The organism is Bacillus mycoides (genome assembly GCF_001757995.1).
Taxonomy (GTDB): domain Bacteria; phylum Bacillota; class Bacilli; order Bacillales; family Bacillaceae_G; genus Bacillus_A; species Bacillus_A mycoides_B.
Window position 1 is genome coordinate 173015 of sequence record NZ_LXLV01000035.1, and the last position, 107017, is coordinate 280031.

General features: G+C 35.5%; 109 protein-coding genes, 3 pseudogenes and 4 other annotated features. Of the genes and pseudogenes, 31 read left to right on the plus strand and 81 right to left on the minus strand.

All coding sequences use genetic code 11. The features are described 5' to 3' along the window. Window positions 1–44: 44 nt before the first annotated feature. On the plus strand, window positions 45–443 hold the full coding sequence (locus BWGOE10_RS13920) for a 3-hydroxyacyl-ACP dehydratase FabZ family protein (RefSeq protein WP_070143477.1): 399 nt from the start codon (window positions 45–47) through the stop codon (window positions 441–443). Window positions 444–470: 27 nt separating this feature from the next. Then, window positions 471–1292: a type II pantothenate kinase gene (gene coaW, locus BWGOE10_RS13925; protein ID WP_070143478.1), complete on the plus strand. Its 822-nt coding sequence runs from the start codon at window positions 471–473 to the stop codon at window positions 1290–1292. A gap of 19 nt (window positions 1293–1311) precedes the next feature. Here the strand turns inward: coaW and BWGOE10_RS13930 are convergent, their stop codons facing one another. The 6 genes from BWGOE10_RS13930 to BWGOE10_RS13955 all read right to left on the minus strand — a co-directional run bounded on the left by BWGOE10_RS13930 (window position 1312) and on the right by BWGOE10_RS13955 (window position 5135). Then, window positions 1312–1821: a 2'-5' RNA ligase family protein gene (locus BWGOE10_RS13930; RefSeq protein ID WP_070143480.1), complete on the minus strand. Its 510-nt coding sequence runs from the start codon at window positions 1819–1821 to the stop codon at window positions 1312–1314. Window positions 1822–1938: 117 nt separating this feature from the next. Then, window positions 1939–2418: a CcdC family protein gene (locus BWGOE10_RS13935; RefSeq protein ID WP_070143482.1), complete on the minus strand. Its 480-nt coding sequence runs from the start codon at window positions 2416–2418 to the stop codon at window positions 1939–1941. A gap of 36 nt (window positions 2419–2454) precedes the next feature. Further along, the gene (locus BWGOE10_RS13940) at window positions 2455–3126 is read right to left on the minus strand and encodes a DUF4052 family protein (protein WP_070143484.1); all 672 of its coding nucleotides are present in this window, start codon (window positions 3124–3126) and stop codon (window positions 2455–2457) included. Next, the gene (locus BWGOE10_RS13945; protein ID WP_070143486.1) at window positions 3123–3995 is read right to left on the minus strand and encodes an ABC transporter ATP-binding protein; all 873 of its coding nucleotides are present in this window, start codon (window positions 3993–3995) and stop codon (window positions 3123–3125) included. Before BWGOE10_RS13945 ends, BWGOE10_RS13940 begins: the two co-directional genes overlap by 4 nt. Then, on the minus strand, window positions 3995–4372 hold the full coding sequence (locus BWGOE10_RS13950; protein WP_070143487.1) for a GntR family transcriptional regulator: 378 nt from the start codon (window positions 4370–4372) through the stop codon (window positions 3995–3997). The genes BWGOE10_RS13945 and BWGOE10_RS13950 overlap by 1 nt, the downstream gene beginning before the upstream one ends. A 169-nt stretch (window positions 4373–4541) precedes the next feature. Then, the gene (locus tag BWGOE10_RS13955; protein ID WP_070143489.1) at window positions 4542–5135 is read right to left on the minus strand and encodes a DUF4825 domain-containing protein; all 594 of its coding nucleotides are present in this window, start codon (window positions 5133–5135) and stop codon (window positions 4542–4544) included. Between the two features lie 438 nt (window positions 5136–5573). Between BWGOE10_RS13955 and BWGOE10_RS13960 the strand changes: the two genes are divergently transcribed. The 7 genes from BWGOE10_RS13960 to BWGOE10_RS13990 are packed head-to-tail and all read left to right on the plus strand — an operon-like array spanning window position 5574 to window position 6732. Continuing rightward, window positions 5574–5714, plus strand: a complete 141-nt coding sequence (locus BWGOE10_RS13960) for a YrzI family small protein (protein ID WP_000156202.1) — start codon at window positions 5574–5576, stop codon at window positions 5712–5714. 27 nt (window positions 5715–5741) lie between these two features. Further along, window positions 5742–5885 carry a YrzI family small protein gene (locus BWGOE10_RS13965; RefSeq protein WP_000142704.1) on the plus strand — a complete coding sequence of 48 codons (144 nt, stop codon included), beginning with the start codon at window positions 5742–5744 and terminating at the stop codon, window positions 5883–5885. 28 nt (window positions 5886–5913) lie between these two features. Beyond that, on the plus strand, window positions 5914–6057 hold the full coding sequence (locus BWGOE10_RS13970; RefSeq protein WP_002120144.1) for a YrzI family small protein: 144 nt from the start codon (window positions 5914–5916) through the stop codon (window positions 6055–6057). A gap of 26 nt (window positions 6058–6083) precedes the next feature. Further along, window positions 6084–6227, plus strand: coding sequence for a YrzI family small protein (locus BWGOE10_RS13975; RefSeq protein WP_070143491.1), 144 nt, complete (start codon window positions 6084–6086; stop codon window positions 6225–6227). A 26-nt stretch (window positions 6228–6253) separates the two neighbouring features. Further along, on the plus strand, window positions 6254–6397 hold the full coding sequence (locus tag BWGOE10_RS13980) for a YrzI family small protein (protein ID WP_016100548.1): 144 nt from the start codon (window positions 6254–6256) through the stop codon (window positions 6395–6397). A gap of 26 nt (window positions 6398–6423) precedes the next feature. Next, window positions 6424–6564, plus strand: coding sequence for a YrzI family small protein (locus BWGOE10_RS13985; protein ID WP_000672237.1), 141 nt, complete (start codon window positions 6424–6426; stop codon window positions 6562–6564). A gap of 27 nt (window positions 6565–6591) precedes the next feature. Further along, on the plus strand, window positions 6592–6732 hold the full coding sequence (locus tag BWGOE10_RS13990; protein WP_002142199.1) for a YrzI family small protein: 141 nt from the start codon (window positions 6592–6594) through the stop codon (window positions 6730–6732). A gap of 373 nt (window positions 6733–7105) precedes the next feature. On the opposite strand, the gene BWGOE10_RS13995 is transcribed toward BWGOE10_RS13990, so the two are convergent. After that, a complete protein-coding gene (locus tag BWGOE10_RS13995; RefSeq protein ID WP_070143493.1) occupies window positions 7106–8191 on the minus strand; it encodes an AI-2E family transporter in 1086 nt (361 codons plus the stop codon). Window positions 8192–8340: 149 nt separating this feature from the next. On the opposite strand from BWGOE10_RS13995, the gene BWGOE10_RS14000 reads away from it, so the two are divergent. Next, entirely contained in the window at window positions 8341–9162 is an 822-nt protein-coding gene (locus BWGOE10_RS14000) for an HNH endonuclease (RefSeq protein WP_002110427.1), read from the plus strand. A gap of 228 nt (window positions 9163–9390) precedes the next feature. Here the strand turns inward: BWGOE10_RS14000 and BWGOE10_RS33430 are convergent, their stop codons facing one another. From BWGOE10_RS33430 to BWGOE10_RS14045, 10 genes are all read right to left on the minus strand, one after another. After that, window positions 9391–9483, minus strand: coding sequence for a putative holin-like toxin (locus BWGOE10_RS33430; protein ID WP_001289318.1), 93 nt, complete (start codon window positions 9481–9483; stop codon window positions 9391–9393). Window positions 9484–9621: 138 nt separating this feature from the next. Continuing rightward, window positions 9622–10734, minus strand: coding sequence for an FMNH2-dependent alkanesulfonate monooxygenase (gene ssuD, locus BWGOE10_RS14005; RefSeq protein WP_070143495.1), 1113 nt, complete (start codon window positions 10732–10734; stop codon window positions 9622–9624). A 76-nt stretch (window positions 10735–10810) separates the two neighbouring features. After that, window positions 10811–11659: an ABC transporter permease gene (locus BWGOE10_RS14010; protein WP_070143497.1), complete on the minus strand. Its 849-nt coding sequence runs from the start codon at window positions 11657–11659 to the stop codon at window positions 10811–10813. 16 nt (window positions 11660–11675) lie between these two features. Beyond that, window positions 11676–12662: an aliphatic sulfonate ABC transporter substrate-binding protein gene (locus tag BWGOE10_RS14015; RefSeq protein ID WP_070143499.1), complete on the minus strand. Its 987-nt coding sequence runs from the start codon at window positions 12660–12662 to the stop codon at window positions 11676–11678. Between the two features lie 17 nt (window positions 12663–12679). Next, window positions 12680–13435: an ABC transporter ATP-binding protein gene (locus BWGOE10_RS14020; RefSeq protein WP_070143501.1), complete on the minus strand. Its 756-nt coding sequence runs from the start codon at window positions 13433–13435 to the stop codon at window positions 12680–12682. Window positions 13436–13629: 194 nt separating this feature from the next. Next, a complete protein-coding gene (locus BWGOE10_RS14025) occupies window positions 13630–14169 on the minus strand; it encodes a DUF402 domain-containing protein (protein WP_070143503.1) in 540 nt (179 codons plus the stop codon). A gap of 227 nt (window positions 14170–14396) precedes the next feature. Beyond that, on the minus strand, window positions 14397–15446 hold the full coding sequence (locus BWGOE10_RS14030; RefSeq protein WP_070143505.1) for a hypothetical protein: 1050 nt from the start codon (window positions 15444–15446) through the stop codon (window positions 14397–14399). Between the two features lie 12 nt (window positions 15447–15458). Further along, a complete protein-coding gene (locus tag BWGOE10_RS14035) occupies window positions 15459–15932 on the minus strand; it encodes a tetratricopeptide repeat protein (protein WP_070143507.1) in 474 nt (157 codons plus the stop codon). 173 nt (window positions 15933–16105) lie between these two features. Next, complete coding sequence (locus BWGOE10_RS14040; RefSeq protein ID WP_070143509.1) at window positions 16106–16801, minus strand: phosphopantothenoylcysteine decarboxylase; 696 nt, start codon at window positions 16799–16801, stop codon at window positions 16106–16108. A gap of 12 nt (window positions 16802–16813) precedes the next feature. Further along, window positions 16814–17614, minus strand: coding sequence for an aminoglycoside N(3)-acetyltransferase (locus tag BWGOE10_RS14045; protein WP_131798967.1), 801 nt, complete (start codon window positions 17612–17614; stop codon window positions 16814–16816). Between the two features lie 173 nt (window positions 17615–17787). On the opposite strand from BWGOE10_RS14045, the gene BWGOE10_RS14050 reads away from it, so the two are divergent. Next, window positions 17788–18237, plus strand: a complete 450-nt coding sequence (locus BWGOE10_RS14050) for a hypothetical protein (RefSeq protein ID WP_070143731.1) — start codon at window positions 17788–17790, stop codon at window positions 18235–18237. A gap of 79 nt (window positions 18238–18316) precedes the next feature. Here the strand turns inward: BWGOE10_RS14050 and BWGOE10_RS14055 are convergent, their stop codons facing one another. The 8 genes from BWGOE10_RS14055 to BWGOE10_RS14090 form a co-directional block, all read right to left on the minus strand. Continuing rightward, window positions 18317–18718: a GNAT family N-acetyltransferase gene (locus tag BWGOE10_RS14055; RefSeq protein WP_070143511.1), complete on the minus strand. Its 402-nt coding sequence runs from the start codon at window positions 18716–18718 to the stop codon at window positions 18317–18319. A 62-nt stretch (window positions 18719–18780) separates the two neighbouring features. Further along, window positions 18781–19719, minus strand: a complete 939-nt coding sequence (locus BWGOE10_RS14060) for a multidrug resistance efflux transporter family protein (RefSeq protein WP_070143512.1) — start codon at window positions 19717–19719, stop codon at window positions 18781–18783. 69 nt (window positions 19720–19788) lie between these two features. Beyond that, window positions 19789–20310, minus strand: coding sequence for a DinB family protein (locus tag BWGOE10_RS14065; protein WP_070143514.1), 522 nt, complete (start codon window positions 20308–20310; stop codon window positions 19789–19791). Window positions 20311–20325: 15 nt separating this feature from the next. Continuing rightward, window positions 20326–20826: a GNAT family N-acetyltransferase gene (locus BWGOE10_RS14070; RefSeq protein WP_070143516.1), complete on the minus strand. Its 501-nt coding sequence runs from the start codon at window positions 20824–20826 to the stop codon at window positions 20326–20328. Between the two features lie 33 nt (window positions 20827–20859). Further along, complete coding sequence (locus tag BWGOE10_RS14075) at window positions 20860–21405, minus strand: GNAT family N-acetyltransferase (protein WP_070143518.1); 546 nt, start codon at window positions 21403–21405, stop codon at window positions 20860–20862. 15 nt (window positions 21406–21420) lie between these two features. Then, window positions 21421–22122, minus strand: coding sequence for a nucleotidyltransferase domain-containing protein (locus BWGOE10_RS14080; protein ID WP_070143520.1), 702 nt, complete (start codon window positions 22120–22122; stop codon window positions 21421–21423). Between the two features lie 16 nt (window positions 22123–22138). Continuing rightward, a complete protein-coding gene (locus BWGOE10_RS14085; protein WP_070143522.1) occupies window positions 22139–22822 on the minus strand; it encodes a DNA alkylation repair protein in 684 nt (227 codons plus the stop codon). Between the two features lie 148 nt (window positions 22823–22970). Beyond that, the gene (locus BWGOE10_RS14090; RefSeq protein WP_070143524.1) at window positions 22971–23639 is read right to left on the minus strand and encodes a hypothetical protein; all 669 of its coding nucleotides are present in this window, start codon (window positions 23637–23639) and stop codon (window positions 22971–22973) included. Between the two features lie 218 nt (window positions 23640–23857). Between BWGOE10_RS14090 and BWGOE10_RS14095 the strand changes: the two genes are divergently transcribed. Beyond that, entirely contained in the window at window positions 23858–24685 is an 828-nt protein-coding gene (locus BWGOE10_RS14095) for a peptidoglycan-N-acetylglucosamine deacetylase (RefSeq protein ID WP_070143526.1), read from the plus strand. A 44-nt stretch (window positions 24686–24729) separates the two neighbouring features. Here the strand turns inward: BWGOE10_RS14095 and BWGOE10_RS14100 are convergent, their stop codons facing one another. Both BWGOE10_RS14100 and BWGOE10_RS14105 read right to left on the minus strand, forming a co-directional pair. Then, window positions 24730–25155, minus strand: a complete 426-nt coding sequence (locus BWGOE10_RS14100) for a PadR family transcriptional regulator (protein ID WP_070143528.1) — start codon at window positions 25153–25155, stop codon at window positions 24730–24732. Window positions 25156–25273: 118 nt separating this feature from the next. After that, window positions 25274–25819, minus strand: a complete 546-nt coding sequence (locus BWGOE10_RS14105; RefSeq protein WP_070143530.1) for a TetR/AcrR family transcriptional regulator — start codon at window positions 25817–25819, stop codon at window positions 25274–25276. Window positions 25820–25992: 173 nt separating this feature from the next. Between BWGOE10_RS14105 and BWGOE10_RS14110 the strand changes: the two genes are divergently transcribed. Then, a complete protein-coding gene (locus BWGOE10_RS14110; RefSeq protein WP_070143532.1) occupies window positions 25993–27441 on the plus strand; it encodes a DHA2 family efflux MFS transporter permease subunit in 1449 nt (482 codons plus the stop codon). Between the two features lie 47 nt (window positions 27442–27488). Here the strand turns inward: BWGOE10_RS14110 and BWGOE10_RS14115 are convergent, their stop codons facing one another. From BWGOE10_RS14115 to BWGOE10_RS14165, 13 genes and pseudogenes are all read right to left on the minus strand, one after another. Beyond that, complete coding sequence (locus BWGOE10_RS14115) at window positions 27489–29462, minus strand: LTA synthase family protein (protein ID WP_070143534.1); 1974 nt, start codon at window positions 29460–29462, stop codon at window positions 27489–27491. Window positions 29463–29844: 382 nt separating this feature from the next. Continuing rightward, on the minus strand, window positions 29845–30081 hold the full coding sequence (locus BWGOE10_RS14120; protein ID WP_234013802.1) for an ATPase: 237 nt from the start codon (window positions 30079–30081) through the stop codon (window positions 29845–29847). Then, window positions 30068–30206, minus strand: a pseudogene (locus BWGOE10_RS33820) (ATPase). The gene BWGOE10_RS14120 and the pseudogene BWGOE10_RS33820 overlap by 14 nt, the downstream one beginning before the upstream one ends. Window positions 30207–30411: 205 nt before the next feature. Further along, window positions 30412–32037: an ABC-F family ATP-binding cassette domain-containing protein gene (locus tag BWGOE10_RS14125; protein ID WP_070143536.1), complete on the minus strand. Its 1626-nt coding sequence runs from the start codon at window positions 32035–32037 to the stop codon at window positions 30412–30414. A 210-nt stretch (window positions 32038–32247) separates the two neighbouring features. After that, window positions 32248–32376: a hypothetical protein gene (locus BWGOE10_RS33715; protein WP_265340984.1), complete on the minus strand. Its 129-nt coding sequence runs from the start codon at window positions 32374–32376 to the stop codon at window positions 32248–32250. 5 nt (window positions 32377–32381) lie between these two features. Next, window positions 32382–32645 carry a hypothetical protein gene (locus BWGOE10_RS14130; RefSeq protein ID WP_070143538.1) on the minus strand — a complete coding sequence of 88 codons (264 nt, stop codon included), beginning with the start codon at window positions 32643–32645 and terminating at the stop codon, window positions 32382–32384. 391 nt (window positions 32646–33036) lie between these two features. Next, window positions 33037–33237 carry a hypothetical protein gene (locus BWGOE10_RS14135; protein ID WP_002185622.1) on the minus strand — a complete coding sequence of 67 codons (201 nt, stop codon included), beginning with the start codon at window positions 33235–33237 and terminating at the stop codon, window positions 33037–33039. Between the two features lie 571 nt (window positions 33238–33808). Further along, window positions 33809–34006, minus strand: a complete 198-nt coding sequence (locus BWGOE10_RS14140) for a hypothetical protein (protein ID WP_070143540.1) — start codon at window positions 34004–34006, stop codon at window positions 33809–33811. Window positions 34007–34051: 45 nt separating this feature from the next. Further along, entirely contained in the window at window positions 34052–34279 is a 228-nt protein-coding gene (locus BWGOE10_RS14145) for a hypothetical protein (RefSeq protein ID WP_100246335.1), read from the minus strand. 99 nt (window positions 34280–34378) lie between these two features. Next, window positions 34379–35191: a hypothetical protein gene (locus tag BWGOE10_RS14150; protein WP_070143544.1), complete on the minus strand. Its 813-nt coding sequence runs from the start codon at window positions 35189–35191 to the stop codon at window positions 34379–34381. After that, the gene (locus tag BWGOE10_RS34025) at window positions 35188–35469 is read right to left on the minus strand and encodes a helix-turn-helix domain-containing protein (RefSeq protein ID WP_171903113.1); all 282 of its coding nucleotides are present in this window, start codon (window positions 35467–35469) and stop codon (window positions 35188–35190) included. The genes BWGOE10_RS14150 and BWGOE10_RS34025 overlap by 4 nt, the downstream gene beginning before the upstream one ends. 551 nt (window positions 35470–36020) lie before the next feature. After that, window positions 36021–37004 carry a hypothetical protein gene (locus BWGOE10_RS14160; RefSeq protein ID WP_070143549.1) on the minus strand — a complete coding sequence of 328 codons (984 nt, stop codon included), beginning with the start codon at window positions 37002–37004 and terminating at the stop codon, window positions 36021–36023. Window positions 37005–37023: 19 nt separating this feature from the next. After that, window positions 37024–37572: a helix-turn-helix domain-containing protein gene (locus BWGOE10_RS14165; protein ID WP_070143551.1), complete on the minus strand. Its 549-nt coding sequence runs from the start codon at window positions 37570–37572 to the stop codon at window positions 37024–37026. Between the two features lie 1645 nt (window positions 37573–39217). On the opposite strand from BWGOE10_RS14165, the gene BWGOE10_RS14170 reads away from it, so the two are divergent. The 3 genes from BWGOE10_RS14170 to BWGOE10_RS14180 all read left to right on the plus strand — a co-directional run bounded on the left by BWGOE10_RS14170 (window position 39218) and on the right by BWGOE10_RS14180 (window position 41195). Continuing rightward, a complete protein-coding gene (locus BWGOE10_RS14170; RefSeq protein ID WP_070143556.1) occupies window positions 39218–39766 on the plus strand; it encodes a tyrosine-type recombinase/integrase in 549 nt (182 codons plus the stop codon). A 546-nt stretch (window positions 39767–40312) separates the two neighbouring features. Beyond that, a complete protein-coding gene (locus tag BWGOE10_RS14175) occupies window positions 40313–40789 on the plus strand; it encodes a hypothetical protein (protein WP_070143558.1) in 477 nt (158 codons plus the stop codon). After that, window positions 40758–41195 (plus strand): hypothetical protein, encoded by a 438-nt coding sequence (locus tag BWGOE10_RS14180; RefSeq protein WP_070143560.1) that lies wholly within the window; start codon window positions 40758–40760, stop codon window positions 41193–41195. The genes BWGOE10_RS14175 and BWGOE10_RS14180 overlap by 32 nt, the downstream gene beginning before the upstream one ends. A gap of 166 nt (window positions 41196–41361) precedes the next feature. On the opposite strand, the gene BWGOE10_RS14185 is transcribed toward BWGOE10_RS14180, so the two are convergent. The 16 genes from BWGOE10_RS14185 to BWGOE10_RS14260 form a co-directional block, all read right to left on the minus strand. Continuing rightward, complete coding sequence (locus tag BWGOE10_RS14185; RefSeq protein WP_131798966.1) at window positions 41362–41550, minus strand: hypothetical protein; 189 nt, start codon at window positions 41548–41550, stop codon at window positions 41362–41364. 110 nt (window positions 41551–41660) lie between these two features. Next, a complete protein-coding gene (locus BWGOE10_RS14190; protein ID WP_070143563.1) occupies window positions 41661–43001 on the minus strand; it encodes a hypothetical protein in 1341 nt (446 codons plus the stop codon). A 231-nt stretch (window positions 43002–43232) separates the two neighbouring features. Beyond that, complete coding sequence (locus BWGOE10_RS14195) at window positions 43233–44333, minus strand: hypothetical protein (protein WP_070143566.1); 1101 nt, start codon at window positions 44331–44333, stop codon at window positions 43233–43235. A 126-nt stretch (window positions 44334–44459) separates the two neighbouring features. Beyond that, the gene (locus BWGOE10_RS14200; RefSeq protein WP_070143568.1) at window positions 44460–44669 is read right to left on the minus strand and encodes a hypothetical protein; all 210 of its coding nucleotides are present in this window, start codon (window positions 44667–44669) and stop codon (window positions 44460–44462) included. Next, entirely contained in the window at window positions 44666–45337 is a 672-nt protein-coding gene (locus BWGOE10_RS14205) for a hypothetical protein (protein WP_002185604.1), read from the minus strand. Before BWGOE10_RS14205 ends, BWGOE10_RS14200 begins: the two co-directional genes overlap by 4 nt. A 708-nt stretch (window positions 45338–46045) precedes the next feature. Then, the gene (locus tag BWGOE10_RS14210; RefSeq protein WP_002189969.1) at window positions 46046–47026 is read right to left on the minus strand and encodes a tyrosine-type recombinase/integrase; all 981 of its coding nucleotides are present in this window, start codon (window positions 47024–47026) and stop codon (window positions 46046–46048) included. A 452-nt stretch (window positions 47027–47478) separates the two neighbouring features. Beyond that, the gene (locus tag BWGOE10_RS14215) at window positions 47479–50595 is read right to left on the minus strand and encodes an MMPL family transporter (RefSeq protein WP_070143570.1); all 3117 of its coding nucleotides are present in this window, start codon (window positions 50593–50595) and stop codon (window positions 47479–47481) included. A 254-nt stretch (window positions 50596–50849) separates the two neighbouring features. Continuing rightward, on the minus strand, window positions 50850–51416 hold the full coding sequence (locus tag BWGOE10_RS14220; RefSeq protein WP_001107311.1) for a TetR/AcrR family transcriptional regulator: 567 nt from the start codon (window positions 51414–51416) through the stop codon (window positions 50850–50852). A gap of 123 nt (window positions 51417–51539) precedes the next feature. After that, window positions 51540–51998, minus strand: coding sequence for an NUDIX domain-containing protein (locus BWGOE10_RS14225; protein WP_070143572.1), 459 nt, complete (start codon window positions 51996–51998; stop codon window positions 51540–51542). Between the two features lie 107 nt (window positions 51999–52105). Then, complete coding sequence (gene eis, locus BWGOE10_RS14230) at window positions 52106–53266, minus strand: enhanced intracellular survival protein Eis (RefSeq protein ID WP_070143576.1); 1161 nt, start codon at window positions 53264–53266, stop codon at window positions 52106–52108. A gap of 147 nt (window positions 53267–53413) precedes the next feature. After that, window positions 53414–54703 (minus strand): 3-phosphoshikimate 1-carboxyvinyltransferase, encoded by a 1290-nt coding sequence (gene aroA, locus BWGOE10_RS14235; RefSeq protein ID WP_070143578.1) that lies wholly within the window; start codon window positions 54701–54703, stop codon window positions 53414–53416. A 16-nt stretch (window positions 54704–54719) separates the two neighbouring features. Beyond that, window positions 54720–55820, minus strand: coding sequence for a prephenate dehydrogenase (gene tyrA, locus BWGOE10_RS14240; protein WP_070143580.1), 1101 nt, complete (start codon window positions 55818–55820; stop codon window positions 54720–54722). Further along, window positions 55813–56913 carry a histidinol-phosphate transaminase gene (gene hisC, locus BWGOE10_RS14245; protein ID WP_070143582.1) on the minus strand — a complete coding sequence of 367 codons (1101 nt, stop codon included), beginning with the start codon at window positions 56911–56913 and terminating at the stop codon, window positions 55813–55815. The genes tyrA and hisC overlap by 8 nt, the downstream gene beginning before the upstream one ends. A gap of 18 nt (window positions 56914–56931) precedes the next feature. Next, window positions 56932–58104, minus strand: a complete 1173-nt coding sequence (gene aroC, locus BWGOE10_RS14250) for a chorismate synthase (RefSeq protein ID WP_070143584.1) — start codon at window positions 58102–58104, stop codon at window positions 56932–56934. A gap of 53 nt (window positions 58105–58157) precedes the next feature. Then, window positions 58158–58379, minus strand: a binding site (T-box leader). Window positions 58380–58388: 9 nt separating this feature from the next. Further along, window positions 58389–59465: a bifunctional 3-deoxy-7-phosphoheptulonate synthase/chorismate mutase gene (locus tag BWGOE10_RS14255; RefSeq protein WP_001273572.1), complete on the minus strand. Its 1077-nt coding sequence runs from the start codon at window positions 59463–59465 to the stop codon at window positions 58389–58391. Between the two features lie 196 nt (window positions 59466–59661). Beyond that, window positions 59662–59897: a binding site (T-box leader), on the minus strand. Between the two features lie 54 nt (window positions 59898–59951). After that, window positions 59952–60187, minus strand: a binding site (T-box leader). A 113-nt stretch (window positions 60188–60300) separates the two neighbouring features. Further along, the gene (locus BWGOE10_RS14260) at window positions 60301–63807 is read right to left on the minus strand and encodes a DUF4020 domain-containing protein (protein WP_070143586.1); all 3507 of its coding nucleotides are present in this window, start codon (window positions 63805–63807) and stop codon (window positions 60301–60303) included. A gap of 150 nt (window positions 63808–63957) precedes the next feature. Here BWGOE10_RS14260 and BWGOE10_RS14265 point away from each other — a divergent pair, with 150 nt between their 5' ends. Further along, window positions 63958–64395 carry a YndM family protein gene (locus BWGOE10_RS14265; RefSeq protein WP_070143588.1) on the plus strand — a complete coding sequence of 146 codons (438 nt, stop codon included), beginning with the start codon at window positions 63958–63960 and terminating at the stop codon, window positions 64393–64395. 215 nt (window positions 64396–64610) lie between these two features. Here BWGOE10_RS14265 and BWGOE10_RS14270 read toward each other — a convergent pair whose 3' ends face one another. The 3 genes from BWGOE10_RS14270 to BWGOE10_RS14280 form a co-directional block, all read right to left on the minus strand. Further along, a complete protein-coding gene (locus tag BWGOE10_RS14270) occupies window positions 64611–65096 on the minus strand; it encodes a cysteine hydrolase family protein (protein ID WP_070143590.1) in 486 nt (161 codons plus the stop codon). 81 nt (window positions 65097–65177) lie between these two features. Beyond that, window positions 65178–65717 carry a GNAT family N-acetyltransferase gene (locus BWGOE10_RS14275; RefSeq protein WP_070143592.1) on the minus strand — a complete coding sequence of 180 codons (540 nt, stop codon included), beginning with the start codon at window positions 65715–65717 and terminating at the stop codon, window positions 65178–65180. A 10-nt stretch (window positions 65718–65727) separates the two neighbouring features. Then, window positions 65728–66036: a YfzA family protein gene (locus BWGOE10_RS14280; RefSeq protein ID WP_070143594.1), complete on the minus strand. Its 309-nt coding sequence runs from the start codon at window positions 66034–66036 to the stop codon at window positions 65728–65730. Window positions 66037–66263: 227 nt separating this feature from the next. Between BWGOE10_RS14280 and BWGOE10_RS14285 the strand changes: the two genes are divergently transcribed. Beyond that, complete coding sequence (locus BWGOE10_RS14285) at window positions 66264–66767, plus strand: kinase (RefSeq protein WP_070143596.1); 504 nt, start codon at window positions 66264–66266, stop codon at window positions 66765–66767. A 30-nt stretch (window positions 66768–66797) separates the two neighbouring features. On the opposite strand, the gene BWGOE10_RS14290 is transcribed toward BWGOE10_RS14285, so the two are convergent. The 3 genes from BWGOE10_RS14290 to BWGOE10_RS14300 all read right to left on the minus strand — a co-directional run bounded on the left by BWGOE10_RS14290 (window position 66798) and on the right by BWGOE10_RS14300 (window position 69794). Beyond that, window positions 66798–67472: a hypothetical protein gene (locus tag BWGOE10_RS14290; RefSeq protein WP_070143598.1), complete on the minus strand. Its 675-nt coding sequence runs from the start codon at window positions 67470–67472 to the stop codon at window positions 66798–66800. 285 nt (window positions 67473–67757) lie between these two features. Then, window positions 67758–69086, minus strand: coding sequence for a 3D domain-containing protein (locus BWGOE10_RS14295; RefSeq protein ID WP_070143600.1), 1329 nt, complete (start codon window positions 69084–69086; stop codon window positions 67758–67760). 216 nt (window positions 69087–69302) lie between these two features. Then, window positions 69303–69794 (minus strand): nitroreductase, encoded by a 492-nt coding sequence (locus tag BWGOE10_RS14300; protein WP_070143602.1) that lies wholly within the window; start codon window positions 69792–69794, stop codon window positions 69303–69305. Window positions 69795–69976: 182 nt separating this feature from the next. Here BWGOE10_RS14300 and BWGOE10_RS14305 point away from each other — a divergent pair, with 182 nt between their 5' ends. Together BWGOE10_RS14305 and BWGOE10_RS14310 are read left to right on the plus strand one after the other, a co-directional pair. Then, window positions 69977–70357 carry a VOC family protein gene (locus BWGOE10_RS14305; RefSeq protein WP_070143604.1) on the plus strand — a complete coding sequence of 127 codons (381 nt, stop codon included), beginning with the start codon at window positions 69977–69979 and terminating at the stop codon, window positions 70355–70357. A 52-nt stretch (window positions 70358–70409) separates the two neighbouring features. Beyond that, on the plus strand, window positions 70410–70895 hold the full coding sequence (locus BWGOE10_RS14310; RefSeq protein ID WP_070143606.1) for a GNAT family N-acetyltransferase: 486 nt from the start codon (window positions 70410–70412) through the stop codon (window positions 70893–70895). 101 nt (window positions 70896–70996) lie between these two features. Here the strand turns inward: BWGOE10_RS14310 and BWGOE10_RS14315 are convergent, their stop codons facing one another. After that, window positions 70997–71542 (minus strand): NADPH-dependent FMN reductase, encoded by a 546-nt coding sequence (locus tag BWGOE10_RS14315; protein WP_070143607.1) that lies wholly within the window; start codon window positions 71540–71542, stop codon window positions 70997–70999. A 289-nt stretch (window positions 71543–71831) separates the two neighbouring features. On the opposite strand from BWGOE10_RS14315, the pseudogene BWGOE10_RS31575 reads away from it, so the two are divergent. Further along, window positions 71832–71937: pseudogene (locus BWGOE10_RS31575) on the plus strand (2OG-Fe(II) oxygenase); the annotation flags it as partial. Between the two features lie 247 nt (window positions 71938–72184). On the opposite strand, the gene BWGOE10_RS14320 reads toward BWGOE10_RS31575, so the two are convergent. The 5 genes from BWGOE10_RS14320 to BWGOE10_RS14340 all read right to left on the minus strand — a co-directional run bounded on the left by BWGOE10_RS14320 (window position 72185) and on the right by BWGOE10_RS14340 (window position 79600). Then, a complete protein-coding gene (locus BWGOE10_RS14320; RefSeq protein ID WP_070143609.1) occupies window positions 72185–73621 on the minus strand; it encodes a GntP family permease in 1437 nt (478 codons plus the stop codon). Between the two features lie 111 nt (window positions 73622–73732). Next, complete coding sequence (locus BWGOE10_RS14325) at window positions 73733–74524, minus strand: enoyl-CoA hydratase (RefSeq protein WP_070143611.1); 792 nt, start codon at window positions 74522–74524, stop codon at window positions 73733–73735. Window positions 74525–74589: 65 nt separating this feature from the next. Beyond that, on the minus strand, window positions 74590–76194 hold the full coding sequence (locus BWGOE10_RS14330; RefSeq protein ID WP_070143613.1) for an ATP-dependent acyl-CoA ligase: 1605 nt from the start codon (window positions 76192–76194) through the stop codon (window positions 74590–74592). Between the two features lie 257 nt (window positions 76195–76451). Next, window positions 76452–78191: a sigma 54-interacting transcriptional regulator gene (locus tag BWGOE10_RS14335; protein WP_070143615.1), complete on the minus strand. Its 1740-nt coding sequence runs from the start codon at window positions 78189–78191 to the stop codon at window positions 76452–76454. A 362-nt stretch (window positions 78192–78553) separates the two neighbouring features. Beyond that, complete coding sequence (locus tag BWGOE10_RS14340) at window positions 78554–79600, minus strand: DUF2332 domain-containing protein (protein ID WP_070143617.1); 1047 nt, start codon at window positions 79598–79600, stop codon at window positions 78554–78556. A 420-nt stretch (window positions 79601–80020) separates the two neighbouring features. On the opposite strand from BWGOE10_RS14340, the gene BWGOE10_RS14345 reads away from it, so the two are divergent. After that, window positions 80021–81523 (plus strand): malate:quinone oxidoreductase, encoded by a 1503-nt coding sequence (locus BWGOE10_RS14345; RefSeq protein WP_070143619.1) that lies wholly within the window; start codon window positions 80021–80023, stop codon window positions 81521–81523. 63 nt (window positions 81524–81586) lie between these two features. Here BWGOE10_RS14345 and lsrB read toward each other — a convergent pair whose 3' ends face one another. Genes lsrB through BWGOE10_RS14365 form a run of 4 tightly spaced genes read right to left on the minus strand, consistent with a single transcriptional unit; the run spans window position 81587 to window position 86080 of the window. Continuing rightward, window positions 81587–82630 (minus strand): autoinducer 2 ABC transporter substrate-binding protein LsrB, encoded by a 1044-nt coding sequence (lsrB, locus tag BWGOE10_RS14350; RefSeq protein ID WP_070143621.1) that lies wholly within the window; start codon window positions 82628–82630, stop codon window positions 81587–81589. Continuing rightward, window positions 82627–83625: an ABC transporter permease gene (locus tag BWGOE10_RS14355; RefSeq protein ID WP_070143623.1), complete on the minus strand. Its 999-nt coding sequence runs from the start codon at window positions 83623–83625 to the stop codon at window positions 82627–82629. The genes lsrB and BWGOE10_RS14355 overlap by 4 nt, the downstream gene beginning before the upstream one ends. After that, window positions 83622–84590: an ABC transporter permease subunit gene (locus BWGOE10_RS14360; RefSeq protein ID WP_070143625.1), complete on the minus strand. Its 969-nt coding sequence runs from the start codon at window positions 84588–84590 to the stop codon at window positions 83622–83624. The genes BWGOE10_RS14355 and BWGOE10_RS14360 overlap by 4 nt, the downstream gene beginning before the upstream one ends. Beyond that, window positions 84587–86080 (minus strand): sugar ABC transporter ATP-binding protein, encoded by a 1494-nt coding sequence (locus BWGOE10_RS14365; protein ID WP_070143627.1) that lies wholly within the window; start codon window positions 86078–86080, stop codon window positions 84587–84589. Before BWGOE10_RS14365 ends, BWGOE10_RS14360 begins: the two co-directional genes overlap by 4 nt. Before the next feature lie 197 nt (window positions 86081–86277). Here BWGOE10_RS14365 and BWGOE10_RS14370 point away from each other — a divergent pair, with 197 nt between their 5' ends. From BWGOE10_RS14370 to lsrF, 4 genes are read left to right on the plus strand one after another with little or no spacing between them, the layout of a single operon-like run. Beyond that, the gene (locus BWGOE10_RS14370) at window positions 86278–87210 is read left to right on the plus strand and encodes a sugar-binding transcriptional regulator (protein ID WP_070143629.1); all 933 of its coding nucleotides are present in this window, start codon (window positions 86278–86280) and stop codon (window positions 87208–87210) included. Beyond that, window positions 87210–88772: an autoinducer-2 kinase gene (lsrK, locus tag BWGOE10_RS14375; RefSeq protein WP_070143631.1), complete on the plus strand. Its 1563-nt coding sequence runs from the start codon at window positions 87210–87212 to the stop codon at window positions 88770–88772. The genes BWGOE10_RS14370 and lsrK overlap by 1 nt, the downstream gene beginning before the upstream one ends. A 25-nt stretch (window positions 88773–88797) precedes the next feature. Continuing rightward, complete coding sequence (locus tag BWGOE10_RS14380; protein ID WP_000921867.1) at window positions 88798–89160, plus strand: cupin domain-containing protein; 363 nt, start codon at window positions 88798–88800, stop codon at window positions 89158–89160. Between the two features lie 6 nt (window positions 89161–89166). After that, on the plus strand, window positions 89167–89949 hold the full coding sequence (gene lsrF / locus BWGOE10_RS14385) for a 3-hydroxy-5-phosphonooxypentane-2,4-dione thiolase (protein ID WP_070143632.1): 783 nt from the start codon (window positions 89167–89169) through the stop codon (window positions 89947–89949). 198 nt (window positions 89950–90147) lie between these two features. Here lsrF and BWGOE10_RS14390 read toward each other — a convergent pair whose 3' ends face one another. From BWGOE10_RS14390 to BWGOE10_RS14410, 5 genes are all read right to left on the minus strand, one after another. Then, window positions 90148–90567, minus strand: a complete 420-nt coding sequence (locus BWGOE10_RS14390) for a VOC family protein (RefSeq protein WP_070143634.1) — start codon at window positions 90565–90567, stop codon at window positions 90148–90150. Window positions 90568–90807: 240 nt separating this feature from the next. Further along, window positions 90808–91230, minus strand: coding sequence for a VOC family protein (locus tag BWGOE10_RS14395; protein ID WP_070143636.1), 423 nt, complete (start codon window positions 91228–91230; stop codon window positions 90808–90810). 182 nt (window positions 91231–91412) lie between these two features. Continuing rightward, window positions 91413–91739 (minus strand): heme-degrading monooxygenase HmoA, encoded by a 327-nt coding sequence (gene hmoA / locus BWGOE10_RS14400; RefSeq protein WP_002013488.1) that lies wholly within the window; start codon window positions 91737–91739, stop codon window positions 91413–91415. Between the two features lie 97 nt (window positions 91740–91836). Then, window positions 91837–93051 (minus strand): MFS transporter, encoded by a 1215-nt coding sequence (locus BWGOE10_RS14405; RefSeq protein WP_070143638.1) that lies wholly within the window; start codon window positions 93049–93051, stop codon window positions 91837–91839. A gap of 57 nt (window positions 93052–93108) precedes the next feature. Further along, window positions 93109–94152 carry an ArsR/SmtB family transcription factor gene (locus tag BWGOE10_RS14410; RefSeq protein WP_070143640.1) on the minus strand — a complete coding sequence of 348 codons (1044 nt, stop codon included), beginning with the start codon at window positions 94150–94152 and terminating at the stop codon, window positions 93109–93111. 355 nt (window positions 94153–94507) lie between these two features. Here BWGOE10_RS14410 and BWGOE10_RS14415 point away from each other — a divergent pair, with 355 nt between their 5' ends. Beyond that, window positions 94508–94999, plus strand: a complete 492-nt coding sequence (locus BWGOE10_RS14415) for a DinB family protein (RefSeq protein ID WP_070143642.1) — start codon at window positions 94508–94510, stop codon at window positions 94997–94999. 261 nt (window positions 95000–95260) lie between these two features. On the opposite strand, the gene BWGOE10_RS14420 is transcribed toward BWGOE10_RS14415, so the two are convergent. Further along, window positions 95261–97549: a glycoside hydrolase family 3 C-terminal domain-containing protein gene (locus BWGOE10_RS14420; RefSeq protein ID WP_070143644.1), complete on the minus strand. Its 2289-nt coding sequence runs from the start codon at window positions 97547–97549 to the stop codon at window positions 95261–95263. 219 nt (window positions 97550–97768) lie between these two features. Here BWGOE10_RS14420 and BWGOE10_RS14425 point away from each other — a divergent pair, with 219 nt between their 5' ends. Both BWGOE10_RS14425 and BWGOE10_RS14430 read left to right on the plus strand, forming a co-directional pair. Continuing rightward, window positions 97769–99004: a helix-turn-helix domain-containing protein gene (locus BWGOE10_RS14425; protein WP_070143646.1), complete on the plus strand. Its 1236-nt coding sequence runs from the start codon at window positions 97769–97771 to the stop codon at window positions 99002–99004. 214 nt (window positions 99005–99218) lie between these two features. Further along, the gene (locus BWGOE10_RS14430) at window positions 99219–100412 is read left to right on the plus strand and encodes a nucleoside transporter C-terminal domain-containing protein (RefSeq protein WP_070143648.1); all 1194 of its coding nucleotides are present in this window, start codon (window positions 99219–99221) and stop codon (window positions 100410–100412) included. A gap of 88 nt (window positions 100413–100500) precedes the next feature. Here BWGOE10_RS14430 and BWGOE10_RS14435 read toward each other — a convergent pair whose 3' ends face one another. Continuing rightward, window positions 100501–101748, minus strand: coding sequence for a glutamate-5-semialdehyde dehydrogenase (locus tag BWGOE10_RS14435; protein WP_070143650.1), 1248 nt, complete (start codon window positions 101746–101748; stop codon window positions 100501–100503). A 116-nt stretch (window positions 101749–101864) separates the two neighbouring features. After that, the gene (gene proB, locus BWGOE10_RS14440) at window positions 101865–102968 is read right to left on the minus strand and encodes a glutamate 5-kinase (RefSeq protein WP_070143652.1); all 1104 of its coding nucleotides are present in this window, start codon (window positions 102966–102968) and stop codon (window positions 101865–101867) included. A 144-nt stretch (window positions 102969–103112) separates the two neighbouring features. After that, window positions 103113–103323 (minus strand) — a binding site (T-box leader). 415 nt (window positions 103324–103738) lie between these two features. Here proB and proC point away from each other — a divergent pair. Next, window positions 103739–104557, plus strand: a complete 819-nt coding sequence (gene proC, locus BWGOE10_RS14445; RefSeq protein WP_070143654.1) for a pyrroline-5-carboxylate reductase — start codon at window positions 103739–103741, stop codon at window positions 104555–104557. Window positions 104558–105093: 536 nt separating this feature from the next. Here the strand turns inward: proC and BWGOE10_RS14450 are convergent. Beyond that, the gene (locus BWGOE10_RS14450) at window positions 105094–106125 is read right to left on the minus strand and encodes a fatty acid desaturase (RefSeq protein ID WP_070143656.1); all 1032 of its coding nucleotides are present in this window, start codon (window positions 106123–106125) and stop codon (window positions 105094–105096) included. A 649-nt stretch (window positions 106126–106774) separates the two neighbouring features. Here BWGOE10_RS14450 and BWGOE10_RS30075 point away from each other — a divergent pair. Beyond that, window positions 106775–107017 (plus strand): annotated as a pseudogene (locus tag BWGOE10_RS30075) (hypothetical protein); the annotation flags it as partial.

Consider the following 107017-nt stretch of genomic DNA (forward strand, 5'->3'; position numbering starts at 1 on the left):
CTGCTTAACTTTAGCAGGGGTATTATTATTCCTGGAGGTACGATATGAATATTAAAGATACTCTTCCCCATCGCTATCCATTTTTAATGATCGATAAAATTACAAGCGTTACAGAATCTCAATCAGCTACAGGATACAAACTAATTACAAATAATGAGTGGTTTATTAATAACAATCAAAACTATATGCCTCATATGTTAATTGTAGAAGCACTAGCGCAACTTAGTGCCTTTGTGAGTACAGGTGAATCTGAAGGACTTGGTTTCCTCTCCTCATTAGATGGGGTGGAATTTCATGAAAATGCGTATCCCGGTGATAAACTTGACTTACATTATGAATTAACACGTAACAGACGAGGTTTTATTCTTGGTAAAGGAATTGCCTCTGTAAACGGTCAATCAATCGTTACCATTGAAAAGCTATTAATATATCAAGCTGATTAAACAGATTACATAGTAAGGAGTAGAAAAATGCGGAATGTTGTTGGTATTGATGCTGGGGGAACATTAACAAAAATTGCTTACTTTAACGAAATGAACAAATTAGTTTTTGAAAAATTTTATTCATATGAACAAAAAAGAATTAAAGAATGGCTTCATAATAATAATTCAATTATACAATTATGTATTACAGGTGGTAAAGCTAAACAGTTAGAACAACTACTTTCAGGTTCGTATAAAATAGTAGAATTAAACGAGTTTGAAGCTACATTAGGGGGCGTACGACACATACTAAAAGAAGAAAAACGTACTATACAGAACTTTGTCCTAACAAATATCGGTACAGGTACTTCCATTCACTACGTTCACGACAAACAATACATTCGCGCTGGTGGAACTGGAGTTGGCGGCGGTACAATTATGGGCCTTTCAAAACTATTAACAAATATAGACCATTTTGAAGATATGCTTCCGCTTACGAATATAGGCTCAAGAAAAAGTCTAGACATTACGGTTGGAGATATTTATGGAGGTATTCTCTCCCCTATTGATAATAGCTTAACTGCTAGCAATTTTGGAAAAGCGACCATTACAGACTCAAATTATAGTAGTTCAGATATACTCGCTACCGTTCAAGGGCTTGTCGGTGAAGTCGTCACAGCATTAAGTCTTCAATTCGCCGAAGCGAAAAATATTGACCATATCATTTACATCGGTTCTACTCTATGTAATAACGTACATCTTCAAAATATTATAAGTAGCTATACAGAATATCAAAACAAAATACCAATCTTCTTACAAGACGGCGGTTATAGTGGTGCAATTGGTACTTTACTTCATGGTACGAAATAAAAAAGCTGACTGACTTTTGTCAGTTTTTTTGCAATGGTACTTCAAATTCAATAATTGATTCTCCGTCCTCCCCAATACGTTCCACACTAATTCTATCGATTACACAGTGCAGCTTCTTATAAAAACAAGGAAGCTCCCTTGCTAGTTCAGTAGCTAACTGCGAGCTTTCTTTTCTTCCGACTGTTACATGGGGTATGTACGGAATGTCTTTTCTCAAAAGTGGTAGTAATGGTCCTGTATATAATTTATCATGTAGCTCTTCTATTTGTTCTTTTCCTTGCTCAATTTCTAAAAATAAATAGTCTCCTATACTAGTTACACCACTTGCAAACTCAATTTCAATTGCACCTATCCCTTTTGACAGATTCGAAATATGTGATTTCAATTCATCATTTGAAATATTACTTTCAAAAGGAAATACAATTGTTATGTGGGGAGGAATTAAACCAAATAAAGGATCGTGTATTTCTCGAATACTTTCTATCTCATCAGTAGACATGTTATTTAGAAAAAGTAAAATTGTACGCATTTTTATATCCCCCCCTCTCCTCAATTTTTTATATTTATCATATTGTATGGTAGCGTGAACTTCAACAAATTATTTTGCTTGCATATAAAAATAAAAAACTTCTCAAATGAGAAGTTTTCATATAGCATGGTTATTATTTTCTCTCAAAACTTTCCTGAATTTTATATAACAAGCAATTCTCCAAGGAATGATATACGATACTGCAACGACATAAAATAATAAACCAATCGTTTGTTGATCTAAGTTAACAATATATTGCCTTGAACCGTATCTTAAAACAACAAGTGCAATAAAAGTAATTAAAAAAGCTGCACTTTTTTTCGTATAAATATTCCCATTATCTCTTCGCTCATAATTTGTTAAAATTATAAGTGGTATAGCGAAAAGAACCCCAATTAATGCTGCTATAACTACTTGTAATGGTGCTGGATGTACGGGTCCAAAAAACCATATTATCCCCGGTGTTAAAAATAGTAATGGCCACAAAATACGTTTTCCCGTCCCCTTAATCGGCTTATACATAGATCGATAACGGCGCCAAAATATTAGTAGTGCAACACATAAAAAGACTGTAATTAGTGAGGATGTGTCTCCCATATACTTTCCTTCTCTCTAAAATAATCTAACAATATTTCAAACCGTTTGTTCAAATGAAACTTTACGAATAAATATACTACTAGTTATGATATATAGAATGGTTAATCCAATTGAAATCACAGTAAAATAGGGAATATCTATTAAAGATACATCACTCGTAAATAATAAACCGTTTATCCCTACTTCTCCATAAAGCACACTGTTTGTTGATAAGAAAAGCGTTCCACCAATCATGAGACCAATCCACTGAAATCGTTGTTTAAAAACTACTACTACTTGGAAGAAATATGCTATTGTAACATAAAAGAAAAATTGTAAAATAAATTGTTGTGTTAATTGTTCTCCAATGCTAACATTCCCTAAATCATATTTTATATCTTGTAAAAGCATAACTTGAAGAAATGAAAATAACGCAGATTGCAGTACAATATAACAAATCGCTCCCATGAAATATTGTATTCTCGTTACACCAAATGAAATAGCTAGACGAAATAAATCATCTTGTATATTGAAAGTACTCACTACTATAAACATCATAATTGCTATTGAAGGATTATTGATAATTTCGGGTAGATAACTAATTTTCAATCCATTTAAACGAGCAGCATTCAAAGCTCCTTTTATTAATAAAGCTACAATCCAAAATATTAAAATTGCCTTATAATGAAAATTTATATGTAACTTCAACTGCTTCATTAACATCGTCATTTCACTTCACCACCAGTTATGTGTATAAATAGTTTTTGTAATGTAATTCTATCAACTGCTATTCCTTCTTTTTCGAGAGAGTAATAATCGTCACTAGAAAGCTCTTCCCATATAACAGCTATACCTTTCTTTCCATAAACTTCTCGATTTATAACTTTTTTATTGTTCGAGAACTCATCCACTTTGTCTTTTTGCCCTGAAATAATATGTCCTTGTTGTAATAAATCTTCCACCGATGATTGAACAACTAGTCTTCCTTCTTTTATGATAATTACATCTTCAATAACATGGGTTACTTCTTCTACTAAATGTGTTGATAATATAATTGTTCGAGGGTACTCACCGTAATCTTCTAATAGTAAACTATAAAATAACTCTCGATGTGCTGCGTCTAAACCAGTAGTTGGTTCATCAAAAATTGTAATTGGTGCCCTACTTGCTAGACCTTGAATAATCCCTACAACTGTTTGCATTCCGTGTGATAATTTATGATATTTCTCTTTCATATTAAGCTGAAATTTCCCTGCCAGTTCTTCAGCGTACTTCTGGTTCCAATTTTTATAAAACATGTTACATAACTTAAAAATTTCTTTTACTTTATAACTTAAATGTGCTTCTTCTTTCACTCTAACAAAACAAATGCTTCGCATCGCTTTACTATTTTCAAAAACATTTTCGCCAAATATAGATACACTTCCACTACTTGAAATAATTTGTCCTGCAAGAAGGTTTAATAATGTTGTTTTCCCAGCTCCGTTCCTTCCAAGCAAACCATATATTTTATGCTCTTCCAATGAAATGGTTACTTCATTTACAACTACTTTCTTTTTATATTTTTTCGTTAAATCTCTCGTTTCAAGTGCAAACATTACTCTTTCCCCTCCTTCGTAATTTTTTGTATCATTTCCATCAATTCATCTTTTGATATTTCTAGTACTTTTGCTTCTTGCCACACTTTAGGCAAATATTCAGTCATAAAAGTATTTTGTCTTTTTTTTAGTACGACTTCTTTTGCTCCCTTTGCAACAAACATCCCGATCCCTCTCTTTTTATATAAAATCCCCTCATCCACTAGTAGATTTACTCCTTTTGCAGCTGTAGCCGGATTAATTTGTAACATCTTCGCAAATTGATTTGTCGATGGAACTTGTTCTTCTTCAAGTAATATGTCTTTTAAAATATCAGATTCAATTGTTTCTGCAATTTGTATGTATATTAACTTATTTTGTTCTAGAGTAGGTTTCACGATTTCACCACCTTAGGTTCATAGGTTCATTACTTATGTAATTAACCATAGCACAACGTTATATTTTTTTCCATAATTTTCATCAAAAAAAGAATCATTCGATACTGAATGACTCCCTTTAAAAAATGTCCGTATTTTCAATCGTTAAATAACCACATCTTCCTCCATATCACTTAGATTCCCGCACAGGATGTTCATTAAAAAATTGCTTTCGAAAATCTTTATTATTAACTAGCTTTTCTATTTTTTCTTGATTACCGTAAAAGAAATTCATTACGATTCCCTTATTCCATATAAGATCATCCTTTGGCAAATCATTAAATTCTTTATACAGTATGGGTAAAAGTTCTTCTCTTTTCAATGCAAAACTTTGATTTTCAATCTGAAACTCATACCCTTTCGCATTCAGTACTAAAACTGCAAGATAAATAGCATTAAAGAGAAAATTCTTCTTCATCGTATCCTTCCCATCAAACCAATACGTCTCAATCATTTCTTCTGTAAGATTTCCATTCTCTTTTGCACCATATTCCACTTTAATATTTTCATTTTCTAAATTTAAACCTTGAACTGTTTCACCACCAGGTAAGTTTGTAACAATCTCAATAACGTCGGAATTATTTCCAACGTATGTCCCCGTATATTTTTTAAAAGCTCCAGGTTCAATATGTGATATTTCTTTTATTTGTTCCCCATTAGAACAAGCAGTAACAAATAAAAAAATTGTTAGCATAACACCTGCTATTCTATTCATATAGTTCATTAGACACCCCAAGTTCTATTTATTATCCAATCTATACAATGTATCCCTTAAAAAACCTTTAAAATATACGCATTTTAATCAAAATTAAAAATTTTCAATTTTTATGTTTACAATTATCCATTAATTGTATATAATTACTAACGTAAGAAAAATATTCTAAAAGGAGGTCGAATGAAATGATGAAATTACAATTAGATGCTTTATCGTTAGCGTTAGCTGCACCTTTGTTTTTCGGACAATTGAATATGAATTCGACCACCATAATGGAGAATTAAAATCGTACTTTATTTCTTTTAATTCATAAATTCGCCACAGGAGGTCGTATACTTTCCTGTGGCTTTTTCACGCCCAGCCGTAGGAGAACGATATCTTCCTGTGGCTTTTTTGTGCGATTTTTTAGTCTCATACATTATTTTTTAAAGAAAGGAGCAACATTCGATGACAATTAGCGTATTGTTTTTAAGTATTACGATTCAAAGAAATACACTTTCCAAAGCTGAAATTCTTCATAATGAGCAAATTACAAAAGCTATGAATGATGTTAAGGAGCGCCAAGTGCTTTATTGCGATCACCTGTAATTCCTTTTCGAAAGGAGGAATTCGTCTATGACTTTTCATATTTTCTTTTTTACGACAGCACTTCAGAAAAAAACGTTATCTGAAGCTGAAATCTTTCGTAAACAACAATTAAAACAAACTATGGATAAAATAACGGACATTAAAAGTTCGTATTATACACAAATGTATTAAAAATATTTTTTAAAGGGGTAATATCCTAATGAAATTTAAAGCTTTCTTTTTAACTATCACCATTCAAAAACGTAAGCTTTCAAGAGATGAAATTTCTCGCGAACAACAAATTAAAAACATTATGGACGGAGTAAAAGAGCGCCAGTCCTCTTATTACAATCGTCTTTACTAAATAAATTATAAAGGGGTAATATCCTAATGAAATTTAAGGCTTTCTTTTTAATGATTACCATTCAAAAACGTAAACTTTCAAGAGATGAAATTTCTCGTGAACAACAAATTAAAAACATTATGGACGGAGTAAAAGAGCGCCAGTCCTCTTATTACAATCGTCTTTACTAAATAAATTATAAAGGGGTAATATCCTAATGAAATTTAAGGCTTTCTTTTTAACGATTACCATTCAAAAACGTAAACTTTCAAAAGATGAAATTTCTCGTGAACAACAAATTAAAAATATTATGGACGGAGTAAAAGAGCGCCAGTCCTCTTATTACAATCGTCTTTACTAAATAAATTATAAAGGGGTAAAAATCCAATGAAATTCAGAGTATTATTTTTAACTATTACCATTCAAAAAAATAAACTGTCTGAGTCTGATATGCTTCATGACCGACAAATTGAGCAGGCTATGTACAACGTAAAAGAACGACAAAGTCATTATTGTAGTCACCTGTAATTCCTATTCGAAAGGAGGAATTCATGTATGAAGTTTCACCTTTTCTTTTTAACCATTACGATTCAAAAAGAAACTATATCTGCAAATGAAGCAAAACAAGAAAAACAGTATAAAAAGATTATAGATGAAATTCGTGATCGTAGAAGCAAGTACTACACTCACCTATAATTGTTTGAACTTATATTAGAAATGAAAGGAGTCGATTATGATGTTAATTACGCGGTGTAAAGAAATGATTTGGATAGTTCAGAGAGATTCCACATAGTTTATAAAGTGAAACTTTAATCAGTGGGGGTTTTATTCATCCCCCACTGATTATTAGCCTTCACCAATCGGGCAGCAGGGCTCCCACCTAACTTCTTTGCTCCACCTGAATTTTGAGGTGGGAGTTTTACTGCCCACAAATAGCGGGATAAAGTTTATTTAACACAAATTTGCCGCCTGATTTGATGTGTAAAAAATATATAATAATACGTATTTCATACACTCTAAAAAACAAAAGATACACCACTATTAAGCGGTGTATCTTTCTCAACATATTCTATTTCCGTTTACTTCGTTTCGTCTTAAACAATCTCACTAAGTTCGAAACAACCGTTTTTGTTACCGCATAAGCTGGTACTGCTAAAATCATTCCGATAATTCCCGCGAAATTACCTACCCCTAAAATAAGGATGATAATTGTTAACGGATGGATATTTAATTTTGAACTCATAATACGCGGTGAAATGATGTTACTTTCAAACTGTTGTACGATTGTTACTATAATAATTACGTACAAAGCTTGCATCGGAGATACGAACAGACCTATAATGACAGCTGGTGCTGCTCCGATAAATGGACCTAAGTTCGGAATTATATTTGTAAATGCTGCGATAATTCCTAAAACGAAAGCATACGGTAAACCGATAATTAAATAACCCGTAAATGTAAAAGCACCTATAAATAAACAAACGAGCGCTTGACCTTGAATATATGCAGATAATGTTTCGTTCGTTTCCTTTATGATACGAAGTCCTTCTTCACGGTAAGACTCTGGTAATACACTAACAGCTTTTCCTGGAAATGCATGTCCATCTTTAAACATATAAAATAAAATGAACGGTACTGTAAAGATAACTAACGCCACGTTCGTGATAATACCAAATAAAGCCGTTGCACTCGACGTAATTGTGTTTGGTATACCCTTTAAGTATTCAATCGCATTTTTCTCAATTGTTTCAATGGAAACGTAGTTTTGTGTAGATAACCATTCAAATAACCTATGATGGGATAGATCTTGTATGTATACTTTTCCCTCTTTTATATAAGTCGGCATATTTTTTACTAAATCCATTAACTGTTGTGAGATGGTTGGAACGACTACTCCAATTGCAACTCCAGTTAATGTAATGATAAAAAGGTACAGTAGTAAAATCGCTAAACCTCTAGGTACTTTTTTATTCTCCAAAAAGACTAACACAGGGTTAAATATGAAGTATAAAAATAGCGCGATTAAAATTGGGAAAAATAATGTTGATATGAAGATACCAATCGGTTGAAATAGAAACGATATTTTTGTGCAAATAAATATGATTCCTACAACCATCAGCACTTCTAATGTCCAAAAGTGCACTTTCGATTTCAAAAAAACGTCCTCCTTTAAACTAGCACTTCTCTTCATTGTACCAAATTAAACTTAGATTTCACATAATATTTTCCTTTACAATATTCCAAAATCCCATTAAATACACTACAATGAGATTACAGACAAATTTGCAGGTAAAGGTGATAAATATGACACAATGCATCATTTGCAGAAAAGATACGAAAGAACTTAGTGAACAATATGTCATTCCAGAGATATTATGTGGATATTATTTCACAAACTCAATTTGTGATTCCTGTCATGAACATATGACAACAAATATTGACCGTCCTTTAATTAGACATAAATTAAGTCAATATAAGATTGAGCAAATGAAAAAACAAATCGACTCCCCTCTCTATACGAATGAACATGGTGAGGAGCTAGCAGCCGCTGAGACAGATGTAGTCGAAGTAAGTGATGAGATACTTTATTCCAATGCATTGATTATGAAACTATGTAAAAAGCACGATATTTCATTACATAATGAAATTTGGAAAGAAGAGCGCGTAACAAAAGTAGCTAGTTCTATTCAACGTGAATTGCTTTTAGATAACCGTAAATATAAAATGAGTGTATTAAAAATGGCTTATACTTTTGCTGTACAAACAATTGATGGCTACTTTGACGATCCAGATGCGATTGATATTTCTACCATTCTATTAAATGCCGATTTCATGGAATTAAAGGAAAAGAGTATCGTTCGTGACTTAAGCAAAAGCTCTTTATGGAATACATTAAATACAACGAGCGAAAACCATTACTTTATTTTACTTAGTGATAAAGACGGTCTGTTCTGCTTCATTCGCCTATTTGATATTTTTGATGTTGTTGTTCATTTATCAGAAAAAAGATACAATCTTCCATCACCAATTGTCGGCGTAAATAATGTAGACAAAAAAGGATTTTTTGTGGAAAGTTTAAAACAGTATATGGATGGGCTATTTAAAGAAACTACACGTTCTATTTAATCCACATAAGAACATACGGTCTCCTTTCTTCATGAAAAGACACTGTGTTATAATGAGTATGAAAAGAACAATACAATCACATAAAACAATTAAAAACTGTATATAAATAAAAAAGACTAGTGTGCGGCTACACACTAGTCCACGTAACTTAGCAGATTGGATTGTTCATTTATCCTATTTGTTTCGTACAAACACAACAACCCACATTCTATAGGCATAGGTGGGTTGTTATTTTTTGAGCTTGTCAATTAAGACGACAATAAACGTTAACAATGCAATGAGAAACAGTCCACCTTGCAGTAACAACGCAATTTCACTCACTTATTATCACCCCCCTCCTACTCGGAGAAGTGATAATTGAACAACCAACCGTACCATAAGTTACCTCTTAATTTTATCATATTTTCTGATAGTTTACGATGAAAACCCGCAAGCGAATTACTTGCGGGTTTTTTCTCATTATTTTTCTAATGCATATGCATCAGCTATCATTTCACCAACAATTTTATTTCTTTGTTTCTTCTCGTCTTTCAACAAAGGAAATAACAGTTCTGCTACTTCATACGCTTCTTCTAAATGAGGATATCCTGATAAAACAAATGTATCGATTCCTAGGGATTCATATTCTTTTATTCTTTCCGCTACTGTATGCGGATCTCCTACAAGTGCAGTACCTGCACCACCTCTTACAAGTCCGATTCCAGCCCATAAGTTAGGACTTATCTCTAACGACTCCCTTGTTCCTTTATTTAAATGTGTCATCCGTTTTTGACCAACTGAATCATATCTTGCAAATGTCTTTTGAGCAAGCTCAATTGTTTGATTATCTACATATTGAATTAAACGTTCTGCCTCTTCCCATGCTTCCTCTTCCGTTTCTCGAACGATAATGTGTAATCGAATACCGAATCGCACAGTACGCCCTTTCGCTTCTGCAAGTTTTCTTACTTCTTCTATTTTTTCTTTCACTTGCTCTGGTGGCTCTCCCCACGTTATATATACATCACTATGTTCCGCAGCAACTTCTTTACCCGCAGCTGATGATCCGCCGAAATATATAGGTGGATAAGGTGTTTGAACTGGTGGAAATACAACTTTACTATCCGTAACTTTAATATGTTTTCCTTCTAAAGAGATTGTTTCACCTTGTAAAGTTGACTTCCAAATTCCCAAAAATTCATCCGCTGCTTCATATCTTTCATCATGATCAAGGAAAAGCCCATCTCCATGTAACTCAACTGGATCCCCCCCAGCTACAACATTAATTAAAAGTCGTCCTTCTGAAATTCTATCAAATGTTGATGCCATTCTCGCTGCAACTGTCGGTGACATCAGTCCTGGTCTAACTGCAACTAAAAATTTTAACTTCTCTGTTTCAGCAGCAAGAGCTGAAGCTAATACCCAGGGGTCTTCACACCCTTGGCCAGTTGGAAGTAAAACACCCGTATATCCTAAATAATCAGCTGCCCCGGCAACTTGTTTATAGTAACCATATTCAGCTGCTCTTCCTCGTTTTGTCGTTCCTAAATATCGACCATCTCCATAAGCCGGAATAAACCATAATATTTCCATACCTTTACACACCCCTTTTTTATTTTGAAACGTATAACAAATCGCTCTATATAAATTAGCACTAATAATTTATATGTTAATTCCCTGTCTCACCCTTAAAATTATCTCGCCATCTCAAAAACTTCACTTCTAGTAAACGTACAAGTGAATCAGAAAACTTTCCAACAAATGCAAAGATAATAATGCCGACAAATACGATGTCTGTATTGGAAAATTGCCTTGCATCCATAATCATATAGCCAATACCTTCTGTAGATCCCATCAGTTCTGCTACTACTAAACTTACCCATGCAACACCTAAAGATAATCTTGCCCCAAGTAAAAGGTTCGGCAATGCTGCTGGTAAAATCAATTTTGTAATCAACTTTCTTTTACTAAATTCTAATACTCTAGCAACGTCAAACAACTTGGAATCAACACCACGAATTCCTAAAAAAGCATTTACGTATAATGGAAAAAATGCCCCGTCTGCAATAAGTAATACTTTTGATGTTTCCCCAAATCCAAACCATAATACAAAAAGTGGTGCAACTGCTAAATGCGGTACCGTCCTTAACATTTGTACTGAAGGATCTAAATATTGCTCACTTCTCGTTGAAAAACCTACTATCGTTCCTAAAATAATTCCTAGACTACCTCCGATAAAGAAACCAGCAGCGGCTCTGAACACACTAATACCTAAATGACCAAATAACTCTCCTGTTTTTATTAGTTCTTGAAAGGCTAGAAAAATATCAAAGGGCGTCGGTAAAACTGTTTTAGAAACGAATCCTAACATGCCAGATAACTGCCAAATAATTAACACGATTATTGGTATAGTAATCGCCCTTATTAATACTTTAAAATTCGTTTTCCGAATCTTCTTTGCACCGTTCTTTTCGATTTTTATACTTGTTGGCTTAATAAAGGCTTTCGTATTCTCCATTTTACATAACCTCCTTTCACCTCGCCTTTAACGCTTTTTCTACAAACGAATTATCTACAACTTTATCCGTCTTAATTTCTTTCTTAATGGAACCAAGCTTAAATTGAAAATCGGCTGTTTTTTGCTGTTCCGCTATTATTTCTTTCGTAACTGGAACTAACATTGGTTTGTCGTGATTGAATACTTCTTTCACAATCTCTGCATCAATTTTCTTTGCAGAAGTATATATTTTAATCGCTTCATCTAAGTTTGATTCTTGCCAAACAAGCGCTTTTTCATAGACTTTTAGAAACTTTTCTACTAATTCTGGGTGCTCTTTCGCAAACTTTGTTCTTGTAATAAGAAACTCTGGAGATGAAACATTTAATGTTTCACCATCTGTGATCACCTTCGCTCCTTTATTTACCGTATGTAACGATATGAAAGGATCCCAAATTGCCCATGCATCTACTGATCCTGATTCGAATGCAGGCTGTGCTTCATCTGGTTGTAACTGAATCACATTTACATCCTTCGCATCGATGCCTTCTTTATCTAGTGCTCGATATAATAAATTAAAAGCACTACTTCCTTTTGCTACTGCAATTTTTTTACCTTTCAAATCTTTTACACTCGTAATCTTGCTATCTTTTTGAACTAAAATTCCAGTTCCTTTTCTCGCATAGCTTGTATTTGCAATTTCCGTAAATCCTATTCCTGCTGCTTGCGCTGAAATAACTGGAGAATTTCCGACTTCACCAAAGTCTAAACGATTCGATGCAATTGCTTCAAAGTAAGGAGGGCCACTTTGAAACTCAGTCCATTTTACTTTCACACCCTCCTTTTTAAACTCTTCTTCAAACCATCCCTTTTTCTGCGCTAATAATAGTGGACTTAATCCTTGCTGTATACCGATTTGAATTGTGATATCTTCTTTCTTGTCATTAGCTTTACTGTTTTCGCAGCCTATTAAAAATAGGAAAAGTGCAATTACCAAATAGATACCCCTCATATTTCTATTCATTTATATTCCCCCTCTCCTTATATACTTTTTTGAACAAGTCCCCCATGTTCAAATTGTTGTAAAACTTTCGTTCGCAATTGCTGAAATGATGAAGAGGTTTTACTTCGCGGATAAGGTATATTGTTTTCAATGACTTTATGTATTTTTCCCGGCTTTGCACTCATAATAATAATTCGATTCGAAAGATAGATTGCTTCGTCTATATCATGTGTAACAAAAATCATTGTCGTTTTCTTCTGTTCCCAAATATTTAGTAACACTTCTTGTAAATGACTTCGAGTAAATGCATCAAGTGCTCCAAATGGTTCATCAAGTAATAATACATTGGGATCCCTTAACAATGCCCTCGCTATCGCAACACGTTGTGACATCCCGCCTGATATTTCTTTTGGATATGATTTTTCAAAACCTTCTAGCCGAACGATTTCTATCCATTCTTTTACCTTATCTTTTACATACTTATCTTTTAACGACAAATCTGCGGCAATATTTTCTTCAACTGTTAACCAAGGAAAAAGGCGATGTTCTTGAAATATAAACCCTTGTTTCTTACTTGGTTTTTCAATGCGCTCTCCATCAATGATAACTTCACCTTCAAACTCATTATCTAGCCCTGCTACAATTTTAAGTAGCGTACTTTTCCCGCACCCACTCGGACCAATTACCGTTACAAAATCTCCTTTCTCTAGTTGAAATTGAATGTTTTCTAACACTTGAACGTTCCCTGTTTGTTTTACGAAATATTTTGATACCCCTTTAATTGAAACAGCCACTCCTTTACCCTCCCTAAAATGAATCATATAGATTAATTGATTAAGCCATTATGTAACTAAAAAAACCAAAGGCATTTCATCACTCGATGAAATGCCTTTGGTTTCTCCAATCAGCTATACGTTATGGAATTAACTACATATTATACATATATTTCCGATAAGTCAACTAGGATTTAAAAAAGAACACATTATCACTATTTGGTTTTGTATGCAAATAAACTCCCTTTTTCTTTACATATGGTCTCAGTTTCTAAAATCATACGAGGTAACAAGACATGGATAGTATCTGTTAATACGTTAAGCGCTTCTTTCACATAACCACTCTCAAATTGATCTAATGGCTCAGGTAATTCGTCTTCATCTAATATGAAATACTCACCGTTAGGAAGAAGCATAATATCAATAATTAAATCTTCAAAGGATACTAACTTATTTCCTACATGTGTGTTTTTTACGATATTAAAATATGACCCTAAATAATGCCCTGCATCATCTCTCCATATATATAGGTTATACGGACGATCTTCCCAATAATATGCGGTTGTATAACTACCTTTAGGAATAGTTAATTTTGTTTCTTTTGCAGTCATTGTAAAAGAATATTGTACTTCATGAAATAGCACGATTTTTTTCGGTTGTGCTTCTACTAATAAACAAACGTGATCTATAGTTGTAGAATCATAACGTATTTTTCTTTCTATAATTTCAATCCTTGATGTACGTAAACAATTCATTTTTTAGTTACCCCTTCTATCATATAATGCGTCCGTTTTTAATTATATCCTTTACGCTCCTGATTAAGAAAGTATACCGTATTCCGCATCATAAAAACTCCTTCTATAATGGAAGGAGTTCATGAATCGCTACTATTTTATTAACCACGATTCATATATGGCCTTTTATTTTTTCAATACAAGCTCCATATACACCAAACGCACGGTGATACATTAGCATTTTACTCCTATTTCAACTTCTCCATAACCGCATCATAAAATTTCCGTTCATCATCTACATTTAGGTGAACACGACTTACTGTTTTTGAAAAACCGTATAACAGCTGCGCTTTAATTGGCTCTTTTAACGTTATTTCAAAAGTTGCAGGTTCCTTTATAAATTCCATAACAGTTGCGTCAAGAACCTCTTTCTCTTCTTCTTTCGTTAAAGATTCGCCTTTATAAAACACAATGTTATCAATTTGTATAAATGGTATAACGATTTTCTTTCCTAGTCCAATTTGAATGATCACTTTTTCTTCCGCAACGATAATTGGATTTTTACGCATCGCTTGTATTTCAGCTAAAAAATAAAACATGGCATATATGTTTAAGATGAGTAAAACCCAAGCTATTACTGGATTCCATTGATGAAGTAAATAATGAAAACCGATACTTTCAATTAATGTTGCATGAATAATCATGATATAAACACCTATTGCACCGGTCTTTTTATGATATGAGTATGTGAATTCACTTTCTAATACTTTTACACGCCACGATAAAAAAGCATAGTAGAGTAATTTACACTCTGTAAGAATGATATTTACTGCCTTACTTCTCTTCACATTAGTATCAAATGCTGCATCAATCGCATAAGAAAATGAAGAATACTCACTTCTATATTCTTTATATCGTTTTATTATTTTAGGAAGTACTCTTATAATTTTATATATCAGAAACAGTTCAAAACATACGAACACAATTTCTCCAGCAACTATTACATACGAAACAAATGAAAAAGCTTGTAAATAATCACTAGGAATAATAAATCTTGCGAATACGTATCCAGCTATAACTACAGGAAACATATACGTTAACGAATATCTTTTCCGTATAATAAAGAAATATGTGATGACTGGAATTACAAACATAAAATCTAATAACGAACCAAGCACTACTTCTTTCGGGGCAGCTGGCACTATTGGAAGGGCATACAATAAATAATTTGACAACATAATTAAAGATACGAGTCCAATCCAAATGCCTTTTCTCCTTCGTGAAATTGATGGATTCATTCCTTCTCTCCTCTATTTTAATACCTCATTTAAATTATCTTTATAAAATGAGATAGCACGTTCAAATTCTTTTACCTCATCTACTTTCACTACCGTTTCAAGCAATAATTTCATCGCGGATTCATGATCATTTACGTTATATTTTGCTAATGATAAAAACACTTTCATCACATCATTTTCCGGGAACTTCTTTATCCCTGCTTCTAATACAGTAATCGCTTTATCATATTCCCCTATACAACGATACGTACTGCCAAGACCGATATACGCACCGCGAAGTGATTCACCATCAAGTCCGTTCGCAATTGCCTGTTCATAATACGGAACCGCCTCCGTTTCAAGACCCATTACATCATGTATCCAAGCGCATTGATATAGTACTTCTGCATCCCTCGTAAAGTTTGTTAATCCTATAAGTATCTCTCTAGACTGCGCATATTTCTTTTCATTTCTAAGTTTAATAGCTTGCTTTAATAAATGTTCCATACAATCCACTCCTCACAAAATGTTCATTATGCATATATCATGTATTACACATTTACGAGCAGCTAATGGCCTATTATATTGATTCAATTTAATAATTAGTGAGGGATACGTTCCCCCACTAATTTAATATTAACTCCATTATATACTATGCGACTACAGCTCTTTCTAAAAGCTTAAATTTCCATCACAGTAGTACGATTGCATAAATGCTCTAACATATTGACAATTTCTTTTGCAGTTCCATCTTTCCCATTACATAACTTCACATTACCATCTTGTCCAATGACGTGATGCACGGCGCCGCGAGAATATAAAGAATGCGGTGAGTTCGCTACCATTACACTCGCTTTTGCATCTTCCATCCTTTTGCTTGCTCTTTCAATAAGTTCTGCTTCATTTACATCACTTTCAAGTTTAAAGCCAACGAGTATCGTTTCTGGATCCCAATTCTTTATTTGTTTTAATACTTTTGGTGCTTTTTGAAAATGAATAATTGGTGCGATATCACTTGAAATCTTTCCGTTCATATTAAGAACAGTTCCATCTTGATCACAAATTTTTTCAACAACCCAATCTGAGCCAGCAGCAGCCATAATAACCGCATCTACTTTTTCATGTGTAATAATACTTTTCATCTTATCTTGTAAATCAATAATCCCCTCAAATGGGTGCAATTCTAATTGGTTATTTACACCCATTGGCTTCTCAGCAAAATAGCCATGCAAATATATAACATTTGCTCCTTTTGTCATAAGCTCTTCTGCAATAATTCTTCCAATCGTACCTTTTGCTAAATTTGTATGTCCCCGTACTTGATCCCATTTTTCTAGACAACCGCCGCTCGTAATTAATACTTTTTTCCCCTTCATCATAACCATCCCTTACTGATTTTTCGCGCGAAACCACTCTGATCCAAAGTCAACTGCATCACGTTGCCTCATAAAACGGCACGTCGCATTCCCTATCTTCCCACGCGTAACTGTTCCTTTCCGCTCATATTCAACTCCGATTTCTACAAACGTGTCAGAATCGTAATCCATTTCAAAGAACTCTTTCCATACTCTTACACCTTCTTCTATAATAGGTGCTCCTACCTTTATTAACTCACGTGCACCTGTACGTACCTCAGATAAATGTATGGACGTATTGGAGTCATAACCGACACCAAGTAATAATATATATCCATCTAAATCGTATATTTTTCGCAATGGCGATTCTTCACCAAAACTTATGGAAAGTGAATGATTCGCTGTAATTTCTTCTGCGTGTTTCCCCCATGCTGCAAAACTGCTGAGCGGATGATTACTGCGCAATACATTGGGATATGTACGAAAACATTCAACTACTTTTCCCATTGCCCTTGTTGGTGTTATACGTGGGTCAAATGCTGGGACGTTATCCCGAATAATTTGCCACCAGTCTTCTGGTACAGGTGGTCTTGACCAATGTTTTGGATCGGATAAATCTGAAGATTGGGTTGGCATAATTATCGTTCCTTCTTCTGTAACAACTTTCATTAACGCTTCTACTACGGCAACTGCCCCACCAGATATCCAACCGATCGAACTTAATGAAGAATGAACAATAACTGTCATTCCTTTTTCTATCCCTAATCCTTTTAAATCATTTGTAATTGTTTCGATTGTATTTGGAAGTTGTGTACTCGCCACTATTTCATTCATTTTCACGATTGTTCCCCCATTTTGCTTTAAACTAGTACATACATATATTATCATATTTTTCTTAATTTTTAACATAATCCATATAGATTACTATACTCTTATCGTTCTTATCATATCGGAAACAGTTAAATTATGGTATGCTTATTTAAAATTAATAAAGGAAGGTGAAAACAATAAAGAAAATTATATTACCCCTTTTCATATTAGGAATGATTAGCTTAAGTGGTTGTACTTTTTCTAATAATGAATATGAAGATTTTTGGGTGTTAGAAAAGTATAGATATAACGAAGGTGGATATGGTCCTTCAAACTTATACGAAAAAGCACAAGAAGATCCAACTATGATTCATTACTCAAATGATAGTATTAGTGAAGGAAAGAAGATGGTATATTTAGCCTTTGGAAAAAAGTATGAAGATGATAAAATTACAGTAAAAGAAGTAAAAAACGAAAAAGATACATCCGTTATCGTCTTACGTATTGAAAAAAACAAAGGAAAAGATAAAAACCCTGTTATGTATATCGGTGTGCCTAAACTTAGAGATTCTATTAAAATTGTAGATGAAGACGGTAAGAAAATTTTTGAAATGAAACAAAATGAAAGCGTTACATCACAGCAATGAAAAACTTTCACTTTAGCAATCTTAAATCAAACTTTATACTCATATGAAAGAGTCCATCACAAATGATGCGCTTTTTATTTTATTCATTCTCTAAATAACAATTAAACCTTTCTATCCCCGGGTATTTTTCTCCCAAACTTTCAATCTTAAAGTTACATTTCTTATAAAATCCGACTGCCTCTTTGTCTGTCTCAGCCTCAATATATGTTAACTCATATTCCCTAATTATTTCTTTAATCATTTGAAGTGCAATTCCTTGATTACGATATTTTTCATCAACAGCTATGTGACACATTCTCGCTCTATTTGTATGAATTAACGCTACACCTATGCAACCCTTATTCCCATATTTATATAGCACTGCCTGATCATTTTTATACAATGAAACTGCTTTAATTAAGCTTACTTCACTCGGATCGGTCGCATACTTTAATACTTTCTTAATTGGATCTATTTCTATATGCTCAACACGCTGTAACATCCTATTTTTCATCCTTTCTCATGAAAAAAGACTAGCTCTTTATTGAAAAAGAGCTAATCTTTTTACGCCGTTATTTTTTCTTCTTTTTTCACAACTACAGCTACATAACTATGAAGTATCATTCCGACAATTACAAGACTCATTCCAATCCACGATAAAGAAGACGGAATTGGAGCCGATAACCAGATCAGCTCTCCTACTAATGCAAATAATACTTCACCAGACTGTGTCGCCTCGACTGTTGCTAATTTTTGCGGATCATCTTTTACAAGATCTGTCGCAAAGAAGAATAATACTGTAGCAATTAAACCTGAACTAATCGCTACAATAAAACATTGAAAAACTTGGTTACTTGACGGTAATCCGCTTGTAGATACTTCGTAACCAGAAAGTAATAACCAAAATGGTAAACTTGCTAATGTCATACCGAGAACTCGTTGGAATACATCCAATTCGCCCTTACATAATTGCATCATTTTTCTATTTCCGAGTGGATACGCAAACGCTGCAATGAGTACAGGAACTACACATAAAACAGTTTCACGAATCCCTAAAGAAGAAGCGTGTTCTACTTGCATAAGAACAGCACCGAATAAAATAATGCCTGACATTACTAATTCCTTCATTGGAAGTTTTTTATGTAATGGGTCTACCGCAAAAAATGGTGTTAACAAAATCCCTGCAACTATCGTAATTTGCCAAGTTGAAGCGACAAGCCACCCCGGTCCAAACGCACCCGCGAAACTAAGCGGTGCATAAAAGAGACCAAATCCAATAATACTCCATAACAACCATTCTTTCGGATTGTTTTTCATATATTGAAAGAGTTGTTTTAAGTTTCCTCTATACATGACAATAAGTAGTAGCATTGGAACCATAAAGTAATACCGTAGTGATGCACTCCAAATCCAACTCCCGCCTTCTAAGTCCATCGACCGGTTTAACACAAAGGTAAAGGCAAAGAAAAACGATGCCAATATCCCTACTGCAATAGCTTTCATTATAAAACCCCTTGTTTAGTTTCTTGTTATACTATACAACAAAATAAATATAATTAAAATTCCGAATTTTTAACTTGCATGTAATCTAGCTCTATATAGTTTTCTTAACTGACTAATATGAGCTTGATGGTACCGATTATGATCAGCTATATGCCATATCCCCCACCTTATAATCGCATTTTCTCCCTTTTCATAAAAAACTTCCCGTGTTAACTCATTTTCTGTTAGTTTCATACATTCCTCATAAATCATATGTTGCACTGCTTCATAATCTTGCATTAATTCTTGCAACGTGTGTTTTCTCAAAATTGGCAGTTCTCCTATATCATTTAACATAGGCCCATATTTATTTTCAAGTGCTGGTGGAACTTCTTTTCCCTTGAAACGGTACACCCAATGTAAATCGACAACTGCTAAATGTTGAAGTAGTTGCCCTATACTATTTTCATTATTTTCAGATCCTTTAAAGGATAGTTCGTTCTCTTCTGTACCTTCTACTAAATTTTGCAATCGTTTAAATGTATCGGTAACCGTTGCATATAAAATCGCAACTTGTGGGTTCATATCTTTTTCTAAATAGAAATCTTTCATAACAAACTCCTTCCCTTAAAGAAACAACACCATATATTCATCGTCACTATATACACCGTTCATTTTTATAGCTCTTTTTTCAATTCCGTATGTTTTAAAACCCAATGATTCATACAATTTTTTTGCCGGTTCATTTGTGGACACAACACCTAAGGTCAATTGCTCCAAGTTTATTTCTCTTGCTCTTTCAATCGCCTTACGTATTAACTCACGTGCAAGACCACTTCTTCGATTGCTTGCATCTACATACATCGCAACGATATGACCTTTATGTTTATATGCCTCTTTCTCTTCTGTTAGTAAAGTGACAACTCCAACTAATTGATGATCCTCACTAAAAGCACCGAATGTACAACTAGTAGTAGCTGTTAAATTACTTTCCACTCGCTTAATAGGATTTTCTTGCCGCACTGCTTCTTCATAAGTTGTTACAAATGCCCCTGGGTTTACTTGTAATGCTTGTAAACGTAAATCCCAATATTGCTCCGCATCTTCTTTAGTAAGTAATCGAATCATGTTTCTCTACCCCTTTAAGTTTACATAATATTTTTATAAACTACTAATTAAAGATTGATATTCTTCTTTTAACATACTATAACGATAGCGATGAATGAATTTACCATGACGTAATCTATCATTTCTCATTATTCCTTCACAAACAAATCCAGCTTTTTCATAACTCTTTCTAGCTTGTAAATTATCTTCGTCTACACGTAGCCAAACTTTTTCTAATTTGAATTCAGAAAAGCCGATTTGTAACATACTGTATAGGGCTACCATTCCATATCCTTTACCCCAATATTCTTTATTTCCAATTGCAATCCCTAGTTCAGCATTTTTATTTGTATTATCAAAGTTTTTTAGGTCTACCCATCCAATATGTATACCTTCCTTTGTAACGATAGCTCGTTGTTCATAACCATTCTCTCGACTTATGCATGCTTCAATCCACCTTCTCGTATCTTCACGAGTGAACGGTGGATATTGATCTGGTACAACTAAATGCTTTGTTACTTCTGTATCTAATGACCATTGATATCGATCTGCTACATTGTCTAGTGTCAATTCTCTTAATTGAACAAATGGTATATTCACTTTGCTATCCCCTTCTCATTTCCCAATAGAAAACCCTTCGAACACTCTTCCTCCGTATTGATCTAGCGTTTTTTCTACAAAAGTAATTAATTCATTTTTATCTCCTGTTTTATAAAAGTGATCAAAAGCTGCTACAAATTGGTCTGCATATTGTTCGTCATACCTTCTTAATACTCTAATAAACCATTTTGAATTTCCAAGCCATTGACCATTTACCCTTAAAACATATTCATGTACTAAATCAGCTAATAAATTTGCGATGAACAATTCTTCTTCTCTCTTTGTTGCACCAATGAAATCATCCAAAGTATCCGTAATAAAATAGCGTTTCTGCTTCATCGTTTCTTCTGTCCATTTTTCTGGACCTTTATTTAACAGAGCATTCACTTCTCTTTTTAACCTCTCTACAATTTCATCTTTTCCTTTTAACACAATACCTTCTGAAACTAATTGAGGTAATGAAGGTCGTCCGCGCTCACAATCACTTTTAAAAAAGGTTTTATACGTTTCAAAATTATGTACAAATACTTCAACAGGCCATCCGTTACTATAGAAAGATTCTCTATAACAAGATGACAAACTTTGGTCGAATATTACAATATCAAGGTCAGATGTTTTCGTAGCCTCTCCTCTAGCAACACTTCCCCCTAGTAAAGCAACATCACAATTCGAAAATTGTGATGTAATAATACTTTGTGCCGCTTCAAGTGGTTTCATAGCCTTTCTCCTTCTCTTATTTTACTTTCTTCTTTTCAGCTCTTTCTCGTGTCTTTTTAATATAGGATTCTGCATCTGGTGTTTTGCATGACGTTTCACCGTGATCAACTTCTACTTTTCCAATTTCACGTGAAATTTCAATTGCTTGTTGTTCCAAATTTTCATTCCGAACCCCTATCGCAATTAAAGCTCTATTCATTGCTTCTTTTTTTCTATTTTTTTCATTATGTATATGAACTTTAATCTCTTCTAAATACGGTAAGAAGAAGTCATCGTCTAACGTTTTATTTTTTATTGCGATATTCGCTAATAATGACCAACCAGCTCTTCCAATCCATTCTTCATCAGACTTCGTCCATTCTTCCATTCTTTCTATCGCGATTGGTGACGTACATATAGCTGTCATAAGAACGTCCATTAAACAATAATAATCAACATCCTGAACCCATCTATTTAGTTGTTCTGACGTTAGTTTCTTCGGATCTAAAATCATCGTTGCTAAAGTCATTGCATCCATATTTTTCGTTTCCCATAGTGAAATTGCTAAATCATGATCTTTTTTTATCTTCTTTTTCAACAATTTTAAATTCGCAAAACTAACTCCAAATAACGGTTCTTTCGCCCCATGGTTTTTATATGTCTTACGAGTTTGTTCTGTCCCATATTCTTCTAGTTGCTGCATTACTTCTTCAAGTAACATATGCCCACCTCTTTTATGTTTTATGTTGACTTCATATATGTATGTACGATATATTCTACATTACTTTTTGGTTTTCCTATATTTATTTTTTAAATACGGTATGTGAAATTTTTAATGATGCATTTTAAAACAAAAGACATCCTCTTCCTTATTTTTCACACGGTTGTTCATTCACGCTCTGTATACAATACTCCTCTAGCGCATTCAACGGATTTATTATGTTCCTTCCTATTATATTTTCTACCCTTGTAGCTGCGTCTACCATCGATAATTGTGCAACTGAAAGCATTTCGTTTCTATCTTTCATAATTTCATATAAATACTTTTCTAATTTAGCATCATGCTCTTCTTTACGCCCTTGCATAATTAACTCAAATATTCCTTCTATCACTTCTACTTTTACATGTATGGATTTATTATTCTGCTGAGCGTATTGTTTTAAACGTTCCATCGTTCCTGAAACAGTACGATTATTTGTAAAAAGTATTGTTTGTGGCTCTTCAACATGACAAATCATTTCAAAGAATGGCTCATCAATTTTCAATATAGGTATGCCTATTTTGAAATTCTCATCTAATAGCGTGATATAATCTGTACAAGTTATTAAAAGTGTATCTACATCACTTTCGGCAATATACTTTAAAAGATCATTCAATTTATTTCGTGCTTGTTCTCTTTCAAAATCGCAATCTTTTTTTAATATGCGTGATAAGATGGGATCTATAAAATGGAGTATTTCTATTTCAAAAGATTGCAACGCTCGGTCAATGTATTCAATATTTGAATGATGAGCATGTAAACAAGCTATTTTTTTCATACTTATCCTCCCTTTCTAAAACAAAAAACATGAATGAACCATTTTACATACAGTTCCATTCATTTAATTCTTGTTTCATTTTTTTAAACCTGCAAAACAATGAAATCTTGCATACTTTTGGACAAACTTTTTTGCGCTTGTAAAAAAGTTTTTTTGCATTTCCCCCTCTAAAATTGCTAATATAGTAGAGTAGAACTTTTATAGAGAGTAGGAAAATTATGCACAATGGAATTCGGATGACAACTTTAGTGAAAAGGGCTCTGTTGATTTGCGCTGGGGTATTATTTACATACGAAGCTGCTTACGGATCAACACATATCGCTCTAGCAAGTACAAAGGATGAAGCTAAATCTGTTCAACTTGTAAGTGAAATTCAAACGTCACTTGCTCCGAAAGAAGCTCCAAAGCACTATAACGGGCAAGTTAGAAAAGTCGCTTACTTAACATTTGACGATGGGCCTGGAAAATACACAGCTGAGCTTTTAGATATGTTAAAGAGAGAAAATGCAAAAGCAACATTCTTCCTAATTGGTTCAAATGTGAAAGCTTTCCCTGATCTTGTAAAACGTGAAGATGCTGAAGGCCACTATGTTGGGATGCACAGTATGACTCATAACTACAAGAAACTTTATACAGAAGGTCATTACGTTGATGAAATGAAGGAAGACCAAGGCTTAATCGCTGGAGTTCTAGGGAAATCACCAGTATTAACTCGTCCATCTTACGGCTCAATGCCAGGATTAAATGAAGCTCTTCGAAACAAAGTTGTTGAGAATGGTTTAAAAGTATGGGATTGGACAATTGATTCATTAGACTGGAAATACAACAAAATGCCAGTTGACGCTGCATCTGCTAAAATCGTAGAAAACGTTCTAGCTGGTGCTAACAAGCCAACAGAAGTTATTCTTATGCATGATATTCATCCACAATCAGTTAAAGCAGTACCTGGAATTATTAAAGGGCTGAAAGAACGAGGATATGAATTAGAAAGCTATCATGAGAACGAACACTTCCCATTAAACTTCTGGCATGATAATCGTATTTAATAAAAAAGACTTGATTTCCTCTAGTAGGTTATCAAGTCTTTTTATTATCGTTTTGGGAATTTCCTTTGTTGCTCTTCAATAGAACGAATAATATTCTCCCTATCATCTTGAGTTATACCGATAGAAAATTCGTACTCTTCTTCCTTACACCATGCGGGGGTAAGTTCCAGCGATAAGCGAATAACAATGTTAAACTCCCCTAATTTTTCCCCCATAAATTCAAACGCTAAATTTGGTTCTATGAAATCTAGTTCGTTATATGTAGGGTTTGGTAAAGATTCAAACCATTTTATCATGTACTGTAAGTCGGAAGTTTGTAAAAAAGGATCCATCGTTTCAAAAACTTTATTTTCTTCTGACAGTCTCGTTTTTACTCTTAACCAATTTCTATCACACTCGTCTATTGCATCTTTATATTGGTAATTTACAACCTCTAAATGTAATGCTACTTTTTCATTTTTAAAATTCATGAATATCCCCCTTTTATCTCTGGATCTTTTGTTTTATAAATTTTTATTAATCCCGATATTTTAAATTATACTAGGTTATTCTAATCGTTTTTTAATACGGATGAATTATTTAAATTTATTACCCTTTATACATAAAATAAATTTGATTTGCAATATAATCTGAACTAAAGTGAAGTCCATTCCTTATCCACCACATGATAATACCTACCAATGAAGCTGTTTTAATATCAACCGCAACATAATCATCAGGCAGATCCTTTTTCGTATTCTCTCTTCTCGTTTCTATTAACTCTTTTAAAAATAAAAATAGTTGCTCCTCAAATTGATTCATTTTAAATAATATAAATAAATAATTTCGGTGGATATATAAATAATCAAGTAATTGTGTTAGCTTTTGTTTTTCTGATAAATCTTTTGCATGTATTAAATCAGCAATTTTATTTGAAAGTTCATTTGAAATCTCATTCGTGATTTGGTCTAGTAAATCTTGAATATCTTGATAATGTAAGTAAAAGGTTGTCCGATTTAATCCTGCTTTTGTTGAAACTTTCTGAACCGTTAAGCTTGAAATACTAGGATTCTCACATAAGAGAGAAAAAACTGCATTTTTAAACATTTCTCTTGAACGAACTGTACGAGGATCTTCTTTTTTAGGTGTAGACATTTTGAAACTCCTTTATAGATTTTCTCTTTACTTACTCGACAGTGCATACCTTTTATGTCGAGTAGTGAACATTTTCAACAAAACTGTTCATGGTCAAAGAAAATTTATTTTGTTACCATTAATTTTATCGACACAATGTCGATAAATCAAGAAAACAATGAAGGAGTTTACCAATGCAAAAGGAAATTTCGGCAAGAAATAAAAAAATCATCTTAGTTGTGCTCATTGCCGGCTGTTTTTTATCAACATTAAATCAGACGCTATTAAATGTGGCTATGAGTAATTTGATGGAATTATTTGATGTTACGGCTGCAACAGTACAATGGCTATCAACAGGCTTTATGCTCATAAATGGCGTTCTAGTGCCAATTACTGCATTTTTAATGAAACGATTTACTACAAGGCAGCTATTTATTAGCTCCATGCTCTCCTTGTTTATCGGGACTGTTCTTTGTGCATGCGCCATGAATTTTGGCATTTTGTTAACAGGAAGAATGATTCAAGCAGTTGGGGCAGGAATTATTATGCCACTAATGATGACAGTTATTTTATATTTATACCCTAGTGAAAAGCGTGGAAGTATTATGGGAACTATCGGTTTCGCCATAATTTTCGCGCCAGCCATCGCTCCAACATTATCTGGATTTATTATTGAATATGTATCATGGAGATGGTTATTTATTGGATTAGCTCCATTTGTATTAATCGTTATTATTCTCGCGCTAAAATATTTAATGAATGTTGCTGAGACAACAAAAGCAAAATTAGATATCGTAAGTGTCATTTTATCAACGATTGGCTTTGGTTGTATTATATTCGGGTTTAGTAGTGCGGGAAGTAAAGGATGGGATCATCCAGTTGTTATTACTACAATTATCATCGGAATAATTGTTACAACCCTATTCTGTTTACGTCAAATAAAGTCTAGCGATCCACTATTAAATTTATCCGTATTTAAATATAAAATTTTCACTCTTACATCAGTCATTAACGTACTCATTACGATGATTATGTATGCTGATTTAATTCTTTTACCGATTTACTTGCAAAATGGACGAGGTTTTACTGCTTTTGAATCAGGTTTACTTCTATTACCTGGAGCTGTGATTAATGCCTTCTTATCACCTATCACAGGTAAAATGTTTGATAAATATGGGGCGAAACCACTCTTTATTACAGGTTTAATATGTATCATTATATCTATGTGGGGTGTAATTGATTTGACCGAATCCACCACTTATATGTATTTAATGGTTCGTACCATTATTCTACGCATTGGACTAAGTTTCATTTCGATGCCTTTAAATACAGCAGGTTTAAACGCTTTACCAAGAGAACTGGGTTCACATGGTTCCGCAGTGAATAATACCGTACGTCAATTAGCAGGTGCTATTGGAACAGCAGTTATTATCACCGTATACACAATTCAATCAACTTCACATGCTTCGCAGTTATCTAGTGAAAATGGAAATATTTCAGTTATGCAAGTAAAGAAATTATCTTCTATCTTTAGCTCAAGTGATGCCTACGCATTTATGTTAGTCTTATCTTTTGTAGCACTGATATTTGCATGTTTTATGCCTAAAAAGGTAGCACTCCAAAAATCCGAAAGTAAATCTTAAAACAAAAAATCCTACTCGTTTTCTATACGAGTAGGATTTTTTATTATTTATTTTGTTTCCCCGTCTTCAGTCGTCTTCACCTTCGTTTTATTGTTATCACGATGGTTATAGTTATACTTAGAACTATCTACCGGTGTAAATCCTTCTGGTGTGTAGAATCGTAATAAGTCACCGTTAACAACTTGGTCGGAGTATTTTAGTGATTTTTGAACCATTTGTTCATTTTGTTTTATTTCATCTGTAAATTCTACAGGTTTTCCAGTAGCCGTATCATAGTATTTGCCGTTAAGTGCAGTAACTGTTGGGCTTACGTAGTTACCGTTACGGAACGGAACGACTTGTTTATGCTCTGGTGATAATAAATCTGATCCGAATTGGACATAATTTTTCGTATCTGTACCTAGCAAGTGTAATAACGTTGGAAGAACGTCAATTTCTCCGCCGTATTGATGTTGTACGCCGCCTTCCATTCCTGGTACGCGAATGATTAAAGGTACACGTTGTAATTGAGCATTTTCAAATGAGTTCATTTCTTTACCCATTATTTGAGACATTGCTGCGCTATGATTATCTGAAATACCGTAATGGTCACCGTACATAACTATAATTGAATTATCGTATAAACCAGATTGTTTCAAGTAATCCATGAATCCTTTTACAGACTCATCTAAATAGCGTGCTGTTTGGAAATACGTATCTACAGAAGAGTCACCTGTTTTCGCTGGTTCAATCGTTGCTTCCGCTTTATCAATCGGATAAGGGAAATGGTTCGATAACGTAATGAACTTCGTATAGAACGGTTGTTTTAACGTTTGTAATAATGGAATTGATTCATTAAAGAACGGTTTATCTTTTAATCCATAGTTTACTACATCTTTTTCATTCATATCATAGTATGACGCATCAAAGAATTGATTAAAGCCAAATGATTTATAAATTTCATCACGGTTCCAGAACGTTTTATAGTTTCCGTGGAACACTGCTGATGTATATCCTTGTTGACCTAAAATAGCCGGTGCTGATTGATACGTGTTATGAGCTTTATTTGTAAAAACAGATCCTTGTGGTAATCCAAACATTGAGTTCTCTAACATGAACTCCGCATCAGATGTTTTACCTTGTCCTGTTTGATGGAAGAAGTTATCAAAGTATAACGTATTCGCATCTTTTGTAAATGAGTTTAAGAATGGTGTAACCTCTTGACCATTTAGCTTGTAGTTTAGTAAAAAGTTTTGGAATGACTCTAAATGAATATAAATTACGTTCATTCCTTTTCCTTTACCGAAATACTCAGGATTTGGACTTGCATAAGTTGATGTAAGATAGTTTCTAACTTCTGTCATATTATCTCCATCCGCTAATGCTCGTTCTGTTGATGCTTTCGCACTTTGAATACCATCATAAATCGTAAAGTTGTACGCCCCTAAATATTTCACGATATAATTGCGGTCAAATGTTCTTGTTAACAATTCAGGACGGTCAGATTCTGCCAGACCTAAGTTAACACTAAAGAATAAAATACCTGCTACAAATACTAGAGATAATTTATGCTTCGCAACACGGATTGGTTTAGGATTTACAAATTTCGTTGCGACTAAAATAATTAAAATGATTGTATCTAAGAAATATAGTGGATCATATAAGTGTAGCAATGCAAAAATACTACCACCTAAATCTCCAAAGTTATTCGATTGTGTTAATGTCGGGAACGTAATAAAGTCGCTGAAAAAGCGATAATATACTACGTTTGCGTATAAAAGTATAGACATTAGCAAATTAATAATAATTAACCAAATGTAAGCTCGTTTCCCTTTTGCGAATAATGCGAGCCCTAAAAATAGAACTGCTGAGCTTAACGGATTGAAAAACAGTAAAAACTTTTGGATTGTGTTCGATATCCCTAAATTAAATTCTGTCACATATGCTGCATATGTTTTTAACCAAAGTAAAATAACGGCAAATACGAAAAATCCAAAATGATTACTTAATACTCGTTTACTCTTTAATAAAAATTGTTGCATCTCTCCACCTCTTTTGATCATCCAAGGCTTATTTTGTATAAGTCTGTCTCTCTATTCAATTTTTTTCTTCAAATAGATTTTTTTTGTTTAACTATATGAAGAATATTAGTAATTATAATTTGTAGCTTTTATTTATTCAACTATTTCTTTTTAAACATTTTGACCTTGGTTTCTATTTAACAAAATAAATTTGTAACATTTCCTGTTTTCTCCCAAGTCTCATCCGCTAATTATGACTCCACAAACTATAATCCTTTATTTCCTCATTTGCAAACTAATCTATCTCCAATTTTGGTACATTCATGTAAACTACCCAATTTCATAAAATAAAAAGTGTAGTTTGGGCGATTTGCTCAAACTACACTTTTTCGACTACCGTTTATCATCCTTTGTAGCTATTCCCTCTTCTTTTAAACAATTCTTTAAGTCCCATGAATATTACATTCCAACCATGTTCAGAGCCATCATGACACCCCTTTAAAGCTTTTTCAACATCATATTTTGTCCAATCTTCTTCATGAGCAACGATTATATTTTGTGAAAATATCATTTCAGATCCTTGTTGTTTCTCTTTTATTTCAACTGTGATTTTATCTAATAATTCACTAAACTGTGGCATTTTTAATGTAAATACTAATTTTTTTAGGACGATTCATTTCGATATATTCCCCAATTGCTCGATAATCTTTTCCGCCACGATGATCAACAAGAAGTATTTTTCGTTACTTTATTTGTTCCTTCCAACGTAAAAAATCATTTCTTCATCAGTTTTGGGTTTATCCATGCTTCAAATCTTTTTCAAGTGCAACATCAAAATCCTTCACCATCATTAATGTTATTCTTGAATAATTATTCATTTTAGTACCATCCTATATTTAAATCAAAAAATAGTATTTCTTTTCAACAAAACCCCCGCTCTCATAAAGAAAGCGAGGGTTTTCATTATTTATTATTGACCTTTGTACATTGCATCAACTTGTTTTTGAAGTTCTTCATTTTCTAAGAACTCATCATACGTTGCTACCTTATCAACTACACCGTTTGGCGTTACTTCGATAATACGGTTTGCAATTGTTTGTACGAACTGATGGTCATGAGAAGTGAATAGTAATGTTCCTTTAAATGTGATTAAACCGTTGTTTAATGCTGTAATAGACTCAAGGTCTAAATGGTTCGTTGGATCATCTAATGTTAATACGTTTGCACCGCTTAACATCATTTTAGATAACATACAACGAACTTTTTCTCCTCCAGATAAAACAGAAACGTTTTTCTTTACTTCTTCACCAGAGAATAGCATACGGCCTAAGAAACCACGTAAGAAACTTTCTGATTCATCTTGTGGAGAGAACTGACGTAACCAATCAATTAAAGTGTAATCACTGTTCTCGAAGTACTCAGAGTTATCTCTTGGGAAATGAGCTTGAGATGTTGTTACACCCCATTTGAATGAACCGCTATCTGGCTCCATTTCACCCATAAGAATTTTAAATAATGTTGTCATTGCAATATCGTTACGGCCGATAAATGCAACTTTATCACCTTTATTTAAAGTGAAGTTCACATTATCTAATACTTTTTCTCCGTCGATTGTTTTAGAAATACCTTCAACCGTTAATAAGTCATTTCCTACTTCACGCTCTGGTGTGAAACCAACGAACGGATAACGACGTGATGACGGTCTAATATCATCTAATGTAATTTTATCTAATAATTTTTTACGAGAAGTTGCTTGCTTCGCTTTAGATGCGTTTGAGCTAAAGCGCGCAATAAAGTTTTGTAACTCTTTTACTTTTTCTTCTTTTTTCTTGTTAGAATCTTGCGTTAGTTTTAATGCTAATTGGCTTGACTCATACCAGAAGTCATAGTTACCAACGTATAATTGAATTTTACCGAAATCAAGATCAGCCATGTGCGTACATACTTTATTTAAGAAGTGACGGTCATGGGATACAACGATAACTGTATTATCAAAGTTCATTAAGAAGTTTTCTAACCATTGAATCGCTTTTAAGTCCAAATGGTTGGTAGGCTCATCTAGTAATAGAATGTCAGGTTGACCGAATAAAGCTTGAGCAAGTAATACTTTTACTTTCTCTGCCCCTGTTAATTCAGACATCTTTTTATCATGAATATCTTCGCCGATACCTAATCCTTTTAGAAGGATTGCAGCTTCTGACTCAGCTTCCCAACCGTTTAGCTCAGCGAACTCACCTTCAAGTTCTGCAGCACGCATGCCATCTTCATCACTAAAGTCTTCTTTCATGTAAATTGCATTTTTCTCTTGCATTACTTTATAAAGACGTGTGTGACCCATCATTACTGTTTCTAGTGCAGGGAACTCTTCATATTCGAAGTGATTCTGTTTTAATACTGCTAGACGCTCACCTGGCGTAATATGTATGTCACCTGTTGATTGGTCAACTTCTCCAGATAAAATCTTTAGAAATGTTGATTTACCAGCACCGTTTGCTCCAATTAAACCATAGCAATTACCTGGCGTGAATTTTATGTTAACATCTTCAAATAATTTGCGATCTGCGAAACGCAAACTAACGTTACTTACTGTAATCATTTGTGTCCTCCTACTAATACCTAGGGTTTCTCAACCCTTCTCCAATTTTAACAGAAATCCATAATTTACGATTCCTTTATTTTCATCTGTAAACAATTCTACTAGAACATGCTACTCATTACAACTTATAATTATGATATAAGTAGTTTTATTACTTTTTTTAAGAATTTTTTAAAAATCTCCTCTAAAATCCATTAATAATTTAAGACGCTAAACACTTAGCATTATAATCACAAGAATTGCTACCATTAAAGTATCTAACAACGTAATTTCCCAGCGGATCTTTCCGCAATTATAGCCGAAAAAAGATGTAGATAACAAATCCCACGTCCCTCTCACCGCTATTACACCTTATACTTCTCGAAGAATTCATAGAGCGCAATCTCTACAATTTCATCACGATTTAAACGATGCTTATCTTCGACTCTACCTAATTTCGAACATGTCCCCTTGTCAAGGTTCACCGTCCTGCTAACCTTTTCTTTCGACCCACTTTCTCTAATGCGCTCATGCAACGAATGAATCGGACTTGTATTTTTCTGCGCCAAATCCTTTTCTTGTATGATCTCATTAACTGCGTTTTTAATCGGACCCCATTCCCCTAACATTTTTCGTAAGGTATTTATGTCTTTTTGCGTAAAGGTAGTGTTTGTAGTTTCCAGCTTCGTATCATCCGCGACCGCTATAAATTCTCGAATATCCGTTTTTAAAGGATCCTCTCCCTTTTATTACGCAACTTGCGTAATATTGTATTATTTGATTTTTACAATGCTATTTTTAAATATATCACATAAAAAATAAAAAAGGTGTAGCAAATCTGCCGTTCATCATACTTTCGCCCGTCTCTTAATCTACTTAAAACGAAGTAGTACGCAGTTAAACGGTACTATATCCATGGAGCAAAGTTAATAGCCTAGATTCTTTAATCTCAGCATCTTACTTTTCGCATATAGTCTATAAAAAGAAAGACAGGCGAAGTGATGCCCGCCCATCTCCGCACTATTTTATATATTTTGATCGCAGGCTAAATATATCTTCGCCTTCGCGAATACCTGCCGACCCCTTCCTCACATTTTTTACGACAGTCCAATTCGAATTAGTTTCATCGCCGATGTTCTGTATTGTAAAGTTGCCGTCACCATATTTTCGGTGACCTTCTGCCAATTTCTCCGTTATATCATTCTCGTTTGCTCTCGCCATCTTTGCGCCATCTCCCTTTTTATACAACCTTCTTAAACTGTCCAACTAATCACACGTCCAGTCAATTGGAGATCCTCGCTTTCCGCTTCGTTTAATTGTAACACACTGTCGGGGGATAAGTTCCGATAACGGCTGCCCAATCGCACTAGAAACGTTATTTTCTTTGAATGTGAATGAGCCGAATCCCTAACCAATCATTTACGATTACTTCGTTTTAGCTAACGCCTTAACGACTTCTTCCTCCTTGACCGTTTCGTCGCCTAAGATATATAGAGTACCGTCATTCTCGGCATCGCACTTTTCGCATATAGTCTATAAAATAAAGAAAGGCGGGAATCCTCCCGCCAATCTTCGTTACTATATACCACGCGCCCGATCTTGCGTACGTTCCATTGTCTTTAACTCTCGCGCAATTCTTTCGATATCACTATCGTCACGTACATTCATGTTTACGATATGGAAGCTATTGACGATTGGGCCACCACCACTATCGCCTCCCCTTTCCGTTAGAATTATCGTGCCTTATGATTTGGTAAGGCAACGCCCCTAAGTATCGTCCTTCTTCGCAATATTATCCGACAATCATGCGACTCATTGCCACGCCTTCACGTTTGTTTCGCTCATGATCTAAAACCTTCGCTTTTTCTTCTTGTAGTCTGCTGATTGCTTCCTGCCATTCCTTTTCGGCCGCCTCCTGCGCTTTTAGTCGCACTTCTTTCTCCTCGTATAGCTTTTGTTCCTCTTGATAGATTTCGATTAGTGTTTTCATAGTGTCGCTTCCTTTTCGTTTTATAGTCTGGTGTGTGAAATTTTTCTACATAAGATCCGCGCCTCCTGGCGAAATGCTTCTCGTAACGTCGTCAATCCCTGCGTTTCCTTTTGTCGGGCCATTGTATTCAGCGATCCAGTGTGGATTGTTGTACGTTTGCGTGTTTAGTACAAGACAATTCCCGCCAAAACGCACGCGCGCCGCTGATAATACACTTTGTACCGACTTTCCTTCGATTCTCTCATTATTTTCTGGATTGTAGTTTGTTTTCATGTCCAGTTTCCCCCGATATATTGCATAGTTTCGTTTATTGTGATCAAGCGCAGCAGCCAGGCGCCAAACCTAACCGCCATTTTCTTTGCTATGATTTCGTTATTTTATTAATAATGCCAGGTTCTTCGCCTGTTCGTATTCGGCCACGTCTTCGGCAAAATCTGTTTCGTATTCATCTGTTTTATTCGCGTATTCAAGTGTTGTTTGTGAGATCTCGCTTAATGATGTACCTAGAACAGCCGTATTTACAAAACGCGTATTCAGATTCTCATCGATACTTTGCAGCAACTCTGCGACCTCTTGTTGTTCTTCCGTGTAAGCTGCATTTTCTAGTTTTGCGTTGATCGTGCCTAATGCCTTCGTGATCGATTGCAGTTCGCCAGAATTCGTTGTCGAGTTCATCGCCATTAGTGATAACTGTTGGAAATCTCCTTGAATCTGACGTGCAAACGCCTGGCCTTCGTTTCCTAGTTCGGCAAAGTCTGACAGTGCTTTTAGTTTCGCTTGCGGTGTCGGTGCATACATGATCGCTGATTGCAATTTCTGTTTTCGCATATTAAATAGTGCTTGTGCCGTTTCGTCTGGTTGCTCAACATCGGCAATTAGAATCGCTTCTGCTGACGCTTTTGCATCGGCTAGCAATAAACCGTGTGATTTTTTCAACGTGTGTATTTCATCAAGCAATCGCACTTCCTGTTGCTTTTTATATCGTTCGATTTTCGCCTGTTGTCCTTTGAACGTTAATTCTTGATCTTTTCTAATAGCCGAAATCGCCTGGCGCGTTCGTGGTAAAACTTCGTTTGCCATATGAGAAGTTAGAGAACTTCGAAGAACATGCGCATCTTGCAAGCGTCCTTTTATTTCCTCTACCGTTAGTTTATTGTTTTCTACTGTGTTATTTGTGTTTTTCATAGTTTTGGTTCCCCTTTTTCATTTTTATAGTTTTCGTTCATTCGCTTTTTAATATCGATCTCGATCGTGTTTAAACCGCTGTCAAAGGTTCGCAGCAAAAATATATTGTGTTCCCCGATCGTTTTCGTGATGCTTGCGGCCACTTCGTACGGGATTTCTCGTTCACCTATGATGTACCTTGATAGCGCCGATTGAGAAATACCAATTTTTTCAGCAAATTCATATTGTGTTAATGCTGAAAATTTTAGTATCAATGATAGAATGCTAGATGTTATCACGTGTATTCGTTCCTTTCTTGTCGGGATATCTCACCCCGTTTGATCAAATAAAGGAGACGCAGCGAAGGAAAAACCACTAAACCGCCACCGCCGTTCCCTTACGTATGCTTTTCTGTGTAACGTATGTCTACCGCGTGGCGCCGCGGCGACAAACACAAGGCGCCTTTTAAATGTTCGAAGAATTTTTGTTCAAAGAAGTCTCTCTATAACTTCGATATAGTAACATCGATTTCTATTTTTTATTTTGCGGGTTTCCCCGCTAATCAATTTATGGTTTCTTATATGCTTTTAGCAAGCTTAGTTGTTCACCCCTTCGTATGTATTAGGAGAAAACGGCTGCCAGCCTTTCCAAAAACCAGCAGCCAACAAAACTATGAAATCAGAAAAAGGAAAAGATCTTCTATTACATATGGACGTCTATCGGGGTTACTAATTCCGTTCATTTCCGATATGTAACACGCTTGTAATATTTCCGATCAATTTCGCTTTCCCTTACAAAAACATAGGCTCCTATTTCTCAGAATTCGGGTTAACTTTTACGAAACTTTTTATTAATTCGCTTGTTCTGCGTCGAAATTCGCATATATTTCAGCTCTTTCCTTGTCTGTTACTGTTGGTCGATAATACACGGCCCCGTCGTGGGAAAATCCACATAATTCCCCCGTTCCGTAGTCGCTCGCCTCTGAAAACGTAGGATTCGCCGTGATATGTTTCGTGTCTTTGTCCTGCTGCATCTTCCAAACCCATAATGTATAACGTTCATATTGATCGCTTGTCATACAATTACTTTTTGCGGCAAGATCAATAAAAAATTCAACTCGTTCGGGCCTAACATCGTATTTTTTCGCGATTTCGCAGAAATTCTTCGTTCTAACCCATAAAAAGAATGGAAGCGCCCCTTTTGATGCGTTTAGTTCTCGTCGGATCGGCAATAGGTTACTTATATGACTTCCACCTGTTAACGACGTCGGGATAATATGATCACTCGATACATTTTCGAAACTTCCCGTTAATATACAAGCTGCATTCATTACTATATTTCGAAACTCCTCCATTCCTTCACCTTCTAGTTTTACGTGTAACCCTAGTTTTCTACTTTTTCGGGCATGTGCTCGTAGTCTATCTTCTTTGTACTGGCATCTTTTGCATTCTTTTCGGTACCCATATCCCTTGGTGTTATATTCTGATATTCTCTTATCTTCATTACATACTGAGCATGTACGTTTTTCGTTTTCGTTTACCTGGGCCATTAATTTCGCTTGTCTTTTACGACTCGATTCCGATCTACAATTTCTACATACATTTAGATGTCCGTCCCTAGTCACGTGATTATTCGGGAATGATTCGTATGTAAGCATTTCACCACATTCGCCTATACAACGTTTGAAATTTCGCTGGGTTCCGTCTGATAGTGTAGCGATATATCTTTCTATCTTGTTCTTTCTTTTTCCGATGTTGATTCGATCCATTTTGATTATGTCGAATCCCTTTTCTGTGTTTCTTACGATTGATTGATTTTTGATAGTGTTTTTCATTTGAATTCCTCCGTATGTTTTATTTATTTTCCGCAGCCACTTCGGCTTTTTTCTCATCCTGGCGTTTCTTGTTCGGCTCGATCGTTGCTTTGTCGATACCTTCGTATTTATCTATAAGCGCTTCATGTTCATCGGCGAATTGCTTTGCCAGTGGGAATCGCTCGTACATCGTTTGCTTGTCTAGCGGCTTTAGTGGTAAGTACAAATTGCTTCGACCGATGCCGCGAGATTGTACGCTGATAAGACCGACACTTCGCAGCGCTGAAATGTGCTTCTTTACTGTCGCAACGCTTTTTCGAAGTCTGCGAGCAATAACATATTGTGAAGGATATGCCGATCCGTCTTCGTGGTTGTACCAGTCGATAATTAACTGATATATCCACATTGCATCGGTTGTAATTCCGTACGGGTATAGATCCGTGTAATACCTTAGTTGGGACGGCGTTCTAATAAATCCAGATCCGTCCGTGAAATCGTTTTTATCATATAGTGGTTGTTGAGGCTGCTTTTCTGTCGCCTGTCTCGCTAACTTTCCGTTTTCTACTATCTGTTTTATTGTTAGTTTCACGTCGATTCCTCCTGTTTTATTTTGGTTTCGTGTGCCGTAGCTAACATGCTGGCCTTTTGATAGCTAACATGCTGGCCTTCTTGTGGCTAACATGCTGGCCTTTTGATGGCTAACATGATATACGGAATTCAGCTTTACTTTATTCAGCTTTAATCTATTCATCTTTACTTAATCATTTGAGTTTCGAGTATAAAAAGAATACTCTCACTCTACGCATAAAAAGTTATAGATTAATAGAGAAGATCTTTTATATAAATAATCGCCGACGGCCCGCCTTTTAATATAGGTGCAATCGCCTATACATTTTAGGCTTCGGCCTTACGATTTATTTTGCGTTTCTTGTCTTACAAAAACATAGGCGCTCTAAATTTAGAACCTGGGTTAAAAACGGGCCTGTTTTAAAAAATTGCTGCGAAATTTTTTTACGGTTAACGAAATAACGCAAAATGATCGCCCTGGGTAAAATAGATTCGATAGACTGCGAAAACGGATTACGAGATTCGACGCTATTTCACGTTATCTATCGATCTAATACAAATCAAAATTACTAGGAACGTGTTAGAAAGGTGTCATAGGCCTTAAAATAGATATACGTATATTTAACGAAGAATAAGCGAAGGATTTTCGAAGGAGATAGCGCAAAATTATAGTCGATAGATTCGACGTTACTTCGTGAGAGGCTGCGACAGTTGGCGCGCGATCTAACTACCCGACTTTAAAAATTGTGCTCGCTATTTCTGGCCGCTTGCTGCTGGGGATATCGCTGGGCCTTTGGGGGGGATTGGCTGATTTTCCGATTCGGGATCGCCGTGCCTGGTCCGCTTGCTTCATTGCTGATTCAATTCGATTCGACTGCGACAACGAAACAAGAAAGACTTTTCTTCGCTGATTTCTTTCACGCAAAATAAGAATGATTTAAACAAACGAAATCAATTACGATTCGATTGCAATTCGATTCAGTTACGATTGATCAAACTATTATATTAATAAGAAGAAAGAGCGCAACTAACTTCGAACGATCTTGATCAAAGAAGATCTCAACAAACAAAGAACAATTACAATTCGAATCGATTCGATTCGATAATATATTTTAATAAGAAGAAAGAAGAACGAAGAAAGATCCGCAGCTACTCACGATGATAGACAACATGATGCATTGCAGCAGCCTGCGACATGATAGCATACAGACATAAGCCCAGTTGCTGGCATATGATAGAGCGTGACAGATACCCACCAGGCTTCCCAGTTGCTTCGAGAATGTTTTCTATTCTATTTCTAATACAGATATTCATATACATATACAACGTACTGTGCAGACTCGTACGGCCCCACGTGGTGGGCCATGATATAACGGGGATGTATGTCGGGCTATTGTCGATAGGTGCTGGCCTGTTGGTCGATACATATACGGGCCTGGTTATATATGAGCGTGTGCCCTGGTCCGCTGATAATGTGCAGATATATATGGGCCTATTCGTAATACAATGCGCATCCTGGTCGAATGTATGAATTTAGATAAAAACGTACATTCATTTTATTGTTATTGTTGATGTGTACGCGTTCCTATGATATTCTATAAATATATTAAAAAAACGTACATTCAGATCCTTATAAATAGAGGCTTTATAATAGGAGGAAAAGAAACATGAATCAAATTAAGGACGTGCAGCCAATCCGCAGTAAACAACAAATAGAGGATATGAAGTGGGCTTTGAAACGTCATTGTTCTGAAAGAGATTACATATTATTCCTTATCGGTATTAATACGGGATTACGTGTCGGAGATCTTTTGAAGTTGAAAACATCGGATGTTATTCGTAGAAAGATCGTAAAAGTTTCAGAGGGAAAAACAAAGAAAGTCCGTGAAGTTAATCTATTAAACATATACGAAGAAGTACAAGCCTATGCGAAGACTAACGATAGTGAATGGTTATTTCCGTCAAGAAAAGGTGATAAGCCGATCACGACAACGCAGGCATATCGACAGTTACAAAAAGCCGCTGAATTCGCAGAAGTGGAAAGCATCGGAACTCACACGATGAGAAAAACGTTCGGTTATTGGTTCTATAAACAAACGAAGGACGTTGCGAAACTTCAAACGATATTAAATCATAGTCACCCGCAAGTTACATTGACTTATATCGGAATTACTAGCGAAGAAATTGAAAACGATCTGAATACATTCGTACTATAAGCGATAGGGCATCGAAAATATATCGTTGTCTTTTTTGCACTCCCTTAGACTTCTACGGCCGACTATATTTCTGCATAATTTATTTTAACGATAGATTTCCGCCCCCCTGGTTTTTGAAGGCGGTCTTTCTTCGACCCTTTCCAGCTAGTATAAAGGCGAAAACTCAACGTTAATCTACCGTAATTCATGCGGAAATTTTTCTCTAAATTGTAAACCCTCGCAACCCTATTTACGTTCATTTACATGCGTCTGATGCTTAGAGGCGTAAGTGATTCGATCACTTTGCGTTGATTGATCGTATAGTTTACATTCCGATTCATTTCGCTACACTTAACTATACTTTTATATAAACGGATGCATCTCCATATTTAATATTACGTTTAAATTAATTGATAACTATTCACTCCGCTACATTCGACTACAAACAGTCGATTTCACTCAAAAAAAGTATATATAATTATTATAATACTAAGAAAAAATGTATAATAATTTTGAGCGGGAAAGCCAGTGAGCTATTAAACTTATAATTAAAGGAGGTGAAATGAATTGAAGCAGTTCTTAACTTTTATTTTAACTATATTACCTGCGTTTGCTGGAGTTCTAGGCTTCATTAATCCTTCATGGAGCATTACTGTGAAGTTGCTCTTAACATTCATATTATCCACTGTTTATTTACTGGGAATAATAATATATTTACACAAAAAGCTAACTAAAGTTCAAAAAAGTTTCACTTCCTTAAATACTGAACTCACTCAACTAAAAAACGAAAAAGGGGATTCCGATAAGTCAATTGATAAGTATGATAATTTTGTACATAAAAGAAAGTTATTTATACATCATGACTTACCCGAGTTAGGTGTATTAATCACTGAATTTGAAGTTCATGTAAAAGATTCATACAGAGGACAGAAACATCAAGAATTAAGAGTGCTTACAACGAATGTGAAAAGTAAAACAATTGAGGTAATAAATAAAGAAAAGAGGGATTTTGATGAGCAGTTATACAACATTCAGGGTAATTAAGATTATTGATGAATTTAGCATCGTAATAAATGGTGGACTCAATGAAGATATTTCGATAGGGGATGATATTGAAATATTTTTAGAAGGAGATGAAATATCCGATCCATTTAACGATAATAAAATACTTGGGACGCTTGACTTCATAAAAGATACTTTAAAGGTTACTGAGGTATATTCAGAATTTGCGGTTTGTCAAAAGGTAGTAATCGAAAAAATATACCACCCTTCCGCTCTTCAAAAAGCAATTTCTAATAGTGTAGCTGGAATTGGCGGAATGGCAGGAACTACAGAAACGAAGACACACATAGAAAAAATTGATATATATGAGCATGAAATATCAGGGAGAAAAACAGGAGATAAAGTTATAAGGATTGGTGATATAGCTCGAATCGCCCTTAGTGACTAAGACGGGACTTAATGTCCCTCTTCTTCTTTCCTCTTGCGTATATCTCTTCATATGTATTTATATTATAGATTGCTTTTTCTTCTGTATCATCTACGCAATCCCCTTCGCTCGTCAATCTCATACGGCTAGTGGTGCAGTCGGGTTCCGTTCGCTAACATTTTCCGACCTATACCACCCTATTTCGCCTAACAAGCGGACGCACCGCAGTCATGGCACCGTCAAACGTCCTCACCATTTTCTTCGCTAATTTTCTAGCAATTTCACTTTTACTTTCCACGGAATCATAAAGAGCGATATCTAAAATTACTCTATCTGGAGTACCGCCAGCATTTCGGAAAAACCCCACGCTAAGCAAAAAATACAATAAGCCGCCCATATGGACAGCTCATTTACATAATTATCGTTATCAGAAGTTATTTTTAGATGATCAGTTTTGAGTTTTCACTATCTGCGTTTCTCAATTTTTTATATTCCCGCAGTTTCTAAAATCCGAGCTATTTTCACGTATGTGTCGACTGTATATGGAATTTCTAGTAATGGAATCCCTAATTTATTTGCATACTCTTTCTTTAATTTATCATGTATTTGTTGTTTCTTAAACTGTTCTTCACCACCAAAGTAATCCACAGCATAAAAATGTTGTTGTCCTTGGCATTCAATCAGATAATATGGCTCATTATTCTTATATACTATAAAATCATAAGATAAAAGATTATTACCTATTCCAGTTAAATCAGCAAATTTTTTTTGACATTCATAATCAACACTATTTTTATACTCTTTTTTGTCAAAATATCTGACCACATCTTCTTCAAGTCGTGAATATTTCCAACATCCACATGATTGTATGTTTCCGCCTAACAAATGATTGTTCATAACAGTTGTTGAATTTCCACATTCACATGTACACAAGAATCTTACAATGCCTGTATTAGAGTTTTTAGCACGCTCAATAACAGTCAATTTGCCAAATTTACGACCTGTTAAATCAACATAATGCGTATCACTTGCTACTTCATCTTGATAGCATCCACATGATTTTGTATGTCCTGATTTAAGACCGCCTGTACTAACAATAGCTTCTTTTCCACACTCACATTTACAAATCCAATGTAACTTATTCCATTTAGACGTAGCTTGTTTTATTACTATAAGTTTTCCAAAATACTGCCCTACTAAATTTTCAAAACTGGTAATCCCTGCTACTTCTTTGTGCAAACACCCACATGATTTTGTTGTACCATATTTTAAATAATGTCCTCTAGCTATTTTTTCATTACCACACTCACATTTGCATCTAAACTGTGTATATCCGTTTTCATCATCTAGTTTTTCAATAACAACTAATCTGCCAAATTGTTGTCCTGTAAAATCAGTTCTTATACCTTTGACTTTTCTATTATCCAATAGATGAACTTTCAGAGAACAATTTTTCCCGCAAGATTTGGTCTTACCTGTTGTAACATTAGACAAATAACATTCTACTTCATTGCCACAATCACAGCGAAATAACCACCTTGTTACACTATTTTTACTTTCTATTTTCTTAATACCAACAAGATTACCGAATCTCTCTCCACTAATATCTCTACTGATTTTTTTTCTTCCATCAATTCTAGCACAACCACAAGAGAGAGTATGCTTTCTAGTTAAATTAAGAGCCATAACATCTGTTTCATTACCACAATCACATTTACAATGCCAAACAACGCGTTTGTTTCCATTTTTAGAAATATGGTCCTCGGTTCGATACATAACTGTTAATTTCCCAAATTTTTCACCTGTTAAATCTTTAAGTTTTGCCATTTCTGTACTTCCATTTCTTTTATATTTGCAATCTTTATGAATAACATTGTCGTCTTTTAGATGCTTTAAATCATTTTTGAATTTTATGTTTCAACAGTTCAAAATTCGAAACTTAATTTTCATTTAATTTGATCATCTCAATATATCAGTAAAGTTCCACTCGTCAATCATACATCCCCCTTCTATTCCACCAGTCACCAAAAATCAGTTCCCACCGCCTGTTGTAATGTGTTATTGTTGCGCACCCTTCTTCGCTTCTTGCTCTTCCATTTCCTTCATTTCATCTTGCCACTTATCGCCAATACCACCGCTAGGCGTATTCCATCGTTTTTCTTGACGTTGGATTCTTGCCTTTTCCGCCTCTGTTAGCGCTGGTGTACCATCATCTAAAAGCACCGTGCCGTTTTCATCATACTTGCGGTTTGCCTCTTCTTCGCGTTGTTGTGCCTCTTTCTGTTTGCGGTATTCCTCTTCCTGTTGTCGCAGATGCCTTTGGTGCGCTTCTTCATCAATAATCTTGTCGCAGCCGTGCGCTTCTTGCTTCGTTTCATCGTGTCCATGTCCGCAATAATCGTTAGGAATAGCAGACTTCGCACTCTTTGCTGGTGTATCCGCCTTACTAGGTGCGGGCTTGTCAGTAGACTTCGTAACACCTTCGCTAGTCGTATCTGCTACGCGATTATTCTTAGGTGTATCCTTTTCCTTTTCCGTGTCCGCTCCTTGTCCGATGAATCCGCGTTTATTGTCTAGCGTCGTTTGTTTCGACTCATTAGCGCGGTTTATTTCCGTACGACGTGCGCCGTATAACTTCAATTCGTCGTCTTCGTGAGTGAAATACACTTCAATCTGAGTTACTATTCCGTTATGTTCGTACTCATATGTGTACATTGTACCCTCCCACTTCTTGCCGTACTGTTTGATACGCATAAATGACGCATTACTAACATTTTTAGATAACGTTTCGGCGATCTTTTTCGGAGATATGCCGACTTTTAGCGATTTAAATGCGTCCAAAGATAAATTACCTTCCTCATTCGGCAGGTCAAATGTTAGTTTCTGCGGCTTCTTACCGTCAATTTTGATGTTAAAGTCAATAAGGAATTCACTGTTCTCAGATTCGCGTAATGCATTCAGTTCTTTTTCGACTTCCTTCGATTTCTTTTCGGCTTCGTACATTTCCTGCGCGATTTCTTTCGATGACTTTTCAGCATTGACTTCGTTAGACTGACTTTCGTTAGATTTACCTTCGTTGGAACCACCGCACCCACTTAATAGCGCCGTTGCCGTGATTCCTACTAACATTACTTTTTTAATTGATTTGTATGTATTCATTATTTGATATCCCCTTCACTATGTCCAGTGCGTCAATTTCTCACGCATGATTATTTTGAATGTATTCATGTATGCACCGTTCATCGAATAACAGACTTCCTCCGCCTTCTTTCTTAAATCGAACCTTTATACGTCCTCTTCTTCTTTCCTTTTACTAATAAACTCGCCAACTCTAGCAGTAACAATCGATGCAGCTACCGCCATTGCAAACACTACCGCCAGTCCTCCTATAATGACGTTCCCTATTATCTTCGTAACTATCAAAAGTACGAACGCAACTATTAACAGAATTGCGGAAGGTTTCCGTCCCTTTTTTATTTTAATTTTTATCTTCATGCAATATCCCCCTTTCTAATATTCCTTTTGCGTATCCTCTGCTTAAATCCTCTCACCGCACCTCTAGCAGAATCAAACGATCTTCCAGTCCTTTCAGATAACAATCGGGAAACCGATCTCTCTGAAACTTTATCGTAATTCTCTACCGCATAGATCATTGCATCCAATACCAAAATATCTGCTTCTTTCTCGCATAGCTTTGCGTAAATCTCCTCGTATGTACTTACATTATAAATTGCTTTTTCTTCTGTATTATCTATGCAATCTCCTAACGTTTCCAATACGCTAGTATCTCCGATCAACGTTAACGCATCTCGCTTCTTTCCTCTACTTCCGCAATACTGTCGTACACTCTGATACAATAACCATTTTACTCGACTGTCAAAGTTCCCTCGATCTATATCAAACGTTCTGATCGCATATCTTATTCTACGGAAACAATCGTCTATAAAGTGTACTTCGTTGTTTATATCATGCCAGTTATCGTTGGCTAAGTTTTCAATCAACTGTATGTAATGCGCTTCAATTTTTTCTACATACTTATTATCGCATATTCCAGTGTAATAATCTTCCACTTCTTTCTTAGCTAGTATCGCTATTCTGTTTAATGTTGCGTTTATGTCTTCGCCTTTTTTTGCGTATTGTCTTATATTAAGTCGTTTCTGCATGTGTAAATCCTCCACTTCTTATAGCTACTGTATTTCCCTCCGATATTCAGCTAACTTCCGCTAGTGACGTTTAATACCGAAATTATACTATTGACAAGCGGTGACACATCGACTAGCAAAGGCGAGGAAGTCGTAGGAAGCAGGGCGCAGTTTTCACCCCTATTCGCATAGATAAAAAAATAACGAAGCGTTTAAACTTCGTCATAATTTCGTAGTTTCTATGTGAATAAGAGGTAAGGCGTTAACAACTAGCGTCGGCTCGTTGTGTGAGGTTTTTAGTAACGCATTCCCCGTCCTTTACGATTTCTCGTAATATCGACTTTCTACACTACAAAACGTCCCATAGTGCGTAAATCTTTCGATACACCCTGTTACCGTAGTAACAACGTATTTCCACCCTTGCCGTACAATGCCCGCAATCGGCTAGACCTATACGACGCACGGGGAATGATATGCGTTGGTTTGTATAGCGCTAGTGTTTGCGGCGGTCTAGCTCCCCTTTTACGTTTTTATAGCGGTACGGCTTCCGCTTGTTGACTTACCGCATCAGTACCTAAAAAAGACATTACTAAAGACGCCTTGCAATCTTCGAATTTTTTCGATAGAATGCAAAGTAGATGGTCGGACTGATACGGCTTGTCCGTTATTTAGTTTCGATGTGTATAGTTTTGAGTCTCCAGTTGGCGCTGGGGACTTTTTTCTGTTTAATTAATCGCTTAATTTCCTTAATGGACTGTATTTTTTATGTAACTCTGTTATATCGTCAAACATAAAATGCGTGTATCTCCTTGTCATCGTAATATCGCTATGACCCATTATTTGTTGTAGTGAAAATAAATCTCCACCGTTCCTTAAATATATGGATGCAAATGTATGTCTAAAAATATGAGGACTACACCTAGATTGAATGTTTGCTAATTTGGCATACTTATAAATCATTTGTCTTAATCCACTATTTGTTAAAGCCTTTCCAGATATTCCACAAAACAATCTTTTTGTATACACTTCCCCTCTAATCAGTAACCATCGCTTTAGTGCGTTTTTGGTGTTATCTGTAATTGGTACTTTTCTTTGATGATAAGTTTTAGTATGTTTCACTAATAGTAAATCTTGTTCCCATACTACATCTAATACACTAAGGTTCAATATTTCATTTTGCCTTAATCCTGTCTCTATTAAAACTAATAAAATGGCATAATCTCTAATACCATTCCAGGTCTTTTTATCTACCTTAGAAAGTAAAGTTTTAAGCTGTTTTGGCGTAAGAACTTCAACCTCTTTTGTACGAGTTTTTAATTTTTTAATATCTTTTATTGGATTTATGGGGATGTGTTTGTTCTCAAATAGAAATTTAAAAAATGTTTTATTTGCCCTTATTACAATGTTGATTGTTGATGGCTGCAAATTTCTTTTTACTTTACAGAATACAATAGCATCCTCTATATGTTCTTTCGTTACCTCGTATGGCTTAATTCCAACAGGTAATGACCTTAAAAGTGATTTCAATTGGGCTTGATAGTGAAATAAAGTCGCTTCCCTCAATCCTTTTAAAATGCCCGCTTTGTGAAAAAGTTCAAAAGCCACTTCCCAACTCTCGATATATTCCTCAGCTGCTTCCAATTCTCCGAGAACATCTAATTCTTCCATAGACAATCTGAAATTTCTTTTCGTTTTACTTTTTTTAACCATTAAAAAACCCCCAGTTTACGATTCAATAAAGCAGAACCGCAAACTAGGGGTTGTTATAACTGGGTTTATATAGGTTTTATAGAGGAGTCAAATAATTTGCGATCCGCGAAACGCAAACTAACGTTACTTACTGTAATCATTTGTGTCCTCCTACTAATACCGCTTATTTCAGCGTTTTCTCACCGATTGTCTTAAAAAATCGCATATTACGACTCAATTATTGTAGACTATAGCTATTATATAGTAGAAGCTGGATGAATAGCAACGGTTGATTAGCTTTCTACAATGAAATCGAATAGTTTTTATCCATTCCCCTAGCTATTTTTTGTATATTATCGACCTCTTTCTAATATCCCCATTCGCTTCTCATTCTGTAATACATTGGATCATTTTTTTATTTCATATTTTATATACAAAAAACCTGTAGAGAAAACATTCCCTACAGGTTTTTCTTATTTCGTATTTATTATTTTCTCTTTATAACTCTTCAATTTACTCGCCAATCCTATTAAAGCAGGTAACAATATCGGCATTACAATTAAAGCTAATAGTAAAAGAGCAACGCCAACAACGGATGCTACTTGTATAAGTGTCAATACTCCTGAAGGGATTAATGCAGCAAATGTTCCGCCTAAAATAAGTGCCGCTGATAATATGACTCCCCCTATGTGACGAGATGCATTTACAATTTTCGTTACTGAATCCCCTTCTAGCTCATTGTATCGCATCATTACGAAAATGCTATAATCCACACCTAAAGCGACAATCATTATAAAGCTAAAGAATGGAACATTCCAGCTTAATGACTCTACGTTTAATAAGTGTGAACTAATTTGTTCACTTATACCAAGTGAAGCAAAGTAAGCTAATATTAATGATCCAATAATAAAGATTGAATTTAAAAATGAACGTGTAATAACGATTAATACAATCGCAATTCCAATTAACATTATTGTAGCAGTACGTAAGAAATCTTGCCCGGTTACTTCTTTTAAATCAACGTTTCTAGCTGTTGTCCCGCCGATCGCTTTTTTCACCGATTTTAATTCTGTACCATTTAACGTACCATCTATCGTTTTATTAATCTCTTGTATGATTGGCATCGCTTCTTTTGAATACGGATTTACGTCTAAAATAATTGTCATTTTAGTAATTTTTCTATCATGTGACATGTACGTGTTCAATGCTTTTGGGAAATCTTCTCCCGCTAAAACTTCTTTTGGAATATAAAATTTCTCAGAGCTTTTTGATTCATTAAGCTCGCCTAAATATTTCTGAGCATCCCCTAGGCCGTTACTTACCTTTCCAAGCCCTTCTGTACTTTTAGATAAGCCTGATTGTAATTGCCCCATCTTTTCTTGCAAATCTTTAAGCCCTGTTAAAAGTTGCCCTTGCCCATCGTTTATTTTCGTTAATCCGGATTGTAACTCAGTTGATTTGTTCGCAATTTGTTTTGAACCTGTAGCCCCTTCGCTCAATCCTTTGTTCAGCTCAACAGCTCCTTTTTGTAACTTGGTAACTCCATTGTTCATTTCTTTTAAACCGTTATCTACTTTCAGTAACGATTGATTCGCTTCTTTAAATGAAATCATCGCCGCTTTATGCTGCGTTGATAATTGATTTAATTCTTTTGAAAGTACACTTAATTGCTTTTGAGCTTCTTTAGCAATTCCTATCGTTTGCTGTATGTTCTGATCATTTGCTACTTCTGGTTTCGTTTGAATGAAATTGGTCATTAACATTTCAATTTGTTCGTATCCTTTTTTCGCACCATCAATTGCTTGAGAAATGCTTCCGAAATATTGATCGTAAGAACTTAAACCTTTTTCTAACTGTTCATAACCAGCATGCAGCTGTGAAGTTGCATTAGATAGGACATTTATATTTTGGTTTACTGAAACTAACCCATTCTCAATTTGCTGCGCGCCTTGCGCTCCATCATTTATTCCATTCGATAATTGATTTAAAGCTGTTCCTAATGCTGATACACCGTTTTTCGCCTCGTTCGTTCCATCAATTAACTTTTGAACATTTGCAAGACTATTTGAGTCATTACTACCCATTTTATCTTTCGCATCCGTTAAGCCATCATTAATTTCCTTTATGCCACCATCGGCATCGCCTAAACCAGTATTTAGTTCTCCCACTTGTTTATTTAAATATAATTCTTTTATCTTATCACCAGTTGGACGCGTCGGTGAATACACTTCCGAAACACCTTTAACTTTCGAAATTTTATCAGTTAGTTCATCTAAAGTTTGTAGAGAAGTCGCCTCATCTAACTTTTTATCCGATTGAATGACTAACGTACTTGGTGAAGAGAAACCAGGTGGAAAATGATCTTCTATTACGTTAATCCCCATCTTCGATTCATATTTATTATCCACTTCAAATAAATCATTGTAATTCAACGTGTTAGAGTATTTTAATACGAATGGAATCGATATCACGAATACAATAATTAAAGCGATAAATGGTCTTGCTACTGAATTTTTCGCAAAGAATCCCCATAAACGACTATCCTCATGTCCTTTAAATGTTTTAACTGGATAAAACATTCCTTTTCCTAATAGCACCATGAAAAATGGATTTAAAGTGGTTAATACGAGTAGTAATACTGCGACACCAATTGCTACCGCTGAAGTAGATTGATATAATTTAAAACTTGCTAAAGCAAGTGATGCAAAACCAATTAGCACCGCTATCCCGCTATATAAAACTGTTTTACCTGCCGATTTAAATGTTTCTTTCGTAGCCAAAAATGCATTTTCTTGTTTACTTAATTCTTCTTTAAACCTCGTATATAATAAAATATTATAGTCTGTTCCCACTCCAAACAGTACGACAACTACAAACACTTGCGTAAAGTTAGAAAATGGGAAATTAAATTGATCGACTAAATGAGCAATAATCCCCATTGAAACTAAATACGATACCCCAACTGTAAGAAGAGAAACAATCGGAACAATTGGTGAACGAAATACAATGATTAATACTACTAGAATGAAAATGATTGAAATAACTTCTGTCTTTTTTACACCCTCTTGAGAGGATGTAAGAAAATCACCCGCTATTAAGTCACTTCCTGTTAAGTACGTTTTTACCCCTTTCGTTTGTACTTTTTTATGAAGATTATTTGCAACTTTTGATATTTTACCATGTTTTTTATCTACCGATATTTGCGTTAAAATAGTCGTATTATCTTTAGAAACTAATTGTTTCTCCAGTTCTTTATTATCTAAATGTGAAACGACTTCCTTAATTCCTAATTGCTCTTTTTCATTTTGCAGGGCGTTGATTATTTTTGTTATTTCCTCTTTCTGTTCATTCGTTAATGCGTTTTTATCTCCACTATTAAAGACGGCTATAATTTCATACTTTTCAGCCCCTTCTTTATCCATTTCTTTTATCATCTTGTCAGCAATACTGCTTTGTTCTGTTTTTGGAATCGTGATTTGCCCTTTTTCCTTCACTAACTGATCCATATTAGGCATCGTTACGATCATTGCAATAGTAATAACTATCCATAATAGAAAAGATAAACTTCTCCAGCTTTTTAGCTTGCTCATTTGAATCATCTCCCTCTATTTGAGTTTCATGTTACTTATGGAATGAATATTCATTCCTATTCTTTTAAAGTTATCATTTCGGAATGAACGTTCATTCCTATTGTTCTATTAAATTATTTTAGAAACTCTATTAAACTACTCTTATAGGAATGAATATTCATTCCTATAGTTGTAAAAATATATCATCTCCTGTGTTCATTTTTTAAATCTATTTAGGAATGAATATTCATTCCTTTCCTTATAAAGCTATAGAATCAAATGATTCTAATAGCATTCCAAGAGCTTTCTTCCAATTCTTTTACTAATTCTTTTGAGTATTCTAATTGCCCTGTCGCCATTACTTTAGTTAATTTTTCTAGCGGTTGATATACAATAATAATTAAAGCAACTGGCGGTAATGGACGAAGAAAACCTTTTGCGATTCCATCTTCTATAATATTCATAAAGAAGCCTATAAAATCGTCAAATATTTTCTTACTCTGTTCATCAAGAAAATAACTATCACAGTGAGAATTTGTAAAAAGAAAAGCATCCACATTGTTTCTCGCAAATTCAAATAAACGGTTATACGTATGACTAAACTGTTCACGAATATTTGCTTCAACAGGAAAATCTGTTTTTATCATTTCAGATAGTTGCAACATACTTTTTGAAAATAGTGAGTTAACGAGCGCCTCTTTATTTTCAAAATAGCGATAAATAGTACCAGCGCCGACATTTGCTTTTTCAGCGATCATCGGAATTGTCGTACCATCGTAACCACGCTCTGCGAATAATTGTATAGCAGCTTCAAAAATGTCTTCTTGTTTATTTTTAGCCATTTTTCTCACCTCAATTTTTAGGAATGAAAATTCATTCCGTTTTTTTATTATAAATTACATCGGTTAAAAGTCAAGTGCGTGACTAAGTAATGTAGCATTTATTAACTAACACTCTCATTTAGGTTATTCATACATTTTTTGAATTATCTCTTCAAAGAAATTCTTTGTATCATCATAACTTAAAATTCTCAATACATCTTGTATCTTAAAGAATTGAACCTGACTTATTTCATTATCTTTTGGATCTAAATCTGTTCTATCACCTATATATTCTACATAAAACATAGTAGTTTCTTGCTTTTTAAATCCAGTTTTCACTTTGAGTTCTTCAGGAAACTCAAAGCAAATCTTATCTTCAAATTGTTTCATAATTTTAAACTTTTTTGAACCAGTTTCTTCTTCAAGCTCTCTCAACATAGCACTTTCTAAGTTATTATCTGTATGTTTTACTCCGCCTTTAGGAAAATTCCATTCCCCTTTCGACGAATTGTGTTCTCCTTCTATATCGCTTATTTTCACCTTATGTACCAATAAAAATTCATTATGTTGGAATATGATTGCCCCTACAGCTTGCCTAACCATTCTATTTTCCCTCCTAAAATAATGATTTCACTCTATTAATAGAAAAATACTATAATAACTGTTTTTCATTATAGTACTTTTCTAATCACACATTGCAAGTGTATTAATTAAAAGAAATCATAAATAAACGCTTCACGCACTGGTACTAAATTCTCAAATATTCGTATCTCCTCTTTACTTCCGCTAATTAATTCTAATTCATTTAGCTCTAACGGACGTTTGTAGCCAAACATTATTGTAGATAGCGCATTGATATCCAATCTAATACCTTTATTCACTGTCTCTTCTTTTATAATTGTTACTTCATGATTTTCAAGTTTCACAGTTACGTTATTCCACGGAGCAAATGAATCTGCAATATGTAAAATCACTTCTTGCTGCTCGTTGTTCCAGTTTAATTCATATTGTTTGAAGAACTGCTCTACATCTACAATTCGAGCCATGAAGTATGGCGTTACCTCAGCTTTCACTCGCGGTTCTTGTAGTGTGTATAGGAGTGGTTCTGTCTCGCTTATAATCATTTCAAGATCTTTAATCATAGAATCATGTTGGCAAATAAAGTTCCAAAGACCAATTCTTGCTTCATTATGCAGTGGAACAAATTCTTCTACCGTCATTTTAGAGTTCTCAATTTTATATAACATGTAACCTGCCGCATTTTTATTTTCATCATAGTAAATCGCTATTGTTAAGTCGTGGTAAACAGCTTGCAACCACCATTTTCCGTCTCGAACTAGCATGCCTGAAAATCGTTCTGCAAATGTTTCATATAGCTTCTCTACTTCTTCTGAATGATTATCTTTATTAAAACGTTTCACTGTACCATTCACTTGTTTTTTTATTATTAAATCGCTCTTTGTCATATGACATATATGGCGATTCGCACAAAGTTCCCATCCGTATTTGCGGTAAAATGAAACTGCAAATGGATGTAACATCGATACACTATATCCATCTTTTTTCATCGTTTGAAGGGAATGCTGAAGCAACTCTTTTACATATCCGCTTCTTCTATACTCTGGGTACGTCGCTACCCCTGCAACTCCGCCCATTTTAAACTTTTCTTTTCCTATGTAGATATGAAACGGAATAAAATGGAGTTTTGCCGCTAACTCGTCACCTTCCATGATGCCGTATATTTGATGGCTTTCCTTCATTCGAGTAAGTTGCTGCTGCAATCGTTCCTCATTTACTTTATATTGAAAAGCATATTCTGATAAAGCTAGCGCTTCTCTGAATTTATCTTCTTTTAGTTGTATAACGTTCATATATTTCTCCTCCATCCTTTGTTTGAATTATATCATAATTCTTAATATTCCAGTGTGGTGAATGAAATTATATCAACGCTTCGACAAAGAATATCGACCTATCTTATATAAAAAAGCAGATACATTACGCATCTGCTTCTCATCAATTTATTTAGCTAACGTTTGAAGCTCTTCAAAAAATGTAGGATACGATACACCTACTGCTTCTGCATCTTCAATTGTTGTTTCTCCTTCAGCAATGCAGCCAGCAATCGCAAGCATCATTCCAATGCGGTGATCACCGTGACTATGTACTGTAGTTCCTTTTAGCTTCGATTTACCGTAAATAATCATTCCATCGTCGGTCGCTTCAATGCGAGCTCCTAGTTTCGTTAATTCAGCAACGACTGTATCGATACGATTCGTTTCTTTCACTTTTAGCTCGTGTGCATCTTTAATGACTGTAATTCCTTCTGCTTGTGTTGCTGCTAATGCGATAATTGGAATTTCATCGATTAATCTTGGAATAATATCTCCACCGATTTCGATTCCTTTCAGTGCAGATGTTTCAATTGTAATGTTTGCAGCAGGTTCTGATGCTCCTTCGTTAATTGGCTCAACAGTAAACGTAGCGCCCATTTTCTCAAGAACATCAATAATACCTGTACGAGTCGGATTCATTCCTACATTTTGGAGTAGCAGTTTACTATTTGGGATAATTGCTCCTGCTACTAAGAAAAATGCCGCTGATGATACATCACCTGGCACTTGAACGTCTGTTGCTGTTAACTTCTGTCCACCAGCTAGTTTTACTGTTTTCCCCACGCGAGTTACCTTTACACCGAACGCTTCAAGCATTCTTTCTGTATGGTCACGGGAAATGTGAGGTTCTGTAACAGCTGTTATACCTTCTGCGCGAAGGCCTGCAAGTAAAATAGCTGATTTCACTTGCGCACTTGCGACAGGTGAAGTATATTGAATCGCTTTTAAATCACCACCTCGTATTGTGAGTGGCGTAAACGTTCCTTCTTCTCGGCCATCAATTTTTACGCCCATTTGTTTTAATGGATTTGTTACACGTTTCATCGGTCTTTTTGCGATTGACGCATCACCTTGTACGCAAGAGAAAAATGGCGTGTTTGCTAATATTCCTGACATCAATCGTATCGTTGTACCAGAATTACCAACATCTAATACAGCTTTTGGCTCTTGTAAACCTTCTAATCCATTTCCAATTACCGTAACTTCGTCTCCATTTTGCGTTATCTCTACTCCCATTTCTTTAAAACAAGAAATGGTACTTAAACAATCCGCACCAGGAAGAAATCCTTTAATTGTTGTTTTACCTTCCGCGATTGCGCCAAACATGACAGCGCGATGGGAAATTGATTTATCTCCAGGGATTGTAATTGTGCCATTTAATCCGTTATTTACAGTTTGTACTGTTTTTTCTTTCACGTTGTCACCCTCCTCATTAAATTGTTTCATACGTTTGGTATTCTTCTTTTCCGAGCGCGATTTTTGCCTGCGTTCGATCCTCTTCTCTTTGGAAACTAATTCGTAAAACTCCGAGCAATCCTTCTCGCGCTTCTAATATTTGCAAGTTCGTAATACTAATTTCTTCTGCTGCTAGAATACTCGTAATATGAGCTAAAGCCCCTACTTTATCTAAAACGTCGACGTATAAGTCGTGATAGGCAGGAATCGCCCCTCTTTTTCGAACTGGTAAAGAGTCACGATATTCTTTCGCATCTGCAAAATAACTTTGTATTTCTCCTGCATCTCCTTTAGAAACCGTCTTATATAGCTCTTCCATTTCTGAAATCCATTCTTCTAATAGTTCCAATAAATGCCCGCGATTTTGCTTTACGATATCACTCCACATTTTCGGACTACTCGATGCAATACGCGTTATATCTTTAAATCCGCCTGCCGCTAGTTGATGAATAAGCGGATTATCACCAGCATGTTTCTCAACTTGCTTCACTAATCCTGCTGCGATAAGATGCGGAAAATGACTAACAATTCCTGTTACATAATCATGTTCTTTTGTATTTAATACGAGAAAATGAGAACCTGTTCCTTTTAACCATTCTTTCAACTCTTCTACTCGCTCATCTAATACATGATTCATCGGTGTTAAAATGTAAAATGCATTTTCAAATAAATGCGCCTTCGCACTTTCAACTCCTGTTTTGTGAGAACCTGCCATCGGATGTCCGCCGATAAATGAAACTTTCTTTGTTAATAAAGCTTCCGCTTCATTCATGATTGTCCCTTTCGTACTTCCTACATCGGTAACAATAACATCTTCTCGTAAATGAAATGATGCAAGTTTGTGTAACAACTTTTTCGTCTCTTCAACTGGAGAGGCAAAAATAATTAAATTTGCCTCCTCACATGCACTCTGTAAATCTACTGCTACTTCGTCAACTACATGTAATTCTTTCGCACGCTCTACTTGTTCTTTAAATATGTCATAACCGATAATCGTTACATCGTGCTCTTTTTTAATCGCTAATGCAAGTGATCCTCCTATTAATCCTGTACCTATTAGTACTACCTTTTTACACATTTGCCTCATCTCGAGACTTACTTTTCTTATTTTCAAAGTGTTGTTTTAACACTGAAATCACTCCCTCATTTTGTTCCCTAGTTCCGATTGTAATGCGTACGCCATTTGGAAACGGACGAATAATAAAACCAGCGTGCGCACAAGCTTCATAAATTTCTCCAGCATTATCTACCGGTAAGAAAATAAAGTTCGTTTGTGATGGATAAAACGGGATTTCATTTTCTTTACAAAAACTTTCGTATTGTTGTAATCCTTCTGTATTAACACGTACTATTTCCTCAATAAACATTTCATCGTTAAAGGCAATTGTTGCAGCTTTTTGTGCTAATGAAGATACGTTAAACGGCAAACGAACGACATTTAATTTCTCAATTAATTCTTCTTGTCCAATCGCATACCCAACGCGGAATGACGCTAAACCGTACGCTTTAGAAAAAGTTCGTAATACAAGAAGATTTTTATGTTTTTCTAAAAGTGGTAACGTCTCTGGAAAATCTTCCGCAGTTACATATTCATAATACGCTTCATCGATGACGATTAACGTTTCTTCACTAATTCCAGCTATGAATTGATTTAATTTTCGCTCATCAATATATGTGCCTGTCGGATTGTTCGGATTACAAATCCATACGATTTTTGTTTGTTCATCAATCGCTGTAGAAATCCCATCTAAGTCATATACACCTTTATTTAAAGGAACTTCTTTCACTTCACATCCTTCAATAATCGCATGATGACGATACTGAGGGAATGTCATGCCAGCAGTTACGATATTATCTCCATTGCAGAGCACGGCACGGCTTATAATTTGAATAATTTCATCAAGTCCACTACCACAAAGCACTTGTTCGACTTGTACTTGTAGTTTCTTTGCGATCGTTTGACGGAGCGTTGTAGCACCTCCGTCAGGATATAAAGCATGTTCCAACCACGATTTTTGCAATTCTCCTAAAACACGAGGTGAACAGCCAAATGGATTTTCATTTGATGCTAACTTAACAAATGAATGATCCCCGTATACTTCTTTCATTTGCTCTGGTGATTTACCTGGTTTATACGGTTGTAATGATGATAGTTGATCTTTTACTCGCATGTTAAATCCACCTTTTCATTAAAATTCTTTTGCGTATTTGTTATGTTGCAAAATGTTTTGCTTTAATAATTCCATGCGATCTTTTCCGAATTGTTCGACTAGTGCAGCTGCAAGTTCCCACGCTACAACAGCTTCTGCCACGACACCTGCTGCCGGTACTGCACAGCTATCAGATCTCTCAATACTCGCTTGGAACGCTTCTTTCGTATCAATATCTACGCTTGCTAACGGTTTATATAATGTAGGAATTGGCTTCATCACACCTCTTACTACAATTGGCATACCTGTTGTCATACCGCCTTCTAAACCGCCGGCATTATTTGTTTTTCTCGTGTACCCTTTTTCTTCATCCCAAAGGATTTCATCGTGCACTTTACTTCCTGGCTGTCTTGCCGCTTCAAAACCAATTCCGATTTCAGCACCTTTAAATGCATTCACACTCATTATAGCACCGGCAAGTTTTGCATCTAATTTACGGTCGTAATGAACGTAGCTACCAACTCCAATTGGCATACCTTCTGCAATTACTTCAACAATACCACCGATTGAATCCCCACTACTTTTCGCATCATCAATCGCATCCATCATTTCTTGTTCTACTTCTTTATCTAAACAACGAACTGGTGAATTTTCAGTTATCGTTTGAATTTCTTCAATTGGTAAGTTTGAAATACGCTTTGCTTGCACCCCACCAATTTCAAGAACATGCCCTGCAATTTCCACGCCTAATTCTTTTAAAATTTGTTTCGCAACTGCACCAGCAGCTACACGAACTGTCGTTTCTCTTGCAGATGAGCGTTCTAATACATTTCTTATATCACGATGGCCATATTTAATGGCTCCGTTTAAATCCGCATGTCCTGGACGTGGTTTTGTAATTGTACGTTTCATTTCTTTACTTTCTTGCTCTGAAATCGGGTCTGCACCCATTACTTTCGTCCAATGTTTGAAATCATCATTTTTTACGATTAACGTAATCGGTGATCCAAGTGTCATCCCGTGACGAACACCACTTACAATTTCAACAGTATCGGTTTCAATTTGCATGCGTCTTCCGCGTCCATGGCCTTTTTGTCTTCTTAATAACTCTTTATTAATATGTTCCGCTGTTAGTGTTAAACCTGCTGGTACACCTTCTAAAATAACTGTTAACTGCGGACCATGTGATTCTCCAGCTGTAATGTATCTCATTTCTCTTGCCCCTTTACTATTTTTTTGTACAAAAAAGTCCCTACTGAGCGCTCAGTAGGGACGATTTTTATCGCGGTACCACCCTAGTTGTAGACTAACTTTCTGTCTACCTCTCTTCTTCTTTAACGATCGTTTGACCGTCTTTCCCTCCAAAAGTTGGCGGGAAAGATGCTCCAAGGCTGTAATTCATGCTTATCTTTGTACTGATTCACACCGACCATCAGCTCTCTTTAACAGTGAGATAAGCACTACTGTTTCCTCTTCAGCGCATATGTGATATGGAATTAAGATAATTTATTTTTGAAACCTTTTAACTCATCCATGAATCTATGGAATTCTGGAATATCCATTTGTTGTGCAGAATCTGATAATGCAACAGCTGGATCTGGATGAACCTCAGCCATTACTGCATCTGCGCCAATTGCAAGTGCCGCTTTCGCTGTTGGTAATAATAAATCTCTACGTCCAGTTGAATGCGTTACGTCAACGATAACTGGTAAATGTGTTTCTTTCTTTAAAATCGGTACTGCTGAAATATCTAATGTGTTACGTGTCGCTCTTTCGTATGTGCGGATACCACGCTCACAAAGAATAATTTGATCGTTACCTTGCGCAATAATGTATTCCGCTGCATTAATGAACTCATCAATTGTTGCTGCTAATCCACGTTTTAGTAATACTGGCTTGTTAACTTTACCTACAGCTCTTAGTAAATCGAAGTTTTGCATGTTACGTGCGCCAACTTGAATTACATCAACGTATTCTAATGCCATTTCTACATCGTTCGGATTTAAAATTTCACTAATAATTGCTAAGTCGAATTCATCTGCTACTTGGCGTAAAATTTGTAAACCTTCTACTCCTAAACCTTGGAAATCGTATGGAGATGTTCTCGGTTTGAAAGCACCACCGCGCATTAATTTAAGTCCTTGATCTTTCATCGCTTGCCCTACTTGGCGAACTTGCTCTAAACTTTCTACCGCACAAGGTCCCATAATGAACGTTTGTGTTCCGTTTCCAATCAATTCACCTTTCACATTAACGATTGTATTTTCTTTTTTCTTTTTACGTGAAACTAGTAATGCTTTACGGTTATCATCTTCTTGTAATTCTAAGCTTGCTTTGAAAATCGTTTTGAAAATATGTTGAACCGTTGACGTTTCGAATGGTCCTTCGTTATGCTCTGCGATCATATCAAGCACTTCACGCTCACGTACTGGGTCAAAGCGTTTCGTACCTTGTACTTGTTTTTGCTCCCCGATTTTTTGAACGATTTCACCGCGTTTGTTTAATAGGTGTAATAGTTGTAAGTTAATTTCATCTACCTGTTTACGTAATTGATCTAATTCATGATTTGCCATTTGGAAATCCTCCTCTAATGTTTTAAAAGTATAGTAAGAGAATGAAAAATTCTCTATTTTCTGAACTGGTTAATTATACAAATTTTCAAGTGGAATCGATACCTCTTCTTATTTTAAACTAATAATTACCATAAAGACACTATCTACTAGTTAAAAAACCACTTTTTTTGTACAAAAAAGCCCTACTGAATAAATCAGTAGGGACGATATTTATCGCGGTACCACCCTAGTTGTAGACTTCTTTCGTCTACCTCTCTTCATTGTTAACGATCAATTGACCGTCTTTCCCTTCATAAAGACAATACTATCTTTACTACGAAAAAGATGCTCCAGGACTGTAATTCGCTCTTGTTTTTGTACTGGTTCGCACCAACCACCAGCTCTCTGTTACAGGGAAACAATAACTACTGCTTTTCCTTTCAACGCATGACTATTTTATTTTCAAGTTGGACCACTAAAATACAAAAAGTCCCTACTGAATAAATCAGTAGGGACGATATTTATCGCGGTACCACCCTAGTTGTAGACTAACTTTCCGTCTACCTCTCTTCACTGTTAACGATCAATTGACCGCTTTTTCTTCATAAAGACAATATATCTTTACTACGAAAAAGATGCTCCAAGACTGTAATTCATGATTATCCCTGTACTGGTTCACACCAACCACCAGCTCTCTGTTACAGTAAGACTAACCACTACTGTGATCTCTTCATTGCACTTTGTTTATTCAAATGTTTTTGAAATTGAATAAGTATGATTCGTATTATAGAACGCTTTTCAAAACACTGTCAACAACTTTTTATATATTTTTTCAAATTCCACTTTCGCCCTATATTTATTCTTGTAAATTCCCCATTACAATTCCGATACGAATCATCTCATTTTCAATTAATTTTAATATGTTTCTTTCTACTCCATACTCGATTAATAGTTCTTTTATTTGTATGATTTCATTTTCAAGTAAATCTGCTTCTTGGCGCGTCTGAAGTAAAGTGAAAAACACATCTGCATACAATCCTTTATACGCTTTCATACTCTCTTTCTTTTCAAGTATCTCGATAAATAATTGTTTCATTTCTTCTTGATTACATTGCCCTTCCACACCTTGAAAGTTACTCGAAATAATATTTAGTCCTTTTTCTAAAACCTCATCCATACATAAAATAATGCGTAAAAGCATCATATATTCTCTCGTTGTTATTACGCCCATTTTCGGACGTTCTCTTAAAAACACACTAAGCCACGCTGTCCAAAATTTTTGTTGTTCCTTACCACTTAACGTTTTTAAGTAGTAGCATAAATACTGCATAAATTTAATTTTATTCTCTTCGTTTTCTTGCATCAAAAGTGGATATAACCAATCTGTTTTTTGCTCCCAATATAATACGCATTTAATAAATACAAAGCTAAGCCATTTTAAAAATGCTTCTCTCGTATATGGATGTAGTGCATCTAAATGTTCTACCGCATACTTAATATATCGCCTTATTTCTGTAAACAAAGGTACATTAATTTGCGTATAACATAATCCTGCCCACGCATATTTCGTAAGCTCACTTTCTTTCTTTAAATCTAAGTAAGGTAAAAGATATTTTCGACACCATTGTTTCTCTATATGATTTAAAAACGTAATATCTGCTGTTAATCGAGCAAACATATATTTCGTTCTATCCGAAGTAACCCTGACCTGTTCCTCAAATAAAAATAAATATTCATACACATTACGATCGTATAAATGATCGTATGCTAAAAGTTTTAGTAACACAGCAGTCATCTTTCCAACAGGATGCTGTATAGATTCATTGTAAAACTCTTCTTTTCCAATCTTAAAATCCGTTTCCCCTCTCATAACTTGTGGAAATACGGAAAAGGCAAAGCGTTTTATAACCCGTATACTAGTTACATCTAACTCTTCTAATCGATTACTAATTTCATATAGAAAACTACTAATTAACCAATGAAATGCGGTATTTCTAACAAATTTCTGTAATAACGGTATAATCTTTTGAATTTGTTCATTCGTCAAATTTCTGTTATTTCGCCACTCTCTAATACAAACAAACCATACTTCATTACTAATTTCGTGCACGCCTACTAGTTGATAAGCAAACGAAATACTCCACTCTACATTCAATTTACACGCTTTTGATAACATCTCTAAAAAATGGCGTTGTTCAAAAACACCGTCTCTTGAAAACTGCCGAACTTGCTCCATTATTTCATCGTCTTTCAGCTGCAGTAATCCATCAGCTGTTACATTGCATGTAATACGTTGTTCATTTGCCTCTTTCTTTGGAACACTGTATTGATTTGAAGAAAAATGAGGGTGTTTCTGTTTCATTAGCTCATATCCTGCCGCCGTACACCTACTATTCGGATCACACGTGAATAGTAAGTCTAATACAAGACAAGCATCAAACGCTCTCTCTTCTGCAAGATACTCTAATACATGTTGAATTACTTCTTCTTTAGTTTCTTCTAAAGCATCTGCGTAATAATTCTTTAAAAGTTGAAACACTTCATGTTTACATGTGAAATCTAACAGAACATCAGCATGTAACAACCACTTCAGTTTGTCATCTGCTGTAACGAATACATTATTAATCATTGCTTCAATCGCAATTCGTTTTTGAAGCACACTATCTGTTTCTATCATTTCTGTAATATAATAATTTGCTTTTTTCTCATTGTTTTCACATAAATATGTAAGACACTCTTTTACAATTTGAATTAAAAATGTGAAGTCATTTTGCTGTAACTCCTGCTCTGAAATTTCTCTATCTCTTTTTTTCAGTGCATGTTGTCTTAATGACAATAGTTGTATCTTTTCCAATCCCATAACCATAATTGGATTTGCGTAGTAAGCGATATGTGGTCTCATTTTCTCTTTCCAAATTCGCTCCACATGAGAAAAAATAGGCATCGGTATACGACTCGATTCCTCGAGTTCAATCGACTCTTGCGTATCATTTCCCCATCTTCTTACACGCTTCAGTTTAAGTTTCCCGTCTAAAATAAACGTTAATAGCAACAAGCCAATTTCTTTATGCTCAGGGAAAGAACATTTTTGCAATAAGTATGAAATCATTTCAATAGAGCTACTATCTTTTTCTGCCGTTTCTAATACAAGCAATGTCCATTTTGCAAATAACAAAGGATTCATCGTTTCCTTCGTTTCGTTCAAATAAGTACAAATTGTTCGCCACAATAACGGGGATATTTTAGAATGATTTTTAAAAATCAATTGAAATAGTTCTTTTTGATGAGTAAAAAGGAATTGCTCCACTAACCATTCCGCAAGTAATTCATCAACTTCATCATAATTTGCTGTAAGCAGAAATAAATTTCTTAGTTTCCCTTCTGCTTCAAGCCATTCCACCCATTCATAATCACGAGCAAATTCAACGAAGTACCGAACGGTTTCAATTTTTTTTATTGACTGTTTTATATAGGATAATTGCTCCTGCTCTACTGATGGAGGTACGGTTACAATATCACGAATACGCATTCTTTTCGTAATATAATTATCCCCCATTAATTCCGCCCATCGCTTCACCGCTTTCACAAGTGCCTGATGATTATTTGCTTTATTCGGATACACAATCGGTCTTATCCCTAAATGCTCCCAATGATATGTATTATCACCTTGTGCGACGAAAGCGTAACGCCTTGTACTCGGTGGTAAGCCTGTTGCTAAATATTTCATTACAGGATCATTATGACTATACCCAACGAATAAAACAGTGTAATTTGAAAATAAATCAACTAAAAATCGTCTCGCCCACCCTTCTGTTAAGTAAGCCCTTCCAAAATCACCATCCGTTAAAATTAAAGCTTCTTTCTCTTGTTCTATATTCCCATGTATGTAAGCCAACCCTTTAAACGCTCTCCCTGTCGGTAAAGCAGGTGCATAATAAATATTCAGCTCTCTATTTATTTCTGTAATTACAGACGTAAAATGTTGATCAAAGTTTGTCGTTACAATTCGAACATCCGTATCTAACGGAAACAGCCTTGGAATCGCATAGTGTAATGGATTTGGTTTTGATTTTTCTATATTAACGAGGTCTCTTGCAACTTGATGCACATCTTTCGTTTTCGCAATTTTACCGAGATAATAATCGTGGGGTTCTGTCATCTCACGCCTTTCGACATATAAAGCTTTCGCAATTTCATCAACTAAATCATCGAAATTCGGTAAATTTGATTTCCCCTTCATAGAAACTCCTGCTCCAACGAATAATACTAACTTCCCTTGTTCAAGGTGATCGATTAACTCATCTGGAATTTCTACTTCTGAAGTAATCCACATCCCGGATTCCCCCTTACCTAAAAATGTCATAAGCTCTCATTTCACTATAACATTTTTCGGTTGTTTTTTTAATATTTAGATAAAATTTCGACGTGATAAAGTTTTATATAAATTAAACCGTTCCAATGTATGAACTCCTGAATTTATTGTAAAACTATGTATAAATGGGAGGTGTAAATATTGAGTGATATTACTGTAGTACTTATCAAATTTATATCGTGTATCATCGCTTTTAGTATCGGACTAGCTCTATTTTTCCCAGCAACGCTCGTCCAGATCATTTCTTTTTGTCTCTTCGTCACAATCGTTTCTTATATGTTTGTTGATAAAATTATTTTAAATCGAATTGGCAATTCCGCTGCCATTATGACGGATTTCTTACTTACGTATTTAAGCGTTTGGATTTTCGGAAATATTTTATTAGACAACTACATGCAAATTGCATGGGGCAGTATCCTTTCTGCCATCGTCTTTACATTATCAGAAGTAATCGTCCATCGCTTTTCTAATTCCCACACAAGGCATAACAATGATAACATTCGAATTAACCGCCGGTTTGCATATGGTACGGAGTTCGCTGAAGAACAGAATGTGTTGGATAAAGATAAGAAAAAGTAACGTTTTGATGAAGGAGCTCCCTTTTTAATAATGTGGTGCTCCTTTTTCTGTACTATCATTTCGGTACATGAAATTACATTGGCGATTATTAAAATATATCGACCACAAATCTATATTTATCAGCAATTTTTTAGATATATCGATACTCTGACATCATTCGACAATCTGTTTCCCAATAAAAAAGCTGCCCCATTTAGAGACAGCAACTTTTGTAATTACGCTTTTACTTTTAAATCTTTTGACGCAATAACATCCGCAAATGCTCCAAATACTGCGTTATGATGCTTCACAATATCTTCAGCACGCAATATATCCGTATCAAACGTACTATGCGCATCACTCACCAATGTTACTTTATACCCTTCACTAAACGCTCTGCGCGTTGTCGTATCAACACAGTACTCAGTTTGCATTCCTGAAATAATAACGTGCTCAATGTCTTTTCCTTGTAACACTTCGTTTAAGTTTGTCTTATGGAATGAATCTGGCGTCGTCTTTTCAACGATATTATCAACCTCTTGCGGAGCGATCGCCGCATGCACTTTCCAACCATCTGTCCCTTTTTCTAAAGGATGATCTTTTGGCCCGTTATGTTGTACATAAATAACCGGAATACTATTTGAACGGCATTCCCCAATAAGTTCTTGCAACGTTTCTAATAACTTTTCCCCATTATGTACTGGCATTCCTGCTGTATACATACCCGCTTACACATCAATAACTATTAATGCTTTTTTCATTTCACACAGCTCCCTTTGTTTGTATAAGCCTTTGCATTTTCATTATAATTGTTTATATTCTACCATCCAACAATCTTCTAATTTCCCCTCATGTAGTTCATGTTGCTTTAATACCTTCACCTTTTTAAATCCGCATTTTTCATAGCACTTTATCGCACGTTCATTATTTACTCTAGGATCCATCGCTATCGCTTCTGCTCCTAAGCTCTCTATAATGTATGTAATTGCTGCTTCAACAAGGGTTGTTCCAATCCCTTTTCCCCAATACGCTGGTTCACCGATAAATTGGTCCATCCCCCATACATTTTGCATTTCTTCATATCCATATAACGCTTTCCATTCAGAATCCACCGGGTACATTTGTATGTAACCAATAGGTATTTCATCGAACTCTACTAAACATCTTTTTTCAAGACTGTTTGGATTATGTATAAAATGATCAAGTACCTTTTCTAAAGATTGCGGATTATCTCTTCCTTCGTAATACTGCAGGACTTCTGGATTTGTTAACCATTTTGAAATGATAGGTGCATCGTCTTTTGTTACGTATTTAACCGATAAAATTTCTTTTTGAAATAGCATGCAGTACCTCTTATAAATTATTTATATTTTTTCTTAAGTTTAAATCTTTAATTGCGCCTATTAACGCATTTGGTAGTAATGTTATCGCAAAAAACGCTGTAAATACATTAAATTGCGGGATTTGATATGGCGCGAACCATTCCGTGAAAAATCGAGAGTTTAATATTCTATTAAAAAATTCTCCACCAGGTCTAAAGTTTGGTGCCCATGTAGTAACTTCACAAATAATAAATAGTAATTGAACAATTAAAAATGCCCCTAAATAGCGAAACCATGTCCGTTTCCATATAGGTTGTGCTTTTTTTAATGTATCTTCCACCTGCTTCATCCCCCATTTATTTTTCATCACATTGATTATACACTTTATTTTGTATAATTGTAAAAAAATCCTAATTGAAACACAAACCAATACAATTGCAAACTACTTCGATTTGTATAATTTATACTGTTCATCCTAAAACAAATCCCCTAAACTATTACTTAACCAACTAAGAGACTTTCCCACATAAAGCGATTAAAAAACTAATACAATTTGGAGATGAGACTTTGAAATCAACATTAATTATTCTTCGAGGAAACTCCGCGAGTGGCAAGACAACAATCGCAAAGGAACTGCAAGAGCATTTCGGTCATGGAACACTTCTAGTCTCACAAGACGTTGTGCGTAGAGATATGTTAAAAGTGCACGACACAATGGGTAACTTATCTCATGATTTACTATTTGAAATTACGAAGTATGGAAAAGAAAAATGTGAATTTGTTATTTTAGAAGGTATTTTAAATAGTCGTAGATACGGTGATATGTTAAGAGAATTAATACATTATTTTGAAGGAAACGCTTATACATATTACTTTGACTTATCACTTGAAGAAACGATTAAACGGCATAATACGAGAGAAAAACGGTATGAATTTGGTGAGAACTCCCTATGGAAATGGTATAATCCACACGATACACTTGAAGTGAATAGAGAAACTATTTTTACAGATAACTTCACGCAAAAAGATATATTTGATGCGATTCTTAATGATGTTGTGATACGAAAATAAGACCGACAAAATATGTCAGTCTTATTTTCGTTATGTACTTTGTATTTCAGTTTTTATAATTGAACAATCTTTACATAAATAATAATATATATTCATTTCCCCGAATTGGAAATCAACTACTGAAATAAGCTCCCTTTCCTTAATATCTTGTGTAATTGCAGCAATATACTTCATCTCTTTAGAACAAGTTGGGCATGCCAAATCCTCTGGAATATCTTCATATAACGGTGCCCCTAATAATCTACATACATATTCCAAACCAAACAAATCGAAAGCTTCCCAGTAGCTATCTTCATCAGTAGGTATATCTTCATTATTCATATTTATTATCTTTACATTTGTTTTTGGTAATGGAACCGGCAGCTTATCTTCCTCTTCCATTACCCATTCTTCCATATTGCGCTGCTGTATGATTTGAACTGTTTTACCCGCGTCACTTAACTGAAAATATTGTGGCTCCCATACCATCGCACAGTTCAAGCATGAAACTAATGGTAAAATATCTAGTTCACCACTTCTAAGTTCAGTAAGCCTCTCATCTTTCAAATCAAAACAGAGAATTTGATGCATCTTCTCACCGCATAGCTTACATTTTGGAAAATTGCAATCTTGACCGCCAAAGTAATGATTATATGAATCTTTCCTTTCCATTACTCTATATCCTTTCATTTCATTGCAATGTGCGCCATATAATTCTGTTGTCATATTCCATCCTCGCTTTATTTACATCTGATCCACTTTATTATAAGAAAATAAACATTACAAGTCGTTTGAATAAAAATTAAAACTCAGCTCGTTCTTAATATATTTGTATTTTATAGACATAATACAAGTTTCATATTTAATTTAAGTTTTGGTGCAGATTTAGCAACACATCCCTTGAAAATCCTATGTCAGATCAACAAAGTTTTCCAATCAATTACACTAACTCAAAAACAAAAGCCAGTCTCAATATTAGAGAACTGACTTCTATTTGGATAACTATAATTATTATAGAACTTTTACTTTAACAGTTTGCCTTCCCCAATTCATAGCTTTACTTTTTGAACCCATTAAAACATCAATACGATTACCTTTAATAGCACTTCCAGTATCACCAGCGATTGCTTCACCATAATTTTCTACCCATACTTTTGATCCTAAAGGAATTACTTTCGGATCAACTGCGATAATTCTCATATTCGGATTTTTCGTTGAATCATGCCCCATTGCAGTTAAAACGCGTCCACCATATGTACCATTTTCACTTGGATCAGCAGTATACGCTGTCGCTACTACCGTTAATTCACGTTTGGCAGACTGTGTGTTATTTTTAGATACTTGTTGTGTCTTTGTTGATTCTTTTGCTTTTGCTATTTCTTGTTCCTTCGCTTTTGCTATTTCCTGTTCCTTCGCTTTTGCTATTTCTTGTTCCTTCGCTTTTGCTATTTCTTGTTCCTTCGCTTTTGCTATTTCCTGTTCCTTCGCTTTTGCTATTTCTTGTTCCTTCGCTTTTGCTATTTCCTGTTCCTTCGCTTTTGCTATTTCTTGTTCCTTCGCTTTTGCTATTTCCTGTTCTTTCGCATCTTCTTTCGCTTTTGCTATTTCCTGTTCTTTCGCTTTTGTTACTTCCTGTTCTTTCGCTTTTGTTACTTCCTGTTCTTTCGCATCTTCTTTCGCTTTTGCTATTTCTTGTTCTTTTTCTTCTTCTTTCGCTTTTGATGCTTCCTTAGCTTTTGCTACTTCCTGCGTTTTCGTTTCTTCCTTTACTTTTGCTACTTCCTGCGTTTTCGTTTCTTCCTTTACTTTTGCTACTTTCTGCGTTTTTGCTTCTTCCTTTGCATTTACCGCTTTTTGTACTTTCGCTACTTGCTTCGTTTTCTCTTCAACTTTCTTTTCAATTGGTGCTGTACTTGATAGGAAAGAAACGTTTGCATAAGCTGTTTTTCCTTTATACTCAAATTGTAGCCATCCATCTTTTACTTGATGCGTTGATTCAATTACATCATCTTTTTTCAGTCTGCCAAGAATTTCTGATTCTGTGCTCGCTTCAGAACGTACATTTAATAGGTTTGCTGTTACATGATAAACATCTTTTGTAAATTCCGAACTTACAAACAATTCTTTACCATTTAAATCAATTTTTGACCATCCTTCTTCAGTATTTATAACTTTTAACTTTTGTCCTTCTTTTACTTTTTCGATAACTTTTGATTCCGTTGTTGGCTTTTCACGTACGTTGAGTACATCTGCTGTTACGATAGTTTCTGCGATAGCAGATGTTGTAAAAGCCCCCAATCCAAAAACTGTTGCTGTTGCTGCGCCAATTAATTTTTTCATAATAGCCTCCATTGCGTTTTTTGGGGTTTTATCAAATGCTTCCATAAAATTAGGTGATTTCACGGAATATCAAAACATTTGCAAAGATACATTGATATCGCTTAATATACCGTTATTAAAACCCTTTACTCCAATAGTATCAAATTCTCATTTTTAATTCTATACATTATAAATCTACTTATCTTATATAAACGTTTCCTATCCTTCTTCTTTTTACTAAATGGTTGTCGCAATCCCTGCCAGAAATAAACTTACGATTGCTAAAAATTGAGTACCGACTATAGCCCCTCTTAAATGAAACTTGTAATCTTTATATCCCTTCATCCCATCCGTACAAGGAATAACAACAAATCTCGGGGTAATCCAGCAAAAAATAAGCCAATCGATTATTAATAAATCTACTAAATTGAAAATCATTAAAATACCAAAAGTATGTAAATAGGCCTCAATATACAATAATGTTTCATGTTGATATAGTATATAGGTTGAAATGAAAGGAGTACCGAAGAGAATCACATTGTATGCAATATTAAAGTACATCGTTTGCTTTTTTTCATGAATTGATTTCGGAAAAACTGCCTTTTGAATATCTTTCGGATAATCATTTAACGAAAGACGAGGATTATAATATAAAGACCCCAAAATCATTACGGAAAGTACAATAGACATGATGACACCAACGTACATCATTTGCTCTAATTGACTCATAAGCCTCATTCCCCCTTTTCTGTAATTCCTATGTAAGTCATTCACTTAATTACATAATTGTATGTACGTAAACAAGCAAAAATTAACAATCACCTTTTTTAACCAAATCAAATTTCTTGCAATGTACATGCAACTTTTATACAGTGGAAGCCTAATTAGTACAGATAGAATTGGTGAAACCTATGAAAATCGAACATATAGCAATTTGGGTATATAACTTAGAATTAATGCGTACTTTTTATACGAAGTATTTCAATGGTAAAGCAAACTCTTTATATTGTAATAAAGCGAAACACTTTGAATCTTATTTTATTACGTTCGAATCTGGAGCGCGCTTAGAAATTATGCGTAAGAAAGGCATAGATAACGAGCCTAACCTAAATATAACTGGCTATGCACATATGGCTTTTTCTGTTGGTAGTGAAGAACGTGTAAATGAACTAACAAAAACGTTAAAAGAAGCTGGTTATTCTTTATTAAATGGACCACGTTTCACTGGAGATGGCTATTACGAAAGTGTAGTAGGTGATCCTGAAGGTAATCAAATAGAGATTACTATTTAACTGTCGATTATCTTTTCTGAAGAACAATTAAAAATTCGTTTGGAGGAATCCGATGCATAAACTACATTTCAAAAAATTTGAAGCAACAGATTTTAATCCATACTTCCAGCTCGTATCAAATGAAAGAGTGATGGCACAAATTACAGAGCGTGCTATTCCGTTAGAAGAAGCGCAAAACGACTATGAAAAATTGTTAAGGCGCAATGAAAAACATAAACTGTTTGGGTCGTATAAAGTTTATGACAGTGCAACAAATGAATTTATCGGCCTTGGACATGTAACAGTAAATGAGGATGGTATAAAAGAAGCTGAACTTGGTTATATGCTATTGCCGGAGCACTGGGGAAAAAGCTATGGTAGTTATATTGCAAGAGAATTAATTGAAATAGCGAAGCAGACAGATGTAAACGTACTAAAGGCAATTATCGATCCAAACAATATCCCCTCTCGAAAAATTTTAATAAACGTCGGTTTTACATCTGAAAAAGTTTGTGAGATTGATGGATTGCCTGGGGAGATTTTGAGTAAATATATTTAACTATATAAAAAAGCAATACTACATTTGAACTAACAGTAGCATTGCTTTTATCTTTTTTTTATTATAAAAGTCCCATTTTCACCTTAATACGATCTAAATCATTATTTCTTTATCTCGTCTACTACAGTTTGAACTAGAGAGACAAGAGCTTGCCTTATATCCTCATCTATAACTTTTGCATCATCACTAAATTTAGTGCGTACAGACGGGATTAATAACGAGCCATTTTGAACGACAATTGTATCTAGCATACCTAACGTAAGTAATAAAGATTCATGGGCTTTATCCCCTCCCGCAATTGACGGTGAAGCTGTTATGATAGCCACTGGTTTTTTATATAGTTCCGCTGATGAAACAAGCCATTCTAACGCATTTTTTAAAACTCCTGGAATACCTTTTGCATACTCTGGCGTACAAATAATAAGTGCATGTGCTTCGCTTAATGTCTTTCGAAACTCTTCAACAACAGCCGGCGCTCCCACTCGATCTACATCCGGATTAAAATGAGGAAGTTCCTCTATTCCATTATAAATAGTGTAATCTATACCTTCTGGAATAAATGCTGCTAAAGTTTTTAATACATTTGTATTAGATGACCCTTCCCTAATACTGCCTGAAATCGCTATAACCTTTTTGTGTTTGCTCATATGATCGCCCCCCTACGAACATCATACTTATACAGCCATAGAAAAATCAAAAATATTGAACTATTTAACTAGCTGTACATTCACTACTTCTGTTTACATAATAATATTATGATTAATTTTTAACTTTTTTATAAATAGGTACGGAAACTCCACATTTGTTATCCTATTTGAGAACGGACAAATCATGTTTGTAAATGATTTTCACGACTATTATGAATGTTGGCCAGCTGGGGTTCAATGTGAGGATTTGTTTGTAGTTGCTGCACCTTGTAATGAAATTGCTACTTGGGCGGTATATTTCAAGTATTTTTATCAGGATGAATCAAATAAACATACTTACTTTACATGGCGGTGCACCTATTATCAAAGGTGAAAAATGGGTTATGACGCAATAGATGGGAAGAAGAGCATTGTTGTAACAAGTAAATTTACTGACTTTATCATTTTAACCGAGAAGCCCTCCTCCTCTAGACCAAGTGAAGGTTAGGATAGTTCAATTCCAATCTACAATTGAAGTTTTTTTGTGAAATTCATTGAAAATATACAAACAGCCAACATTTCATGGAATGTTGGCTGTTTCTGCTTACCATTATATATAAACTTGATAGCTGCGTTATTTATAACAGCCAAGCAACCTCCCTACTATACAATAGAAAACATCATATACACTCCAACAACGAAGAAAACGGCTAATGTCTTAATTATCGTAATACCAAAAATCTCTTTATAAGCTTCCCGGTGCGTTAATCCTGTAACCGCAAGTAAGGTTATAACTGCTCCGTTATGAGGTAAAGTATCCATACCTCCTGCCGCCATTGCAATTACACGATGCAGCACATCTAACGGAATATCAAAGTTCGCTGCCGCTTCAATATATTTTTCTGCCATTAAACCTAATGTAATACTCATTCCACCCGAACCTGATCCCGTCAGACCGCACAAAATATTCGTCATGACCGCTCCGCTAATTAAAGGGTTTGAAAATGTCCCTGTCAAAGAATTTTGAATCATGACAAATCCGGGTAAAGCTGCTATAACAGCACCAAATCCATACTCGGCTGCAGTGTTCATGGCAGCTAAGATTGAACCACTTACACCCACGCTTGTAATAGATTGAAAATGCTCTTTTACCGCTTGGAAGTTTAATAATATAGCAGACAATATTCCGATAAGAAGTGCCATTTCCACTGACCAAATCCCCACGACTTGTCCCATATCAATTGTTCCGTACTCCTTCAAACCTATGGATGCAAAATTAAATCCCTTTGTATACCAAACCGGGATGAATTCTGTAAAGACTTTATTCATCACTCCAACCAGTACAAGTGGGAGAAAAGCTACCCAGTAACTAGCTGGAATTACATCGCTGGAAGCAATCGGATTTTGCACCAATTGTGCGCTAGTTGTGGCAGCCATCTCAGAAGTAGCACCGTCTTTTCCGAAGTACCCTTCGCCCTTAGCAGCAGCCTTCTTCCTACACCTTTCCAAATACAGCATGCCACATATAAAGATAAACAGTGCTCCGATAATCCCTAATGTAGGAGCTGCATAAATATCTGTTTTAAAGAACGTAGTTGGAATAACATTTTGGATTTGAGGTGATCCAGGAAGTGAATCCATCGAAAACGTGAATGCACTGAATGCGATTGTCGCTGGAATGAGACGTTTCGGAATATCCGCCTCACGAAATAATTGCGCCGCAAATGGATATATCGCAAATACTGCGACAAATAAACTGACACCACTGTATGTAAGAATCGCTCCCATTAACACGATGGAAAGAATAGCTCTTTTCACACCTATAAAACGTATGATAATTTTCGCGATTTTTTCTGCTATTCCAGTGATTTCTACCACTTTACCGAATATCGCTCCAAGCAAAAATACAGGAAAATATAATTTTATGAATCCGACCATCTTCGCCATAAAAACATTAGAAAAGAATGGTAAAACATTCGCCGGTTCCGTTAAAAACACAGCTAACAAAGCACATAACGGAGCGAATAAAATGACTGAGAATCCTCGGTAAGCTACAAATATAAGCAAGCCAAGCGATAGCAATACAATCAATAAATCCATAACCGTAATCCCCCTCAATAAAATGGATTCTCTTAAATTTACTTTACACCCTTTTATATTTTTATTTATTGTTGCAACGCCTGCCAGAGGCAGGCATTACTTCTTGTTATTTTATTTATGATGAAAAAGCGGTACCCTCTTTTCTATAAAAGCCTCCACTCCCTCTCTTACATCACTCGTTTGAAATACATGGCCGAAATTCTCAGCTTCTATTTTTAGCCCGTCCTCAAGAGAAGAAGATAATCCCTTATTGATAGATTGCTTCATCAAAGATAAAGCAGGAAGGGAAAATCGAGCCATCTTCGCGGCTAGTTCCTTCGCCTTATTCAGTGCTTCGCCACGCGGAACAACATGATTCACCAAACCAACTCGCCAAGCTACTTCGGCAGTGAACGGTTCACCAGTGAACATCATTTCTTTCGCACTTGCAGTTCCTATTAATCGAGGCAAACGTTGCGTGCCTCCCGCACCTGGAAACAATCCTAACTTCACCTCCGGAAGTCCGATTTGGGCATGTTCTTCTATAATCCGTAAATCGCATGATAAGGCTAATTCACAACCGCCCCCAAGCGCTAATCCGTTAATAGCAGCGATTACAGGCTTCGGCAATCTTTCTATTTTATTTAATGGGTTCTGAAGCCACAATGATTTTCCCTCTGCATATTCACTCCCTTTCCCAATCCATTCCGGAAACGACTTGATGTCCCCTCCTGCAACGAAAGCCTTTTCTCCAGCACCAGTTAAAAGTACAGCAATTACTTCATCATCCCGTTCGATTTCGTCGACCGCCGCCTTCAGTTGCTCAATCACAGCACAGCTCAGTACATTCACAGGAGGATTATCAATGATAATCGTCGCGATTCCTTTTTCTTTGGACCATGTAACAACCCGCTTATTTTCCAATGAAATCCCTTCTTTCCAATATGTAATGAGATAAAAAGCAAACTGTTTTACTCCCCTTCAGCACATCAACTCGTTCTTTTAATTACATAGCCGACCTGTTCGCGATCCCAAGCAGTACTGATTCCTTCCTCCTTCAGCTTGAACTTCTGAATCCGTTCCGTCGCGGTTTTTGGGAAAGTTTCACTGAACTGGACATATCGCGGCACCATGAAGTAAGCCATACGTTCTTGACACCAATCTATAATCTCTTCATGGGACATCATTTCTCCTTTCTTCACAATCACATATAATTTGACATCCTCTTCTCCCACTTCCGATGGAACACCGATGGCCGCTGATTCAAGTACTTTCGGGTGATTATTCACGACTTTTTCGATTTCCCAAGAGGAGATGTTTTCTCCACGCCTCCGGATACACTGTTTGATTCGATCGCAAAAATATAAGTAACCTTCCTCATCTAGATAACCGCGATCTCCTGTATGGAACCACCCCTCATTCATCGCCTCCTCTGTTTTATCCCGCATTTTATAGTAGCCTTCCATGAATGTTTGTCCCTGTAAGGAACGGATAAAAATCTCCCCAATTTTACCAGTCCGCGCTTCATTCCCCTCCTCATTAACAATCTTCGTCTCTACGTAAGAATACGGTTTTCCAATAGAAGGCGGCTTATTGGCATTCAATGGATTCGTTACACAAAAACCCGTCGTTTCCGTTAATCCGTAGCCTTCCACAATCCTGACGCCAAACCGCTCCTCAAACGGCTTCCAAAATTCCTTAGGCGTAGCAGCACAAGCCGTCACCCTTACAAAATTTTCATTATCGTTTTCCTTTTCTGGTTGCTTGCAGAGAATAGGAATCATAGATCCTAAAGAATTAAAAATGGTTGCGCCATGACCGCGAATTTCATCCCAAAATCCAGAAGCACTAAACCGCTTGCCAAGAGCAATTGTCGCATTGGAAGAAATAGCACCGAGTACTGTATGGGCCTGGGCGTTAATATGGAATAACGGCAGCGCTGTAAATAAAATATCTTTCGAACTTGCGCCAACCATATAGGTGGCAAATGACTGCGCAGAATTTACATAGGCCGAATGACTTAACATGACCCCTTTAGGTAATCCAGTCGTTCCAGAGGTATAAAGGATACCGTTTATAGAAGAGGAGGAAACAAATTCAGTTGGAAGGTGATGATTATTTGTATTCAGTACATCTTTCAATTCGATTACGAGCCGTTCTTTACCATCACCTGTAATGATTGCGCTTTCATCATTTCCGTAAACGACAATTTGAATGTCCCTTTGTATAAATGGCAAACAAGAAGCAATTTGAGGAACAAATTCCTTATCAATGATAATCAACTTGCAATCAGAGTGAGATAAAATATACTGTAAACCTTCCCCTTTTAAATGCACATTCAGAGGCACCGCAATTGCTCCCATAAAAGATAAAGCAAACCATACATCCAGATATTCAGGAGTGTTATGAAGCATAATACAAACCTTGTCACCTTTTTGAATACCGAGCTCACAAAATCCCGCTGCGGCTCTAGTAATTCGATGATAGAGCTCCTCATACGTAACCCTTTGTTCTTCAAATTGTAAATACACCTTATTTGGTGTTTTTTCGATACTTTGCATAATAAAATGCGGCAAACTATGATTTTCCAGCATTGACTTCCATCCCCTTCCTGCTAAAATCCTTTTTATTTATATAGCAAGAAACATGCCAAAAATCGACTCATTCTCTATTCCCTTATTCCTTCAGGAACATACCCCGAGTCTCCCTTACTTGTCCACCTTCACATGTCGCATTTACGCTACAAATGATTGCGATCATGTCGCATCTATAAGAAAGTGTCGCAAAAAAGAGACAGTATGTATTACTGCAAACCAAACAAAAAAAGGGCTTGTTTGCCCTTTACTTTCCTTCATGACATTTCATATCTTTCTATTTTCCGATATAAGCTAGCCCGATGAATCCCTAAAAGCTCGGCTGCCTCTTTTATATTTCCAGCTGTCTTTTCCAAAGCTCTCGTAATCGCCCGTTTTTCAGCAGATTCCACTTCCTCCTGCAGTGAATAACTCATCTCATTCTTCTCTTGATCCACCGCAAATATTTCATGATATAACTCTTCTTCCAAATCCTTTTTCCGCAAATAGACAGGAAGATGATGAACTTGAACGATCATTCCTTCTATAACATTCATCGCTCGTTCTAACACATTCTCTAGCTCCCTAATATTCCCTGGCCAATCATGCTCCATGAATATATCCCTTACTCTCTCATCCAATGAAAGAACGCTACTCCCCAGCTCCCCATTCAATTTCTGAATTAAAAATTCCGTTATATGTATCATATCTTCCTTTCTCTCTCGTAACGGAGGAATATCGATCGCAAACACATTCAACCTATAATATAAATCCTCCCTAAATTCCCCTCTTTGCACCATTTCACGAAGATTTCGATGTGTCGCCGCAATGAAACGGACATCAATCTTTTGAATTTTCGTACCACCAATTCTTTCAATCTCTTTCTCTTGCAACACACGCAGCAACTTCACCTGCATGTCCAAAGACATATCACCGATCTCATCTAAAAACAACGTTCCCTTATGGGCCAACTCAATCTTCCCAGGCTTACCACCTTTTTTCGCTCCTGTAAAAGCCCCCTCTTCGTATCCAAATAATTCAGCCTCCAAAAGATCCCTCGGAATCGCAGCACAATTCAAACGAATAAATGAACCCCTAGCACGCGGACTTGCACGATGTACCGCATGCGCAAAGAGCTCCTTCCCTGTACCGCTCTCTCCTCTTATCAAAACGGTAGACCGACTTTTAGAAACCTTCAAGGCCATCGTTTTAACTTCTTTCATTTTCACACTCTCTCCTATAATACTTTGAAAGGACAACCTACCTTCTTGTAACCGCTGTAATTCAGTTTGATAGTAAGATAACTTTGATTCCATTGCACTAATCTGATCCCCCAAAGCTTTAAACTGCTGTATATCATGAAACATAATTTTACCAATCGCACCAATAACCTCACCGTCCTTAACAATAGGTATGCGAGTTGCGATAATATTCCGATTACTTATACGCTGGATATGCCCAATTTCCACCTGTCCCGTCTTCACGATAATATGCATCCTCGTATTCTCAACAACCTCCGTACAATGCTTACCTATCGCTTCCTTTGGATCATCAATCCCTAAAAATCGTGCATAAGAACCACTTAAAAAATTGACAATCCCTTGTTCATTTACCCCTAGAATACACTCCGACAGTAAATTCAAGGCATTTTCATACCGACTGATGATACTTTCCAAGGACTGTATACTTTTTTCCTTGTTTTCCAAAATGGCAATTGATCCATCTTCTTTCCCGCTCTGATATACACGAGATTCATTCATAATCAATACTTGGTTGCCCACCTTACACTCGTACTTGTACAAACTATCATTTTGATTCACTACTAGCTTTTTACGATCAGGAATAATCGTTGATATATGCTTACCTATTATTTCATTTTCTTTTTTATGTAACATGCTGCAGAATGGTTGGTTGCTGAATGTGATGATTCCATCATGACTTATGACAGCAATTCCGTTATTCATTACCTGAAGAGCCTGGCTTGTTAACTGCAAATTCATTCTTTCATCCATATGCATTTGGAAGCCCCCTTATCAAATTGTGCTCTTTCTCGCATGTATTATATATTCATTTTAAACATTTACTTTCCTTCGGCTCTTCCGTTTGAAGTAATAATTTCTTGAACCAGTAATATAGCTAATTAACCGGTAGGTTCTTTTTTGACACCTGTCAGGTTTTAATAATCCAATTTCTTTAAATCTTTGGATGTAAGAAGATGAATCTCATGGGCTATTTACAACTTGTAGGTGAGGAATATTTGACGCTTACCTTAGATACCTAATGAGTTTTATGAAAAGTAAAAAACAGTTGATGGAGTGTCTTCCATCAGCTATTTTTATTACGAATTTTGGTGATGAAACCCATAATTATTAGGTTTACTCTAGCACAAAGTCTTATCCTCCAATCCCCAACTAAACCATCTCCCATGTCCTTCCGTTTCCCCAACAGTTTCACAATATTCGTTTCCGTTAATATAATAATCAATATGAAGGTTCCGGTCCCACATGTTGTTATATAGGTGGAATACATCACGTTTTGCACCAATTTCTTTAATTTGTTTTTCTAGCGTATGTTTTACATTTTCAGGTATTTGGTTTGCTACATGTGTATGGAAAATACAAATCACCGCATCTTCCCTTATTTGATCTGCAATTGATGGAAGAAGTGCTACACCGTCACCTTCTATTAATCTCACTGATTTTTCTTTTACAAGCGCTGCTGCTTGATCGAATAGTTCAAGTCTTTCTTTATGTTCTGGCCAAATAAGCGCGCGTAACCATAAATAATCTTCATCGGCATTTAAATCATTCACATGTAAATCTAGTCCGATTCTTTCTACGACAGGTGGACTTTGTTTTAGAAAGGAGGGCTTCTTCTCCCCTTTTATTTCTGATTGTAAATGAACATTTGATTGTCTATTTCCATACACTTCTTCCGTTCCATATGAATAACGATATTGATCCCAAAATAGTTGTAATCCCGCACTTGTACCAATCTCTATTAACGCTAATGGTTTGTTCACTTTATTAAATATGTAACAGAAACTTGGATATAAATAGGTACATCGTCTTACTTCATTCGTTTGAACAAGTTTCGTTTGTAATAAAGAGATAATTTCTTCTCTATATACATGGCAAAAATCTTTAAATTGGTAAAAGGCATTTTCAAAATTTATATCAGCATTTTCAACTAAACTTTGATAATAGTTTTTTAAACTGTGCTCTTTTCCTTTTAACAATAAATAATGGACCGTACCTAATAATAAGTTTGGGACCGGTTGACCAGGTTGCGCGTAGGACGCTAACGTAAGAACTTCCCCATCTTCAGAAATTTTTATTGATAAGTATTCGTATAAAACACTCGATCCTTTACATTCATTTACAGAAAAATTCCGAAATAAGTTTGCGATTTGTTCTCGTGTAAGCATTGGTAGCCCTCCTGTTTTATTTTCAGAATAATCTTATCATTTATTTGTTATTTACTCTATTTTTTCAAATTAAATGTTTCAAAAATAGAATTTTACTAGTTTCCAAAGATAAAACATAAAAATAGAAGTTTTTTCGGGATAACATCAAACTGGAATTCTTCTCCAAATTCCGCTTTACTACTATGCTTTTTACCCTTATGACAGAAGAATTCTATGAAATAAAACGTTAAATAGTTTAAAATTATCAGATAACACTAGATATTTTAGTCTATTAATTATTATAATAGACTATGAGATGGTTATATAATTGAGACAAAAAAGGTAAATACCTAGGTGGGGCCTAGGCGGTGTTTTCTTTTTACGGCTTAGATATAAAAACACCTACTCTTTTTTGCCAATATAGGGGATGGAGAGATTATCATGAGCAACATGCAGCAAAAAACAGACGTTATCTTAATTGGCGCTGGAATTATGAGCGCAACGTTAGGATCATTACTGAAAGAATTGGCACCTGAATGGGAAATTAAAGTATTTGAAAAACTCGCAAATGCCGGAGAAGAAAGTTCTAACGAATGGAATAATGCCGGTACAGGACATTCTGCGCTATGTGAGCTTAACTATACATCCGAAAAATCTGACGGGTCTATAGATATTGGTAAAGCTGTAAAAGTTAATGAACAATTTCAACTTTCAAGACAATTTTGGGCGTATCTTGTAAAGAGAAACTTAATTCGTAATCCACAAGATTTTATTATGCCACTACCTCATATGAGTTTGGTGCAAGGGGAAAAAAATGTAGAGTTTCTAAAAAATCGTTTTGAAGCGCTTTCAAAAAACCCGCTATTCCAAGGAATGGAATTTTCTGACGCTCCTGACACATTAAAAAAATGGCTTCCACTCATTATGGAAGGCCGTAACTCTAATGAACCAATGGCTGCAACGAAAATTGACTCTGGAACAGATGTTAACTTTGGTGCGTTAACGCGCATGTTGTTTGATTACTTAAAAACTAAAAATGTCGAACTAAATTACAAACATAGTGTTGAAAATATTAAACGCACGAAGAATGGTTTGTGGGAAGTGAAAGTACATGATATGAATAGTGGTAAAATCGAACATCATACTGCAAAATTCGTCTTTATTGGCGGCGGTGGCGGTAGCCTACCTCTACTACAAAAGACTGGTATTCCTGAATCAAAACATATCGGTGGATTCCCAGTAAGTGGACTATTTATGGTATGTAAAAACCAAAAAGTTATAGAGCAGCATCATGCAAAAGTATACGGTAAAGCTAAAGTTGGTGCTCCGCCAATGTCTGTACCTCACCTTGATACAAGATATATAAACAACGAAAAAGCTTTACTGTTTGGACCATTTGCTGGCTTCTCACCTAAATTCTTAAAAACTGGCTCAAATCTTGATTTAATCGGTTCTGTAAAACCGAATAACGTCTTAACGATGTTAGCAGCTGGTGTAAAAGAAATGGGATTAACAAAATACTTAATCCAACAAGTTATGTTATCACACGAAAAGCGTATGGAAGAATTACGTGAGTTTATTCCGAACGCTAAAAGTGAAGATTGGGATATTGTCGTTGCTGGTCAACGTGTGCAAGTAATTAAAGATACTGATGCAGGTGGTAAAGGCACACTTCAATTTGGTACAGAAGTTGTTAGTGCAAATGACGGATCAATCGCTGCGTTACTTGGTGCTTCTCCAGGTGCTTCTACTGCTGTTCACGTTATGCTTGAAGTATTAGAAAAATGCTTCCCAGAACGTATACTAGAATGGGAGCCAAAGATAAAAGAAATGGTCCCTTCTTACGGCGTGTCACTTACGGAAAATCCAAGACTGTTCCAAGAGCTTCACGCTTCCACAGGACGCACACTTGGGTTAAATGAAAAAGAAGCTGTTCACAATTAATGAATAGATTTTAAAAACGAGATAATAAAAACGTCCGATATATTCGGACGTTTTTATTTTCTACTAGAAATTATACTTATCAATATTATCCTTTGTAAATACAACTCGTTCTGGTAATACGATAATACCGTTTCCGTCTGCCTCATAATCATACCCTTGAATTGAGTTTGGCTCTACTTTCACTTTTCCGATTCCTTTTACTTCAAAGCTATCCCCTACTTTTAGCTTTTTCCCTTTTACAACAATTTCATTTGCGACATAAGTTGCAAGTGCACCTTGTTGTTTAACATCCCATAAACCAAATTGTTGTACCGTTCCTCGTTTTACATAATCACGCATAACGTTCGGTGTCGAAAAACCAGTTACGACTACTTTTTTATCCATTTTCAAATTCTCAGCAGCTTGCGCCATCGCTGGAAGTGCTGTTGCATCTGGACATATTACTGCGTTAATATCCGGATACGTTTTTAAAATACTCTCCCCTACTGATAAAGATTTTTGCGCATTATTTTCACCATATTGCGTCGTTACAATTTCCCAATTCGGATATTTCTCTTTAATAATCTCTTTCGCCTTCGTTACCCATTGATTTTGATCTGTTACAGTCGGGCTTGAATAAAAGAATGCTACTTTTCCTTTATCTCCAATTTGCTTCGAAGTCATTTCAATTAATAAGTTTGCAAGTTGGTCTGGTGTACCTTGGCTAATATAAAACGAACGGTCTTTCGGATTCACATCAGAATCCCACGTTAATACTGTCATCCCTTTTTTCTTTGCACGTTGTAATGATTGCGAGAGACCATCAACTGACGTAGATGAAACCATAATTGCATCATAGTTTTGGTTAATAAAATTGTTTATATATTTTACTTGCCCTGATACGCTCGCTTCAGAAGGTCCATCATATTTCACTTGTACACCTAACTTATCTCCCATCTCTTTTGCACCTTCACCACCTGATGTGAAGAAGCCAACTCCCGTTAATTTCGGAATGAACGCAAATTTCACATCGTCTGCTTTTTTCTTATCTGCCGTTTGGCTAGAGCAAGCGATTAAACCGATTAAGCAAATACACATAATAATAACAATCCCCAGTTTTCTCTTCATGACATTTCCCCCTTATGCAAATTCCGTCTTTTCCCCGCTAAGAATTGATGTAATTTGAAATGTCTCATAATAACTGAAAGAATAAGGATAATACCAATTACTACATTGGATTGTTCATTCGTTAAGCCAGTCATTTGCAAACCGTACTGCATGATTCCTATAAAAATACTCGCTAGTACTGTCCCAATAATACTCCCTTTTCCGCCCGTAATAAGTGTTCCGCCTAAAACAACTGCCGTAATAACTGGCAAAATCGTTTCACTTCCAATATCAGCACGAGCAGAACCGAAATACGCTGTTAAGAAAGCTCCTCCTAATCCACCTCCTAACCCAGAAAGTACGTATGCAATAATCACTACTTTCTTCGTTCGAATGCCGGAATATCTCGCCGTACTTTCATTTGCGCCAGTTAATTTTGCGTAGCGACCAAATGTTGTACGGTGAAACAATATCGTAAATACTATCGTTAAAATGACAAGGAGCCATAATAGATTAGGTATACCGATAAAACTACCATTTGCCAGTTGCACATACGAATCTGGTAAACCGCTTATTCCTTCATAGCCCGCTGCACCCGAATCACCTGAAATAACAAGGGCGATTCCTGCATATAAAAACATCGTTCCAAGTGTAACGACAAGCGGTTCTACATCTGTCATTTTTATAATAAGTCCGTTTAATCCGCCCGCTATGCAACTTATTACGAGCGCAATGATAACGGCCAACAGTATAGGCATGCCATTCATCCAAAGTACTCCGATAAAAATCGAAGTAAGCCCCATAATAGATCCTACTGAAACATCAATTCCGCCAGTTACAATGACAAATGTCATCGGAATAGCCGCTATTGAAATAATGAGGAAATCGTTCATACTAAAAAGGAGGTTACTAATGTTTAAGAAATCACTATTTATGAAACTAAAGAGAATGAATTCTACGAGAAGCAATATGAGAAGAACCCCTTCCCACCTATACAAGCTACGTATTCCCCTCATAGATTCACCCTCCTTTCTTCTAATTGCCGGAGTTTCTTCCATTTTTTTAAGACACTATCTAATATGATGATGAGTAAAAGTAAAAATCCTGAAATAGCACTATTCCAAAATGCAGGTATTTTTAAAAAGACGAGTGAACTGCTTATCACTTCTAAAAAAAATGCACCTAATGCCGCTCCAAATATAGAACCTGTTCCTCCTTTTAAATGTATACCACCTAAAACAGCAGCGGCGATAACTTGTAATTCTATCCCTGTACCTGTTTGATTTGGAACGAACCCAATATTCATTACGAATATGCATCCAGCGAGCCCAGCGCTTATACCTGATATGATAAACGCGTATATTTTCACTTTATCTACATGTATTCCAATAAGCCTTGCACCATCTTCATTATCACCTACCGCATAAAAATATCTTCCAATTTGTACTTTCATTAAAAAGAAATATAGCAGTAGTAATATGATAAGAACGGTCCATACCGTTACCGGAATGCCTAACATCATAATAGAAGAAATTTGTTTATACTCATTCGGAATATCTTCAATCCACTTTCCGCCCGTGAATATTAACATTGCACCTCTATTAATACCGAGCATTCCTAATGTCATAATGATAGCTGGCACTCGAAATTTCGTAACGCCAATTCCGTTTACCATACCAATAAGAGCACCAAGTATAATTGCCGCAAATATTGAAATAAAGGCACTGTATCCATCTGTTAACAACATCCCGCAAACCGCAGCGCTTAATCCCATAATAGATCCTACTGATACATCTATATTTTTCGTAAACAATACGAAAGATTGACCAATTGCCAAAACAACTAAAATCACGCTTGATTTCATAATTAAAGATAAGGAACTAAACTGCACAAAACTCGGATTCATTACTCCAACGAAGGCTATGTAAAGAAGTAATAAAATAATAATAGACGTCTCATGCATTTTAAATACACGTTTCACTCCGTTACACCTCCCTTTCCTCCGTACGCAAGGCGTGTAACTTCATCAATACAAATTTCCTTCTTCTCTAAATGAGAGACGAATTCTCCGTTTCTCATCACATATACCCGATTCGCTAATTGAACAATTTCTTCTACATCTGAAGAGATTAATATGATCGCAAGTCCCTCTCTCTTCAAACTTTGTATCGTTTCGTATACTTCTAGTCTTGCTTTCGCATCAATGCCGCGGGTCGGTTCATCAAGAATAATCACTTTCGGATTACATGCAAGATATTTCGCTAGCACAACCTTCTGTTGGTTCCCACCTGATAAAGACGTCATTTTCTCATTCATATGAGGGACAACAATTCGAAACTGTTTTATATACAACTCCGATAAAGCGCTTTCTTTTTTATTTTTTAAAAAGAAGCTACTCATACTGTTTAAAGATGCAGATGTTATATTTTCCTTAACAGACGCAATTGAAAATATGCCATTCCCCGCTCGGTCCTCTGGTACATACACCATTCCTTTCTTTATTCGCTTATGTACCGGATACTTTGTAATGGATTTCCCCTCTAATAAAACAGAACCTGATTTCAAAGGAATTAATCCAAATATTGATTCAGCTAATTCAGTCCTACCTGATCCGACGATACCTGCAATCCCAACAACTTCTCCAGCGTGTACAGTTAATGATACATTTTGAAACGCATAACTAGACGCATTCGTGACATCTAATAGTTTTTTCGAATGCTCTGTTTCCTCTTGTATGATCTCTTTTTTCTCCTCAAGTTTATAACCTTTCGGTAATAATCCCTCCATTAGCATGTCATATGTATAGCTTGATACATCCCCTTGACTTACAATCATTCCGTCACGCAAAATCGCTACTTTATTCGCAATTTCAAAGATTTCTGGAAAACGATGCGTAATGTAAATCATGCCAATTCCTTTTTCTTTTAAACTTTTCATCAGCACAAAAAGACTCTTAATTTCGTGAGTTGTTAATGTCGATGTTGGCTCATCTAAAATAAGAATCTCAGCTTCCCTTATTAATCCCCTCAATATTTCTACTAATTGTTGCTGGGCAATGGATAACGATAACCCTAGCTCATGAAGTTGAATGTTCCAACCTAAGCCTTCTAGCAACTTATTAATTTTATTTCGAAGTTCTTTCTTTTTCGCCTTCATTCCGATACAAATGTTCTCTTCAATTGTCATATGCGGAAAGATGAGCGGCTCTTGTGGTATTAAATATATGCCATGTTGATGTGCTTCTGCTGTGTTTGAGAACTGTTGTATTTCCCCTTTCACATACATATTTCCAGCATCGTATGAATACAAACCCGTTAATATTTTCATTAACGTTGATTTCCCCGCACCATTTCCTCCGACTAAAGCGTATACATCTCCACGCTCTAATTGTAAATTGACTTCTTTTAATACGAGTTGATCTACAAATGATTTACTCATCTTTGTAACTTGTAATAAGGGCACGTTCTCCACATATTGTCACCTGCCTTTATGCAGAACATTTTTTGAGAAAATGATTTTTTGTTCTACTTGTTTTGTAGCATTGTATATTTCTTTTTTCATATCTAGAACACTTTTTTCACTGGACTATTTATCGCTTCAACTGGAATAAACAAAATAACGAGCACATATGTTTAAGCAGTGGTCAATTGTTGAAAGGGATGAAGAGTATGTCACAGCTCAACTTTGAAGACAATTTGTTAACAAAAGTAGCTTGGTACTATTATAAAGATCAATTAACCCAGCAAGAAATTGCTTCACTTCTTCACATTTCAAGAAATAAAGTCGTTCGGTTGTTAGATAAAGCACGGACGGAAGGTGTCGTCACATTTCACGTAAAAGGTACTGGGTTGCACTGTTTAAGCATCGAACGTGACCTTATGAAAAAATTTCATCTAAAAGATGCTTTCGTTATTCCAATGCCAACTGAGGATTATGCATTTTCACTCGGAAAAGCTGCCGCACAATATTTAGAAACTCATCTGCAACAAGGAGATTTACTTGGGATTGGCTGGGGAGAGACGATAAGTAAAATGCTAGAAAACATTCATTTTGATAGTTCTATGAATCTTTCAATCGTTACTCTTACAGGAGGCGTAAATCACTATATTCCAAGAAATCAAAGCTATTTAAACTACATGCAAGGCGATCTTCATATGATTCCTACCCCTTTTTTAACATCTACAAACGAAATGACGCAAATTATTCTATCTGAACCGAGCGTGAAAGATATGCTTCATGTCGCTTCACTCGCTCATACAGCAGTAGTTGGCATTGCCGGTTTATCTCAAGACGCCACAATTGTGAAAGAAGAAAAATTAACACTACGTGAAATGACTTATATACGTAGTCAAAACGGGGCCGGAGATATTTTAGGGCAATTTTATAATACTGACGGAAAACAATTAGAACTTCCCCATCATAACCGTCTTATCGGCACACCACTCTCTGTTCTTCAAAATATGAAACATGTCATTGGTGTAGCTGGCGGCACAGAAAAGATAGATGCAATTTACGGCGCCTTAAAAGGAAAATTCATTCATACATTAATTACCGATGAAGAAACTGCCCTCTCCTTATTAAGAAAGGAAGGTGACTCTTAATTTCTACTCTATTAGCTTACGACGCTGGTACAGGGAGCATTCGAGCAGTTCTTTTTGATTTAAACGGTAATCAACTTGCTGTTAGTCAAAAAGAATGGATTCATAAATCAGATAGTCGTTACCCTGGTTCTATGAATTTTGATGTAACAGAAAACTGGCAGCTCGTTCAAGAATGTACGAAGGATGTTATTCAAAAAAGTAATACGCCCCCCTCTTCTATTAAAGGTATTAGTGCAACGAGTATGCGAGAAGGTTTTGTTTTATACGATAAAAACGGGCAAGAAATATGGGCTTGTGCAAATGTTGATGGCCGCGCATCAGCGGAAGTTAGTGAACTAAAACAAATTCGTTCCGAAATTGAAGAAGATTTATATAGAAAGTCAGGTCAAACATTTTCATTAGGTGCTTTACCGCGGTTACTTTGGATTAAAAAACATGAGCCAGACGTATACAATCATATTCATTCTTTTACAATGTTAAACGATTGGATTTTATATAAATTGTGTGGCGTACTGCAAATTGATCCTTCAAACGGATGTACGTCCGGTATATTCGATTTACAAAATAGAGCGTGGGATAACTGGGTTGCTGAGCAATGTGGGCTTACTCTAGCCTTTTCACCAAAAGTAAATGAGGCTGGTAAGGTTATTGGGAATATCACAAAACTAAGCGCTGAATTAACAGGATTACATGAAGGAACACCAGTCGTTGCTGGCGGCGGAGATGCACAAATGGCCTCACTCGGAACTGGAGTCGTGAAGCCAGAACAAACATTTATATGCGGGGGCAGTTTTTGGCAACAAGAAGTAAATATAACAAAACCAGAAACAGATCCAAATGCACTTGTTCGTGTAAATTGCCACGTCATCCCTAACCTTTGGCAATATGAAACAATCGCCTTTTTCCCTGGCCTTGTTATGAGATGGTTTCGAGATGCTTTTTGCCAAGAAGAAAAAAGACTCGCTGAAAAACTCGGTGTAGACGCTTATGAATTACTAGAAGAACAAGCGAAAGAAGTTCCTGTCGGCTCACATGGCATAATCCCCACTTTTTCAAATGTAATGAACTATATTTCTTGGCGACATGCTGCACCATCCTTTTTAAATTTAAGTTTAGATGCTGAAAAATGTGGTAAGAAAGAAATGTTCCGTGCAATAGAAGAAAATGCCGCCTTCGTTACACTTGGAAACTTAAAACTAATTGAAAATCTTACAGGGGCATTTCCTTCCGAAGTTATATTTGCTGGCGGCGGTGCAAAAGGAAAACTCTGGCCACAAATTCTTTCAGACGTACTCGGAATTCCAGTGAAAGTACCAGTTGTAAAAGAAGCCGCTGCTTTAGGTACGGCAATTGCTGCTGGAGTTGGTGCTGGAATATATTCATCTATGGAAGAGACTGCCGAACAATTTGTACAGTGGGAAAAAACGTTTGAGCCAAACGCTGAAAATCATGAACGATATAAAGGGTACTATGACACATGGAAAACAGTGTATGAAAGTCAACTTTCTTTAGCTGATAAAGGTTTCACATCACATATGTGGATTGCCCCAGGTGCGCTGTAACACATTACATAAAGGAGTGATTTCTATGCTTAAAGTGAATGAGGATGATTTCACCTATCGCTTCGGTGATAACGGACCTAAATATTTAATACAAGGTCCAAATATCGATCTTGGCCTAGTCGTTATTCAGCCTGGGCAAGAGTTTCAAAATCATTATCATACAACGTGCGAAGAAGTCTTTTATGCGTTAGAAGGCGAAATAGATTTCTATGTAAATAACGAAAGAGTACCGATAAAACAAGGAGATGTCTTGCAAGTTCGCCCTCACGAATCTCACTATCTTATTAACCATTCCGATAAGCCTTTTAAAGCTGTTTTTATAAAGTCACCACATTTACCAAATAAAGATACAGTGCAAACTGAAAATCCAACATTAACGAAGGAGTGATTTCGAATGACTTGGGGATTTAAAAATCGATTAAACACAATTTTACCTGACGGCAGAGCAGTTATGTTAGCGATAGATCACGGCTACTTTTTAGGACCGATTCACGGACTAGAACAACCGTTAGAAACAGTTAAAAACTTGCTTCCATATACAGACTCCCTCTTTTTAACACGAGGTGTACTCAGCTCATGTATACCTGAAAACTGCAGCACACCGATGGTTATGCGTGTATCAGGCGGGGCAACTGTAGTCGGCAAAGATTTAGCGAATGAAACAATTGTTACACCTGTGAAAGAGGCAGTAAAACAAAACGCAATTGGCGTCGGTGTTTCTGTCTTTGTTGGATCAGACTATGAAACACAAACTATTTCAAATCTCGCAAACGTAGTCTCTGAAGCTCACGATTACGGCCTGCCAGTACTCGGTATTACCGCCGTTGCGAAAGAACTACAAAAACGAGAAGCTCGCTTCCTAGCACTCGCCTCCCGCGTATGTGTTGAAATGGGAGCTGACATTATTAAAACATATTACTGCGAAGGATTCGAAAAAATTACGAGCACATGCCCTGCCCCAGTCGTAATCGCGGGCGGCCCAAAACTAGATTCAATCGAAGACGCATTAAACATTACGTACAATGCGCTGCAAGAAGGTGCAATCGGAGTAGACATGGGCCGAAACATATGGCAATCCGAACATCCAACTGCGATGATTCAAGCGATTCATGGTATTGTGAAAAATAGATTGAATGTGAAAGAGGCGCTGGAACTATATAATGATGTGAAAAATTAAAATAAAGTGGAACTTTAATCAGTGGGGTTTTATTCATCCCCCACTGATTATTAGCCTTCACCAATCGGGCGTTTACGGTCAGCTCGCCTCCCACCTAACTTCTTTGCTTCAGCCGAATTTTGAGGTTGGAGTCTTACTTCCCGGCAAATAGCGGGATAAAAATGACAGACTATGTAACTCTATATACCCCTCAAAGAATTACTCTTGATGTGTGACATTGAGTTTTGAAATTTTCTTACCATCTCTATAATCAAGGCACGATACTTCAATTAACAATCCATTAAACATTGTAAAATAAAAACCATAACTACTACCTCTCATCGTATAAGGTTCCTTGTCTATTTCAATGCCCCCAGCTACTAAACGATTATATGCTTGATCAACTTCACTTGAAGTTTCCACTAAAAAGCCAATATGAAAAGCTTCAGGATATGTAACGTCGTTTTTCCCCTTAAATGCTTTTGGATCACTTAATACGAGTATAAATCCACTCTCGTCACTCATCACTACAAGAGCCTTTCCCTTTTGCTCCAAAAATTGAAAATCAAAAAAAGTTTCAAAGAAATGTCTAGCTTCTGATAAATCATCAACACATAGATTTAAATGATTCAACTTCATTTACCCATCTCCTTTTAAACAGAGGTTATACGAAAGTATATTGCCCCATATTAATAACACTTGAATGTTAAAAGGGGTGTATTCAAGTGTTCATTTTTTAATAGTCTAATACTTTTTTCTATCGTCTAGAACGTTTTTTTAATGCAAAATTTGGAATGCAGTAAATGAAATTATATGAACGCTTCGACACGGAATCTCGATTTACCGATAAAGATTGACAATCGTAGTAATCTACTTATTCTACTTAATTCTTTGTGCAATTGGGTGATCATCCTTTAGTTCCAACAGATCCCATAAATTCCCGTATAAATCCTTAAATACTGCAACAATTCCGTACGATTGCTCTTTCGGTTCTCTCACAAATTCTATTCCTCTTGAAATCATTTCATTATAATCTCTCCAAAAATCGTCAGTATTTAAGAAAAGAAATACTCTACCACCTGATTGGTTACCAATAAAGGGCTCTTGCTCAGGTTTAGATGCCCGGGCTAGTAATATTGTGGTGCCGACTGAACCTGGAGGAGATACCACTACCCACCGTTTGTTTTCTTCTGGCTGATAAATATCTTCAACTAATGTGAAATTTAGCTTCTTTGTATAAAACTCTATTGCCTCGTCATAGTCTTTTACTACTAATGCAATATGAACTATCGATTGAACCACTATTATCCCTCCTAATTTTCTCACTGATCGAGTTACATTATAGCATTTCTAGTTTTAACCTGTCCGTTAATTCTTCTTACATCACATGCGAATCGTTCTCTTTATTCAATATAAATAACCATCTATCAGTAAACAGATAGATGGTTATTTATTTGAAAGATTATAATTAAGCAAATGTATTTTTACGACTGTTGATAAGCCGATTTCGATGATTTCACATAATAAACCCCATGCTCAACGTTAATGATATGATCTGGTTTTGGCTTACCGCGGCCCGCCCTATGTCCAGCTAAATGTTCTTCACTAGTTTCCCAGTTTTTCCATGCTTCTTCAGATTCCCAGCGAATCATAACTACTACTTCTTCATCTCCGCGTCTCACTTTTTTCACGAGAACACTTAAGTCGATGAAGCCTTCAAATTTTTCAATAATTCCTTCTCCAGTGAAACGTTCTACAACTATATTAGATGTACCTTCTTTTACTGTAAATGTCTTTGTTTCGATAAACATATATTCCACTCCCTTTTTGTAATACGAATACTAGTATTCTTCCATTATAATTGATTATGATAATTATTTTCAATTGAAAAGTTTCTAATTTTTAGAATTATGCTGATTTCTCCTCAATCACCTCATCTAAAAATTTGAAATATGGGAGCAATATTCCTATTAAAGAAGTGACACATATAATCGAACCGATGATAAAGTATAGTACTCTCACTCCCCACATTTCACTCAGTATTCCCCCTAATAACACACCTAATGGCATAGCGGATCGTATGAAAAATAACCGCACTGAAAATACTTTTCCTATCAGATGATTTGGAACGGCTTGTTGGCATATTGTCGTGTTATGAACGTTAAAAAATGCAATACATATACCGGCAATCACTTCAATTACAATCGCTATAAAAATACTGTTATTTAAACCTAGTGAAATGTAAGTGAGGCCCCCTACGAATAATCCTCCAAGCATAAGTAGTCGACGGCTTCTATACTTCACTTTTCCAACTAACATGGAACCAACTACATAGCCAAGTGGAAAACCTGCCAAAAAATAACCGTACTCAGCATACCCTGCCGATAGTTCATCTTTAATGTAAGGAAGATTCGTAACCATCGTTACTCCTACTCCAAATTGAACGAAAGTAAGAAATACACCAAGCCAAACGATAACTGGTTTTGTGAAAAAATATGTAAATCCATGAAGAAACTGCTCTAGCCACGTTTTTCTAAGTTCTTGCTTTATCCTCTTTTCTCTAATGAAAAGCAACAATCCTCCACTAATGAATAGACAAATACACACAAAAAATAGTGTTAGCTTCATTCCAATAAAATGAATGACGATACCACCTAATACTGGTGCAAGAAACATCATAAGGCGAGTCATCCCATCAATATATCCATTTGCATCTTGAAGCTGCTCTTTACTTACAATACTCGGTGTAATTGCTTGACTTGCAGGTGTATAAAGCGGCGTGATGAGCCCTATTATAATTTGAACGACATACACGTGCCAAACTTCTATACTACTAGTAACTAACATGACTAAAGGTAGTAAGAAAACAGATGCCCGCATCCATTGCGAAAAAATCATAATCCACTTTCGGCTCCATTTATCAATAAATGGACCACTTATTAGTTGTAGTATGAGTGACGGGATAAAATATAGTAACCACATACTACTTAACGCTGTTTTCGATCCTGTTAACTCATATACAAGTATTGAATTACATAACGTCCCGAAAGCCCCGCCTAATTCTGAAATCGCGCTACCAATCCACATATAAAAAAACGAATGATTTTTCAATACACTCTTCACTATAGCTCACCAACTTTTCTATTAAATTCCTCCCTTTATGTACATTCTCGTTGTAAATTATCTATTTAAAAATGCATCTAATTCTTTCGCTAACGACTGCACTGCTTTCTTCCTCAATACATACTTTCCGTCATGTATATCAACTAACTTCGCTGAACGTAACAGTTTCAAATGATGGTGTACTGTCGATTTACCCAGTTGCAGTTTTTCTGTAATTTCCTGCAATGTACGTTCTTTTTCAAACAGCATTTTTACAATTCGTAATCTCGCTTCATCCCCGAGCGCCTTATGTTTATGAACTAAAAAATAATTCGGTTCATATGGATCTTCAGGATGTATGCTCTCGTTCGCAACTGGATAATGAAACACTTTCGTATCTTCAATATCCGCTTCTATATTCCACGGTCTGTACGTCATTTGCGGGATAAGAAGTACGTGATGGACACTTGGCTCTGGCATATAGTTCACTCCACCAGTCGCCCACTCGACAAACTCTTCCGGTTTCATCTTTTTATTCATTTCATTTTTCGCTTCATAATCTCGCTGTAGTATAGAAACAATTTCTTCTGTCTCTTTTTTAACAACACTGTCATACCACCCTGTCATAACGGCGATTAAATGCGTTTTTAGTTCGTGCACATCGACATGACATACAAACTCTATATACGTAGAAAAAAACTGATGATCATGTGTCAGTTCCTTTAGTTCATGTATTACAGATACTTCTCCGCTTGCGGCTAAACGTCTTTTCGCTTGATACACTTCTCCTAAAAACGGTAAACATATATACTTTAAATCTTCTTCTGAAAGTGAATCGATATTTGCAATAAACTGTGATAGATCCTGAAAATCTCCCTCATACAATAACTGAAGCAATGCTTTCCATGTATTATTTTCTTCTACAAACTGTAAATGCTCTCTCATCTCTACCGATAATGATTGTTTAATTTCTTCCCATTCACTTTGAGTCTTTTCAAGAGTATCGATTAACCTTTTATGAGTAATTGCCGCAATGCCAAGTGCACATTCGAAAAGTATCGAATACCTCATTTGAACGTTGTATGTTTCCCTCTTTCTACTCGTTACGTGAAAGACTTCCATTTTATCCCCTCCTTATTTGCTATGTATTTAATTCTATTTTTATCGAATTATACCTTCTAATTTTTTAGAATTTTAAAACCTTCTGAAACTTTATATTGCTACAAATTTTTAAATTTAAGCTGCAGTTGATTTTCTTGTTCAACTATGAGGCAGGTTTATTGAAGAGAAAGGAGAATTTATTACATTTAGAAAAATGATTTAGAAAGCATAAGTTTATTTCTGCAATTACTACAAAGACGCCGTATTGTTCTTTTAAAAACTTCCAAACATTAATCAGATGATAAGTAGGTACGTTTCTACCTAATTTCTCTAACACTTATTGTTGGTCTATCTCATAGTTAAGGAGGCTATACGAATGAGTAAAAAAGAAATGTTGCAAAATGGAGTCAAGCAAGTTTTTTACGAAGAAGAATGGTACCCACCGATATCAGAAGCGTTAAAGAATCTTACCGCTGCACAAGCATGTTGGCACCCAGAAGGAAAGGCCAGTAATACGATTTGGGAAAATGCAAACCATTTACTAACCTTTAAAGAACGCTTACTTTCCCGCTTACATCAAGATAACACATTTGTTGCTCCACAAAATAATGATGACACGTTTGTCCAAGGTGGACCTAATGATGATGAAGCTTGGCAACAAACAGTGAAGCGAACGCTTCAAGTACATGATGCCTTACAATCTTCATTAACATCCCTTCAAGAAGCAGAACTGGATCAACCAAGTCCTTCTCTACCAGTTTGGCAACAATATCTGAATATCCTTTTGCACGATGCTTATCATACAGGACAAATTGTACAACTTCGTAAACTCCAAGGTTCATGGCCAGCTCATCGTTCATATTTATAAGCGACGATAGACAAGTATATGATTCTACATTTAGCAGAATAAGTACAAAAAAAGGCAAATGAGATTCTAGCTCTCATTTGCCTTTTTTGCATGTTGGAGAAACGTCCTACAATGAAATAAAATTCACCAAAGAATGTTCAAATGTATAAAGTAAAACTTTAATCAGTCGGATTTTGTCCATCCCTACTGATTATTAGCCCAAACCAATCGGGCATTTACGGACCATTATCTCCCGACTAACTTCCTTGCATTCACCGCTTATTAATTCATCTGCGCATCGTTCAATATCCCAATTATTTCACTTAACATTTCTTCTGTAAAAGCACCTGCGCTAAAGTTCACTAATGCTCGTAATGGCATATAGTTCAGCATAGCATCCATCATTTCAGAGGCATCATTATCCCCTTCAGCCATACTACCAAACGGACTGTCTTTTAATGCTTTTTCCATAAGCCCTTTTGCGATTGGTGCTAAAATTGGGTTCACAAATATGTCCCCAAGTAAAGTATTGCGATGCACTGGTTTTCGAATTATTGTCGTTGATTGAACATACATGCTATCATGTAAAACGATCTCTTTTGAAGACTTTCCTACTAAAATTTCAAATTCACCTGTTTCAACATGCCAGTCTTTTAATTCAACATTATAATAAGCAAATGATCTTTTATTTAAAGTAAAGCTAACCGTTTTTTCTTCTCCCGGCTGCAATTCTACTTTTACAAATCCTTTTAGCTCTTTTTCAGGACGAATCATACTGCTTTCAACATCTTTTATATAAAGCTGAACAATTTCTTTCCCTGCCGTACTACCAGTATTTTTCACGTTAACACTGATAGAAACAGTGTCCGTATCCGTTATTTCTTTCTTATTTATTGAAAGATTACTATACTCAAAATTTGTATAGCTTAACCCAAAACCAAATGGGAACAACGGTTCAATATTTTTCGCATCGTAATAACGGTATCCGACGAACACACCTTCTTTGTATTCCACTTTGTCCCCTTCACCTGGGAAGTTTAAGTAAGAAGGATTATCGCTTAACACTTTCGGGAATGTTTCCGCTAATTTCCCGCTTGGATTCGCATCACCAAATAATAAATCAGCAATTGCTCCTCCTAATGCTTGACCACCTAAATAGCCTTCAAGTATTCCTTTTACTTTACCTATCCATGGCATTTCAATTGGAGCACCGTTACTTAAAACTACAACGATATTACTTTGAACTTCAGCGATAGTCTCAATTAATTGCACGTGATTTTCTGGCATCTGTAAATGCTTTCGATCAAAGCCTTCAGATTCATAACGATCTGGAAGTCCAACGAAAAGGAGCACTGTATCTGCTCGCTCTGCTATTTTTTTCGCTTCATTAACCATGCTTTCATTTACATCATCACTGGCAATGTCATAGCCTTGGGCAAATAATATGTTCGTTTTTTCACCTGATACAGTTTCAATTTCTTCAAGAATACTTTCAAGCTTTGTTGGATTAATATGAGAGCTTCCGCCGCCTTGAAAACGTGGTTGCTTTGCAAAGCCTCCAATTACTGCTACCGTTCCCTCTTTTTTCAGCGGAAGAATGGAATCTTCATTTTGTAACATAACCATACTTTCACTTGCAACTTCTCTTGCAAGCTGATGATGAGCGTCCTTACTATATACAGCGTTTTCTAATTGGTTATCATAAGCTTTAAAAATAATGTAAAGTAATCGCTCTGCTGCTTGATCAAGCTTTTCTACGGATAGCTCACCACAGTTAACTGCATCAACAATTTTCTTCTCACCAATTCCAAAGCTTGAAGGCATTTCTAACTCCAAACCGTTCGCTAAACTTGCAACACGCTCATTTACTGCACCCCAATCAGAAACGACAAAACCTTCAAATCCCCATTCATCTTTTAAAATATCATTTAACAAATAGTTATTTTCCGAAGCGTATTCACCATTTACCTTGTTGTAGGCGCTCATTACTGTCCAAGGCTGTGCTTCCTTAATGACATCTTCAAAGCTAGCAAGATAGATTTCACGCAATGTTCTTTCATCAACAATTGCATCTACTGACATTCTGCGATGCTCTTGATTATTGGCAGCGAAATGTTTTAATGATGTTCCAATCCCTTGACTTTGTACGCCTTTAACATGGTTTGCAGCCATTTGTGATGATAAATACGGGTCCTCTGAAAAATATTCAAAGTTTCTTCCGCATAGCGGCGAACGTTTTATGTTTGCACCTGGTCCAAGGAGAACTCCTACATTTTCAGCCTGACATTTTTCTCCTAATGCAACTCCTACTTGTTTTATTAATTCTTTATTCCATGTACTTGCTAACCCTACCGCTGAAGGGAAACAAGTCGCTGGAATACTGTTATAAATCCCTAAGTGATCTGCTCCCTCTGCCTGTTTTCTAAGTCCGTGTGGTCCATCAGTTACCATAATTGAAGGAATTCCTAATCGCTCAATCCCTTTTGTATTCCAAAAGTCTAATCCAGAACATAGACTTGCCTTTTCTTCTAACGTCATTTGTGAAATGATTTTCTTAATATCCCTTTTCATGATAGCCCTCCTAAAAAATAATTAAGTAAACGCTTTCTTAACGTTATTATAGTTATTATCCTTTAGAAATTATGGTATATTTTTTAGAATACTGGTAAAATTTTTAGCTAATTATATATATGGTTACTATGCAGAGGGAAAAATGTTTTTCCTAGGTGTTTCTGCTGTTTTTAACTTGTACACATATTGACTGCTTTTTAAAGAATAGAGGTTAAAATAATGAATTGCTCCAAACTTGAAGATTTATATTATATTTGTAAGCTAGTCTTTGACATACATAAAACACCTATCTTTTTCATTGATAACAAAGGGGATTTGGCATTTGAAATCTCTCCCAATTTTCAGCATAACCCTTTGTATTCTTCAAAAGAGGCGTTATTTAATCAACTATTTAGGGGTAATCCACCCTATACTTTTCCGGTACTTGAAGAGACTGCCTTTCTTGAAAATTTTTTCTCAATTAACTTACGTTTAGACGATCAACTGAGTGGGAAAATCATCGTTGGACCAGTCCTTTATTCCAGGTTATCAGAAACCTCAATTAAAGGAATCGTTAATGATCTTCAATTAAAAACAGACAAAGAGGAAATGATTCGCTATTATCAATCTCTCCCCGTCTTAAGCAATTTGCAATTTTTAAATATAAGCATGGTTCTTTATTACATGCTGTATCAACAAAAATTAGACATTGCTGATATTTTGCAAAAAAATATACTGTTAAAAAAGGAGGATTTTGAGATTGAACAGCCCGATATACATATATCGGAGCAACGCCAAAGTACATTAACCCATATCGATCCACTAGTTGAAAGGAAAATATTTGAGTGTATTAAGCAAGGGAAAAAGGATGATTTAATTAAAAATCTAAGGAGATTACCTGAATCAGGAGAGCTTGGGGTGTTATCAAAGACAAGTCACCTGCGAAGCCAAAAAAATTCTGCCATTGCAGCTATTACACTTGCAACTAGATCTGCGATAGAAGGAGGCCTTTTCCCTGAAATCGCATATACTCTTAGTGATTTATTTATACAAAAACTCGAAGAAATACATAAAAATGAAGCCATTTCCCCTTTTTTGGAGCATGCTTTACTTGAGTTTGCAGAACGTGTCAAAAATGGTACAATGCAACAACATTCAAAACCTATAAACGTATGTCAAAATTATATATTCACTCATCTTTACGAAGACATTACACTTTCTCATCTAGCAGAAATAGTCGTATTAAATCCTAGTTATCTATCTTCCCTTTTCAAAAAAGAAGTTGGTATTTCACTAAGCGAATATATTCAGCGTGCTAAAATCGACGAGTCAAAAAAGTTAATGACTTATACGAGACATTCTATATCCGAAATTTCTACATTATTAAATTTTCACGACCAAAGTCATTTTACAAAGGTCTTTAAAAAACATACTGGTATTTCACCTAAACAATATAAAAATGGATGTAGTTATTAGTTGTCCTTCGTTCCATCAATATATTTATTTTGTTGCTTTACATTATTAATAAATATCCTTTATAAAGCGAAAAAACATTAATTTTTAGTACATAAATTGAAATAGATTAATCCCAAACATAATTTAAATTCTTCATAACTTCTGATCATAATCCAAATTTGGAAGAATAGGGGCTTTTTTATATACAAATAATAAGCCTCAAGGAGTTGTTGACATGCATTTCATATTAAATATGTTAGGGATTTTCGTTGTAATATTAATCGTTTTCCTATGTTCGCCTAATAAAATAAAAATAAAATGGAGACCAATCGTTATTCTAATAATATTGGAGCTTTTTATTACGTGGTTTATGTTAGGAACCAAATTGGGCAGTATTATCATTAATAAAATTGCATCATTTTTCAGTTGGCTACTATCATGTGCGAATGAAGGTATTCGATTTGCATTTCCTTCAGCTATGGAAAATCAAACAGTTGATTTCTTCTTTAGCGCATTACTTCCTATCATTTTTGTTATCACTTTTTTTGATATTCTTTCGTATTTTGGAATCTTAACTTGGATTATTGATAAAGTTGGTGCAATCATTTCAAAGATTTCTCGCTTACCAAAGTTAGAAAGCTTCTTTTCCATTCAAATGATGTTTTTAGGAAATACGGAAGCACTTGCAGTTGTTCGTGATCAATTATCTGTTTTAAAAGAAAATCGTTTGCTGACTTTTGGAATTATGAGTATGAGTAGTGTCAGCGGATCCATTCTTGGTGCTTATCTATCAATGGTTCCAGCAACATATATTTTCAGCGCTATTCCTTTAAACTGTATTAACGCATTAATCTTGGCTAATGTTTTAAATCCTGTAGAAGTTACTAAAGAAGAAGATGTTATTTATTCACCTTCAAAAAATGAAAAAAAAGATTTCTTTTCTACTATTTCAAACAGTATGTTAGTTGGGATGAATATGGTTATTGTTATTTTAGCGATGGTAATTGGATATGTAGCTTTAACAGCATGTTTAAATGGTATTTTAAGCTTTTTTATAACAGGTTTAACAATTCAAAAAATCTTCTCGATTATCTTTAGTCCCTTTGCTTTTTTACTCGGTTTAACAGGCAAAGATGCTATGTATGTAGCTGAATTAATGGGGATAAAAATCACAACGAATGAATTTGTTGCAATGATGGATTTAAAATCAAACTTAAAGTCTTTACAACCGCATACAATTGCAGTTGCAACAACATTTTTAGCTTCTTTTGCTAACTTTAGTACAGTAGGTATGATTTATGGAACTTACAATTCATTATTTGGCGGAGAAAAATCATCAATAATTGGTAAAAATGTTTGGAAGCTTCTTGTTAGCGGAATGGCTGTTTCCTTATTAAGCGCTATGCTTGTGGGGCTTTTTGTGTGGTAAATAAATATTGACTACGTTTTAATAATAAAAGACACCTAAATTAAATTTGGTGTCTTTTGCTATTATTTCACTTGTTCTTTTATAATTTTCATCCCCGAATCTGTCCATTCCCACGAATCACATATTTTGTGGAAGTCAATGCAGGTAACCCCATTGGTCCCCTTACGTGTAGTTTTTGCGTACTTATGCCAATTTCTGCGCCGAAGCCGAATTCAGATCCATCTGTAAAACGAGTCGATGCGTTATGGTAAAGTGCTGCGGCATCAACAGATATGAAAAACTTACTGACATTTTCCTCGTTCTCTGTAATAATCGCTTCAGAATGCATGGACCCATACGTATTTATGTGATGAATCGCTTCTTCCGCAGAGGAAACCACTTTAACCGCCAGTTTGAGAGATAAAAACTCTGTTTCCCAGTCTTCTTCTGAAGCTAATGCAATAGAAGAATCAATTGCCAATGCTTTATTATCACCACGTAGCTCCACGCCTCTTTCCTTCAATAAAGAAAACAGCTCGCTACCAAATTGCTGCGCCCAATTCTCATGAAGTATAATCGTTTCAATTGCATTACATACAGATGGACGCTGCGTTTTTGCGTTTATAATAATATTAAATGCCATTTGTTTATTCGCTGTTTCATCAATAAAAATATGACAATTTCCGGCACCTGTTTCAAGTACTGGAACAGATGCTTCTCTCACTACAGTATCTATTAACTGCTTGCCACCTCTTGGGATTAGAACATCCAAGTACTCATTCAATGTAAACAACTGTTTTGCACTATCGCGCGTTGTATCTTCTATGAGCTGTACGCTTTCTGGAGGCAAGCTTGTTTGTTTGAGCGCTCGGTGAATCACGGCAACGATGGCTTTGTTAGAATGAACAGCAGAAGAACTACCACGCAATATTACTGCATTTCCTGTTTTCAAACAAATTGTAGCAGCATCCACTGTCACATTCGGCCTTGCCTCGTAAATCATTCCGACAACACCAAGTGGTACACGCATCTCCTGAATAGATAGTCCATTTGGTCGTTCCCATGCACTTACACATTCTCCAACAGGATCACGTAAATCAATTAGCTGCTTAATCCCCTCTGTCATATCAATAATACGCTGTTCATTCAGCATAAGGCGGTCAAGTAGAGAATCAGAAAATCCTTTTGTCTTACCCTCTTCGATATCCCGTTTGTTTTCCTCTAAAATATAAGCTGTTTCTAATATTAACTGATCAGCAATTGCGACAAGTGCTTCATTTTTTTGATCTGTAGATTTAAGCACAAGTTCTCCAGCAATTTCTTTCGCCTTTTTCCCCTTTGCCAACACTTCATTCATTTTTATTTCCTCCTTTTTAAAGGTTAATCAGTATAAAATTTGAAAGCTGTTTAACTCTAGTAATGCACTATCATCTAAATCTTTCCTGCTTATTAGAATTAGAGCGCTCTCTATTCTTAAACTGAAACCCAATGATCCCTATGGATGACCTCATAGCTATGCCTTTCGCCTCTTGCTTGAATATCTTGGGTTTGCATACCTTTTAAATTCCTTAGTTCCTCTGCGCTATATGTGCATTGTCCTTTTCCTATTACGCGCCCTTGTTGCGTGATTACTTCTACGACTTCACCCACTTGGAAAAATCCTGACACATTTGTAACGCCAGCAGGAAGTAGGCTCTTTCCATGCTGAATGATGGCAGTAACTGCCCCGGCATCAACTTCAATTTGTCCGCTAACAAACGAATGCAAGGCGATCCATTGCTTGTTCATCTTGATCACTTTTTGAGGAGCATTCCCGATATATGTTCCATCACCTTTCCCCTTCAAAACATCTAAAAGCTTCTCCTGTCCACGTCCTGTTCCGATAAATACACTCACTCCAAGAGATAGTGCCGTCTTTGCAGCATCGATTTTTGATTTCATACCGCCAGTCCCAAGTTTTGAGCCAGCATCTCCTGCAAGAGAAGCAATTTCTTCTGTTACCTCAGGGAGGAAATAATATTTTTTCGCGTCTGCATTTTTCTGAGGATTTTGGTCATATAAACCGTTCACATCCGTAAAAATCATGAGCATATCCGCCGAAACAAGTCCGCTTACTAAAGCTGACAGCATATCATTATCACCGAACGTCAGCTCCTCTAAAGAAATAGAATCATTTTCATTGATTATTGGAAGAGCAGAACGATTTAATAGCTCGCCTAAAGTAGCGTAAGCGTTACTGTATTGTTCTTTTCTAGAAAAATCACTTCTCGTTAGCAACAGTTGTGCAGTAACGATACCATATTTACGAAATTCCTCCGTGTACGCCTGCATTAATAAACTTTGTCCGACAGCGGCAGCAGCCTGTTTCCCTTTAATTGTCACAGGTCTACTAGGATACCCTAGAGCAGAAAAACCTGCAGCGACTGCCCCAGATGTAATCAACAAAACTTCATGCCCTTCCTCTTTCAGTCGTGCCAATGCGGCAACGTGATCTGAAAGTTGTTCTTTAGAAATTCCTCCATGACTAGCTGCCAAGGAACTGCTCCCAATCTTTACAACAATTCGTTGTTTTTTCACTTTTGTAACCCCCAAGTCTAAAATCAAAGTTTTTTATAAATTACACTTCTATTCATTCAGTTTGCAGCATATCTATTCTCATCAATGCTGCGCCTGTAGTATGAAAGAGCAAAATAAAAATGACCGCTTCGCCCTTAATAAAATAAAAAGGACGAAACGGTCATTGTTCCGCGGTACCACCTTAATTGATATACATAGATATCCACTTGGCGCCTATAACGCAGGCGTACGCCTAAACTTTCATTTAAGACTCAGGGATAGGTTCGATATATTCTATACGAGGAATCTTTCAGCCGGTGAATTCCACTCTCTTTCGTAAGAAGACATATGTACTAATTCCCTTCAACGATTTTCGATCTAATTTTTTTATATTATGCGATATAGTTCGTTTTTGTGTCAAGAGATATTTTGAAAAATGTATAGGATAAAAAGTTTTAAATATGAAATTATGATCACTATTTCTAGAAAAAGTTGCTATAACTATACTCATATTCATTAATATAAAATCTTTAAAAAATCTCCCTGTCATTTATATGATTGATAACATATGTTGTTATTCTCCATACTAAGATATATAGCACAAAATCCTAAATTATAGTTCATGTACTTATATACCGTCTAACATAATTGAATTTTATATTTTTGTATTGCAAAAAGAAATATATTCTCTTAGAATGTTTCTTTATATTGCATGGAGATGTTATTGTTATTCTAAGAAAATAATATCAGACCGATATAATTTATTATAAAAGGAGCAAGATTGAGTTATTATGGACAAACAAATTGGATTCATCGGATGCGGAAATATGGGGATGGCTATAATTGGCGGGATGCTAAACAATAATATAGTGTCTTCAAATAAAATCATTTGTTCAGATTTGAACACTACAAATTTAAAAAATGCTAATGAAAAATACGGGCTAACTACAACTACTGACAACAATGAAGTAGCTAAAAATGCTGATATTTTAGTTTTATCAATCAAACCAGACTTATACTCCTCCGTAATTAACGAAATAAAAGAAGTGATCAAAAACGATGTTATCGTCATAACGATCGCTGCTGGAAAAAGCATCAAAAGTACAGAGGATTCTTTCAATAAAAAGTTAAAAGTTGTACGAGTAATGCCTAATACACCCGCTCTTGTTGGAGAAGGAATGTCTGCATTATGTCCTAATGAAATGGTGACAGAAAAAGATTTAGAAGATGTTCTACACATTTTTAACAGTTTTGGTCAAACAGAGATTGTAAGCGAAAAATTAATGGATGTTGTAACATCTGTAAGTGGTTCTTCACCAGCATACGTATATATGATTATAGAAGCGATGGCAGATGCAGCTGTACTAGATGGTATGCCAAGAAATCAAGCATATAAATTCGCTGCTCAAGCTGTGTTAGGCTCTGCAAAAATGGTACTAGAAACAGGAATACATCCAGGTGAATTGAAAGATATGGTTTGTTCTCCTGGCGGAACAACTATAGAAGCTGTAGCAACATTAGAGGAAAAAGGCTTACGAACAGCCATCATTTCAGCTATGCAGCGTTGTACACAAAAGTCTGTTGAACTATCTAGGCAAACTAAAGAGTAAAAACTGTAAAAGAGATCACTTTAGCTGAATACACATATCTTTAAATAGTTTTAGACTATATGCATATTTCACTTACATACTCCTCCTTTTTCACCAGTAACTGAACGGACAAATTCAAGGATAATTGAGTTTGTCCGTTTTGTATTTTGTTATTTTAAAATAATTCACCTGTTCTTATTATCATTTATTTCATAGCGTAATACCCTTTTATTTATTAAGGTAACATCATTTTCATATGTATTTGCTGCAGATTGTATTAAGCTTTAAATCATATGTTTCTTGTAAGACATGATGCACACCAGATGAAATATACTCAGAGACTAAGCGTAATATCTATTGAAAAAAGTAATATCAATCGCCTCAAATTGTTAACATAATAATTTTATCGTCCCTTATATTAATACCTACTATTTCCTAATCCTCCGCAATTACAATTTAAATCATTTAAGTTTTCTCCATATCGTGCATCTACTAGTTAAACAAAAAATCCCCTTAAATTGAAAATGATTAAGGGGATTCAGTCATATTTGATGCAGTTATAGTTCTGATTTTACTGGTATAGAAACATTGTTTTTCACTAAATTTTTAACGTCTTTAAAGCTAACAAAATTGTTACTTTGCTCATCCCAAAGACGGAAACGGAGTGACCGCAAACTTGTAGCAAGAGTAATCGTTGGTACATTTTTTAAAGGAAGCGTATTATTGTGTGCCTCTTCTAGTTTATAGTTAGGTACTCTTGGACTTAAATGGTGAACATGATGATACCCAATATTACCAGTTAGAAATTGCAGGATTTTGGGAAGTTTATAAAAAGAACTTCCTTCCACTGCCGCTTTCACATATTCCCACTCTTTATCTTCTTCAAAATAAGAATCCTCGAATGTGTGCTGTACGTAAAACAGCCAAATACCTATTGAACCTGCTAATAAGAATATGGAACCATGTACTAAAAGAAACGATTGCCATCCGATTGCCCAGCAAAGTAACCCTACTAAAGCAACAATTAAAACATTCGTCAAATAGGTATTCATGCGTTCCTTCTTTCTAGCACCTTTTCTGTTAAATCTATTTTTAAGTAGGAAAACATAAATCGGACCTAACCCAAACATAACCAATGGATTGCGATATAAACGATATGCTAAACGGAGTCTAAATGGCGCTGCTAAATATTCATTCACTGTAAGGGTCCAAATATCTCCTGTACCTCGCTTATCCAAATTACCACTTGTAGCGTGATGAACGGAATGCTCATGCCCCCATTGATCAAACGGGAATAAAGTTAAAACACCCATACATGTCCCTACTATTCTATTTACACGACGACTTTTAAAAAAAGAATGATGGGTACAATCATGAAAAATAATGAAAATCCGTGTCATAAATCCAGCGGCTAACAGAGATGGAACTAATGCTAACCAATAAGAAACGGACAAACTTTTATAAGCAAGGTACCATAAGATAATAAATGGCACTACCGTATTGATGATTTGCCAAACACTTTTTTTTGCCGTTGATTTTTCAAAAGGAGCAACTTGTTTTTTTAAATTTTTAGTATTTTGTAAGGTCATTTTTTCTAATTCCTTTCCTTTATGTTGCTAATTCGTATTATAACACATTATTAGTAGTAGGTGTTATACGCAGGTATAATAAATATTTTATACTATGAAAATCTCTTTTTTCTTACTCATTCCTTACAAATTGCTTACGTCCAGAATAGCTTCTATTATAGGATAGAAGGAGCATTTGTGCCGGAAATTTCGAAGTTTTTCCGAATAAATATATTAATTAAAAAGAAACACAGAGTTTTTTCCACTTCTGTACTGCCCCGTTTCTACAATAAGAAGTGAGCTGTCCCATAAGTTGGTGACACCGACTTTGATATGCTCCTCTTAGTTTCACCTTATTCTATCGATGAACGTAATGTTCACTTGTTGCAACTGATTTTACCGGAACTGGATCTATTTCATGAAACAAATCAAATTACATTTAAAATAAAAACTAGTCTATTTTGAAAACTTCCTTCACTTTTATTTAACTGTTATTCTTTATAAAATATAAAAATTTAATGTCCGTTTATTTAATTTTAAATCTATGATATATTCAAAATATTAATCATACAAAGTTAATATTTTGGAAACAAGGGAAATTTACGAAAAAATGTATTTTATATTCACACTAAAATCACATAGTTTTTAGTATAGAAAGGAGATTCAAAATTTGAATAAGAATTTAACCAAAATTACATTAATAAGCGGTATCGCTCTTATACTTTATCATTTTTTTAAATGGTATTTAGTTGAATTCCTTACCCCATTTGTTATGCCATTTCTTTCAATAATAGTTCATGGATTGTTTTTCTTAATATTAATTTTCACAATCATACATCTCGTTAAATACAAAAATTGGAAACCGTTAATTATTCAACTAATCATAGTAATTACTTGGATATGTATACCATTT

What these genes read in the sequence shown, in the direction of transcription:
- BWGOE10_RS14305 (WP_070143604.1), top strand. Translation starts at nt 69,977, where the DNA reads ATGAAAATCGAACATATAGCAATTTGGGTATATAACTTAGAATTAATG.
- hisC (WP_070143582.1), bottom strand. Translation starts at nt 56,913, where the DNA reads ATGCGAGTAAAAGATCAACTATCATCATTACAACCGTATAAACCAGGT.
- BWGOE10_RS13930 (WP_070143480.1), bottom strand. Translation starts at nt 1,821, where the DNA reads ATGCGTACAATTTTACTTTTTCTAAATAACATGTCTACTGATGAGATA.
- BWGOE10_RS14345 (WP_070143619.1), top strand. Translation starts at nt 80,021, where the DNA reads ATGAGCAACATGCAGCAAAAAACAGACGTTATCTTAATTGGCGCTGGA.
- BWGOE10_RS14415 (WP_070143642.1), top strand. Translation starts at nt 94,508, where the DNA reads ATGAGTAAAAAAGAAATGTTGCAAAATGGAGTCAAGCAAGTTTTTTAC.
- proC (WP_070143654.1), top strand. Translation starts at nt 103,739, where the DNA reads ATGGACAAACAAATTGGATTCATCGGATGCGGAAATATGGGGATGGCT.
- BWGOE10_RS14335 (WP_070143615.1), bottom strand. Translation starts at nt 78,191, where the DNA reads ATGCATATGGATGAAAGAATGAATTTGCAGTTAACAAGCCAGGCTCTT.
- BWGOE10_RS14160 (WP_070143549.1), bottom strand. Translation starts at nt 37,004, where the DNA reads ATGAAAAACACTATCAAAAATCAATCAATCGTAAGAAACACAGAAAAG.
- BWGOE10_RS14040 (WP_070143509.1), bottom strand. Translation starts at nt 16,801, where the DNA reads ATGAAGGGGAAAAAAGTATTAATTACGAGCGGCGGTTGTCTAGAAAAA.
- BWGOE10_RS14330 (WP_070143613.1), bottom strand. Translation starts at nt 76,194, where the DNA reads ATGCTGGAAAATCATAGTTTGCCGCATTTTATTATGCAAAGTATCGAA.
- BWGOE10_RS14425 (WP_070143646.1), top strand. Translation starts at nt 97,769, where the DNA reads ATGAATTGCTCCAAACTTGAAGATTTATATTATATTTGTAAGCTAGTC.
- BWGOE10_RS14380 (WP_000921867.1), top strand. Translation starts at nt 88,798, where the DNA reads ATGCTTAAAGTGAATGAGGATGATTTCACCTATCGCTTCGGTGATAAC.
- BWGOE10_RS14095 (WP_070143526.1), top strand. Translation starts at nt 23,858, where the DNA reads ATGCACAATGGAATTCGGATGACAACTTTAGTGAAAAGGGCTCTGTTG.
- BWGOE10_RS13920 (WP_070143477.1), top strand. Translation starts at nt 45, where the DNA reads ATGAATATTAAAGATACTCTTCCCCATCGCTATCCATTTTTAATGATC.
- BWGOE10_RS14010 (WP_070143497.1), bottom strand. Translation starts at nt 11,659, where the DNA reads ATGGAGAATACGAAAGCCTTTATTAAGCCAACAAGTATAAAAATCGAA.
- BWGOE10_RS14145 (WP_100246335.1), bottom strand. Translation starts at nt 34,279, where the DNA reads ATGAAAACAAACTACAATCCAGAAAATAATGAGAGAATCGAAGGAAAG.
- BWGOE10_RS14065 (WP_070143514.1), bottom strand. Translation starts at nt 20,310, where the DNA reads ATGAAAGATTTCTATTTAGAAAAAGATATGAACCCACAAGTTGCGATT.
- BWGOE10_RS14340 (WP_070143617.1), bottom strand. Translation starts at nt 79,600, where the DNA reads ATGCTTACACGAGAACAAATCGCAAACTTATTTCGGAATTTTTCTGTA.
- BWGOE10_RS14030 (WP_070143505.1), bottom strand. Translation starts at nt 15,446, where the DNA reads ATGAATCCATCAATTTCACGAAGGAGAAAAGGCATTTGGATTGGACTC.
- BWGOE10_RS13985 (WP_000672237.1), top strand. Translation starts at nt 6,424, where the DNA reads ATGAAATTCAGAGTATTATTTTTAACTATTACCATTCAAAAAAATAAA.
- BWGOE10_RS14180 (WP_070143560.1), top strand. Translation starts at nt 40,758, where the DNA reads ATGAGCAGTTATACAACATTCAGGGTAATTAAGATTATTGATGAATTT.
- BWGOE10_RS14025 (WP_070143503.1), bottom strand. Translation starts at nt 14,169, where the DNA reads ATGAATTGTTTACGTACATCAAGGATTGAAATTATAGAAAGAAAAATA.
- BWGOE10_RS14090 (WP_070143524.1), bottom strand. Translation starts at nt 23,639, where the DNA reads ATGAAAAAAATAGCTTGTTTACATGCTCATCATTCAAATATTGAATAC.
- BWGOE10_RS14125 (WP_070143536.1), bottom strand. Translation starts at nt 32,037, where the DNA reads ATGATTACAGTAAGTAACGTTAGTTTGCGTTTCGCAGATCGCAAATTA.
- BWGOE10_RS14260 (WP_070143586.1), bottom strand. Translation starts at nt 63,807, where the DNA reads ATGACATTTTTAGGTAAGGGGGAATCCGGGATGTGGATTACTTCAGAA.
- BWGOE10_RS14320 (WP_070143609.1), bottom strand. Translation starts at nt 73,621, where the DNA reads ATGGATTTATTGATTGTATTGCTATCGCTTGGCTTGCTTATATTTGTA.
- BWGOE10_RS14315 (WP_070143607.1), bottom strand. Translation starts at nt 71,542, where the DNA reads ATGAGCAAACACAAAAAGGTTATAGCGATTTCAGGCAGTATTAGGGAA.
- BWGOE10_RS14135 (WP_002185622.1), bottom strand. Translation starts at nt 33,237, where the DNA reads ATGGCGAGAGCAAACGAGAATGATATAACGGAGAAATTGGCAGAAGGT.
- BWGOE10_RS14370 (WP_070143629.1), top strand. Translation starts at nt 86,278, where the DNA reads ATGTCACAGCTCAACTTTGAAGACAATTTGTTAACAAAAGTAGCTTGG.
- BWGOE10_RS14430 (WP_070143648.1), top strand. Translation starts at nt 99,219, where the DNA reads ATGCATTTCATATTAAATATGTTAGGGATTTTCGTTGTAATATTAATC.
- coaW (WP_070143478.1), top strand. Translation starts at nt 471, where the DNA reads ATGCGGAATGTTGTTGGTATTGATGCTGGGGGAACATTAACAAAAATT.
- BWGOE10_RS14355 (WP_070143623.1), bottom strand. Translation starts at nt 83,625, where the DNA reads ATGAGGGGAATACGTAGCTTGTATAGGTGGGAAGGGGTTCTTCTCATA.
- BWGOE10_RS14205 (WP_002185604.1), bottom strand. Translation starts at nt 45,337, where the DNA reads ATGCAGAAACGACTTAATATAAGACAATACGCAAAAAAAGGCGAAGAC.
- BWGOE10_RS14150 (WP_070143544.1), bottom strand. Translation starts at nt 35,191, where the DNA reads ATGAAAAACACAAATAACACAGTAGAAAACAATAAACTAACGGTAGAG.
- BWGOE10_RS14220 (WP_001107311.1), bottom strand. Translation starts at nt 51,416, where the DNA reads ATGGCTAAAAATAAACAAGAAGACATTTTTGAAGCTGCTATACAATTA.
- BWGOE10_RS13940 (WP_070143484.1), bottom strand. Translation starts at nt 3,126, where the DNA reads ATGACGATGTTAATGAAGCAGTTGAAGTTACATATAAATTTTCATTAT.
- BWGOE10_RS13965 (WP_000142704.1), top strand. Translation starts at nt 5,742, where the DNA reads ATGACTTTTCATATTTTCTTTTTTACGACAGCACTTCAGAAAAAAACG.
- BWGOE10_RS14310 (WP_070143606.1), top strand. Translation starts at nt 70,410, where the DNA reads ATGCATAAACTACATTTCAAAAAATTTGAAGCAACAGATTTTAATCCA.
- BWGOE10_RS14275 (WP_070143592.1), bottom strand. Translation starts at nt 65,717, where the DNA reads ATGCTATTTCAAAAAGAAATTTTATCGGTTAAATACGTAACAAAAGAC.
- aroC (WP_070143584.1), bottom strand. Translation starts at nt 58,104, where the DNA reads ATGAGATACATTACAGCTGGAGAATCACATGGTCCGCAGTTAACAGTT.
- BWGOE10_RS14290 (WP_070143598.1), bottom strand. Translation starts at nt 67,472, where the DNA reads ATGACAACAGAATTATATGGCGCACATTGCAATGAAATGAAAGGATAT.
- BWGOE10_RS14000 (WP_002110427.1), top strand. Translation starts at nt 8,341, where the DNA reads ATGACACAATGCATCATTTGCAGAAAAGATACGAAAGAACTTAGTGAA.
- BWGOE10_RS14295 (WP_070143600.1), bottom strand. Translation starts at nt 69,086, where the DNA reads ATGAAAAAATTAATTGGCGCAGCAACAGCAACAGTTTTTGGATTGGGG.
- hmoA (WP_002013488.1), bottom strand. Translation starts at nt 91,739, where the DNA reads ATGTTTATCGAAACAAAGACATTTACAGTAAAAGAAGGTACATCTAAT.
- BWGOE10_RS14420 (WP_070143644.1), bottom strand. Translation starts at nt 97,549, where the DNA reads ATGAAAAGGGATATTAAGAAAATCATTTCACAAATGACGTTAGAAGAA.
- ssuD (WP_070143495.1), bottom strand. Translation starts at nt 10,734, where the DNA reads ATGGAAATATTATGGTTTATTCCGGCTTATGGAGATGGTCGATATTTA.
- BWGOE10_RS14215 (WP_070143570.1), bottom strand. Translation starts at nt 50,595, where the DNA reads ATGAGCAAGCTAAAAAGCTGGAGAAGTTTATCTTTTCTATTATGGATA.
- BWGOE10_RS13990 (WP_002142199.1), top strand. Translation starts at nt 6,592, where the DNA reads ATGAAGTTTCACCTTTTCTTTTTAACCATTACGATTCAAAAAGAAACT.
- BWGOE10_RS14130 (WP_070143538.1), bottom strand. Translation starts at nt 32,645, where the DNA reads ATGTTAGGGGAATGGGGTCCGATTAAAAACGCAGTTAATGAGATCATA.
- BWGOE10_RS14070 (WP_070143516.1), bottom strand. Translation starts at nt 20,826, where the DNA reads ATGATTCGATTACTTACTAAAGAAGATGCGGAGCAATATTGGGATTTA.
- BWGOE10_RS14410 (WP_070143640.1), bottom strand. Translation starts at nt 94,152, where the DNA reads ATGGAAGTCTTTCACGTAACGAGTAGAAAGAGGGAAACATACAACGTT.
- BWGOE10_RS14435 (WP_070143650.1), bottom strand. Translation starts at nt 101,748, where the DNA reads ATGAATGAAGTGTTGGCAAAGGGGAAAAAGGCGAAAGAAATTGCTGGA.
- BWGOE10_RS14300 (WP_070143602.1), bottom strand. Translation starts at nt 69,794, where the DNA reads ATGAGTCAATTAGAGCAAATGATGTACGTTGGTGTCATCATGTCTATT.
- BWGOE10_RS14105 (WP_070143530.1), bottom strand. Translation starts at nt 25,819, where the DNA reads ATGTCTACACCTAAAAAAGAAGATCCTCGTACAGTTCGTTCAAGAGAA.
- BWGOE10_RS14100 (WP_070143528.1), bottom strand. Translation starts at nt 25,155, where the DNA reads ATGAATTTTAAAAATGAAAAAGTAGCATTACATTTAGAGGTTGTAAAT.
- BWGOE10_RS13975 (WP_070143491.1), top strand. Translation starts at nt 6,084, where the DNA reads ATGAAATTTAAGGCTTTCTTTTTAATGATTACCATTCAAAAACGTAAA.
- BWGOE10_RS14270 (WP_070143590.1), bottom strand. Translation starts at nt 65,096, where the DNA reads ATGTATACAGCAGGAATGCCAGTACATAATGGGGAAAAGTTATTAGAA.
- BWGOE10_RS14035 (WP_070143507.1), bottom strand. Translation starts at nt 15,932, where the DNA reads ATGGAACATTTATTAAAGCAAGCTATTAAACTTAGAAATGAAAAGAAA.
- BWGOE10_RS13935 (WP_070143482.1), bottom strand. Translation starts at nt 2,418, where the DNA reads ATGGGAGACACATCCTCACTAATTACAGTCTTTTTATGTGTTGCACTA.
- BWGOE10_RS14120 (WP_234013802.1), bottom strand. Translation starts at nt 30,081, where the DNA reads ATGCCACAGTTTAGTGAATTATTAGATAAAATCACAGTTGAAATAAAA.
- BWGOE10_RS13980 (WP_016100548.1), top strand. Translation starts at nt 6,254, where the DNA reads ATGAAATTTAAGGCTTTCTTTTTAACGATTACCATTCAAAAACGTAAA.
- BWGOE10_RS14170 (WP_070143556.1), top strand. Translation starts at nt 39,218, where the DNA reads ATGAATCAAATTAAGGACGTGCAGCCAATCCGCAGTAAACAACAAATA.
- BWGOE10_RS14045 (WP_131798967.1), bottom strand. Translation starts at nt 17,614, where the DNA reads ATGAATGAAATAGTGGCGAGTACACAACTTCCAAATACAATCGAAACA.
- BWGOE10_RS14015 (WP_070143499.1), bottom strand. Translation starts at nt 12,662, where the DNA reads ATGAATAGAAATATGAGGGGTATCTATTTGGTAATTGCACTTTTCCTA.
- BWGOE10_RS13955 (WP_070143489.1), bottom strand. Translation starts at nt 5,135, where the DNA reads ATGAACTATATGAATAGAATAGCAGGTGTTATGCTAACAATTTTTTTA.
- BWGOE10_RS14060 (WP_070143512.1), bottom strand. Translation starts at nt 19,719, where the DNA reads ATGAAAGCTATTGCAGTAGGGATATTGGCATCGTTTTTCTTTGCCTTT.
- BWGOE10_RS14450 (WP_070143656.1), bottom strand. Translation starts at nt 106,125, where the DNA reads ATGACCTTACAAAATACTAAAAATTTAAAAAAACAAGTTGCTCCTTTT.
- BWGOE10_RS14110 (WP_070143532.1), top strand. Translation starts at nt 25,993, where the DNA reads ATGCAAAAGGAAATTTCGGCAAGAAATAAAAAAATCATCTTAGTTGTG.
- BWGOE10_RS14080 (WP_070143520.1), bottom strand. Translation starts at nt 22,122, where the DNA reads ATGAAACCACTTGAAGCGGCACAAAGTATTATTACATCACAATTTTCG.
- BWGOE10_RS14200 (WP_070143568.1), bottom strand. Translation starts at nt 44,669, where the DNA reads ATGAAGATAAAAATTAAAATAAAAAAGGGACGGAAACCTTCCGCAATT.
- BWGOE10_RS14390 (WP_070143634.1), bottom strand. Translation starts at nt 90,567, where the DNA reads ATGAAGTTGAATCATTTAAATCTATGTGTTGATGATTTATCAGAAGCT.
- BWGOE10_RS14255 (WP_001273572.1), bottom strand. Translation starts at nt 59,465, where the DNA reads ATGGCAAATCATGAATTAGATCAATTACGTAAACAGGTAGATGAAATT.
- BWGOE10_RS14195 (WP_070143566.1), bottom strand. Translation starts at nt 44,333, where the DNA reads ATGAATACATACAAATCAATTAAAAAAGTAATGTTAGTAGGAATCACG.
- lsrB (WP_070143621.1), bottom strand. Translation starts at nt 82,630, where the DNA reads ATGAAGAGAAAACTGGGGATTGTTATTATTATGTGTATTTGCTTAATC.
- BWGOE10_RS13970 (WP_002120144.1), top strand. Translation starts at nt 5,914, where the DNA reads ATGAAATTTAAAGCTTTCTTTTTAACTATCACCATTCAAAAACGTAAG.
- BWGOE10_RS14115 (WP_070143534.1), bottom strand. Translation starts at nt 29,462, where the DNA reads ATGCAACAATTTTTATTAAAGAGTAAACGAGTATTAAGTAATCATTTT.
- tyrA (WP_070143580.1), bottom strand. Translation starts at nt 55,820, where the DNA reads ATGTGTAAAAAGGTAGTACTAATAGGTACAGGATTAATAGGAGGATCA.
- BWGOE10_RS14210 (WP_002189969.1), bottom strand. Translation starts at nt 47,026, where the DNA reads ATGGTTAAAAAAAGTAAAACGAAAAGAAATTTCAGATTGTCTATGGAA.
- BWGOE10_RS14140 (WP_070143540.1), bottom strand. Translation starts at nt 34,006, where the DNA reads ATGAAAACACTAATCGAAATCTATCAAGAGGAACAAAAGCTATACGAG.
- BWGOE10_RS14225 (WP_070143572.1), bottom strand. Translation starts at nt 51,998, where the DNA reads ATGGTTAGGCAAGCTGTAGGGGCAATCATATTCCAACATAATGAATTT.
- BWGOE10_RS14055 (WP_070143511.1), bottom strand. Translation starts at nt 18,718, where the DNA reads ATGTTACAGCGTGTTGAGCATATAGAAATAGATCCAATTAAGAAAGTA.
- BWGOE10_RS14085 (WP_070143522.1), bottom strand. Translation starts at nt 22,822, where the DNA reads ATGTTACTTGAAGAAGTAATGCAGCAACTAGAAGAATATGGGACAGAA.
- lsrF (WP_070143632.1), top strand. Translation starts at nt 89,167, where the DNA reads ATGACTTGGGGATTTAAAAATCGATTAAACACAATTTTACCTGACGGC.
- BWGOE10_RS13945 (WP_070143486.1), bottom strand. Translation starts at nt 3,995, where the DNA reads ATGTTTGCACTTGAAACGAGAGATTTAACGAAAAAATATAAAAAGAAA.
- BWGOE10_RS14190 (WP_070143563.1), bottom strand. Translation starts at nt 43,001, where the DNA reads ATGGCAAAACTTAAAGATTTAACAGGTGAAAAATTTGGGAAATTAACA.
- BWGOE10_RS13960 (WP_000156202.1), top strand. Translation starts at nt 5,574, where the DNA reads ATGACAATTAGCGTATTGTTTTTAAGTATTACGATTCAAAGAAATACA.
- eis (WP_070143576.1), bottom strand. Translation starts at nt 53,266, where the DNA reads ATGAACGTTATACAACTAAAAGAAGATAAATTCAGAGAAGCGCTAGCT.